Here is a 110,297-nt window from a genome sequence, read left to right on the forward strand (position 1 = left end):
CGCATCCCCCGCCCAGATCGACAAACACCTCGGCGCCCCGGGGTTGCCCGGGGCGCCGCGCCCGCCGTCCGTCAGCCGATCCGGGTCAGCTTGCTGCCGAAGCCCGGGGTGTCCAGCGCGCGCTGGAGCGCCACCGGCACCTTGACCTGGCTGGCGCCGTCGCCGACGGTCAGCACGCCGACCTGGGTCCCGGCCTTCGCCGACTCGGGGATCGCGGTGCCGCCGTCGCCGAGCTTGATGTCCACGGTCAGCGAGGACCAGCCGACGGCCTGGACGTCGGCGGTGGCGACGACCGGCGTGTGGCCGCCGAGCCCGTCGTCCACGTAGCCCACGACCTGGCCCTTCTTCACGACGGGCGCGCCCTGGACCTCCTTCTGCGTGGCGATCAGCAGCGAGCGGCTCTGCGCGATGACGGTGTCGATGATCGGCGGCTTGTGCTGGCCGAGGACCGCGCCGACGAGCAGCTGGTTGGTGTCGCCGACCTTCTTCTGCGCGGCGAAGAGGAGGTTTCCGCCGGCCTTGGTCGTCGTACCGGTCTTGATGCCGAGGGAGTCGTTGAACGGGACCAGGCGGTTCCAGTTCTGCCAGACCTTGCCGGTCTGGTCGGTCCAGGCGGGCATGCGGGTGATGTCCACCAGCGCCGGGATCTCGACGATCTTGAGGCCCAGCTTCACCTGGTCCTCGGCGGTGGAGACCGTGGTGGCGTCCAGGCCCGAGGGGTCGGTGTAGGTGGTGTTGGTCATGCCGAGTTCCTTGGCGGTGTCGTTCATCTTCTTGACGAACGCCTCCTGGGAACCGGAGTCCCAGCGCGCGAGGAGCCGGGCGATGTTGTTGGCCGACGGGATCATCAGGGCGGCGATCGCGTCGTACTCGGAGATCTTCTCGCCCTCCTTGACCGTGTTGAGGGTGGACTCGTTGTCCGACTTGTCCTTCTGGCCCTCGGTCTCGGCGGTCTTGTCGACGTCGATCATCGCGCCCTTCTCACCCTTCTTGAAGGGGTGGTCGCGCATGATGATGTACGCCGTCATCGACTTCGTGACGCTCGCGATCGGCACCGGCTTCTGCTCGCCGGAGCTGCCGATGGTGCCGAGGCCGGCGGCGGCCATGGAGGCCTGGCCCTCGGTCGGCCAGGGCAGGTTCGGCGCCCCGCCGGGGAAGGTGTACGTGGCCTTCGCGGTCAGCTTGAGCTTCGGCGCGGGCAGCGGGCGCACCAGCTGCACGACGGACATGACGATGATCAGGAGCAGTACGAGCGGGGCGTAGATCTTGACCCGCCGGACCGCGTTCCGCATCGGGGTGGGCGGCGGGGGCGGGTTGTTGGTGAGGTCCGCCAGCATGTCGAGCGGCGGCCGGGGCGGCAGCGGCTGCTGGGTGGTCCGCTCGCTGGGGTCCAGGCTCGGCCGGGGCGGCGGGGGCGGCGGCGTGGGCCGCACCGGGGGCTTGGCGCCGGGGCCGGACTCGCCCTCACCGCGCAGCGGCACGAAGGTGCTGACGCGGCGGTCGCTCTCCCCGGCGCCGGGGCCTGCGGCGCTGGGCTTGGCGGTCCCGGGGCCGGTGCCGGGCTTGGCAGGGCCGGGCCGGTCCGTGGCGGGGCCTGCGGTGGCGGGCTTGCCGGGGCCTGCGGCGCCGGGCTTCGCGGTGCCGGTGCCGGTGCCGGGCTTGGCGGTGCCGGGCCGGTCCGTGCCGGGGCCCGCGGTGCCGGGCCGGTCGGTGTCGGGCTTCGGGGCGTCGGCCTTGGCGGCGCCGGGCTTCGCGGCACGGGGGTCCTGGGAGGGCTTCCCGGGCTTCTCGGCGTCCTGCTTCACCACTCCGAACGCGGTGGTCCGGGCGTCGGCCGCGGGCTTGCCGGCCGGCTTCTCCTTCTCCGCGTCGGGCGAAGCGGAACCCGGCTTCACGGCGCGGAAGACGGCGGTTCGCTCGCTGTCGGACTCCGCGGGGGGCGTGGCCGGCTTCTTGGCGTCCGGCTTCTCGGCGGCCGCCGAACCGGAACCCGGCTTGATGGCCCGGAAGACCGTGGTGCGCTCGCTGTCGGACTCCGCCGCCTTCTCCGCCTTCTCGGCGTCAGCGGACGGCTTTTCGGGCCCAGAACCGGAACCGGAACCAGGCTTCACGGTACGGAAGACGGCGGTGCGCTCGCTGTCGGCGGCGGCCGTACGCGGGTCCGCGGCCGGCTTGTCCGCCTCCGGAGCGGAGTCCTTCTTCACCACACCGAACGCGGTGGTGCGCACGTCCCCGGAGGGCTTCGCGGGGGGCTTCTCCGCGTCCGCGGCCGGCTTGTCGGCGTCGGCCGAAGCGGAACCGGGCTTCACGGCGCGGAAGACGGCCGTGCGCTCGCTGTCGGCGGCAGCCGTACGCGGGTCCCGGGCGGGCTTCTCCGCCTCCCGGGCGGGGTCGGCCGTCACGACGCCGAACGCGGTCGTACGCACGTCACCCGACGGCTTCGCAGCCGGCTTCCCCGCGTCCCCACCCGGCTTCGCCGAAGCGGAACCCGACTTCTCCGACTCCGGAGCAGGCTCCGACTTCACCACGCCGAACGCGGTCGTACGCACGTCACCCGACGGCTTCGCAGCCGGCTTCGCCGAAGCGGAACCCGACTTCTCCGACTCCGGGGCGGGGTCCCTCGTCACCACGCCGAACGCGGTGGTCCGTGCGTCGGCGGACGGCTTCGCCGCGGGCGACTCCGCGGCCTCGGACGGCTTCTCGGCCTCCGGGGCCTCGTCCCGGGACGGGGACTGGCGGACCACGCCCGCGACCGGGGTCTTCGGGTCCACCCGACCGGGGGACGGGCGTGACGGGGCGGACGCGGGCTCGGACGCGGACGAGGGCTCCGCGTCCGCGTCCTGCGTCCGCCCACCCGCCTCGTCCGCCTCATCCGCCGCGACCCACGCGGCCACGGCCTCCTTCAGCGGGTCTCGCGGCTGGAAGACCGACAGCCTCGGGTCCTGCTCCCCGGACGCTCCTTCATCTACCGACTTGTCGGGGGACTCGCCCGCCACCGTTCCTCCTCGATCGCTGTCCGGTCACTGTCCGAACCGTCTAACAGTGTCCCGTCTAGGGGGCATCGCCCAACCGCTAGACGAGAACGACATAGCTACTGGTTCCCGCACAAAGCGAACAGGCGCTCTCGACAGATGAATGTGAGAGGCGTCACCCTGTCACTCATCCACGCGGGGAGGCATGGATGGGCAGGAGCCGCAGAACAATTCCGGAGGAGCTTCTGCTGCTCGCTTTGGACCCGGCCACGGGTACCACGGCGCAGCCGCAGTCGCTCGACCTCGGCCTGGCCGGGGCACAGCTAGTGGAGCTGGCTCTGGCAGGACGGATAGCCCCTGACGGGGATCGTATCGCCGTGGTGATGCCACGGCCGACAGGAGATCCGACTCTGGACTCCGCACTGGAACTGCTGCGCAGGCGCGGCAGCCCGGTACGGGCCGTCCACTGGATCGGCGGACCCCGGCTGGGGCTCCGCCAGATTTACCTCGCGCACCTGGAGCGCTGCGGCATGGTGCATGCCGTCGCGGGACAGATGTGCGGGGTGCTGCCGACGACTCGCTACCAGGCGACCGACACGGCGATCAGCCGGGAGATCCGTGCCCGGCTCGACAATGCGATCCGCACCGGCGTACCGCCGGACCCGCGGACCGCGGCGCTCGCCGCGCTGGCCCACGCGGTCGGTCTCGGCAAGCACCTGTACCCCGGCAACGAGGGGCGGTCGTCCAGGTCCCGGCTGCGGGACCTGATCCGGCACGACCCGATGGGCGGTCTCGTCGCGCACGCCGTGATGGACGTCCAGAACGGCGTGGCCGCACAGCCGCGCCGTGACCGCGCCGCACAGCCGCAGCCCCAGGCGGCCGTCCGGGCCACGGCGACCGGCGGTGTTCCGCTGCAGCCGCGCCGGACGGGTGCGATGGCCCGCGCGGCCGCGCACTGAACCGACCGAACCAGAGGCACGCGCACCACCCGCACGGCCCGCCACACCCCTTGACCCACCGGCGGGGCACGATCCACAGATCCACCGACACCGCGGCCGGAGGTCCCCCAAGACCCGGCCCCGGAGCCGCCCGCGCGCGGGGTGGCGAGGCCGGCGAGACGGCTTCGCCACCCCGCGTGCCGCTTTCCCGCGTTCCCCAGCGCCGTCGCACCCTTCGGTGGCAGTCTGCTGAACACCAGACACTCAGCGAGACAGCGACAGAAGAAGGCGGAGGTGCCGTCCACGTGGCGTCCAATGTCAATCCCACCGTCCGACGCCGCCGACTGGGCATGGAGCTGCGCAAGCTCCGCGAGGACAAGGGCATGACGGCCGAGCAGGTCGCCGAGCGCCTCCTCGTCTCCCAGTCCAAGATCAGCCGTCTGGAGAACGGCCGCCGGTCCATCAGCCAGCGCGACGTCCGCGACCTGTGCGAGGTCTACGAGGTCGAGGACCCCCGGCTCGTGGACTCCCTCATGCAGATGGCCAAGGACTCCCGCCAGCAGGGCTGGTGGCACGCCTTCGGCGAGATCCCCTACAGCGTCTACATCGGCCTGGAGACCGACGCGGCCAGCCTGCGCACCTACGAGCCCCAGATGGTGCCCGGCCTGCTCCAGACGCCCGAGTACGCCCAGGCGCTGATCTGCGGCGCGCTGCCCGAGACGGCGCCCGCCGATGTGGACAAGCGCGTCCAGGTGCGCATGCACCGCCAGAAACGGTTGTCCGAGACGGAGAACAACAACCCGGACGTCGGCCCGCTGCGCCTGTGGGCGGTCATCGACGAGGCGGCGCTGCGCCGGCACGTGGGCGACCCGCAGTTGATGGTCCGGCAGCTGCAGTACTTGATAGAGCAGTCGCAGCAGCCTTACATCACCGTGCAGGTGATGCCCTTCACGATGGGCGCCCATCCGGGAATGAACGGGCAGTACGCGATTCTGGAATTCCCGGACGCCTCGGACTCGACGGTCGTCTACATCGAGGGCGTCACGAGCGACCTGTACCTGGAGAAGGCCAACGACGTCCAGAAATACAGCGTGATGTACGAGCACCTGCGCGCCCAGGCCCTCAACGTGGACCAGACGCGGCAGTTCATCTCCGGGATCATCGAGGAGCACGCGGGCAAGGCGGGCAGGGCGGACTGAACGCCAGGTGGCGAGGGGGCCAGCACGGTACACCGTCGGTCCCCGGCCACAGAAGGCCTGAATGGAATATGCCACCCGGTCGAGTGAATGCCCCCTTCGGCCATCGGGAGCTGCCGGTAGCGTCGATCACGTCGGCCTGGGATATCCCCGGCCGGCACGCAACCGGAACTACTCGCTGAACCGGAGAAGAACATGGCTATTCGTCAGGGCGGTACGGAAAACTGGACCAAGTCCTCCTACTCCGGCGGGAACGGGGCCTGCGTCGAGGTCAAGTCCCCCGTCACGCAGGCCATCGCCGTCCGCGACTCGAAGGTGCAGGACGGTCCGTCCCTCACCTTCGCGCCGGGCTCCTGGACGTCCTTCGTCACCGGTGTGGTCGAGGGCGGACTGGGGCACCTCGCCTGAACCGTCCGAACCCCCCACACAGCAGCACCCCGTACGGAGCCCTCTCGACCGGCCCGCCGTCCTGGCCGAGGGGGCTCGGCCATGTCCTCCGCCGTTCGCCCGCCAGCCGCCGCCCGCCGCCGTCAGCGCAGCTGGTCCACGTACCGGTCGGTGCCCGGCACCGTCGGGACGAACGGCGCGACCAGCTCCACCCGCCCCAGCCCCGATTCCGCGACCTCCGCGTCCAGCCCCTGGAAGCGGTCCCAGCAGGTGCGCGGGTCGGCCTCCAGGAACCACAGCAGCGTGAGCCGGGTGTCGACCCCCTCGACCTGCTTGACGTAGGTCATCCGGTCGCCGGGCAGCGGGGTCGGCCGGAAGACGGTCACCATCGCCGCCGGTGAGCCGGCCAGCCGGCGCGGCAGCGCCCGGGAGCGCAGCCACTCCAGCAGTTCCGCCCGCTGTCCGGGCCCGTCGGCGTCGACGACCTGGAGGACCAGCCCGGCGTACGGGTGGTCGAGGGCGTGGTAGTCCCGGGGGCCGGCGGCCCCGTCGCGGTAGACGGTGGCCTCGTGGTCCTGGAAGGCCGTGAAGACGTGCGTGCGGTCCTGGTAGACCCGGCCGTCGCGGTTCAGCCGCTTGTTGATGCCGACGGTCCACTTCATGTGCTCGTCGTAGCGGCCCTCGGTGACCCAGTACGTCGATACGTAGCAGCCCGCCGTGACGGGCTGGGCGACCGCCGACTTCTCGGGGTAGCGCAGCTCCTGCAGCTCGCGGGTGGCCACCCAGCGCCGGCCTGCGTACATCCAGGGCATGGCCATGGCGCCGGCGTAGTAGTGGTCGTCCTCGTACCAGCGGTTGTACGCGTACTCATGGCCCGGGTGCGGTTCCACCATGGTGATCAGGGCGTGGCCGGGGCGGACCCCGTACGGGCCGACGGCCGCGAGCTCCGCGTAGTCGCCGGGCCGGGTGTCTTCTCGTTCCCGCTCGTCTCTCGTCATGGCACCGGTGTATCTGATGTCCCGTCAGTTGTGGAGGGGGCGTGCGGTGTTCACCCTTCGGAAAGGTAGGTGCCCTGTACAGCTTTCACCGTTAGGCTGCGGCCACCCGCCACCGAAGGAGCCGACCCATGCCCCCGAGCACCGCCTCCGCGCCCGCCTCCGCCCCCGTCGCTGCGGCAGCCGCCGCGACCGCCTCCCCGCCCGCCTTCGCCGCGCGGGCGCGCGGCGTGGGCGGCTCCCCCGTGCGGGAGATCCTCGCGCTCACCGAACGCCCCGGGGTGATCTCCTTCGCCGGCGGCCTGCCCGCGCCCGAGCTCTTCGACACCGAGGGCCTGCGCGCCGCGTACGACTCCGTCCTGACCGGCGCCGGAGCCGCCCGGGCCCTCCAGTACTCCACCACCGAGGGCTCCCCCGAACTCCGCTCGGCCGTCGCCGCCCGGGCCGCCGCGCGGGGCCTGGCCACCTCGGCGGGGGACATCCTGGTCACCACCGGCTCGCAGCAGGGGCTCACCCTCCTCGCCGCCACCCTGCTGGAGCCCGGCGACACGGTGCTCGTCGAGAACCCCACCTACCTGGCGGCCCTCCAGTGCTTCGCCCTGGCCGGGGCCCACGTCATACCCGTGCCCTGCGACGGGCAGGGCCTGCTGCCCGACGCCCTCGCCGAGATCACCGCCCGGGAACGGCCGAAACTCCTCTACACGATCCCCACCTTCCAGAACCCGACCGGCCGCACCCTGCCCGGGGACCGCCGGGCCGAGGTGGCCCGCACCGCCGCGCGGCTCGGGCTGTGGCTGGTGGAGGACGACCCGTACGGCGACCTCCGCTACGAGGGCGCGCACGAGCCCTGGATCGCCGCCCACCCCGGCGCCGAGGACCGCACTGCCCTGCTCGGCAGCTTCTCGAAGGTGATGGCCCCGGGGCTGCGCCTGGGCTGGCTGCGCGCCCCCGCCGCCCTGCGCCGCGCGGCGGTCGTCGCCAAGCAGGCGGCGGACCTGCACACCTCGACGGTGGACCAGCTGGCCGCCGCCCACTACCTCGGCACCCGGGACCTCGACGCCCACGTCGCGCGGGTCCGGGACGCCTACCGCACCCGGCGCGACGCCCTCCTCGCGGGACTCGGGGCGGCCCTCCCGGCGGGCTCGGAGTGGAACCGCCCCGAGGGCGGCATGTTCGTGTGGGCCCGCCTCCCCGAGGGGTACGACGCGGGGGCCCTGCTGAAGTCCGCCGTCGGGCACGACGTGGCGTACGTGCCCGGGGCGCCCTTCTTCACGGGCACCCCGGACCCGCGCACGCTGCGGCTGTCCTTCACCACGCACACCCCGGACGAGATCGCCGAGGGCCTGGAGCGGCTGCGGCTCGCCCTGGCCTAGCGGGAGGGGGCGTACAGCTCCTCTATCTCGGCGGCGTAGCGGCGGGCGACCTCCGCGCGGCGCAGTTTCAGCGTCGGGGTGAGGGTGCCGGCGCCGACCGACAGCTCCTCGTCCAGGACGCGGAAGGCGCGGATGCGGGCCGGGCGGGAGACGGTGGCGTTGGCGGCGGCGACGGCCCGCGCCACCAGCTCCCGTACCGCCGGGTGCGCGGCGGGGGCCGGGCCGAGGTCGAGGGACTCGCGGGCGGCCCAGGCGGCGGTCTCCTCGGCGTCCAGGGTGATCAGGGCCACCGGGTGGGGGCGCCGGTCGCCGATGAGGACCGCGCGCGAGACGAGCCGGGAGGCGGTCTGGACGGCGAACTCCACCTCGGTCGGGGTGATGTTCTTGCCGGCGGAGGTGATGATCAGCTCCTTCTTGCGGCCGGTGACGGTCAGGAAGCCGTCGGCGTCCAGTTCGCCCAGGTCGCCGGTGCGCAGCCAGCCGTCCGGGTCCAGGGCGCCGGCCGTCGCGTCCGGGTTCGCGTGGTAGCCCGGGAAGACCATCGGGCCCCGGGCGAGCACCTCGCCGTCCGGGGCGATCCGCACCTCGCAGCCCGCCACCGGCCGGCCCACCGTGCCGTACCGGACGGCGCCCGGGTGGTTGAGGCTGATCACTCCGGCCGACTCGGTCATCCCGTAGCCCTCGAACACCCGGATCCCGCAGGCGCGCAGGAAGTCGAGGGTGGCGGGGGCGATCGGGGCGCCGCCGGTCAGGGCCCACCGGAGCCGGCCTCCGAAGGCGGCCCGGACCAGGGCGTAGAGGGAGTCCTCGGCCGCCTCCCACGCCGGGCGCAGCTCCGCCGGGAGGGTCCCGTCGGCGGCGAGCACGCCGAGCCGGACGGCCTCCTCGAAGCGTTCCCGGCCGCCGTCCCGGCCCTCCGCCAGCCCCAGCACCACCGCGTGGACCTTCTCGAACAGCCGGGGCACCGAGGGCAGGTGGGTCGGCCGGGCCTCGGCGAGTTCGGCCACCACGTCCTCGATGCGGCCCCCGAAGTAGCACAGCTCCCCGCCCTCCAGCAGGGTGGTGAACTGGATCAGCTGCGCCAGCAGGTGCGCCAGCGGCAGGTACAGGTACGTCGAGTCGCCGGGCCCGCCCTGGACGAGCGGGAGGGTGGCGTCCTGGACGGCGCCGAGGTTGCCGTGGGTGAGGCGGCAGCCCTTGGGCAGGCCCGTGGTGCCGGAGGTGTAGACGATCGCGGCGTCCGCCGCGGGGGTCACGGCGGCGGCCCGCGCGGCGAGTTCGGCGTCCGAGGGCACGGGAGCGGCGGCGGGCGCCCCGGACGGCGGCTCGGCCGGGGCCGCCCCGTCCCGTACCGCCTCGTCCATGCGCACGACCGCCCGCAGTGCCGGCAGCTTCGGCCGCAGCACCTCCACCCGGGCCGCCTGGGCCGCGTCCTCGCAGACGGCCGCCACCGCCTCGGAGTCGGACAGCACCCAGGCCAGCTCCTCCTCCCCCGCCGTCGGGTACACGGGCACCAGGACCGCGCCCGCCGCCAGGATCCCGAAGTGGGTGTACGTCCACTCGGGCCGGGTCTCCGCGAGCACCGCCACCCGCTCCCCGGGCCCGACGCCCAGCCCGAGCAGGGTGCGCCCGGCCGCGCGTACGGCTGCGCCGAGTTCGGCGTACGTACGGGTCTCCCAGCCGTCTCGGCCCGGTGTGCGGAAGCGGAGCGCCGGGGCGTCCCCGTACCGCTCCTCGGTCCACTGTGTGAACACCGCCAGCGTGCTCGGACGACCGTCCATCGCTTGCCCTCCCGGGATAGGTGACCCCCGATGGTGGGCACGCCCGGACCCGGTCCGGCATGACCGGAAGCGTCACCCCCGCTGACCGCGGCGCTCATTGGGGCTACCTTCGATGCCATGGGGAGGCGGACGGTCACCGTGCACCACGTGCGGGCCGTGCTCGCGGGGGCGCGGCGCGGCGGCCTTGACCTGGTGCCGCTGCTCCAGGAGGCGCAGATCCCGCCGCTGCTGCTCGGCGACGACCGGGCGCGGGTCACGCCCGCGCAGTTCGCGCGGCTCTTCCGGGCCCTGTACCGGACCACCCAGGACGAGTTCCTCGGGCTGTCGGCCGTGCCGAGCCGGCCCGGGACCTTCGCGATGATGTGCCACGCCTGCCTGGGCTGCCGGGACCTGGGCGCGGCCGTGGAGCGGGCGGCGGCGTTCTACGGGCTGTTCCCGGGCGGGCCGGAGCTGGCCCTGGAAACCGGGGGCGGGCAGGCCCGGTTCACCGTGCGCAACGACTTCGACGGGGACGAGGAGCGGTTCCTGACCGAGTGCGTCCTCGCGATCTGGCACCGGCTGTGCAGCTGGCTCGTGGGGCGGCGGATCCCCCTGGTCCACGCCGCCTTCGCCTATCCCCCGCCGCCGCACCGGGACGAGTACGACGCCCTCTTCGGCTGTCCGGTGCGGTTCGGGGCGGGGCGGACGGAGGCCGTGTTCGACGCGCGCTGGCTGACCGCGCCGCTGGTGCGGGACGAGGCCGCGGTCGACGCGATGCTGCGCCGGGCCCCGTTCGACCTGCTGTCGCGCCCCGAGTACGGGACCACGGTCGCCGAGCAGGTCCGCCGGACCCTGACGCGGCGGCTGCGCGGCTCGCCGCGACTGCCCGAGCTGGGGGAGGTGGCGGGACGGCTGGCGGTGTCCCCGGCGACGCTGCGGCGCAGGCTGCGGCAGGAGGGGACCTCCTTCCAGCAGCTCAAGGACGACGTGCGGCGGGACGCGGCGATAGCGGGCCTGGCCGAGGGCGGCGAACCGATCGCGGAACTCGCCGCCCGCCTGGGGTTCTCGGAGGACACCGCCTTCCACCGTGCGTTCCGCCGCTGGACGGGCACGACCCCGGGCGCGTACCGGATCGCCTCCGGCGGGTAGTGCGGGGGCGCGGGCGCGCCGGCCGGGAATGCGCCCGCGCCCCGTTGACCACAGACAGCGACGGAGCGAATACTCGGCGTGGCGAAAGCCCGTCCGGGCTACGCCGACGGATTCGAAGGGGGACTCCATGGACTTCCCGGCACACCGGAACACGGATCCACAGCAGGGGCGGGAGCAGGGGCGGGAGCAGGGGCGGGAGCAGGGGCGGGAGCAGGGGCGAGGCCCGGGGCGGCGGGCCGTCCTCACCCGGGCGCTGGGCCTCACGGCGGCCGGCCTGACCGCCGCCGCCACCGCGGTCACGACGACTCCCGCCGCGCGGGCGTCGGCCCTCGCGAACCAGGCCGACTGGCGGTTCTGCACCAAGTGCTACGGCATGTTCTTCCGCGGCTACCCCACCGACGGCGCCTGCCCGGCCGGCGGCGGCCACGACTCGGCGGGCTACAACTTCAACCTCCCGTACAACATCCCCGAGACCCCGACCGCGCAGCACAACTGGCGCTTCTGCACCAAGTGCTACGGGATGTTCTTCTGGGGCTACCCGGACAACGGCCGCTGCCCCGCCGGAAACGCCCACGCGGCGGCCGGGTACGACTTCGTACTCCCGCACGACATCCCCGAGACGGCGGGCTCCCAGCGCAACTGGCGCTTCTGCCCCCGCTGTTACGGGCTCTACTACTACGGCTATCCGACCAACGGCCGCTGTCCGGCGGGCAACGCCCACGGCATGGCCGGCTACGACTTCGTCCTGCCCCACCTGTAAGGGCACCCGACGGCGCGGCGGGGTGGGACGGAGCGGGGCGGGACGCCGCGGGGCGGGGGGCGGAAATCCGGGTCAGGAAAGGTGAGCTTTCCGGTCAGCGACATGCCGACCGGTCGGTCACTACCTTCGGCTCACCTGCCCCCACCCCCACGCCCGTTGGGAGATCCCCCATGCGTTTGCGCAGCAGCACGGCCCTGACCGCCGCCGCCGTGGCCGCCCTCGGCCTCCTCGCCCAGATCCCCGCCGCCACCGCCGAGGAGGCCGCGGCCGACGGGGGCCGCCCCGGCGACGTCGTCGCCAGCGCCCCCTCCGCCTTCCACCCGCTGCCCGGCCAGCCGACCGGCACCAGGGCCTGGAAGGTGCACTACCGCTCGACCACCGCCGACGGCGCCCCGAACGTGGTCTCGGGCACCGTCATCGTCCCGCAGGACGGCCGCACCGGCCCGCGCCCGCTGATCACGTACGCCGTCGGGACGGTGGGCCTGGGCGACTCCTGCGCGCCCAGCGCGAACCTCCCGAACGGCACCGCCATGGAGGCCAACCTCATCCAGCAGTACACCCAGCGCGGCTGGGCCGTCGTCGTCACCGACTACGAGGGCCTCGGCACCCCCGGCGTCCACACCTACACGGTGGGCCCCTCGGCCGGCCACGCCATGCTCGACGCCGCCCGCGCCGCGATCCGGCTGCCCGGGACGGGCCTGTCCGCCGACACCCCGGTCGGCATCGTCGGCTACTCGCAGGGCGGGCAGGCCGGCAGCTGGGCCGCCGAGCTGCAGGGCTCGTACGCCCCCGAGCTGAAGGTGAAGGGGACGGCGACCGGCGGTGTCCCCGCCGACCTGCTGAAGGTGGCCGCCTTCAACAACGGCTCCTACGGCTCGGGCCTGGTCTTCATGGCGGCGGCCGGCCAGGACGCGGCCTTCCCCGAGCTGAAGCTCGACTCGTACCTCAACCCGGCGGGCCGGGCGCTGGTGGCCGGGATGAAGGAGAACTGCGTGGCCGTCGACGCCGTCGCCGGCTCCTTCAAGCGGATCTCCGACCTGACCACCCGCGACCCGCTCGCCCAGCCCGACTGGCAGGCCCGCCTGAACCAGAGCCGGCTGGGCCGGACCGCCCCGGCCGCGCCCGTGCTCCAGTACCACGCGCTCGGCGACGAGCTGATCCCGTACGCGGTGGGGCGGCAGCTGCGCTCGGAGTGGTGCGCGCGGGGTGCGGACGTCCAGTTCGACACGATCGTGCTCGGCGAGCACGTCAGCGGGGTCATCACGCACTCGCTGGCGGTCGGGAACTGGCTGGCGGACCGCTTCGCGGGCCGCGCCACCCACCCCGACTGCTGAAGGGCGGTACGCCGGACGCCCCCGCCCCGCCGGTTCATTCACCGGCGGGGCAGGAGCGCGTCCCGCCCGGCAGCCTGCCCGCGATGAGGAACCCGTCGACGTAGCCGCGTACGCAGGCGGAGGACGAGTAGCCGGTGTGTCCGTCGCCCTTGTGGTCGATGATCACCGCCGAGCCGAGCCGGCGGGCGGTCTCCTCGGTCCATTCGTACGGGGTCGCCGGGTCGCCGCGCGTGCCGACGAGGAGCATCCGGGGCGCTCCCGGGTGGTCGATGCGGCGGATGAAGTCGGTTCCGGCGGGACGGCCGTAGCAGGAGAGGACGGTCATCAGCTGGCCCGGCCCGAAGACGGGGGAGGTGCGGTGGAACTCGTCCCGCAGGTCGCGGATCTCCTGCTCGACGGCCTCCGGGCTGGCCTTGTCGTTGCTGCGGTCGGGGTCGTCGGCGCAGTTGACGGCGGTGAGGGCGGCCGCGGCGTTGTCGTCGGGGATCCTGGTCGGGCCGTCGGTGGGCGGTGACTCCTGCGGCCCGCCGAGTTCCATCAGCGGGACCGGGTCGCGGTCGCGCTCCACGCGGGCGAGGGCCTTCGCGAGGTCGGGCCACAGGCTGGTGGAGTACAGGGCGGCCCCGATGGCGCCCACCGCGTCCTGGCCGGTGAAGTGGGAGCCGTCCTCCCCGACCAGGGGGTGCTCGTCGAGCCGTTCGACGAGGGCCTCGACCTTCTCGCGGGCGGTACGGGTGTTGGTGCCGTAGACGCAGTCGTACTGGTGGGCGCACCAGCCGAGGAAGTTCTCCAGGGCCCGCTGCTGGCCGCGTGCGGAGACGAGGGCCTGTTCGGTGAGGGGTTCGGTGAGGGTGTCGACCCCGTCGAGGACCATCCGGCCGGTGCGCCGGGGGAACTGGGCGGCGTAGACGGCGCCGAGCCGGGTGCCGTAGGAGAAGCCGAGGTAGTTGAGCTTCTTGTCGCCGAGGGCCTCGCGGATGCGGTCCATGTCGCGGGAGACGTTGACGGTGCCGATGTACGGGAGCACGGGCCCGGAGTGCAGGGCGCACCGCTCGGCGACGGCGCGGAGGGCGGCCAGCTGGGAGGCGGCGTCGCCGGGCACCTCGTCGCCGGTCTCCTGGGAGCCGCCGCAGGAGACGGGGGTGCTGAGGCCGACTCCGCGGGGGTCGAAGGCGACGAGGTCGTAGCGTTCGCCGAGCTTCGCGAAGGGTCTGGGGTCGGCGGCGAGGGAGGCGATCCCGGGGCCGCCGGGGCCGCCGAAGTTCAGCAGCAGGGAGCCGAGGGGCCGCCGGCCGGGGGCGGTGGCGGGGATGCGGGCCACGGCTATTCGGGTGGTGCCCTTGGCGGGGTCGGCGTGGTCGAGGGGAACGGTCACCTCCGCGCACCGCATCCCCGCGGGCACGCGTTCGAGGGGGCAGTCCCCCCAGCGTACGGGCGCACCGGTCGCCGTCGGCGCGTCCGAGGGGGCCGCGGGGACGGCGGGGGCGGTCGGGGCGGCGGCGAGGGAGGCGGCCAGCACCACCGCGGAGGCCGCGCAGGCCGTTCCGGTGGCCGTACGCAGACGCGTACGCAGCCGGGGACGCGGACGGGGACGCGGACGGGGACGGGGCATGCGCCCTCCTCGGGTCGCCCCCCGGACCGGTCGGCCCAGCTCACCATAAGCGGGCCCCGCCGCCCCCGCCCCTCGGCCGGCCGGCCGGAGGGCCGCCGGGGTCAGGCGGTGCGGGTCAGGCGGTGCGGGGTGCCCGGTACAGCTCGTCGATCTCGCCCTCGTAGTCCCGGGCGATGGCGCCGCGCCGGAGCTTCAGCGAGGGGGTCAGGTGGCCGCGTTCCTCGGAGAACTCCCCCGGCAGGACGGTGAAGCGGCGGATCGACTCGGCCCGTGACACCAGCTTGTTCGCCTCGTCCACCGCCCGCTGGAGCTCGGCCAGCAGCTCCGGGTCGGTGACCAGCTCGCGGATCGGCACGCCCTGCTTCTTGTGCATCTGCCGCCAGTGCGCGAGCCCGTCCGGCTCCAGGGTGACGAGGGCCCCGATGTAGGGGCGGTTGTCGCCGATGACGAGGCACTGGCCGACCAGCGGGTGGGCGCGCAGCCAGTCCTCCAGGGGCGCGGGGGCGACGTTCTTGCCGCCGGAGGTGATGATCAGGTCCTTCTTGCGGCCGGTGATGGTCAGGTACCCGTCGGCGTCGAGCTCGCCGATGTCGCCGGTGGCCAGCCACTCGCCCGGCGGGTGGGCGGACACGTTCCAGTACCCGGCGAAGACGTGGCGGCCGCGCAGCAGCACCTCCCCGTCGTCGGCGATGCGCACCGCCGTCCCCGGCAGCGGCCAGCCGACGGTGCCGAGGCGGGGGCGCTGGGGCGGGGTGACGGTCGAGGCCGCCGTCGTCTCCGTCAGCCCGTAGCCCTCGAAGACGTCGATCCCCGCGCCGGTGTAGAAGGCCGCGAGGCGCCGCCCGAGGGGGGAGCCGCCGCTGAGGACGTAGCGGACCCTGCCGCCGAGGGCGGCCCGGATGCGGCGGTAGACGAGCGGGTCGTACAGGGCGCGGGCGGCCCGCAGCCCCATTCCGGGCGTCTTCCCCTCCACCACCTCCCCGTACCGCTGGGCGATGCGGGCGGCCCGGTCGAAGGAGGAGGCCCGGCCCATCTTCTCGGCGGTGGCGCGGGCGGTGTTGTAGACCTTCTCCAGCACGTAGGGGATGGCGAGCAGGAAGGTCGGCCGGAAGCCGGCGAGGTCGGCGAGGAGTTCCTCGGTGGCGATGCTCGGCGCGTGGCCCAGTTTGACGCGGGCGCGCAGGCAGCCGACGGCGACCATCCGCCCGAAGACGTGCGACAGCGGCAGGAACAGCAGGGTGGAGGCCGGGTCCTTGCTGGCGGACCGGAAGACGGGGTGCAGGAGCTCCACCGCGTTGTCGACCTCGGCGTAGAAGTTGGCGTGGGTGAGCGCGCAGCCCTTGGGGGTGCCGGTGGTGCCGGAGGTGTAGACGAGCGTGGCGACGGACTCGGGCGTACGGGCGGCCCTGCGCGCGTGCACGATCGCGTCGGGCAGGTGCTCGCCGGCCTTGACGAGCCGGGCCAGGGCGCCCGTGTCGAACTCCCACAGGTGCGCGAGGCCGGGGAGGTTGGCGCGCTCGGCGCTGATCAGGCGGGCCTGGACGGTGTCCTCGACGGCGCAGGCCACGGCTCCGGAGTCGTGGATGATCCAGCGGGCCTGGAGGGCGGAGGAGGTCGGGTAGATGGGCACGGTCACCAGGCCCGCGGCCCATCCGGCGAAGTCGAGCAGGGTCCACTCGTAGGTGGTGCGGGCCATGATGGCGAGCCGGTCGCCCTCGGCGAGCCCTTCGGCGATCAGCCCCTTGGCGACGGCGAGGACCTCGCGCGCGAACTCGGCGGCGGTGACGTCGCGCCAGGTGCCGTCGCGCTCCTTGCGGGCGAGGACGGCCTCGCGGGGGGCCTCGCGGGCGTTCTGGAACGGGATGTCCCCGAGGGATCCACTGGTGGCCGGCCCGACGAGCGGCGGCACGGACACCTCGCGCACCACCCCGCCGACGACCGTCTTGACGGGCTCGACGGGCTGGACGGGCTGGACGGCCTCGCCGGACCGGACGGGCTCGGCGGGCTTCGGCTGGGCTGCGTCCACGGCGTTCTCCTCGGTCGTCCCGCTGTTACCGCCGGTAATCTACGCACGCCCCCACCCCGGGGACCACCCCCCGTACACCATCTCCCCGCCGGCTCCACACCCCGTCGACGGCGCGCACACGCCGGCACCGCATGCCCGGAACCCCTGCGTCAGCCGACCCGCAGCGGGCAGAATCCGCACGGGTCCATCCCCCCACCTAGGAGCAGCCGGTGTCGCCGTCCCAGGAAATCGAGCTGGTACTCACCCCCGCACAGGCCGCCACGGGCCTCGTCGTCCCGGTCACCCTGCCTACCGGCCCCCAGCGCCTGCGCATACCCCCGGCCCGCAACGGCGACCTCGTCCGGGCCCGCGTCGGCGACACCGAGGTCCTCCTCCGCATCCGCGTCTCGGGCCCCCCGGCCCCACCGACACCCACGCCCACGCCCACGCCGACGCCGACGCCGGCGGGCAAGAGCGGGGCCCTGGGCTGCCTGGTGGCGTTAGCGGTGGTGGCGGTGGTCATCGGCCTCGTCATCGCCAACTCCGACGACGACTCGACCCCCACGGCCTCCGCGAGCCCGACCTACACCCCGTACACCCCGCCGACGTACAGCCCGCCGACCTACACCCCGCCCACGTACCGCCCGCCCACGTACGCCCCCGCGCCGGCTCCGCCCCCCACCACGGAGGCGGCCCCGAGCCCCTTCGACACGGGCACCTGCCTCAACGGCCAGCTCCCGGACTCCACCACCGCGCAGACGGTGCGCGGCGTCAAGGAGGTCTCCTGCTCGGCCTCCGACGCCCACTACCGCGTCATCCAGCGCTTCCCCGGCACCCACGACATGAGCCGCTGCGACGCCAACCCCCGCACCGAGTACGGCTTCTCGTACCAGTACACCCTAAACGGCAGCGTCATCAACGAGTACGTCTACTGCCTGGTCGGCATCGGCTCCTACTCCCGCGCCTGACCCTTCCCGCCCACCCGCCGCCACACCCACACACCCACCCCGACGACCACGGCGGCGACCACCCCGCCAACCGCCTCCGGCACGGCGGCGAGCAGCAGCTCCTGCACAACGGACATCCACGTCTCCTTCACCCGAGAACCCCGGGACCGGGGCACGAGGAGACCCTCACCCGTTTGCACCCGGTCCCCACCTGGGCAGGGACGCCCTGGGACGGGCGACCGCGCCGACCAGGGGGGTCCCCGGGGCCGGGGACCACCGGATCCGTCCTGGGACGACCAAGGGGGAGCATGCGTTCCGACTCGGAGGCATGGCAGCGGTACGGGGAGTTTCTGCGCGCGCAGGCCACGGAAGCCGGCATGGGCCCGCGCGACATCGAGGAGGCCTTCAAGGAGGCGGCCCTGCGGGAACCCGGCCGCGGCATCGGGGGGATGGCGTACTCCAAGTCCCACATCAACCGCCTCTACGGCGCGCAAGCCAAGCCGACGCCCCCCGTCCCCTTCACACTCGAATTCCTCCGCATCACCAACAAGGCCGCCCGCCTCACCCGGCAGGAGCACGACCGCCGCTGGGAGGAGGCCCGCTCCCTCCTCCAGAGGGCCATGGGTTCCGCACCGCTGCCGGTGCAGCGGACGGACGACGGGGAAGACCTCGCCTCCCTCCGCCACCAGCGGGACCTGGCCCTCGCCCAGCGGAACCTGGCCGAGGCCACCGCCACGGAGACCCGCCTCCGCTACGCCCTCCGCGACGCCGAATGCCTCCTCCTGACGCTGTTCCAGATCGCCGGCGCGCTGCGCGAGATCATCGCCGGGAACGACGTCCGCGCCCTCCGGACCGCCGACGCGCACGAACTCGCCCGGGTACGCGACGAAACCCGCCGGGCGGAGGCCTACAAGTCGACGGCGCAGCAGGAAGCGGACCGCGTTATCGCCCGCAAGGTCACCCTGGAACAGCTCTGGGACCGGGCCCGCGCCGACCTCCAGCGCCTCTCCCAGCACCCCGACGTCTCGGAACTCGCCTTCACGCACCAGTCTCCGGGCGGCCCGCTCACCCCGATGCCGCCGGCCGACCTGTTCACCCATCCCGCCCTGGACGACATCGCCGCCGCGCTCGCCAAGGCCCACCAGGTCAACACCCGCGAGGACCGGGGAGTTCACGAACTGCAGCGCATCTTCACCGGTGACGAGGGCTTCCTCGAACCGGACAGCGAACTCGCGGTGCTCCTGGCCCTGACGCGCCTGGCCGCCCCCGACGCCCGCGACTCAGCCCTCACCTCTCTCGTGGCCGACTGGTCCCACAGCGAAGCCGCGCGGAAGGCTGTGGTCCGCCTGGCGGGCGACCCGAGCCCGCTGGTGCGGAGACACGCGATCGAGGGATTGTCGAGGGGCTGGCCCGGTCACCCGGCAGCTCTGAACACGCTTGTACGCATGGCCGACGACCAGGATTCCTCCGTGCGGCAGAGAGTTCCCCGCGCCCTGGTCAGCAGCTGGGGCGGCAACCCGCACGCCCGTGATGCCGTCCTGCGGCTGGTCGGCGATCAGGATGCCGTGGTCCGCAAGGGTGTGATGCTGTCCCTCGCCCAGGGCTGGCCGGGCGACCCGGCAGTCCGGGATGTCCTGCTGCGCGGGACAGTCGACGGGGACGCGGATGTCCGTCAGGCGGCGGCAGCGGGGCTCCTGAAGGGCTGGCATGGCGATCCACTGACCGGGCGGGCCGTCCTGCGGCTGACCGGCGACAGCCATGCGGCCGTGCGCCGCAAGGCCGTCGAAATTTTGGTGGAAGGCTGGCCGGCCGTTCCCGCAACCCTGAACGCCGCACTGAAGCTGAGCTGCGACGGAAGCCCGGGGGTCCGTCGGGCAGCAGCCACGGCGCTCGCAGAGGTCTGGCCGGGAAACCTCTCCACCAAGGAGGTGCTGCACCGGATGGCCTTCGATATGGACAAGGACGTTCGCCAGTACGCCATCGCCGTTCTCGCAGATGCCTGGAGTGGTGACCAGCGGGCCTTGCAAACCGTCCTGTCGCGGGCCGACGACCGGGATCCACGCATCCGGGAGGAGGTCGCTGACGCACTCGCGGAAGGATGGCCTGGGGACCTGCAGAGCAGGGGCACCCTTCTGCACCTCGTCAAAGACGAGGACCCGGGTGTCCGCGTGAGCGCAGCCTTCGCTCTCGTCAACGAGTGGAACGACGACCCAGCGGCGCACAGGGCGGTGCGGCGGCTCCTGAATGACAAGCAGGCAGAGGTCCGGTCCTGGGCCGTACTGGCGCTCGGCGACGGCTGGGCGGGGGACCCGGCAACGCTGGAGAGCGCGCTCCGGATGAGTGCCGACGAAGACGCGCGCGTCCGCCGCAACGTGGTCAAGGTGCTCGCAGCGGGCCTGCCGGACGGCGCCCAGGTCCTGGAAGCGGTCCTACGGCTGCTCGGCGATCCCAGCCCGGACGTCCGCCTGAGCATCGTCGACTCCCTCAGTGACCGGCGGGGTGGCGATCCGAAGGCCCGGGACATCGTCCTGCGACTGGCGGACGACCCCAGCCCGGACGTCCGCGGCGGTGTCGCGAAGGCACTCGCACAGGGATGGCCCGAGAGCCTCGCGGGCCGCGACATCGCTCTACAGCTGACGGAGGACCCCAAGGCATCCGTCCGTGAACAGGCCGTGAAGGCACTCGCCGCCGGCTGGCCCCGTGATCCCGCAGCCCGCAACGGGGTCCTCCGGCTGACCAACGACACCTACGCGGCCGTGCGCTGGTCTGCCGTAGACGCGCTCGCAGCGGCCTGGCCCGGAGACCCCGCCGGCCGCGACACCCTGATCAGGCTCGCCAACGGCGCGGACGAGGACGCCCGACGGGACGTCGCCAACGCGCTCGCGGCCGGCTGGCCCGGGGACCTCACGGCCCGTGATGTCGTACTACGGATGACCGAGGAGGTGAGCTACGTGGCCAGCCCCTGGGCAGCGGAGCCCCTCGCAACGGGCTGGGCCGGAGACCCGACCGCCCGTGACGCGGTGATGCTGCTCAAGGCCGCTGGCGATCCGGACGTCCGCCGTTGTGCCGCACGCCTGCTCGGGCAGGGATGGCCCGGTGACCCGATCGCCTTGGACGCCACCTTGACTCTCGGAAGCGACCCGGACGCCGATGTCCGCGAGGCGGCCGCCGGGGCGCTCGTGGCCGGGTGGCCCGGTGCTCCGGCGGCCGAGGAGGCCGTGCGACGGCTGGCGGGCGACCCGGCGCCCGCCGTGCGGCGGGCCGTCGAGGCGGCGCTCAAGGCGCGGGATGACGACCCTACTGCCAGCGGTACGGCTTGACGCTCGGGTCGTAGGAGCAGGTGACCGTGGTGCCGTTCGTGGCGCGGGCCGTGCGGCCGCGGTCGGCGTTCGGGCAGAACTGGCCGTCCACCACCGGGTGGCCGTTGGAGGTGCAGGCGTAGCCGCTCTTGCCGTCCGGGCAGGTGGTCATGCCGCCGCCCGTCGGGGGCTTGGTCTTCGTGGGGGCCGGTGCCGGGGGCTGGGGGCGTTCGGGGGCCTTGGTGGGGGCGGGCGCGGGGGCGGTGGTGGCCGCCGGGGGCGGGGTGGGTGCCTGCGGGGTGTGGGCGGGGTCGTTCTTCTCGTGCAGGAAGCCGTGGAAGCTGACGGAGCAGTCGGCGGACTTCTCCGCGAGCTTGAGGACGACGCCGGTCGCCGCCGGGAGCGTCGCGCCGCGCGCGGGGCTGGTCTCGCAGACGTACCAGCCGGCGTGGGCCTGCGGGAGGACGACGTCCTTGTGCAGGGAGCCGGTCGTGATGCGCTCCGCGGATACGGACAGGGCCGCGAGCTCCTCCCGAGCCCCCTGCACGGTGCGGCCGGCCAGGCCGGGCATGACCGGGTCGACCGCGACAGGGGAGGCGGAGGCGCTGGGCGTCGCGGTGGGCGAGGGGCTGACGGACGCGGCGGCACCGGAGCCCTTGAGGTCGGCAAGCGGTTCACCGCCCCCGCAGGCGGTCAGGGTCAGGGCGCCGAGGACGGCGACGGGGGCGAGCAGACGGGATATCCGCAATATCCGCACGGGCGTTACTCCTCTTTCCGGAGACGGGTGTGACCGAATCCCCGGGCCGCGCTGCGGCATGATGAGGGCGGGGCGGCCGACATCATGGCATGACCACATCCAATTTGCACGCTCAAGTTACAGAGCAGCGATCAGATTCGGCCGCGGGGGCGGCGACGGGAGGCAGCGCGAGCGTGAAGGTCACCGCCACCGCGAACGGGGTCACCCTCACCGAACTGCCGGGTTACGAGGGCTACGAGTTCGTCTTCGGCTTCTCGACCGGCGCCGCCAGGCCCAGCGGGTTCTTCGTCCACGCCCCCGACGGCACCCCCCTCACCGCGACGGCCATCCGCCGCCTCCCCCTCGACCGGCTGCTGAAGGCCGCCGCCGAGGCCCGCGCCGAGGAGACGCGGGCCCGGGTCGAGCCGTCGGCGGCCGGGCGCCCGTACGGGGGCGGCGAGGAGCACGCCGCGCAGGTCGCCGAGGTCTACCGCTGGGCGGTCGAGCACGGCATGCCGCCCCGCCGCGCCATCGCCACCCGCTGGGCCCGCTCCGAGGCCACCGCCGGCCGGTGGATCGCCGAGGCGCGGAGGAAGGGCCTCATCCCCGCCCGGGAGAGGTAGCCGCCGCTCCTCACTCCTCCCGGCTCGCGAACGCGCCCAGGCGGCTGCACTCCGCGACCGTCGCCGTCACCGGGCGTTCGCGCAGGATCTGCCGGGCGCGGTGTTCGCCGAGGCTCGTCGCGTACCAGGGGGCGTCGGACGCGCGGCGCAGGTCGGCCTCGATGGCCATCAGGGCGCAGGAGCGGCGGGGTTCGGGGAGGCGGTCCAGGTAGGGGGCGGCGTCCGAGGAGAGGTCGCGGAGGTAGGCGAGGTCGAGCTTGTTGTCCTGCTGGTAGCGGGTCACGTTGTACTCGGCGATGATCCCGTCCGGCGAGGCCAGCCCGAAGGCCAGCACCGTCGCCGCCGCACTGGCGACCACCGCGCGGGCCAGCCAGCGTCCGCCCGCGATCCCGGCCGCCATCAGCAGCACGATGACCAGGCCCAGCCACAGTTCCATGGTGACCACCGACAGCCGCAGCCGGGTCAGGCCGTACGCGTCCACGTACAGGTCCATGCGGCGCACCGCCGAGGCGACCACGACGAGGGTCAGCAGGCACAGCGTCCCCAGGACCGAGCGGACCAGGCGCCGGTCGCCGGTCCCGCCGCGCGGGGCCCAGCGCAGGGCGAGCGCGATGACGGCGAGGACGAAGAGGGTGGCCCAGAGCAGCTGCCAGAAGCCCTGGCGGGCGTACTCGGCGTACGTGAGGCCCGTGCTCTCCAGCACCTTGTCGTAGCCGCCGAACAGCACCGCCAGCTGCACCGCGTTGAACCCGGCGAAGAGCAGGTTCAGCACGATCAGCGGCAGGCTCCACTCCACCCGCGAACGCGCCTTCCACTCGCGGGACTTGACCCGGTCCCAGCGGTGCGGGGCCGCGGCCGTGCGGGCGGCGGCGAGGGCCAGGACCGCACCGAGCAGGAACAGCAGGAACCGGAACGGTCCCTCGCCCACCGACACGTCGGGCAGCAGGCCGCCGAGCAGGTCCGCGAAGGCCGCGTCGGCGGAGGCGAACAGCCCGCCGAAGACGAGCAGCAGGACCGCCGCCACCAGCGCCGCCTTGACCACGGACACCCAGCGGTCGCGGCCCGCCCCGCCGCCGCGCGACCGTACGCCTGCCCAGGCCCAGCCGACGCCGGTGACCGCGCTGTCGAGGAAGCCGAGCGGGGCGAGCAGTACGCCGGGCCAGCTGCGGGTTCCGTGCAGGGCGAGGGCGGCGAGCAGTACGGCGGCGAGGATCGCCAGCGTGGAGGGCCAGGCGGAGTCCCGCAGCGCCGGAACGGCGAGCAGCGCCACGCAGCCGGCCGCCCACAGCAGGCTCCAGGGGCGGGCCTTGCGTCCGGCGGCGCGGGCGGAGGCGTACGCGGCGACCACGGCGGGCAGCACCGCGAGGAGCAGCCCGGGGCCCATGCCGTCGCCGAGGACGACGGCGGTGGTGAGGCCGGCGGCGAGTACGGCGACGAGGGTGGCGGTGTGGATCGGCGCGGCCTCGGCGGGCCGGATCCGGCGCCACATGGAGTTCGCGGCCCGCGCGGCGGCCTCCTCCCGGGCCCGCTGCTGGCGCAGCCGGATCTGTTCCATCTGCCAGAGGTGCCAGGCCGCCGGGTCGTGCCCGACCAGCCCGGGCGCGACGGGCGGCGGGGGCGGGGGCGGCGGAGCCGGGGCGGACGCCGCCCCCGGAGCCGGACCGCCCGCCGCCAGGGCAGGAGCCGGGACAGGAGCCGCACCCGCAGCCGCAGCCGGTGCCGGAGCCTGAGCCTGAGCCTGATCGGCGGGTGTCGCCGGAGCCGGAGCCGGGGCGGGACCGCCCCCCGCCGGGGCCTGGACGGCCGGCAGAACCGGAGGCCGGCCGGGCTGCGGGGCCTGGGCGGGGTCGCCCGGTCTCGCCTGCTCGGCGCCGTCTGCGTTCTCGGACATCGGGTCCCTCCCCCTGTTGCGGAGCCGCCAGCGTAGGCCCGCGCCCCCAGGTTTTGAACACATTCAACTCGCCCTTGTGGCAGGACCGTGACAATCCGAGCGCCGCAGGCACCCCGCTCAGCCGACGGTGAGGACGATCTTTCCGGTGGTCCGTCCCGTTTCGCCCAAGGCATGGGCCTCCGCCACCCGTTCCAGGGGGAAGACCTCCTCGACGAGCACCCGCAGACGGCCCTCCTCCACCAGGGCGGCGATCTCCCTCAGCCCCTGCCGGTCCGGCTCCACCAGCATGAACACCCTGTCTTCCTGCGGAGTTTCCGGCGGGAGCAGCGAGATCAGCAGCCCGCCCTCGCGCAGGGGGCGAGAGGAGGCGCTGCCCGTGGCGTCCACGATGACGTCGACATCGCGCACGGCGTCGGCGACGTCGACTGCGCGGTAGTCGATCACCTCGTCGGCGCCCAGCGAGCGCAGCAGCTCGTGCTTGGCCGCGCTCGCCGTGCCGATGACGTACGCTCCCCGGGCCTTGGCGATCTGGACGGCCAGGTGCCCGACCCCGCCGGCCGCCGCGTGGATCAGCACCCGCTGCCCCGGCCGGACGTCGGCGGTGTCCACGAGGGCCTGCCAGGCGGTGAGCGCGGCCAGCGGCAGCGCGGCGGCCTCGACGTGACCGAGGCCCTGCGGCTGCGGGGCGAAGTGGCGTGCGGGAGCGGTGACGTACTCGGCGTACGCGGCCGCAGGCTCCGGGAAGCGCGGCATGCCGAACACCGCGTCGCCGGGCCGGAACACCGTCACGCCCGGCCCGACGGACTCGATCACTCCGGCCACGTCCCAGCCGAGGACGCGCACGCCGCCCCTGGCCCGCGTCTTCCAGTCGGCGGGGTTCACGCCGGCCGCCCGGACCCGGACGAGGACCTCGCCCCGGCCGGGCTCCGGCCGCGCGACCGTGACGAGTTCGAGGACCTCGGGGCCGCCGGGCCGCGTCTGGGCGACGGCCCGCATGACCGGGGACTCGGCGGAACCGGCGTATGACGTCGATGACATGGGGGGCTTCCTTCCGTGGGACGCCCCAAGACTGCCGGTCCGCCCCGGTCCGCGGTGGTGGCGTGACGGCCACGTCCTGAACGGATCCGGCCAAGCACCACGTCGGAGTTCAGCGAGTGGAAGAGCGCCAAGCTCGGCAGGTAAACCGCCGAGTGGAGGAAGTTCGCCGACGCCGGCACCGCGGCCGCCATCACGGCCATGACGGCGCCGGCGGCCCGCCCGGTCCGGCCAGGTGGCGGCGTCCGCACCGCGCCAGGACGCCCGGGACGGGTCCGACAGGTCCGTGCCGGGCGGCAGCCCCGCACGGCGCAGCTGCCTGCGCAGGTCGCGCGGGGACCAGGCGCTCCCGGCCGGCTCGCCGTCGACGGTGACCGCGCGCAGGCCGCGCGCGTCCGGCGCCCGCACCACCACCCTGCGCGCACCCGTACCCGTGCCCCCAGGCTCGGCCCCGCACCGGCCCCCCGCACCCGGGGCTACTCCACCCCGAACCGGGCCGCTCCCCGGCCCGCGACCGGCCCCCCGTAGGGTGCCCGGGTGACGACGCACCTCCCCACCTGCTCCTGCTGCGGCGACGCGCTCCACGACGAGCGCCGCATCGACTTCGGCTTCAACCTGCCCGACGCCGCCGTCGGCCTGCCCGGGGAGGCCCTCCACCGGCTCGGGGTGCGCGCCCTGCTCCGCGCGGACGGGGTCGGCTCCTTCATCCGCTGCCTGCTGCCCGTCCGGCTGAGCCAGGACACCGAGCTCGTCCTCGGCGCCTGGGTGCAGGTGGACGACGCCACCCTGCGGCGGGCCCACGAGCTGTGGGAGGAACCCGGCTACGCCGGCTTCTCCTTCACGGGCACGTTCGCCAACCACATCCGGCCCTGGGGCGACGACCTGCTCGGCGCCGAGGTCGCCACCCGCGTCGCCGACCCGGACGAACTGCCCGTCGTCACCGCCGTACGCCACCCCGTGGCCGCCCGCGTGGTGACGGAGGTCTGGGACCGCGACGAGGTCCTCAGCCGCTTCCCCCACCCGCTCCCCGTGGACGTGCGCACCGACCTCGGCGACGGCTGGCGGGTGGTGCGCGACGCCGGCCTCACGGCAGGCTTCGCCGACGGCTACGACCGCTTCACCGCCCCGGACCGCACGGCGGCCGTCAGCCTGAAGCGCGACGACGTCCCCGGCCGCGCCCCGGCGGACTTCCTCACCGCCCTGCTGTCGGGCGCCCCCGACGCCCGCCCCGCCCAGCGGCTGCGCGAGGAACTCGCCGACGGCGGCCTGCGGTACGCGTTCTGGCTGACCCCCCAGGACAGCGGCCGCCCGCGCCACGAGTTCTACGGGTTCACCCTGCACCCCTCCGGCAGCGGCGCCGGGATCTTCTGCACCCACGAGGAGCCCGACGCCCTGGCCTGGGCGCAGCGGATGTGGCGCTCCCTGGCGTGCGACGGGGTCAGCTGACGGGGCCGCCGAACCACCTGGCGAGGTGGGCGGGGAGTTCGGCCGGGTCCCCGCCCGCCCAGGCCACGTAGCCGTCGGGGCGCAGCAGTACCGAGGGCGCGCCCGGCTCCGCACCCGGGTCGGTGACGTGATCGACGCGGTCCTCCCAGCCCGCCACCGACAGCCCGCCGGTCCCGGTCCGGTCGAGGAGCAGGCCCCGGCCGGCGTGCATCAGCTCGTACAGCCGCCGCCCCGTCCCCAGGGTGACGTCCCGCATCCGGCTGCCGAGCAGCGCGTGGCCGTCGCCGAGGTCGTAGCGGACGCCGACCGCCGAGGTCAGCTCGGTCACGTACCGGTTGACCTCCTCGAAGTCGAGCAGCCTCGCGAACAGTTCGCGCAGGGCCACCGCCCCGGCCGTGTTCTCCAGCAGCGCCGTCTGCGCCCGGGTGTTGGCGATGACGGCCGCGCCGACCGGGTGCCGTTCGGCCTCGTACGTGTCGAGCAGCCCGGCCGGGGCCCGGCCGCCCACCTCGGCGGCGAGCTTCCAGCCCAGGTTGAACGCGTCCTGGACGCCGAGGCTGAGGCCCTGCCCGCCCGTCGGCGGGTGGACGTGCGCCGCGTCGCCCGCCAGCAGCACCCGCCCGACCCGGTACCGCTCGGCCTGCCGGGTGGCGTCGCCGACCCGCGACAGCCAGCGCGGCGAGTGCGCCCCGAAGTCGGTGCCCGCGTGGGCCCGCAGCCGCTCCTTGACCTCTTCGAGGGTCGTCCCGGCCGTACGGTCCTCCGCCACCCCGTCGGCGGGCACGATCACCCGGTACACGCCCTCCCCCATGGGGACGACCCCGAACCGGACGTGGACCTTGCGCACCTCCGCCGTGACGGCGGCCACCGTCTCCGCGTCCTCGGCCAGCTCCATGTCGCCGAGCAGCGTCTCGACCTTGGCGGGCTCCCCGGGGAAGCCGACGCCGAGCAGCTTGCGCACGGTGCTGCGGCCCCCGTCGCAGCCGACGAGGTAACGCGCCCGCAGCCGCGTCCCGTCGGACAGTTCGACGTCCACCCCGTCGGCGTCCTGCCCCAGCCCGACGACCTCGCAGCCGCGCCGGACCTCGGCGCCCAGCTCCACCGCCCGCTCGGCCAGCAGCCGTTCGGTGACCGTCTGCGGGGTGGCGAGGCCGTACGGGTGCGCGGTGTCCATCAGCTCCGGGCGCAGTTTGACCAGCCCGCCGAAGTCGGCCGTCCGGTACGGCTCGCTGACCGCCAGGAACCGGTCCAGCAGCCCCCGCTGGTCCAGCATCTCGACGCTGCGCACCTGCATCCCGCGTCCGCGGGACTGCCCGGCGGGCTCGGTGAGCCTTTCGAGCACGACCGTCCGCACCCCGGCGAGCCGCAGCTCGGCGGCCAGCATCAGGCCGGTGGGCCCGCCGCCGGCGATGACCACGTCGATGGCGTCGATCGCGTCGTCGTTCTTCAAGTGCTCCCCGTTTCCCCAGGTCATGGCTACGAGTGGGGATTCTGGAGCATGACGGGGGTCTTGCGGCAAGACCCCCCGCGGGCTATAACTTGATCATGGCGAGGAGCGCGTGAGCTCCTCGCCTTTGCCGTTTCCCTCACGGGGAGCGCAGGGCGGCATGGGCGACGATTGCGAGTTGGATGCGGTTGCTCGTACCGGTCTTGTGTCGCAGGCGGCGCAGGTAGGTGTCGACGGTGTGGGGACTCAGCGCCATGCGGCGGGCGATGGCCCGGTCGGTCGCCCCCTCCGTGAGGTGTCCGAGGAGCTCTTGCTCGCGGGCCGTGAACGTGGGCCGGGGTGTGGGGTGCGCGGTCATGGACGGGCCTCCGTGTCGTGGGTGGGCGGCTCGTCAGACCATCTTGTCGCGCGGGGGCACCGGCCCCCAGCCGTTGCCGCTCCCCTCACCGGTGCAGATCCGTACCGGCCCGGTCCCGGTCGTCACCCAGTGACACTCCCACCTGTTGACGTGGTTCGGGTCGAACACCGGGACGGTGCCGTCGGCGTGGGCCGCGGCCGGGACGCCCACGGCGAGCAGGGCGGCGGTGACGGCGGTGAGGGCGATGCGCTTGAGGTTCATGCGGGACTCCGTTGGTCAGTCGGGTCGGAAGGAAGTCCCGGCGAGGCGGTCCGCCGGCGCCCGGGACACGTTCAGCATGGCCGCCGCCGGGCTGCCGCACCACGGATCCCGCCTGTCACTAAAGTTGCGTGGCAGCAAGAGGAGCGGGGGACGAAATGGGAGAAGACCATCTTCCTGGGCTGATATCCGGCATGACCGTCGGTGAAGAAACGGATCGGGCGGTCTACCAGTGGCTGGCCGAGCACCGCCGCCTCGACGCCGACGCCGCGGCCGAGCACCTCGGCCTGGCCCCGGCGGACACGGCGGCCTCGCTGGAACGGCTGATGGCGGCCCGGCTCGTCCACGCCGACCCGGAGGAGCCCGGCACCGGATACGCGGTCGCCCCCGAGGTGGCGGCCGCCCAACTGGCCGCCCCGGTCGAGGAGGAGATCCGCTCCCGCCAGTACGAGCTCTTCCGGATGCGCCGCCAGCTCCAGCAGTTCACCTCCGCCTACCAGCAGGGGGTACAGGCGGCGGGTGGTGCGCTGGAGGTGGTCTCCGGGATGCAGACCGTGCGCACCCTCATGACCCGGGCCGCCGCGGCCTGCCGCAGCGAGGTCTTCACCTGCCAGCCCGCCGGCGGTTTCCGCACCCCGGAAACCCTGCGCGACACGCTGGAGCGGGACCGGCCCCTGCTGGAGCGGGGCGTCCGGCTGCGGGTCCTGCACCCGCACACGTCCCGCTTCCACGCCCCCACGCAGGCCTACGTGGCCGCCGCGTCGGCCCTGGGGGCCGAGCACCGCACGGCGCACGACCTGTTCGGCAGGCTCGTCGTGTACGACCGGATGACGGCTTTCCTACCGCTGAGCGACGGCAGTTGGGGTGCGGTAGTGGTCCGCGAGCCGCACACCGTCGCCTACCTGTGCGAGCTGTTCGAGCACGCCTGGGAGCAGGCCACCGTGTTCGCGGACGCCGCCAGCCAGGGCCTGGAACAGGTCGCCCGCGAGATCGACCAGACCATCCTGCGGCTGCTCGGCGCGGGCCTGAAGGACGAGGCCATCGCACGCCGCCTGGGCATGTCCTTGCGCACGGCCCGCCGCCACATCGCCGACATCATGGACCGCCTCGGCGCCGAAAGCCGCTTCCAGGCCGGCGCGGCGGCCGCACGGGCGGGCCTGCTCGCCGGCGACCACTGATCACCGACGCCGCGGGCACAGCAGTGGCCCGGGAGGCGTGAATCCGGGACCTGGGGGACGGGGCCGACGGCACGGGGCCGGTTTGTCGCGGATGTTCCGGCGGCCGCACGCGGCGCAGGATTCTGTCTGTCACCCCGACCACCAAACGGGCCGCTGAGACGGGCAGTTCCCGCCGGGCCGGAAGCAGGAAGGCCGCCCCGGATGCAGAACACCGCGCAGGTCCCCGAAGAGACGAAAACCCTCCTCGTCGAGGAGATCGCGCTGTTCCTCTCCGTCCACCTCGGCCGGCATCCCGGCCTGATGTGGACGGAGCACGAGCCGACGGATCCGGAGTCCCTGGCGGACTTCCTGCCGGCGGCCCTAGCCGACCGGCTGGGCCTCCCGATCAGCGTCCTGCCCCGCCTCGCTCGTGACACCGCACGCGACCTGTTGGTCTGTCAGCTCGGCGGATCCGACACCTGGCACGTCGCCCCTCCGACCGGGCCCGCGCTGACCCTGCGCCTCCAGGTCGGGGACGTGCTCTACGCCCCGGCCGAATCGATCTGCACGCCCCGCCGCGGCGCCCGTTCCCGGGCCCTGCTGCTGGCTCTCGGGACCCCCAAGAACGCAAGAGAAGAGGAAAAACCATGAGGAAGACCCGTACCGGATTCAAGGCCGCCGTCATCTCCATGGCCATCGCGGGCGCATTGGCGGTCTCCGCCCCCGCCGCCATGGCGGACATGACCCCTGGAACGCCCGGAGCCGGAAACGGCACGATCGGCCAGGTCCAGACCGGCCCCGTCCGCAACCCGCACGCAGGCGGAGGCGACGTCCTCGGCGCGGTGACGTGGGGCATCGACAAGATCTTCGAGGCCTTCAAGAACAACGACCGGTACAAGTCGTTCGTCAACGACATGCTGAACCAGGTCGATCAGGACACCAATTACAAGTACAACATCGTCGTGGTCTACCTGGAGCACGACTTCGGCGCGAAGAACATCATGACCGGCGGTCTCCAGGGCGGCCCGGGTGTGAACAACACCCCCTTCTACCGCTCGGGCACCGTCGACGGCTACTCGTACGGTGTCTACATCTTCGACCGCGGCACGGCCGACTTCCAGGGGACCCTGGCCTGGAATGTGGGCAACGGCTCGTTCACGGCCTCCACCTCGTCGAACGGCGGCTTCCACGGCAACGCCACCCCCACCGGGCCCAGCATCTTCGGCCCCATGAGGGGCCAGCTCCAGTTCACCAGCCGGAGCTCGCCGCACACGGGCGGCAATTCCATGCTGGCCGCCGGCCAGACCCTGTCGAAGGGGCAGCAGATCACCTCCTCGAACGGACACAGCCTCGTCATGCAGGAGGACGGCAACCTGGTGGAGTACGCCGACAGCAACCGCGGCCGGGTCCTCCGGGCCACCAACACGGTCAACCGGGGCGACCACCTGAGCATGCAGTGGGACGGCAACCTGGTGCTCTACACCGCCAACAACACCCCGCTGTGGGCCACCGGCACCCAGAACAACCAGAACGCCTGGGCGCAGATCCAGGACGACGGCAACCTGGTGCTCCACAGGGCCGACAGCTCGGTCCTGTGGGCCGTCACCTCGAACGGCTGGCCGGCCACCAGCTGAGGACGGCGTGCGGGGACACCCCCTAAGCCGCGAGGGAGGCCTCGGGCGGGCAGTCGCGGCAGCGGCCCGGTTCGGGGGCGCGGAAGGCCCGGTCGCAGCCGCCGCAGTTCTGCATCGGGTCCGGCCGCGGGGCGGACCGCCCCGCGGGTGGTGGTGCGACCGGCATCTGCGGCGGGATGCCGTTCTTGAGCCGGTACCCGATCAGCGCGGCCGGGCTGAGCAGGTTGGGCGGCAGGCCCCCGGCCAGCACGCGGCGTACGGCCTCCGGCTCGGCACCCCGGTCCAGCCAGGCGGCCACCCCGGGCGCGAGCCGCCGTACGTCCCGCTCGGCGAGCAGCAGCCGGGGGTCGTCGCCGCGCAGCCGGGCGAGCAGGTCGACGGCGTCCTGCCGGGTCGCTGGCGCTGCCTCCGAGGATGCGGGCGGGGCGGGCTCCGGTTCCCGGGCGGGCTCGGGCGGGGCCACCGGCGGCTGCGGCTCCGGTCCGGAGGCCCGCTCGTCCGGGGGCGGCGGCGGTGGGTCGTCCGGCGGTGGGACGGTGCCGCGCGGCCGGTTGTAGGACACCGTCCGGGTGACGATCCTGCCCTCGGGGGTCCGTACACGGGTCCGCTCCAGGTACCCGGCCGCCTCCAGCTCCCGCAGCGCGGCGGCGATCCGGATCTCCCCCTCGGGGAAGCGGGCGGCGAGGTCCTTGATGCCGATCCCGGTCCCGGCGGCCAGCGACTGGATGTGCACCGCGAGCCCGATGGCAACCAGCGACAGGGCCTGGTGCTGGGCGAGGTGGTTGCCGATCACCACGTAGTGGTCGGGGTGCCGCGCGTTGACGTGGATGACACCTGAAGGGATGGTCCCGCGTCGAACACGGGACGATGCGCGCGTGACCGCGCTAGGGTTCTTGAACACCATTGGGAAGTGGCTTCTTCCTCGTTGGTCAGGCCCTCGCCCGGGATGCCAGTCCCGGCGGGGGCCGTCTCATGTCTGCGGTTGTTGGGGGGAGCATATGCCCGGCAACCACCCCGAAATCCAGCCGAGTTGGCACAGTTCACCCGAGCGAGTGAGCCGGGGGCCGGGGGGTGGGTTGGGTGGATTTACCTCGGTACTTAGGGGTTATGTCGAGGGTCGCCGGGACTCGGCGGCCCACGTCCCGGATGAGTACGCGGACCGGCGGAGGCTGAGTACAGCGGCGCAGGTGGGACGGCCCTGCGGCCGCTTGGCTGAGCCCATGCGCGAAACCGAGAACACCGCACTGGCGTGGACCACGGCCCTGGCGTTGGCCCTGGTCCCGGTGGCCTTCGTCTTCGGGGCCCTGGGCGAAATGGCCGAACAGGTCCACCCCGAGGCCGTGGCCGTGCTGAAGGTGTTCTGGCTCGCTTCCTGGGCGGCGACCCCGCCGCTCGCCCTCGTCGGCTGGCTGCTCCGCCGCCGCCCGGCCCTGGCCTCCGCCGGGCGCTGGACGGGCTGGATCGCGGTGGCCCCGGTCCCGGTCACGATCCTGCTGGCGTGCCAGTTGTAGGCAGTCCACCTCCGCCCACACCCCACCTCACCTTCGGTCCCTCCGCCTGGACCGGCTTCCTTCCGGCACAATGACCCCTTGCACACGCAGTAGTTGACGGTTTCGGCCAGGGGGCGGAATGCAGCCGGGGGCACAGCTGGCCGGGCGGTACCGGCTCGTCGAGCGGCTCGGGCAGGGCGGGATCGGCGAGGTCTGGCGGGCCCAGGACGGCGAGCTGGACCGGGCCGTCGCCGTGAAGGTGCTGCTGGAGTTCGACGCGTCCGAGGAGCTGCTCGGACGGTTCCGCCGCGAGGCGTCCATCGGGGCGCGGCTCCAGCATCCCGGGATCACCGTCGTCCACGACATCGGCCGCCACGGCGACCGGCTGTTCATGGTGATGGAGCTGCTGGAGGGGCAGGACCTCTCCCGGCTCCTGGCCCGCACGCCCGGCGTCGGCCTCCCCCTCCCCCAGGTGCTCGACCTCGCCCTCCAGACGGCCGAGGCCCTCTCCGCCGCGCACGCGCAGAAGGTCGTGCACCGGGACCTGAAGCCCGGGAACCTCTTCCTCCTCGCCGACGGCCGCCTCAAGATCTGCGACTTCGGCATCGCCCGCACCGCCGACGCCACCGGCGGACTGACGGTCACGGGCCGGGTGTTCGGGACGCCGTCGTACATGGCCCCCGAACAGTGGCGGGGCGAGCACGTCGACGGGAGCTGCGACCTCTACGCCCTCGGGTGCGTGCTGTACGCGCTGCTGACCGGCGCGCCGCCGTTCGCGGGGACCGAGCAGGCCTGGGTGCTGATGCGGATGCACCTGGAGGAGGCGCCCCCGGCCCTGGGCGTCGTACGGGCCGACCTGCCGCCCGCGCTGGTGGAGCTGGTGTACGCGCTGCTGGCCAAGGAGCCGGGCGCCCGGCCCGACGCCCCGGCCGTCGCGGACCGGCTGCGCGCGCTGCTGTACGAGCCGGCCGTGCGGGACGTACCCACCATGGACCTGGGATCGACCCCCACGGTCAGCGTCGCCCCCGGGCCGAACCGCCGCAACGTCCTGCTCGGCGGGCTCGGGCTGCTGGCGGGCGCCGGCGGCGGGACGTACGCCGTGTGGCGGCTGACCGGCGACAAGAACGACGGCGGCAAGAAACCCAACGACAAGAAGGACAGCAGCACGGGCTCCGGCGACGGGGGAGACACGGTCGGCACCGACGGGCTGCGCACGGTGCAGGAGGTCAGGAAGCACGCCGGCACGGTGGAGTCGGTGTCGGTCAGTCCGGACAGCAGGTACCTCGTCAGCGGCGGCAACGACCGCACCGTCCAGGTGTTCAACTTCGCCGGCGGGGGCAGCATCACCCTCACCCCGATCGAGGACGCGGCCGTGACCTGCGTGTCCTACAGCCCCGACGGCAAGGTCATCGTCAGCGGGAGCGACAAGGCCCTGCGCCTGCACGACGTCTACAACCTGGAGTCCCTCGCCGTCCTGACGGGGCACACCGGGCTGGTGCGCGCGGTGGCGTTCAGCCCGGACAGCAAGATCCTGGCCAGCGGGGCCGACGACGGCACCATCCTCCTCTGGGACGTGGTGACCCGCTCCACCACCGCCGTCGCGACCCTCGCCAAACACACCAAGCCGGTGCTGTCCCTGGCGTTCAGCCCCGACGGGACCCTCGCCAGCGGGAGCGCCGACAACACCGTCCGACTCTGGGACGTGGGCCCCCGCGCCTCCATCGCCACGCTCACCGGGCACACCAAGGCCGTCGCCTCGGTGGCGTTCGGCCCCGACGGAAAGACCCTGGCCAGCGGGAGCGCCGACGGCACGATCCGCCTCTGGGACGTGGCCACCCGCACCACCGCGGGCAGCCTCTCCGGCCACAACGCCTTCGTCCGGTCGGTGGCGTTCAGCCCGGACGGCCAGGCCCTCGCCAGCGGCGGCGGCCGCACCGTCCGGCTGTGGGACGTCGCCTCCCGCCGCCCGCGCGCGACGCTCAACGGGCACTCCGCGGCCGTGACCTCGGTCGCGTTCAGCCCGAAGGGCGACACCATCGTCAGCGCGAGCGAGGACGACAGCATCCGGGTGTGGAAGCGGTCCTGACGGCGGCGAAGATGGCCGGATGACGACGTCCATAGACCGGCCCGAGGACCAGGGGTGCCTGCGCTGGGTGCTCGCCGTGCCCCTGGCCCTCCTCTACCTTCCGGCCACGTTCTTCCTCTACGGCGCGCTGGTGCTCCAGCCGGACTCCCCGTACGACCCGATGCGCGACGACGCCCGCGTCTACGCCGTGCTCTCGGTCGGGATGTGGTTCCTCGGGCTGCTCCTGACCGCCGTCCCGGTCTTCCACCGCAACCTCGGGCGGTGGTGGTACGCCGTACCGTTCCTGCTCGCCACGGTCGGGTACTGGCGGTGGCTGACGGTCTGAGGGCTGCTACTCGAAGCGGCGCAGGTACGGCATCTGGTACCAGCCGGCCACGCCGGTGATCGCCTTGTCGCTCGTGGTGAAGGCGTAGGCCTTGCCGTCGGCGGAGATCGCGCGGTGGGCGTATCCGTGCTCCTTGGCCGTGCCGATCCGCACCCGGGTGCCGGCGGTACGGTCCTGGCGGTACAGCAGGCCGTCCTCCTGGATCACGGCGTACCGGCCGTCGTCGGTGATGCTCTCGATGGCGGGGCCCACGTGCGTCAGGCGGTTCGTCGTCAGGTCGTACCGGTAGGCCTGGGTGCCTGCCGGGACGGCCGTCGGGAGGAGGTTCGTGGCGGCCGAGTTGAAGTAGACGGTGTTGCCGTCCTCGGTGAGCCGGACCAGCTGGGAACTGCCGTTCGCGGCAGCGCCGTTGTGGGTGACGTCCAGTTGGCGGGCGGTGCCCGTCGCCCGGTCCAGGACGTGGACGTCGCCCTTGTCCGCCACCTGGCCCATGTAGTCGTAGCCGTAGGCGGCCTTGCCGCCGTCGCGGGAGAGGCCGACGGACCGCACGGTGCCGCCGGTGCGGCCGGCGGCGGCCTTCGGCGTGAACGCCTGGTCCGCGCCCGTCGTCCGGTCGCGGACCCGGAACTCGCTCGGGCCGGAGGAACCCACGGAGTAGGCGACGAACCGCCCGTCCGGGGTGAGGGCCTCGAAGCGGCCCCACGCGCGGGTGGTGGAGCCGGGCGGGGTGAGGACGGTGGTCTCCTTGGTCACCTGGTCGTAGATCCGGGCGGTCTCGTCGCGGGCGGAGCTGTAGCCGACGTAGCGGCCGTCGGCGCTGAAGGCGGTGTTCCCGCTGCTGGAACCGCTCCCGGGGAGGACGCCCATGTCCTTGCCGGTCGCCGCATCGGTGAGGCGGATCCACCACCAGTCCTCCCACCAGGCGCTGCCCTCCGTGTAGGCCACGTAGCGGCCGTCGGGGCTGATCGCGGCGTCGACGGCCGAATCGCCGTCGGCGAGCGGCGGGCCGATCGGGGTGACGGTCCCCTCGGCCGGGCCGTTCGCGGTCGCGGCGGTGGCGGTGCCCGCGAGCAGCGCGGCGGCCACGGCCAGAGCCGTGGCCGCGCGCAGGGCGGTCGACTTCACGGTGGTGGTCGGTGTCATGCGGATTCCCCCGTCTAACGGATCAAGGAAGCCCCGTGACGTTAGGAGATCCGCCTATATCCGCCCCATCCGCTCATCAGGCCATCAGGTCATCGGGCCGTCAGGCCGTCGGGCCGTCAGGCCGTCGGGCCGTCAGGCCGTCGGGCCGTCAGGCCGTCGGGCCGTCAGCCCGTCCGCCTACGCCAGCTCGGCCAGCAGCTTCGCCGCCACCGCCGCTCCGTCCGTGTCGGACGCGGCGGCCACCGCGGCCGCCCGGGCCGCGGTCTGCGGGGTGAGGGCGGTCTCCAGCGCGGCCGACAGGGACGCCACGGTCGGGGTGGGGCCGTCATGGGCCGCGCCGATGCCGAGGCCGGCCACGCGGGAGGCGAAGTACGGCTGGTCGGCCGCCTGCGGGACGATCACCTGGGGCGCGCCGGAGCGGGTCGCGGTGGTCGTGGTGCCCGCGCCGCCGTGGTGGACGACGGCCGCGACGCGGGGGAACAGCACCTGGTGGTTGGCCTCGCCGACGACGAAGCAGTCGTCGGCGGTGTCGGTCAGGGCGAGGTCGGCCCAGCCGCGGGAGAGCAGCACGCGGCGGCCCTGCGCGCGGACGGCCCCGACGACGGTGCGGGCGAGCCCGGCCGGGTCGGCCATGGGGATGCTGCCGAAGCCGACGTACACGGGCGGCTCGCCGGCGTCGAGGAACTCCACGAGGTCGGCGGGGAGCGGCCGCGCGTCCGGCAGCACCCACGCACCGGTCTGCACGACCTCCAGCGCGGCCGGCCGCACCCAGGGGGCGAGGACGGGGTCGGTGGCCAGCCAGGGGCGGTCGGTGAAGACGTGGTCGCGGACGTCGTCCACGGCCGGGAGGCCGACCGACTCGCGGAAGGCGTTGACGGCCTCCCCGAAGACGTCCTGCGCGTCGCGGGCGTCCCGCTCCCACAGCGCCTCGTTGTCGGTGATCTCCGGCGGCAGCGGCCTGCCGGGGCGCGGGATCGGCGGGTGGTGCGGGGAGGGCAGGCTGACGGGCTGGTAGGAGGCGTACACGTACGGGACGCCCAGCTTCTCGGCGGCCGCCTTCACCCCGGCGACGGCCGGCACCAGGCCGGTCGCGAGCAGGACGTCGCAGCCGTCGGCCGCCACCGCCATGACGTTCTCGTAGAACGCGGCGACCAGCTCGGCCGCCCGCTTCGGGATGCCTCCCGGCGACGGCGGCACCTTCCCGGTCACCAGGTCGCGCACGGACGCGCCCGTCGGGACCATCTCCACGCCGACCCCGGCGAGGCGGCCGGCGAACTCCTCGTCCGGCGGCGCGCACACCAGCACCTCGGCCCCCAGCTCCCGCAGCCGCACCGCGAGCCCGACGAGCGGCTCGACGCCCCCGCGCGAATCGTAGGCAGACAGCACCACACGCATTCCGTACTCCCAATCCCCCGTGTTCCGGCTCAGGTTGGAGAGTCTGCACCACCGTGGTGATCTTGTGGCAAGCCCGGGGCTGCGCTATACGTTGGGCATGGCCAAGGAAATCCAGGTGACGTACGACTGCGCCGATCCGGCGGCGCTGGCGGCCTTCTGGGCGGAGGTGCTGGGCTACCGCGTCCAGCCGCCGCCGGAGGGCTTCGCCGACTGGCCGTCCGCGCTGACGGCGTGGGGCGTGCCGCCCGAGCAGCACAACAGCCGGTCGGCGATCAGCGACCCGGAGGGCAAGGGCCCGCGGATCTTCTTCCAGCGGGTCCCGGAGGGCAAGGTGGTGAAGAACCGCCTGCACCTGGACGTCCGTTCGGCGCCGGGCCTGAAGGGCACGGAGCGGATGGACGCCCTGGAGGTGGAGGCCGCGCGGCTGGAGGCCCTGGGCGCCAAGCGCCTGTACCGCCTCGACCCGGACGGCATCGACGAGGGCATCATCGTGCTGGCCGACCCCGAGGGCAACGAGTTCTGCCTGGACTGACGCGCGGACGCGCGAACGAACGACGCGGCCCCCCGCCCGGAATCCCTGGCGGGGGGCCGCGTCGTGTGCCGTACGGCCGCGAGGCTGCGGTCAGGCGGCGACGGCGACCGGCGCCGCGGCCGGCTCGGCGGCGGCCTTCTCGTCCAGCGGGGAGGACGAGGCGGCGGCGTAGGCCTCCTTGTCGAGGATCCCCTCACGGGCGGAGACGATCACCGGGACGACCGCCTGGCCGGCGACGTTCGTGGCCGTGCGCATCATGTCCAGGATCGGGTCGATGGCCATCAGCAGGCCGACGCCGGCGAGCGGCAGGCCCAGGGTGGAGAGGGTCAGGGTGAGCATCACGGTCGCGCCGGTCAGGCCGGCCGTGGCGGCGGAGCCGACCACCGAGACGAACGCGATGAGCAGGTACTCCTTGATGCCGAGCTGCACGTCGAAGATGTTCGCGATGAAGATCGCGGCGAGCGCCGGGTAGATCGCGGCGCAGCCGTCCATCTTGGTGGTGGCGCCGAACGGGACGGCGAAGGAGGCGTACTCCTTCGGGACGCCGAGGCGCTCGGTGACCTTCTGGGTGACCGGCATGGTGCCGACCGAGGAGCGGGAGACGAAGGCCAGCTGGATGGCGGGCCAGGCGCCCTTGAAGAACTGGACCGGGTTGACCTTGGCGACGGTCCACAGCAGCAGCGGGTAGACGCCGAACATGACGAGCGCCGAGCCGATGTAGATGTCGGCGGTGAAGGTGGCGTACTTGCCGATGAGGTCCCAGCCGTAGCTGGCGATGGCGGTGCCGATGAGGCCGACGGTGCCGATCGGGGCGAGGCGGATGACCCACCACAGGGCCTTCTGGAGGAGCTCCAGGACGGACTCGGCGAGGTTCAGGACGGGCTGGGCCTTGGCGCCGAGCTGGAGGGCGGCGATGCCGGCGACGGCGGCGAGGAAGACGATCTGGAGGACGTTCAGCTCGGTGAACGGGGTGACGATGTCCTTCGGCACGATGCCGGTCAGGAAGTCGATCCAGGAGCCGTGCCGCTTGGGCTCCTTGCCGTCGGCCGGGGTGAGGCCGGTGCCGGCGCCCGGGTCGGTCAGCAGGCCGATCGCGAGGCCGATGCCCACCGCGATCAGCGAGGTGATCATGAACCAGAGCAGGGTGCGGGAGGCGAGCCGGGCGGCGTTGTTCACCTTCCGCAGGTTGGTGATGGACACCAGGATCGCGAAGAACACGAGCGGGGCGACGGCCAGCTTCAGCAGCTGGATGAAGATGTCGCCGACCTGTTCGAGCGTGGTCTTCAGCCAGCTCACGTCCTGGCTGCGGGCTATCCAGCCGAAGAGGACGCCGAGCACGAGACCGGTGACGATCTGGGCCCAGAACGGGAACTTGAACGAGGCCTTGGCGGGAGCCTGGGCCTGGGGGGACGCGGACACGGCAATCTCCGGGGGACGCGCGGACGTACGGCGGAAGGTTTCTGCAAGGGGTGCGGTACGGCGGCAGCCGGAAAGGGGCCGGGCCGGCCGGGGACCGCTGCTGGGGCGGCTGGGGCTGGGCTTCAGCTTCAGCGGCGACAGCAACAGGCCGCGGACACGCGGCGGCAGAGGTCGACGTGCAGGCGCGCCACGAGCGGGACGAGCGGGACGCTCGGGCTCATCGGGTGCGCGGCTGTGGTCAACATGTTGAACACGCTAACACTTGGACTTTGAGAATCTCAAAGAGATGCTTTGAGCACGCACCGCACGGAGGTGGATCCGCCGGCCGCGCACGGCCCCGGAAACGCCGAAGCCCCAGCGTGGCGGGGGGTGTTCCCGGCGCTGGGGCGTTTCGGTGTGCGCGGCGGCCGCGGGGCCGCTGTGAGGAAGGACTCAGGCGCGCGCGGCGTCGTCGGCCGCGTCCTCCTGGCTGCGGTTCGCGGCGAGCCGCTCCTTCGCACCCGCGACGCGTCCGGAGATCTGCTCGGACATCTCGTCGCGCTGCTTGCGCAGCAGGACGAAGGACAGCGGGGCGGAGAGCACCAGCGCGAGGAGCACGATCCAGGCGAAGTTGGCGTCGCCCAGCCCGGCGGGCACCCAGCCCAGGTTGACCAGGACGGCGACGAGCACCAGGCACCCGACGAAGACGCCCAGGCGCATCGCGGTGTAGCGGATCGTCGCGCTCGGCTTGAGGGCCACGGTGACCCCTCCCTCTCTTCTTGCGTCGGCACGTGCCCGTCCAGTGAAGCACGCCGGTGCCCCGCCGGGGCCCGGCGGGGGTCAGTGCAGGGGCAGCAGCATGGTGATGTCGTCGCGGTCGTCGCCGGGGGCCACGCGGATGGCGTCGGGCACCCGGCCGACCTCCTTGTAGCCGCAGGCCGCGTAGAAGTGCTCCAGCCCGGCCCCGCCGCGGCATTCCAGGCGGATGGCCTCGATGCCCTCCAGCGAGCGCGCCGCGTCGGCGAGGGCGGCCATCAGTTCGCGCCCGGCGCCGCGGCCCTGGAGGGCCGGGCCGACCATGACCGTGTACGCCCAGACCCAGTGCTTCCGCAACGGGTGCGCCTCGAAGGCGAGGAAGGCGACGGCCTGCACCGCGCCCTGCGCGTCGTGCCCGACCAGCAGCCGGTGGCGGCCCTCGGCCAGCGCGACGAGGTGCTTGACCAGCGCCGGGCGGATGTCCTCGACGGTGACGGGCGGGACGAAGCCGACCGCGCCGCCGGCGTTGGTGACCTCGGTCCACAGCTGTGCGATGCCGTCGCGCAGGGCGGGGTCGACGACCGGATCGAAGGTGAAGGTAAGGGTCATAGGGCGAGAGTATCTATTACCGATGCGGCGGGCAACGGGTTTCCGGGCCGGGCCGGAAACGCAGGAGCCCCGGACCGTCTGGGACGACGGTCCGGGGCTCCTGCGGCAAGGTGCGCGGCGTCAGACGCGCATCGCCTGCGGGGTCTCGCGGAGCGAGGCGTCCGGGCCCGGGTACTCGCGGATGACCTCGTAGCGCGTGTTGCGCTCGACCGGGCGGAAGCCGGCCTCGCGGATGAGCTCCAGGAGGTCGTCACGGCCCAGCTTGTTCGGGGTGCCGTAGTTGTCCGCGTCGTGCGTGATCTTGTACTCGACCACCGAGCCGTCCATGTCGTCCGCGCCGTGCTGGAGCGCGAGCTGGGCGGTCTGCACGCCGTGCATCACCCAGAAGACCTTGACGTGCGGCACGTTGTCGAAGAGCAGCCGGGAGACCGCGAAGGTCTTCAGCGCCTCGGCGCCCGTGGCCATCGTCGTGCGCGCCTGGAGGCGGTTGCGGACCTTGCCGTCCTGCATGTCCACGAAGTCGTGCTGGTAGCGCAGCGGGATGAAGACCTGGAAGCCGCCGGTCTCGTCCTGGAGCTCGCGCAGCCGCAGCACGTGGTCCACGCGGTGGCGCGGCTCCTCGATGTGCCCGTAGAGCATCGTCGCCGGGGTCTTGAGGCCCTTCTCGTGCGCCAGGCGGTGGATGCGCGACCAGTCCTCCCAGTGGGTGTTGTGGTCGACGATGTGCTGGCGGACCTCCCAGTCGAAGATCTCCGCGCCGCCGCCGGTGAGCGATTCGAGGCCGGCCTCGATCAGCTCGTCGAGGATCTCGGAGGCCGTGAGGCCGGAGATCGTCTCGAAGTGGTGGATCTCGGTGGCCGTGAACGCCTTCAGCGAGACGTTCGGCAGCGCCTCCTTGAGGGCGGACAGCGAGCGCGGGTAGTACCGCCACGGGAGGGTGGGGTGCAGGCCGTTGACGATGTGCAGCTCGGTGAGGTTCTCGTTCTCCATGGCCTTGGCCAGGCGGACGGCTTCCTCGATGCGCATCGTGTACGCGTCCTTCTCGCCCGGCTTGCGCTGGAACGAGCAGTAGGCGCACGAGGCGGTGCACACGTTCGTCATGTTGAGGTGGCGGTTGACGTTGAAGTGCACGACGTCGCCGTTCTTGCGCGTGCGCACCTCGTGGGCGAGGCCGCCCAGCCAGGCCAGGTCGTCCGACTCGTAGAGGGCGATGCCGTCCTCACGCGTCAGCCGCTCGCCGGAGCGGACCTTCTCCTCCAGCTCACGCTTGAGCCCCGCGTCCATGCCGGTGTCTCCTCTACCTGTCCCTGTCCAGACCTGTGTACAACCGCCACCAACCGTACTCTCAGGCGTCCTCGGGCAGCTCGCCGACCCGGTTCTCCCACTTGGTGGAGAGCACGATCGTGGTGCGGGTGCGCGAGACGCCCTTGGTCCCGGAGAGCTTGCGGATGATCCGCTCCAGGCCGTCGACGTCGCCCGCGCGCACCTTGAGCATGTAGGAGTCGTCGCCGGCGATGAACCAGCAGTCCTCGATCTCCTGGAAGTCGCGCAGCCGGCGCGCCACGTCCTCGTGGTCGGCGGCGTCGGAGAGGGAGATGCCGATCAGCGCGGTGACGCCGAGGCCGAGCTCGGCGGCGGCCACCGTCGCGCGGTAGCCGGTGATCACGCCGGCGGTCTCCAGCCGGTTGATGCGGTCGGTGACGCTGGGGCCGGAGAGGCCCACGAGACGGCCCAGCTCCGCGTACGAGGCGCGGCCGTTCTCCCGAAGCGCCTGGATGAGCTGCCTGTCCACCGTGTCCATTACGTGGAGCCTTCCATTATTCGGCGATCCTGCAAGTTTAGGTATAGAATCAAAGGCACGCAGGGTCAACACCCTGTGAATCTTTCAACAGATCAAAGACGATCTTCAGGAGTGGTTAAACCGTGTACACGATCGAGGCGGCCTACGCGCACATGCGACAGCTCCAGGAGCTGGCCAACCGATCCCGCACCGACCAGCCCGCCGCCGCCCACCGCGTCGACAAGACCCGTCGCCCGGGCAGCGCCAAGAAGCACTAGCGCCATCACTCACGGGGGCGGGCGCTGCCAAGCTCCCCCTCCCAACGGCGGTACAGCCCGTGCGGCACACCTGCCGCGTCGAGCACCCGCCCCGCGACGAAGTCCACCAGATCCTGGATGTGCGTCGCGCCCGCGTAGAACGCCGGAGAGGCGGGCAGCACCACAGCGCCCGCCTCGTCCAGCGCCACCAGATGCTTCAGCGTCTGCCCGTTCAGCGGGGTCTCCCGCACCGCGACCACCAGCCGCCGCCGCTCCTTGAGCGTCACGCTCGCGACGCGCTGGAGCAGGTCCTTCGACAGCCCGAGCGCCACACCCGCCACACAGGCGGTGGAGGCCGGGACGATCAGCATCCCCTTCACCGCGTACGAGCCCGAGCTCGGGCCGGCCGCCAGGTCCCCGGCACCCCAGTACCGCACCCCGTCGAGGTCGAACCCCGCGAAGGTCCCCGGCTTGCCGTCCGCGCCGCGGCCCAGCCACTCCTCCAGGTCCGCGCGCCAGTGCGCGTCCCGGAAGGCGATGCCCGTCTCGTCCAGCAGGGTGAGCCGCGAGGCGCGGCTGACCACCAGGTCCACACTCTCGCCCGCCGCCAGCAGCCCCCGTACCACCGCCGCCGCGTACGGCGTCCCGGACGCCCCGGAAACCCCGACCACCCACGGGGTGCGCTTGCCGTCAGTCATACCTCCGAGACTATCCGGCCACGGCGCGGAGGCACTCTGTAAGGTGTCCGCACGTCCCAGGGGGTGGGACGGCACGAGGGGGAACACCACCATGAGCACCACGACGACGACCGAGCCGGCCTGGAGCCGGACCGACCGCGCCAAGGCCGCCGCGCAGCTGATGCTGGGCTGGGTGGCCCTCCTGTGGGCGATCGAGGCGGTCGACTACGCCACCGGGCACGCGCTGGACGCATACGGGATCGTGGGCCGCGACCCGGACACCCTGACGGGCGTCCTGACCGGGTCCTTCCTGCACTTCGGCTTCGAGCACGTGGCCTCCAACAGCGTGCCCCTGCTGATCCTCGGCTTCATCACGGCCCTGTCCGGGATCCGGCGGTTCCTCGCCGTCTCCGTGCTGATCCTCCTGGCGGACGGCATCGGCACCTGGCTGATCGCCCCGTCGGACGGCATGACGCTGGGCGCCTCGGGCGTCGTCTACGGACTGTTCGGCTACGTGGTGGTGCGCGGGTTCGTCGAGCGGAAGGTGCTGGGCGTCCTGGTGGGCGTGGCCGTCGCCGCGTACTGGGGCGGAACGTTCTTCCTCGGCCTGCTGCCGCTGGACCCGACGATCAGCTGGCAGGGCCACCTGTGCGGGCTGGCGGGCGGGGTGCTGACGGCCCTGTACTTCCGCCGCCCGGCGCAGCCGCGGCCGACACTGCTCAGCTGACGGCCGCGGCCGGGTCCACCGGCAGGCCCGACGTGTCGACGGTCAGCTTCCCGATGCCGGTCTCCACCACGACCGCATCGCCGTAGGGGATCACGTCCCGGCCGCGGTAGCCGTCGGGGCCGGGGTTCCAGAGGGTCGTGCACTGCGCCTTGCAGGGGTCGAAGATCAGGTAGTGCGGGATCCCGCGCCGGGCGTACGCGCGGTCCTTGACCTCGTAGTCGTCCGCCTCCGCACCCGGATCGACGACTTCCGCCACGAGCGCCATCATCTCGGGCGGGTAGGCGTCCCGGCTCTCGCCGATTGCGGCAGCTGGAATGACGGCGAGGTCCGGGGCGCTGCCGATTCCCGTTCCGCAGGGGACCTGGCTGATGCAGCCCCATTCCTCCGGCAGACAGGCGTCCAGCGCGTCCCACACCCCCATGAGGGTGCGCATGTGGAAGGGGCGGGAGCCTCTCGGTCGCGGGGCGCCGGCCACCGTCGACGGGTTCACCGGCATCGTCTTGAGAACACCCCCGTGGTCGTGGGAAGCAGTACCCCAAGACAAGCAGAAGGGTGGCGCGCCCGGCTCCGGCCGCACCGCCCTCCGCCCGTTCGGGCTAAAGCGCGAGGCCCCGGGTGATGAGGTCGGCCAGCGCGCACACGAACAGGGCGATGCCGATGAACCCGTTGACCGTGAAGAACGCGCGGTTCAGGCGGGACAGGTCGTGCGGCTTGACGATGGTGTGCTCGTACAGGAACGCCGCCGCGACGATCGCGAGGCCGAGCCAGAGGAAGGCGCCGCCGTCGGTCAGGACGGCGTACCAGGCCAGCAGGGCCGTGGTGACCACGTGGCAGCCGCGGGCGCCCCACAGGGCGGCCGGGACCCCGAAGCGGGCCGGGACCGACTTGACGCCGTCCGCGCGGTCGGAGTCCACGTCCTGGCAGGCGTAGATCAGGTCGAAGCCGCCGATCCAGACGCCGATGGCGAGACCGAGGACCACCGCCTCCCAGGACCACTCGCCGGTGATCGCCAGCCAGGCGCCGACCGGCCCCATGGCCTGGGCGAGGCCCAGGATGGCCTGCGGGAAGTTCGTGAAGCGCTTGCCGTACGGGTAGACCACCATCGGGATGACGGCGACCGGCGCCAGCGCCAGGCACAGCGGGTTCAGCAGGGCGGCCGCGCCGAGGAAGACCACGAGGGCGATGCCCGCGCCGGTCCAGGCGGACCGCACCGAGACCGCGCCCGTGACGAGCTCGCGCCCGGCGGTGCGCGGGTTGCGGGCGTCGATCTCGCGGTCGATGATCCGGTTGGCGGCCATCGCGAAGGTGCGCAGGCCCACCATGCAGACGGTGACGAGCAGCAGCTCAGTCCAGTGCATCCGCCCGTCGAGCCGGAACATGGCCGTCAGCGCGGCGATGTACGCGAAGGGCAGCGCGAAGACCGAGTGCTCGATCATCACGAGCCGCAGGAAGGCCTTCACCCTGCCGGGCGCCTGCGGCGCGGGGCCCGGTCCGATGACGCCGTCGGCGGTGGTCATCACGCGAGGCTCCCGCGGAAGGCTTCGAGGTCGGCCGCGAGCTCCGCCGCCGGGAGGGCGCCCAGCTCAAGGGTCCGGACCGTGTCGTCGTCGTGCCCCTCGGGCGGGGTGACCCGGGCGGTGACCTCCCAGGAACCGCCGGACGGGCGGGCGTCGAGGCGCAGGAAGTTGCCCGCCTCGGCGGTGAACGCCTCCCCGGCCGCCAGGGCCTGCTGGAGCTGCTCGGCGAAGGCGTCGGCCTCGGTGTCGCGCGCGCCCGGCAGCTCGAAGCCGCCGCCGTCGCCGTCCGCCTCGAACATCAGGGCCCAGATGTCACCGGACCCCGCGAACTCCTCGGGGCTCACCCCGGCCTCCTCGGCGGCGGCGAGCACGCCGGGCTGCGTCGGGTCGATCTCCGGGCGCATCAGGGCGACGTACTTCTCCGGGGTGCCGATGAAGATCTCGGGACCGCCCACGGCAATCGGGCTCACAGGCCGTACTCCTTCCAGCGGCGGTCCACCAGGGCCGCCGTCGCCGGGTCGGACTCGACCATGTCGGGCCAGCCGCCGTCGCGGGTGTAGCCCTCCTCCGGCAGCTTCTTGGTCGCGTCGATGCCCGCCTTGCCGCCCCAGAACTGCTGGTAGGAGGCGTGGTCAAGGTGGTCCACCGGTCCCTCGACCACGGTCAGGTCGCGCGAGTAGTCGGTGTTGCCCAGCGCCCGCCAGGAGACCTCGTGGAGGTCGTGGACGTCGCAGTCCTTGTCGACCACGATGATCAGCTTGGTCAGCGACATCATGTGGGCGCCCCAGATGGCGTGCATGACCTTCTGGGCGTGCTTGGGGTACTTCTTGTCGATCGAGACGATCGCGCAGTTGTGGAAGCCGCCCGACTCGGGCAGGTGGTAGTCCACGATGTCCGGCACGATGATCTTGAGGAGCGGGAGGAAGAACCGCTCCGTGGCGCGGCCCAGCGGGCCGTCCTCCGTCGGGGGCCGGCCGACGACGATCGACTGGAGCAGCGGGCGCTTCCGCATCGTCACGCAGTCGATCTTCAGCGCGGGGAAGGGCTCCTGCGGGGTGTAGAAGCCGGTGTGGTCGCCGAAGGGGCCCTCAGGGAGCATCTCCCCGGGCTCCAGCCAGCCCTCGACCACGACCTCGGCGTTGGCCGGGACCTGGAGCGGGACGGTCTTGCAGTCGACCATCTCGATGCGCTTGCCCGCGACGAACCCGGCGAACAGGTACTCGTCGATGTCGCCCGGCAGCGGCGCGGTGGAGGCGTAGGTGACCGCGGGCGGGCAGCCGAAGGCGATCGCGACCGGCAGCCGCTCGCCGCGCGCGGCGGCGACGGCGTAGTGGTTGCGGCTGTCCTTGTGGATCTGCCAGTGCATGCCGATGGTGCGCTTGTCGTGGCGCTGGAGCCGGTAGAGGCCGAGGTTGCGGACGCCGGTCTCGGGGTGCTTGGTGTGGGTGAGGCCCAGGTTGAAGAAGGACCCGCCGTCCTTGGGCCAGGTGAAGAGCGCCGGGAGCTGGTCGAGGTCGACGTCGTCGCCGGTGAGGACGACCTCCTGGACGGGCGCGGACTCCCCCTTCACCTTCTTCGGCGGTACGTGGACCATCGAGCCGAGCTTGCCGAAGGCCTCGCGGACGCCGATGAAGCCCTGGGGCAGCTCGGGCTTGAGGAGGCCGCCGATCTTCTCGCTGATCTCGCCGTACGACTTGAGGCCGAGGGCCTTCAGGAGGCGGCGGTCGGTACCGAAGACGTTCATGGCGAGCGGCATCGCCGAGCCCTTGACGTTCTCGAAGAGCAGGGCCGGGCCGCCGGCCTTGTTCACTCTGTCGACGATCTCCCCGACCTCCAGGTACGGGTCGACTTCGGCCTTGATGCGCTTGAGGTCGCCCTCCCGCTCCAGAGCCCGGAGCAGCGAGCGGAGATCGTCGTAAGCCATGGAGCCCAGTATCCGTCACCCCATACCCTGGAACCGTCACCGGGGCCCCGCGCGGGCCCGTCGTCACTTCCCGGGAGTCGGTCCCACACCGTGCTGCGCTACCTGCCGTTCCTGCTGATCCTGGCGCTGACCATCTACGCCTTCATCGACTGCCTGAACACCCCGGAAGAGGAGGTCAAGCACCTGCCGAAGACGGTGTGGGTGCTGATCATCCTGCTGTTCTCGATCGTCGGCCCGGTGGTCTGGCTGTTCGCGGGCCGCAAGCGCTCCGCGGTCGGCGGCGGGGGCGGGGGCCGGGCGCGCCGGCAGCAGTGGGTGGCGCCCGACGACAACCCGGAGTTCCTGAAGTCCCTGCGCGAGGAGCAGGAGAAGAACAGGGACAAGGACGGCGACAAGGGCGGCGACCAGGACAAGGACAGGGACAAGGAGTAGGGCGTCACTGCGCCCAGGGCAGGACGCGGGTCCCCTCGGCGCCGGGGACCGAGGCGACGCCGTCGGCGCGCATGACCACGTACGCCTCGAAGCGCTCGGGGGCGTGGATCCGGCGCAGGACGCCGGGCGGCAGGACGAGGGTCCGGCCGGCGGAGACCTTCTCGGTGCGGCCGTCGCAGGTGACCTCCAGGGAGCCGGCGGTGAGCTGCCAGACCTGTTCGCGGCTGACGGCGTGCTCGGGGCCGGTGGCTCCGGCGGGCATGTCGACGTGCCAGGTGGAGAGCTCGGAGCTGCCGCGGCTGGGGGCGGCGAGGCCGGTCATGGTGGCGTTGGGGGAGGCGGTGACGTTCTCGGGGGAAGCGCTGATCACGTGCAAGGCGGGTCCTCTTCCGTTTCCGTGGAATGCCGTGGAATGCCGTGGAATGCCGTGGCGTGCCGCCGCGGGGTACGCGGCGGCAGACCTAAGTAAAGGTTCTTTACTCACGCGAGTCAAGGGACTTTACTCAACATGCCCGCATGCCACCATGGACCGCGTGACTTCCAACGAAGAGACCCCCGGCACCGAGCTGGCGTTCCTGCTCGGCATCGGCTTCCAGCTGGTGCTCGGCGAGTTCACCCGGCGCCTCGCCGACGAGGGCTACGCCGACCTGCGCCCCGTGCACGGCATGGCCTTCCAGGCCCTCAAGGGCCCCGGCGCCACCGCCAGCGAGCTCGCCGAGCGGCTCGGGGTGACCAAACAGGCCGCCGGGCAGATCGTCGACGACCTGGAGAAGCGCGGCTACGTCCGGCGCGAGCCGCACCCCGGCGGCGGGCGGCGCAAGCTCGTCGTCCTGACCCCGGCCGCCGAACAGCACCTGGCCACCGCCGGACGCGTCCTGCACGGACTGGAGGCGGAGCTGGCCGGACGGGCCGACCTCGGCGCCCTGCGCACGGAGCTCGCGCACGTCATCCGCGCCCTGCACGGGGGCGAGGGGCTCCCGCCGCTGCGCCCGGTGTGGTGACCCGGGGGGCGTGACGAAAAGCGGCCGGAAAGATCATTGAACGCGTTCAACCCCGCTGGCAGAATCAGGCCATGCCACCGCCGCGTACCCGGCCCGGGATCCGCATCCTCGACACGGTCCTGCGCAACCTGCTCGCGTACGGGGTGCTCACCTGCGCCCTGCTCGCCATGACGGGCGGCTGGGACCCGCAGCGCCACGACGCGCGCCCCGTCCCCGCCGTGTACGACGCCGACATCTCCGAGATCGTCGGCACCTGGCGCTGCGTCGACGGCACCGAGGTGGTCTTCCGGGCCGACGGCAGCGCCGACGTCACCCTCCTCGACGGCCAGGACCGCGACTACGCCGCCGGCTGGCGGCTCTCGGGCCCCGGCTCCTGGCGGCTCACCGCCGAACAGCCCGCCGGCCGCACCCTCGGCCAGCACCTGCGGCTGCGGCTGCCCGCCCCGACCGCCACCGCCGCCCGGGCCGGCACGGGCCCCCCGGCGGGGGCGCCCCAGCGCTACGCCTGGACCTTCGAGCTGCGCCGCGACGAGCGCGGGGCGCTGGAGCTGTACTTCGGGTTCCTCCTCGGGAACGGCCCGGCCGGCGGCTCCTACGTCCTGGAGAAGGACGCGTAGGAGGCGCGCAGCTCCGCCCAGCGGACGTCGGTCCAGGCCGCCCAGTCCGTCGGGTGCCCGGCCATGAGGGCCTCCAGCCGCTCGAAGTGGTCGTGCCAGCCGGCCAGGCAGTCCAGGCGCTCCTCCTCGGAGCCGCCGCGCTCGTTCAGGAAGCGGACCACCGTCGAGTCGGTGCCGACCGCCTCCAGGTGGAAGCGGATCCGGCCGTGCTCGGAGACCGTGTACTCGGCGACCCGCTCGGTGTCCCAGGCGGTGACCTGCCCGGACACGGTGGTGCCGGTGTTGGGCCAGCGCAGGGTGACGGCCCCGCCGAGCCGGCGTTCCAGCACGTCCGCCGCCGCCAGCCAGCCGATCAGCCCCTCCGCGGTGGTCAGGGCGGGCCACAGGGCCTCGTACCCGTACGGCAGGTGCATCTCGAAGCGGATGGTCCAGCGGCCGGGGCCGCGCGGCTCGCTGGTGGCATGGCTCACAGGAGACATACCACCAGCGTCCCACTCCCCCGGGTCAGACGCCCGCGTACGAGTGCTTGCCGCTGAGCAGGATGTTCACGCCGTAGTAGTTCCAGATCCAGCAGGCGAAGGCGAAGAGCGCCAGGTAGGCGGCCTTGCGGCCCTTCCAGCCGGCCGTGGCCCGCGCGTGCAGGTAGCAGGCGTACGCCACCCAGGTGACGAAGGACCAGACCTCCTTGGGGTCCCAGCCCCAGTAGCGGCCCCACGCGTCGCCCGCCCAGATGGCGCCCGCGACGATGGTGAACGTCCACAGCGGGAAGACCGCCGCGTTGATCCGGTACGAGAACTTGTCGAGCGAGGCCGCCGAGGGCAGCCGCTCCAGCACCGAGCTGCGGAACTTCCCGACGGTGCGGCCCGCCTCCAGGTGGCTCTCGTAGCTGTCGCGGAACAGGTAGAGCACCGCGCCGGCCGCGCCGATGTAGAAGACCGCGCCGCAGAAGATGGCGGTGGAGACGTGGATCCACAGCCAGTACGAGTGCAGGGCCGGGACCAGCTGGTCACTGTCGGTGTAGAGCCAGGTGGTGGCGATGCCGAGGTCCAGCAGGACCGTCGTGACCAGGATCAGGCCGAGCCAGCGGACGTTCTTCTTCAGTACCAGGAGCAGCAGGTACGCGCCGACCGCGACCGTGGAGAAGGTCACCGAGAACTCGTACATGTTGCCCCAGGGGGCCCGCTCCACCGACATCGCGCGGGAGACCACGCCGGCCGCCTCGATGAGGAAGCCGAGCACGGTCAGCGAGACCGCGATCCGCCCGTACAGGTCGCCCTGCTCGGTGCCGCCGGCCGCGCCCGGGCCGTCCGGGACGTCCCGGCTGCCCGAAGCGGAGCGGGTGATCACCTCCGGCTTGTCGAGGACGGCCGTACCGCCGCCCTTGCCGCGGACCTGCACGGCGGGGGCCGCGCCGGCCGCCGCCGCCTTCGACGCCGTCAGCGCGGCGGCCGTACGGCCCACCTTGCTGCGGCTGCCGAAGACCCACTCCGTGATGTGCGCGAGGAAGGCGAGCGTGTAGACCGCCATCGACGCGTACACCAGCTTGTTGCTGAGATCGGCGAGGCTCTCGTTCGTCGCCGCCGCGAGCAGCGTCGTCATGCGCGCTCCCCTTCTTCTTCCTCGGTGTTTCCGGCTTCCGCCGGTTGCGCCGGGCTCGGCGCCCGTTCGTACAGGGCGGCGCAGAGCACCGACAGCTCCTCCGGCAGCTTCGCCGACTCGCTGCGGCCCAGGCCCGCCAGTTCCACGACCGTCAGGCCGTCCTCGTCCCGGACCGCGCGGACCCAGATCCGGCGGCGCTGGATGAACAGGGACGCGGCGAGACCGCCGATGGCGACGAGGGCGCCGGCCAGGGCCAGCCCGTTGGCGGGCTGCTGGGTCACCGAGAAGGTGGCCCAGCGCTCGATGCCCTCGAACTTCACGGTGCCCGCGCCGTCCGGCAGGGTCATCGTCTCGCCCGGCAGCAGCCGCTGCTTGAACAGCTGCCCCTCCGGGTTCTTGAACTCCTGCATCTTGGAGGTGTTCAGCTGGTACACGTTCTGCGGCAGGCCCGCGTCGACGCCCAGGCTGCCGTGGTAGGCGCTGAGGGCGAGGACGGGGAAGTCCAGGGCCGGGAACTGCGAGAGCATCGTGCCCTTGCCCTCACCCGCGAAGGTCGGCACGAACATGGCGTTGAAGCCGAGCTGCTCCTTGTCGCCGTTCTTGTTGCGGTAGCCGTCCGGGACCTTGACCGCGCCCGAGGAGCTCAGGTTCGCGTCGAAGGGCAGCATCGGCACGGCGTCCTTGTAGATCACCTTGCCGGTGGGATCCGTCACCGAGATGACCGGCGCGTAGCCGTGGCCCAGCAGGAAGATCTTGGAGCCGTCGATCTCCAGCGGCTTGTTGACCTCGATCTCGGCCTTCCTCGGCTCCCCGTGCGCGCCCTCGCTGTAGGTGACGTACGCCTTGAAGTCGCGCGGGGTGCCCTTCTGCGGGCCGGTCTTCTCGTAGCTCGCGTCGAACTTGTCCAGGGTGAACGAGAACGGCGGCAGGTCGTCGGAGGAGAAGAGGCTGCCGGACTTGAAGTCGTCGTACTGGGTGAGCGTGTTCGCGAAGCCCTTGCCGCGCAGGACGAGCTTGCCGCCCTCGGACTTGAAGAGCTGGCCGCACGCGAAGGCCACCAGCATCACGATCAGGGCGATGTGGAAGGCCAGGTTCCCGGCCTCGCGGAGGTAGCCCTTCTCCGCGGCGACGGCGTCACCGCCGGACTCCGTACGGAAGCCCCGCTTGCGCAGCAGCGCCTTGCCCCCGGCGAGGACCTCCTCCGGAGGGGCCTCCGTACGCCACGTCGCGTACGCCGGCAGCCGCTTCAGGTGGCGCGGCGCGCCCGGCGGACGGCCGGTGAGCTGGCCGACGAACTGCCAGGTGCGCGGGACGATGCAGCCGATCAGCGACACGAACAGCAAGATGTAGATCGCGGAGAACCACACCGAGCTGTAGACGTCGAAGAGCTGGAGCTTCTCGGCGACCGGCACCCAGAACTCGTGCGTCTTCTTCCACTCGGCGACCTTCATCGGGTCCACCTGCGTCTGGGGGACGAGGGAGCCCGGGATGGAGCCGAGGGAGAGCAGGAACAGCAGGATCAGCGCCACGCGCATGGAGGTGAGCTGGCGCCAGAACCAGCGGGCCCAGCCGACCACCCCGATGCCGACGGGGGCGGCCGCGCTCTCCTCGGCGGGGGCCGTGGAAAGCTGCGCTCCGGCGGCGGCGTCGACGTCGACGTCCGCTTCGTTGTCCGTGGGCACCTCGACGGGTGCCTTGTCGGTCGTACTCATGTCCGTGTAGTCCTCAGATCCCCACCGTGAAGGTCTGTGTCCAGCTCTGCATCTCGTTCACGATGCCGGTCCACAGGCCGGTGACGAGCAGCAGGCCGGTCAGGATCAGCATGCCGCCGCCGATCCGCATCACCCATGCATAGTGCTTCTTCACCCAGCCGAAAGCACCGAGCGCCTTGCGGAACGCGATCGCGGCGAGGATGAACGGCAGGCCGAGGCCCAGGCAGTAGACGGCGGTCAGCAGCGCGCCGCGCCCGGCGGTGGCCTGGTCGATGGAGAGCGTCTGGACGGCCGCGAGGGTGGGGCCCATGCACGGCGTCCAGCCGACGCCGAAGAGCACGCCCAGCAGGGGCGCGCCGACCAGGCCCGCCGTCGGCTTCTTGTGGAAGCGGAACTCCCGCATGGTCAGGCCCGGGATCGCGCCCATGAAGAAGAGGCCGAGGACGATCACCAGGCCGCCCATCACCCGGGTGATGACCTCCTTGTGTTCGCCCTGGAAGACATCGCCGAACTGCCCGAACAGCGCGCCCGTCGAGACGAACACGGCGGTGAAGCCGAGGACGAACAGGCTCGCGCCGGCCAGCATCCGGCCGCGCCGGGCCTCGGCGAGGTCGGCACCGCTGACGCCGGTGACGTAGGAGAGGTAGCCGGGGACGAGCGGGAGCACGCACGGGGAGAAGAACGAGACCAGCCCGGCGAACAGGGCGATCGGCAGGGCCAGCAGCAGCGCGCCGTTCAGGACCGTGGTGTTGGCGCCGAGCTCGGCGGCCAGCGGGAGGTACGGGTCCACCAGGTCACTGCTCCGCGAGGAGCGGGTCGATCATCGAGCGCAGCTGCTCCTCGTTGACCGCGACGAGGGTGCGGGCGGCGATCTTGCCCTGCTTGTCGAGGACGATCGTCGAGGGGATGGACTGCGCGTTGAGCGTTCCCTTGGGGAAGCGGAGCATCAGCTTGCCGTCCGGGTCGTAGAGGCTCGGGTAGGCGATCCCGAAGTTCTCCTCGAAGGCGGCGGCGTTCTGCTTGCTGTTGTCGCGGGTGTTGATGCCGACGAACGCGACGTCCTTGCCGCCGTCGGTCATCTCCTTGGAGACCTTCGCGAAGTACGGGGCCTCGGCGCGGCAGGGCGGGCACCAGGAGCCCCAGACGTTGAGGACGACGACCTTGCCCTTGAGGGTGGTGGTGTCGAGCGTCTTGCCCTCGACGGTGTCCCCGTCGAGCTTGGGGGCGTCGACGCGGTCGGCCTTGGCGACGGTGGAGATGCCGCTGGGGCCGGTCACGTAGTTGCCGCCGGCGGCACCGGCCGGCTTGCCGCCACTGCCCGAATCGCCGCACGCGGACAGGGTCAGGGCGCTCGCGAGGGTGATCGCGGTCAGCAGGACGGCGCGGCCGCTGGTCGAGCGGCGGCTGGTTCGAGGTGAACGCGCGCGGCTAAGGCTCATGTGAAAAGTTTCGCATGACCGATTTGCGGATCTTCCGCACCCCCCGACGGCCTGCCGGTCGACTCTCAAAGCCCTGGTCAGGGGCCGTCAGGGGGTGGCGGAAAGGTTCCGCCAGCCGCCCGACGGGGCCTGCCCGGGGGCCAGCGTGCGCAGGCCGGCCAGCACTTTCGGGTCCTGGACGTCCAACCAGTCGGTGAACTGCCGGAAGGATACGAGGCGTACGTCCTTTTTGTCCGCCATGGTTTTCAGCGCCTCCTCGACGGCGTCCATGTAGATGCCGCCGTTCCACTCCTCGAAGTGGTTGCCGATGAAGAGGGGCGCGCGGTTGGTCTCGTACGCCCGCCGGAAACCGCCGAGGTAGGTGGCGGTGGCCTGGGCCCGCCAGCCCGGGTAGTTGGCCGCCACGCCCCTCGTGGTGTTCCGCGACTGGTTGGCGAGGATGTTGTAGTCCATCGACAGCACCTCGAAGGAGTGCCCGGGGAAGGGCAGCGACTGCAACGGCAGGTCCCACACCCCCTCCCTCTTCACCGGCCAGCGCTGGAGCCCGCCGGGCGAGCTGGAGTCGTAGCGCCAGCCGAGCGCGCGGGCGGTCGGGAGCAGCGCGTCCTGCCCGAGGAGGCAGGGGGTGCGGGCGCCGGTCAGCTCCTCGCGGTAGTCGAAGGGGAGCGGTTCGAGGTCGGTGAAGCCGGTGTTGGTGCGCCAGCCGGTGACGAACGCCGTCGCCTGCTCGATCTCGCTGCGCCAGTCGTCGGGGGTCCAGTGGGCGACGGAGCCGGCGCCGGAGCAGAAGTGGCCGTTGAAGTGGGTGCCGATCTCGTGGCCGTCGAGCCAGGCCTGGCGGACGTGGCGCAGGGTGCTGCGGACGTTCTCGTCCTTGAGGTAGCCGATGTCGGAGGCGCCGGCGGGGTTGTTCGGGGGGTGGTAGAGGTCCTTCTTCGACTCGGGGAGGAGGTAGAGGCCGGAGAGGAAGAAGGTCATGGCGGCGCCGTGGTCCTTGGCGAGCCCGAGGAAGCGGGGGAAGAGGCCGTTGCCGATCTCGCCGGCGCCGTCCCAGCTGAAGACGACGAACTGCGGCGGGGTCTCCCCGGGCTGGAGGGGGGTGGGGCGGGGTGGCTGGTGCGGCTGCGGTCCGGTGTCGGCGGTGGACCCGTCGCCGATGGCCTTCGGCGAGGCTATCGCCCCGCCACCGGATCCGGCCCCGGTCCCGGGCCCGTCCCCGTACCGGGGCCCGTCGGCCCCGCACCCCGCGATCCCGCCTGCGGCGGCCGCGGCGGCCCCGATTCCGAGGCCGAGCAGTGCCCTTCGGGTGATGGCGCGCGCATCGCTCATGAAACGTCATATAAACGGACATTCGATGGTTGCCGAGATGCCGACACGACGCACGGTGCGGAACTTTTACGAAAATAGGTCAAACCATGACGCTTGGCCCGGCCCGGGGGCGGCGGCCGGCACCCTGCGGGGCTGGTCCCCTACCCACCCTTCCACCGTTCCCAGGGGCGCTGCCCCTGACCCCGGTCCTCAAACGCCGGACGGGCTGAAGGGCCGGGCGCTGCGCGCCCGGTGCGCTCAAACGCCGCGCGGGCTGGATGTGCGCAGCACATCTCAGCCCCGCCGGCGTTTGAGGCGCGGGGGTCTGGGGGCGGAGCCCCCGGAAGGGGTCCGGGCGCAGCCCGGGGAACGGGCGAAGGGCGGGGAGGGGCCGGCCCCGCGCAGCGGCCCGAAGCAGCGGCGCACCGGCCCCCGAGGCCCCCGGCAGGGCTAGGCGCCGAAGGCCTTGGACTTGCCCTTCACCGGCTTCGCCCCCGCGAGGAGATGCGCGGGGACGAGATCCCGCGCCGGCTCGCTGTACCCCACCGACACCAGCTTGTCGTCCTGGTACGTGAACGACGTGAGCGAAGCGAGCGTGCACTGCCGCCGCCGCGGGTCGTGCCACAGCCGCCGCCGCTCCGCGAAGCTCCGCACGATCCAGATCGGCAGCTGGTGGCTGACCGCCACCGCCTCGTGCCCGCGCGCCGCGTCCCGCGCCGCCTCGATCGCGCTCATCATCCGCACGACCTGCTCGACGTACGGCTCGCCCCACGACGGCTTGAACGGGTTCGTCAGGTGCTTCCAGTTGCCCGGCTTGCGCAGCGCCCCGTCGCCGACGCCGAAGGTCTTGCCCTCGAAGACGTTGCCCGCCTCGATGAGGCGGCCGTCGGTGGCCAGCTCCAGGCCGTGCACCTTCGCGATCGGCGCGGCCGTCTCCTGCGCCCGTTCCAGCGGCGAGGCCACCACGTAGGTGACGTCCCGGTCCTGGAGGTGCTCGGCGACCCGGTCGGCCATCTGCCGGCCCAGCTCGGAGAGGTGGTAGCCGGCCCGGCGCCCGTACAGGACGCCCTCCGGGTTGTGCACCTCGCCGTGCCGCATCACGTGGACGACGGTGATGTCGCTCATGCCGTCGCCTCCGCGGCGGCCCGCGCGGCGGCCGGCAGCGCGGCCGCGATCCGCTCGACCGCCCGCTCGTCGTGGGCCGTGGACACGAACCAGGACTCGAACGCCGACGGCGGCAGGTACACGCCCTGCGCCAGCATCGAGTGGAAGAACGCGTTGAAGCGGAACCCTTCCTGCTTCTTCGCGTCGTCGTAGTTGCGCACCTGCTCCCCGGTGAAGAACACCGAGAACATGTTGGACGCGGTCTGCAGCCGGTGCACCACGCCCTCCTTGCTCAGCGCCGCGGTCACCAGGCCCTGGATCTCCTTCGAGACCGCGTCGACCTTCGCGTACGCCGCGTCGTCCAGCAGCCGCAGCTGCGCCAGGCCCGCCGCGGTGGCGATCGGGTTACCGGAGAGCGTGCCCGCCTGGTAGACCGGGCCGGCCGGGGCCAGGTGCCCCATGACGTCCGCGCGGCCGCCGAACGCCGCCGCCGGGAAGCCGCCGCCCATGACCTTGCCGAAGGTCATCAGGTCGGGCTTGACCCCGTCCACCCCGTACCAGCCGGCGCGGGAGGTGCGGAAACCGGTCATCACCTCGTCGGAGATGTACAGCGCGCCGTTCTCGCGGCACAGGTCGGCGAGGCCCTGGTTGAAGCCCTCGGCCGGGGTGACGACGCCCATGTTGCCGGGCGCCGCCTCGGTGATCACGCAGGCGATCTCGCCGGGGTGCGCGGCGAACGCCGCCCGCACCGCTTCGAGGTCGTTGTAGGGGAGCACGATGGTGTCGCCGGCCTGGGCGCCCGTGACACCGGGGGTGTCGGGCAGGGCGAAGGTGGCCAGCCCGGAACCGGCGGCCGCCAGCAGCGCGTCCACGTGTCCGTGGTAGCAGCCGGCGAACTTGACGACCTTGGCGCGGCCGGTGAAGCCGCGGGCCAGCCGGATCGCCGACATGGTCGCCTCGGTGCCGGAGGACACCAGGCGCACCTGCTCGACGGGCTCGATACGGGCCACGATCTCCTCGGCGAGGGAGACCTCGCCCTCACCGGGCGTGCCGAAGGAGGTGCCGCGGGCGACCGCCGCCTGCACCGCCTCGATCACCTCGGGGTGGGAGTGGCCGAGGATCATCGGCCCCCACGAGCAGACCAGGTCGACGTACTCGCGCCCGTCGGCATCGGTCAGGTAGGGACCGGTACCGGACACCATGAACCGGGGCGTACCGCCCACGGCGCGGAAGGCGCGCACGGGAGAGTTCACGCCGCCGGGGGTCACGAGGGACGCGCGCTCGAAGAGCGTCTGCGAAACTGGGGCTTCATACGGGTACGGGTAGCTCACACCAGCCATGGTCTCAGAGGCCGCGACAGACTTGCGGAGGGGCGTTTCACCGCGCCGCCGCGGGGGAGGTCACTGCCATGATGATCAGGCTGCGTGGCGGGGGCCGCGGGGCCGGGGCAGGCAATACGTGTCGGGTGGAGATATGCAACGCGGTGGTGGACCGGGCGAGGGTACGGACGGCCTGGACCCGCAGCGCGCCCGTGAAGCCCGCGAAGCCCGTCGACGCGGCAAGCACCGGCGGCGCGCGACGGAGGCCGCCGAGGCCGCCGATCCCGCACCGGGCCAGGGCCCGGGCCGGCCGTCCGGCGCCGAGGACGAGGCGGACGACGCGGAGGACACCGGCGGCCTGCCCAAGGGCCGCGGCATGGGAGTGACGTACAAGTACTTCGGCGCCCCCGACGGGGCCACGGCCGCGCGGGTGCCGCAGACGATGCGGCCGGAGGAGCTGGGCGGCGACGAGCTCGGCATGGGCGGCATGTTCACCAAGATCAAGCCGGAGACCATGGCCGCGATGGTCCTGACCGGCATCGAGGGCATACCCCTGCACAAGGTGCCCCCGCTGGAGCTCGTCGTCCTGCACCCCGACTACGCGGTGGTCAAGCTGCCCATGACGGTGGTGGACCCGCTGCGCGGGGTGGGCGAGGAGTCGGTGGGCGCGGCCGCGTTCATCTGGTCGACGGTCCCCGACCGCGGCGGCCCGCGCGACGCCTTCAACGTCTACCAGCTGCTGCACGAGTGGCAGGACTTCTCCCACCGCCTCCACGAGAACGGCCACCAGGCCTACTGCCTCGTCTGGCCGTGACCCCTTCTTGACGCGCCGGACCCGGGGCGGGGCCCGCGCCCGGGGGCCGGCCCGCGCCCGGTCACGCCGTCACGCGGCCGCGCGCCCGGCGGCGCCCGCCCGCCACTCGCGGCCGATCGCCCTGATCAGCGCCGGGTACACGCCCACGTACCGGAAGGGCTTGATCGCCGCCATGTACGCGGCGCCGAGCAGGCCGTTGGGCTTGACCAGGACGGCCATCTGGCCGCGGTAGCCGCCGAGGCCGTCCGGGACCCAGCCGATGTGCATCACCCCGTGCACCGTCTTGTTGCCCATCTCCGCGACCCACTCGTCGTGCGTCAGGTAGACGGAGGTGAAGGGGAGCCCCTCCAGGTCGGGACCCCGCAGGCCCTCGGCGAGGTCGGCGGGCAGCCGCTCGCGCAGCGAGTCCACCCGGCCCCCGACGCCGTCACCCGGCTTGTCCCAGCCCAGCAGCGCGCCGAGCTTCCAGCGGATGGCGAAGAGGATCCGGTAGAGCGGGGAGGAGATGCCGGACGCCTCGTCCCGGTCCTCGGCGAACTGGGCCACCAGCCACGCGAGGTCGTCCGGGCCGCCCGGCGTCGGCAGCGCCCAGACGTCCTCCAGCTGGAAGTCGCCGGCGATCTCGTGGATGCGCCAGGGCCGGGAGGTGTGGGCGGTACTGGGGAGTTTCATGTGTGTGCCCCTCATCTATACGATGCCGTATAGATGAGGCTAGCCCCGTCTATACGGAGGCGTACAGATCATCACCGGCACGTGACGGGAGACACACCATGGCCACCGCCCGCACGCCCCGCGGCAAGTGGATCGAAGAGGGCCTGCGCGCCCTCGCCGCCGGCGGCCCGGACGCCGTGCGCGTCGAGGTGCTCGCACAGGCCCTCGGCGTCAGCAAGGGCGGCTTCTACGGGTACTTCCGCAACCGGGACGCCCTGCTGGAGGAGATGCTCGACACCTGGGAGCACGAGGTCGCGGACGCCGTGATCGAACGGATCGAGAGCGGCGGCGGCGACGCCCGCACCAGGCTGGACCGGCTGTTCACCTTCGTCACCGAGTCGGCCGACGGCCCGGTGCGGGGCACCGCCGTCGACCTGGCGGTCCGCGACTGGGCCCGCCGCGACCCGGCCGTCGCGGCACGGCTGCGCCGCGTCGACAACCGCCGGATGGACTACCTGCGCGGGCTGTTCGGGGCGTTCTGCCCCGACCCGGACGACGTCGAGGTCCGCTGCCTGATGATGTTCTCGCTGCGGATCGGCGGCCAGTTCATCGCCGTCGACCACGGCGGCCGCACCCCGGCCGAAATGGCGTCCCTCACCCGCCACTGGCTCCTGCGCCCGCCCGCCACCTCTTCTTGACGCCGGTGGGCGCGTACGGGTCCGCTGCCGCTGCCGCTGCGCGGGGTCAGGGGGTCACGACCACGCGTCCCCGGGTCCCGGGGACGGCAAGGGCCTCGTGGGCCTTCGCCGCCTCCGCGAGGGGGAAGGAGGCCGCCACGCGGAGCGTCAGCGCGCCCGCGTCGACCAGGGCGGACAGCCGGGCCAGCAGCGCGCCGTCCGGGGCGACCTCCTGTTCCGCCACCCGGATCCCCCGCTCCGCGGCCGGCGCCGCGCCGGGGATGAGGCCGACGTACGCGCCGCCGTCGCGGACGAAGCCCAGCGCCTCCGCGCCGATCACGGCCGTGTCCAGCACCCCGTCCACCGGCCCGGCGGGCGCCCCGCCCCGGGCCACGAACTCCGCCGCGCCGAGCGCGCGCACGAACTCCTCGTCCCCCGCGCCCGCCAGCGCCGTCACCACCAGCCCCGCCCGCGCGGCCAGCTGCACCGCCAGGCCGCCGACCACCCCGGCCGCGCCGGTGATCAGTACCGAGTCGCCCGGGGCGAGCCCCAGGAGGTCCACCGCCCGGGCCGCCGTCAGCCCGCTCAGCGGAAGCGCCGCCGCGGCCGCGTCGTCCACCGACTCCGGGGCCGCCGCCACCGCCGAGGCGTCGAGCACCGCGTACTCGGCGTGCGTGCCGAGCGGCTTCACCGGCCCGTAGTGCAGCCCGACCACCCGGCGGCCCTCCGTCCAGCCGTCCACGCCGGCGCCGACCGCGTCGATCTCCCCCGCCACGTCCCAGCCGAGCCCGAGCCGCTGCCCGGCCCCGCCGAAGACGCCCTCGCGGACGGCGCCGTCGACCGGGTTCACCCCGGCGGCCCGGACCCGGATCCGCACCTGCCCGGCCCCCGGCTCCGGGAGCGCGACCTCGGCCAGCTCCACCCGCTCCGGCCCGCCGAAGGTGCTGACGACTGCCACCCGCATGGTCCGGGTCTGCTGCTGCTCGCTCATCTTTCTCTCCCCGTTCGTGTCGTTCCCGATGAGCACTAACTTATGGAGAGGTACTCTCTTTTCGTAAGTACGCACTCCGGAGTGCGTACCCGACCCGGAAGTGGGCACCCATGGCCACCCGCACCGCCGCCTCCCTCCGCGAAGAGGCCCGCGCCGCCTACGACGCCTTCGTCAAGGAGTGCCCCACCAGCCAGCTCCTGGCCCGCATCAGCGACAAGTGGGTCGGCCTCGTCCTCAGCGCCCTCGGCGAAGCCGAACAGGGCTCCATGCGCTACAGCGAGCTCGGCCGCAAGATCCCCGGCGTCAGCCAGAAGATGCTGACCCAGACCCTCCGCTCCCTCGAACGCGACGGCATCGTCACCCGCAGCGTCACCGCGACCGTCCCCGTCCGCGTCGACTACCGCCTCACCGAACTCGGCGGCAGCCTCGGCTGCCTCCTCTCCTCCGTCAAGCAGTGGGCCGAGAACCACTTCGACGAGGTCAGCGCCCACCGCGAGGCCTACGACGAGGCCGCCGCCACCGCCTGACCGCACTCCATAATTCGGCCGCGCCACCACACGCCCCGATGGCATGCTGGGACCGTGAACGGTCCCGGCATCCACCTCACCCTCGCCCCCGAACTGCGCCTCTTCGCCCCGCCCAGCCGGCGCGTCGACCGCGTACCGACCGCCACCGACGGCGCCTCCAGCCTCGGACACGTCGTCGAATCCGCCGGCGTACCCCTCACCGAGGTGGGCCGGCTGCTCGTGGACGGGCAGGAGGTCACCGTCTCCCACGTGCCCCAAGCCGGCGAATCCGTCGAGGTGTTCGGCGTGGACCGGCCCCAACAGGTCGACGGCGCCCCGCTGCGCTTCCTCCTCGACGTCCACCTCGGCACCCTCGCCCGCCGGCTGCGCCTCCTCGGCGTCGACGCGGCCTACGAGAACGAGGACATCGGCGACCCCGCCCTCGCCACCCGCTCCGCCGCCGAGCAGCGCGTACTGCTCTCCCGCGACCGCGGCCTGCTGCGCCGCCGCGAGATCTTCGCCGGCGCGTACATCTACAGCGACAACCCGGACGACCAACTGCGCGACGTCCTCGGCCGGTTCGCCCCCGAACTCGCGCCCTGGACCCGCTGCACCGCCTGCAACGGGCCGCTCCGCGAAGCCGACAAGGACAGCGTGGGCGACCGCCTGGAGCACGGCACGCAGCGCTCGTACGACGTGTTCGCGCAGTGCACCGACTGCGAGCGCGTCTACTGGCGCGGCGCCCACCACTCCCGCCTGGAGCGGATCGTCCTCGACGCCCTGGCCGAATTCGGCGACGGCGCCACCGTCTGACCAGGGCGTACGGGGTCAGAAGGCGTACGGATCGCCCGTGTCCAGCGCCAGCACCAGGTGCTCGTTGTTGGCGTGGTTGCGGTCGGTCGCGCCGCCGTCCCACAGGGTGTCGATCCGCACCGCGACCTCGGCCGGCCGCTCCCGCAGCCCGAGCACCAGCGCGATGTGACGCCCCCGCCCGTGCCGCGGCAGCGCACCCGTCTCGCACACCACCTCGCGCCGGCCGACCCGCGCACACCCCTCGGACAGCTCGTGCCGGTCGGCGAGGTCCGCCGACAGCCGCACCCGCACGGTCGCGTTCGGCACCTCCGCCGGACCCTCGTTCTGCGGCACCATCCACACCTTCAGCTGCCCGCGGGCCATCTGGACCCGGCCGTGGTAGGCCACGTCGGCCTCCTCGTCCGCCCCCGTCCAGGCACCCGCCGGACCCACCGGACCCGCCCCGCACAGCACCAGCAAGCCCGCCACCACCACACTGCGTACGGCACCACGGCGCACCGCCACCACCTCCTCGCGCGGAACGTAGCCACCCCGCCCACCCGACGATCGGACCATCACACGAACGAGGGCGAGCCGTCCGCCATTCGCCCGGCGGCCCCGCCCCGCCCCGTGCGTAGGCTTCGAGCCATGCTGATCGCCCGCTCCGCCGCCCTGTTCGCCCTCGCCGCCCTCCTGGAGATCGGGGGCGCCTGGCTCGTCTGGCAGGGCGTACGGGAACACAAGGGCTGGGCCTGGATCGGTGCCGGGGTGATCGCCCTCGGCCTGTACGGATTCGTCGCCACCCTCCAGCCGCAGGGCGACTTCGCCCGTGTCCTCGCGGCCTACGGCGGGGTCTTCGTCGCCGGGTCCCTGCTGTGGGGCGTGGTCGCCGACGGCTACCGGCCCGACCGCTGGGACGTGACCGGCGCCCTCGTCTGCCTCGCCGGGATGGCCTTGATCATGTACGCGCCGCGCCGCTGACCCGGCCTATGCTGGCGGAGATTCGCCCGTACGAACGACCGAACCGGCGGGCGAGCCCCGCGACCCCACGAGGAGCCCCGCCCATGAGCACGCGCCCGGCCACCCGAACCGCCGTAGTCACCGGCGCGAGCAGCGGAATCGGCGCGGCCACCGCCCGGCAGCTCGCCGCCGCCGGCTACCACGTCGTCCTCACCGCCCGCCGCAAGGACCGCATCGAGGCCCTCGCCGCCGAGATCACCGAGGCCGGCCACGAGGCCACCGCCCACGCCCTCGACGTCACCGACCGCCCCGCCGTCGACGCCTTCGCCGCCTCCCTCTCCCGCTGCGACGTGCTCGTCAACAACGCCGGCGGAGCCATCGGCGCCGAGCCCGTCGCCACCGGCGACCCGGCCGACTGGCGCACGATGTACGAGGTCAACGTCATCGGCACCCTCAACCTCACCCAGGCCCTGCTGCCCGCCCTCACCGCCTCCGGCGACGGCACGGTCGTCGTGCTCTCCTCCACCGCCGGCCACTCCACCTACGAGGGCGGCGCGGGCTACGTCGCCGCCAAGAACGGCGCCCGCGTCCTCGCCGAGACCCTCCGCCTGGAGATCGTCGGCCAGCCCGTCCGCGTCATCGAGATCGCGCCCGGCATGGTCAAGACCGAGGAGTTCGCCAAGACCCGCTTCCGCGGCGACGCCGCCAAGGCGGAGAAGGTCTACGAGGGCGTCGCGGAGCCCCTCTCCGCCGACGACGTGGCCGACACGATCACCTGGGCGGTGACGCGCCCCAGCCACGTCAACATCGACCTGCTGGTGGTCCGCCCCCGCGCCCAGGCCTCGAACACGAAGGTCCACCGCGAGCTCTAGCCCTTACGGGACGAGCCCGGCGCTCCTCAGGTGCGGCATCAGGGCCGCCGGCTTCAGCCCGGCGGCCTTCGCCGCGTCCAGGGCCCGCCGGAGGTCCGCCGCCAGCGTCGGCGTGAAGTGCAGCAGCACGATGTCCCCGGCCTTCAGCTGCGGGGTGGGCGGGGTCTGGCCCCAGGTGGTGAAGTCGTGCGTCCAGGTGACCAGCGCCTTCACCCCGCACGCCTTCGCCGCGAGCCGCACGTCGTCGTTGACCGCCCCGTACGGCGGACGCAGCAGCTTCGGCGCCCTCCCGAACGTCGCCTCCAGCTGCTCCCCGGCCCCGCACACCTCGGCGTCCTTCCCGGCGGCGTCGAGGGTGGTCAGGTCGGGGTGGTTGACGGTGTGGTTCTCGACGGTGGCCCGGCCCTGGTCGACCAGGCCGGTGAAGTAGGCGGTGTCGTACGAGGTCGCCCCGGGCAGCAGGAACATGGACACCGGCACCCGCTTCTCGGACAGGATCCGGGCGGCCTCGGGGTCGTGGTTCCAGCCGTCGTCGATGGTGATGAAGACGACCTTCTCCTGGGTCGGCACGTGCGACACGACGGGCGGCAGCCCCACCCCCGCCTGAGCGGACCCGGCGGCCCCGAGGGCGAGCGACAACGACGCGAGGGCGGCGACAAGCACGCGAGTTCTCCACATGCCGCCCACCTTGGTCTAGACCATCTCCCGCCGTCAATCCCCCTCCCATAAGCGGAAGTTGCCGCCCCGCAAGCCCCCTCAGAGCCCGCATGGGTGAATGCGCACGCATTGTCGGCGGGCCCCGATACGCTCCCGCCCATGAGGCACGACACCGCAGTCACCGCCGCCGCCGACCGACTCTGGGACGAGCTCCGGGGGTACCGGGTGGAGATCCTCCAGGGAAGGATCACCGCAACCCCCCACCCCGACGGGGCCCACGCCGAAACACTGACCTGGCTCACCGTCGAGTGCTCGAAGGCCGGGGCGCGGCAAGCGGGGCTCGAACCCCTCCAGGCCATCGGTCTCTGGCTGCCGTCCGGGCCGGACGACTACGCCGTTCCCGACTTCTCGCTCGTCGAATACGGCTTCCTCGACACCCACGTCGCGAGGAACTGCTACGCCCCGCACGCCTTCCGGCTGGTGGCGGAGGTGACCGACACCGACTGGTCCGACGTCCTCGGCACCAAGGCCGACTGCTACGGGCAGGCCGGCATCCCGGTCTACCTGGTCGCCGACCGCCGCCACGGCGAGGTCGTCCTCCACACCGACCCGCGCGGCGGCGAGTACCGGTCCCGCAAGCACTTCAAGCGCGGCACGTCGGTCCCCCTCCCCGAGTCCATCGGCATCAGCCTCGAACTGTCCGTTGACCGCCTCCTGGACGGGGACGAAGACTGACGCGCAGCTCGGCCGATCGGCGCCATTTGTGACACCTATCTGATGATCGGACCTCGCGCCTCACGCCGCACGGGCCGCGGCGGGCGAACCATGCGGGACAGAGGCCGCCAACGCCTCGACGTCAGACCCCCGGTTCCCACGAGGAGCACCACACATGAGTCCTGAGACAAGGACACCGTCCCGCATGGGCCCGCTGCCCGGGCAGAGCAAGTGGCTCGCCGGCGGTGCGGTGGCCGCGATGGCCATCGCGACGCTGGGCCTCGCCACCCCCGCCCAGGCGGACACCGCGCCGACGTCGGCCACGGTGGCCGCCGCGCAGCCGAGCGGCGACTGCAAGGGCAAGGGCAAGGAGAAGGACAACGACGACTACGAGCCCGAGGCCAGAAGCGGCCACAAGGACAAGTGCGAAGGGAAGCCCGGCCCGCCCGGACCTCCGGGAGCCCCCGGCGCCCCCGGTGCCCCCGGCCTGAACGGCCGCGACGGCCGAGACGGCCAGCCCGGCACCCCGGGCGCTCCCGGCGCGAACGGAGCCCCAGGCGCGAACGGCGCCCCGGGCCAGCCCGGTGCCGCAGGCCCGCCCGGACCCGCAGGAGCCAGCGCGTGCGGCAACGACATCGACGCCTTCCTCACGAACGCAACCGAGGAGTTCGCCGTCTTCCTGGTCGACGGGATCACCTACGGCGGCCACCGGCACGACGCCCGCACCGGGATCTACAACCGCCAGAACCTCAGCACCCCCACGCAGAACCCCAACTATCCCCCCGCAAACACGGTCTGCTCTGCAACCCTTTCGGTGCAGGGACAGATCGCGAACTTCAAGGTCCAGACCACGCTGGGGACCGTGTACGAGCTCAACTGCAACTCCAACGCCCCCGGGGGCGACCTCAACTGCGGCACCCTCGCTGCCCCGCGGCCGTGGGTCCCAGTGAACTTCACTACAGTGAACAACGGCCCGTTCGTGGCCAAGTAGGTCAGACCCCCTGAGCAACACACGTGTGCCGTGCCCGGATCCCTCCGGGCACGGCACGGTGCTGGAACAAAGTATTCCGCCACACGTTCGAGTGACAGCCAAGCGAAAGGGCCGGAGGCCGACGGAGTCGCGCCTACGTTCGGTGACAACACAAGCGGCCCTCGACCGGGATGGCAGTCCCAGCCGAGGGCCTCACCGACGAGGAAGAGGCACTTCCCCATGGCTGAACAGGACCCTAGCGCCCCCGTGCGCTTCATGGACCTCCAAGACCCCCGCTACGCCTACATGTTCGGCTTCCTCCAGGCCGACGGACACCTGGCGCAGGGCACGGGACAAAAGGGCAAGCTCACCGCCGAGATCAACGTGCGGGACATCCACATCCTCCGCGAATTCCAGCAGCTCACCCCGTACTACAGCTCCATCACCGAACGGGTCCGCGCACGAACTTCGCCGAGACGCACCACTCGGCGACCTGGTCCGTCTGCTCACTCGAAGCGAGGACGATCGTCAACGAGCTCGGAATCCCCTACGGCAAGAAGTCCTTCAGCATCAAGCCGCCCCGGACCGACTTCTCGCGCCGCGACTACCTCCGCGGAATGATTGACGCAGACGGCTCCCTCGGCTGGACCGCCCAGGGATTCCCCTTCCTCTCACTGACATCGGCCAGCACGGCGATCGCCGCGTACCTGTGTCACTACGGAAAGAAGATCACGGGAACGGGGCGGACGACCTCCCGCAACACCCGCGACGGCGTCTACAACGTCTGCTACTACAAAGAGGCGGCACAACAACTCGCCGCGCACTTCTACTACGACGACTGCCTCGCTCTCGCCCACAAGCAGGCGAACGCCGACGCGATCCAATCCTGGGTGCGCCCCGCGCACATGAAGGTCGCCCCGCCACGACGCCGGTGGACCGCACAGGACGACCGGGAACTGCTCGGCCTCGACGACCCGGCCGCAGCAGCGACAGCCCTGAACCGGACCGAGCAGAGCTGCGCGATGCGCCTCTGGCGGATCCGCAGCGGGCGAGTCATCGTCCCGCCGCAGTAGAAGACCCGGCAGCACAAGAGGGGCACCGTACGCACGGTGCCCCTCTCGCGTTCAGCCCTTCACGCAGACGACGGCCTTGAGCTTGGCCACGACCTGCACGAGGTCGGTCTGCTGGTCGATGACCTGCTCGATCGACTTGTACGCGCCCGGGATCTCGTCCACCACGCCCGAGTCCTTCCGGCACTCCACGCCCTGCGTCTGCTCCGCCAGGTCGCGCGCGGTGAACCGCTTCTTCGCCGCCGTACGGCTCATCTTCCGGCCCGCTCCGTGCGAGGCGGAGTTGAAGGACTTCTCGTTCCCGAGCCCCTTCACGATGTACGAGCCCGTGCCCATCGAGCCCGGGATGATGCCGTACTCACCGCTGCCGGCGCGGATCGCGCCCTTCCGGGTGACCAGCAGGTCCATGCCGTCGTACCGCTCCTCCGCCACGTAGTTGTGGTGGCAGCTGATCTCTCGGTCGAAGGAGACCTTCGCCTTCCGGAACTCCTTCCGGAAGACCTCCTTGAGCAGGCTCATCATCACGGCCCGGTTGTACTTCGCGTATTCCTGCGCCCAGAAGAGGTCGCTGCGGTACGCCTCCATCTCGGGCGTGGCCGCGAGGAACACCGCGAGGTCCCGGTCCACGAGGCCCTGGTTGTGCGAGAGCCCACGGGCCACGTTGATGTGGAAGTCCGCCAGTTCGTTGCCGATGTTCCGGGATCCCGAGTGCAGCATGAGCCAAACGCCCCCGGAGCCATCGGTTGAAACCTCAACGAAGTGATTCCCTTGGCCAAGGCTTCCCATTTGCCGCAACGCTCTGTCACGACGAAACTTCACCGCGTCCGCGATGTAGTCGAAGCGCTCCCACAAGTCCCCGAACCCCGCCTCCGAGAATCCGTACAGCCGCCCCGGGTCCACCGCCTCGCGGTGCATGCCCGCGCCCACCGGGATGGCCTGCTCGATGCGCGAGCGCAGCTTCGACAGGTCGCCCGGGAGGTCGTTCGCCGTCAGGGACGTCTTGACCGCCGACATGCCGCAGCCGATGTCGACGCCGACCGCCGCCGGGCAGACCGCGTCCTTCATCGCGATGACCGAGCCGACCGTGGCGCCCTTGCCGTAGTGCACGTCCGGCATCACGGCCAGGCCCTTGATCCACGGCAGTCCGGCCGTGTTCTGGAGCTGCCGCATCGCGCTGTCCTCGACCGACGCCGGATCCGTCCACATCCGGATCGGGACTTTCGCCCCGGGTACCTCTACATACGACATAAGACAACAATCCCCCGACATCAGCAGAAAAGTATGAATACGCGAAAAGCCGCGCTCATCACCCCAAAGCAGACAGGGAACCGGCGCCGGCACGTGCGTGTGCGATAGACATTGTGTCCATCCGTGCCCAAGTCGCGGCAACGGATTTTCCCGAGGGAGCCAAGGGGAGCCAGTGGACGTGGACCCAATGCCGGCACACCGGACGCCGGTGCGGCGCCGCCGAGTCCTGCCGGGCATCGCGATGCTCACCGCGCTCGTCGCGGGCGCGACCGGGTGCACCGATGGCAACGGCATCGGGACCAGCGACCCCAAGGGCGGCGGGAGCAGTGCCGCGCCCGCGCAGCCCGGCAAGTACCGCAGCCTGCCGCAGCCCTGCAAGGCCGCCGACGCCAAGCGGCTCAAGGCCATGCTCCCGGCCGCCGACTCCCTCACCACCGAGCAGCGCGAACGGCTCTACGCCGGGACCGCGGACCCCTCCTACGACGGGGACCGGCACGTCGGCTGCCGCTGGAACGCGCAGACCCCCGAGGGGAACCTGCTGCTGTCGGTCACCTTCGAGCGCGTGGTCTCGTACGACCGCGCCACGACGAGCGACGACGACAAGGCCCGCCAGGTGTACGTGCGCCTGCTGACCGCCGCGAAGCTGCCCTTCCCCGGGCCCTCGGGGAGCCCGACCCCCGGCGCCGCGCCCGGCGCCGGCAACGGTAACGGTACGAATACGAGTGCCGGCCCCAGCGCGCCCCCCGCCCCCGCTCCCAGCGGCAGCACCGCACCCCCGCCGGCCGCCTCCGCTCCTGGTTCCGCTTCGCCGTCCGCGCCCGCCTCGCCGGCCTCCCCGAGCGCTTCGCCCGAGCTCGGCTCGCGGGTCCTGGAGGGGCTCGGCAGCGAGGCGTTCCTCGACGACAAGCTCAGCGCGGCCGGTGCCACCGCCGCCCAGGCGCGGACGGTGCGGATCGTGTTCCGCACCTCGAACGTCCTCGTCACCGTCGAGTACAGCGTCCAGCCGTCCGGACCGGGCTCGGTCCCCCCGAGCGCGGAAACGCAGGACAAGGCGCGCCAGTTGGCGCAGGCCCTGGCCGAGCGTTTCAGCGAGTGACGGCGCCGCCCCGAGGGGGCGCGCACGCCCCGCGTGACGGCGCGCACAGCAGCCGGGCGCCCGATCGGGCTACCGTTGCTCGGGTCCAGCGCCCGCAACGCGCCCCGAAGAAGACCCCAACGTCTGAAGGAACCATGCACCGATCAGCCTCGCGCCTCACCCGCGTTCTCGCCTGCGCAGCCGTCCCGGTGATCCTCACCGTCGCCGGTTGCTCCTCCGACTCGGACAAGTCCTCGGGTGCCAAGGACTCCGGCAAGAAGACCGAAGCCTCCTCGCCCGCCAAGCCCGGGTCGAAGTCCGCGGCCCCGCTGGAGAAGGTGGCCTTCGCGAAGCTGCCCGACCCGTGCAAGGCCGTGACCGGCAAGAGCGTCGACTCGCTCGTGCCGGAGGCGAAGGAGAAGAGCGGGACGGCGGCCAAGTCGAACGACCTGGGCAACCGCGCCAGCTGCTCCTGGAACGGCCTCAAGACGGACGGCGTGAAGGGCTCGCAGTACCGCTGGCTCTCCGTCTCCCTGGTCCGCTACGACTCGCACGCCTCGCTCGGCAGCGGCAACAAGCGCGCCGAGGAGCAGTACAACAAGCAGATCGAGCTGGCGAAGACCACCGAGGGCGCGCACGACGTCAAGGCCGAGCCCGCCTCCGGAGTCGGCGACGCGGCCACCTCCGTGGTCTTCGGCGTGAAGAAGGACGTCGAGTTCCTCAACAACTCGGTCGTCGTCCGCGCCCAGAACGTGGTCGTCACCGTCGACTACAACGGTGCCGCCTACGAGGGCGCCGGCGCCCCCGACCAGGGCAAGCTGCTCCAGGACGCGATCACCGCGGCCAAGGAGACGGTGGCCGCGATCGGCGCCGCCAACACCGGTGAGGGGGCTGCTCCGTCGGGTTCCGCTTCGGCTTCCGCTTCCCCGTCGGCGCAGTCGTAGGGACAATCCCTCCGACAAGAGGGGGCCTAGGGAACGGGTGACGCGCAGTCACCCGTACGCTGTGCCTGCTGTGGCTCGACAACGGAGGGGGACCGCGGGTGGCCGCGATGCAGCTGACTCGTACACACCGGATACTCATCGGTGTCGTGGTCGCCGGAGCCGTGGTCATCGCGGCCATCGGTTTCGCGGGCTCTTACGCCGCGGTCCGCGCACTGGCCCTGAAGAAAGGCTTCGGCAGCTTCTCGCTGGTGTTCCCGATCGGCATCGACGCGGGCATCTGCGTCCTGCTGGCGCTGGACCTGCTGCTGACGTGGATCCGCATCCCGTTCCCCCTGCTGCGCCAGACGGCGTGGCTGCTGACGGCGGCGACGATCGCGTTCAACGGCGCGGCGGCCTGGCCCGACCCGCTGGGCGTGGGCATGCACGCGGTGATCCCGGTGCTGTTCGTGGTGACGGTCGAGGCGGCGCGGCACGCCGTGGGCCGGATCGCGGACATCACCGCGGACCGGCACATGGAGGGCGTGCGGATCACCCGCTGGCTGCTGTCCCCGGTGCCCACCTTCAAGCTGTGGCGCCGGATGAAGCTGTGGGAGCTGCGCTCCTACGAGCAGGCCGTGGGCATGGAGCAGGACCGGCTGATCTACCAGGCGCGGCTGCAGGCCCGGTACGGGCGGGCGTGGCGGCGCAAGGCGCCGGTGGAGGCGCTGATGCCGCTGCGGCTGGCGCGGATCGGCGTGCCGCTGTCGCAGACGGCCCCCGAGGGGCTGGCGGCGGCGGGCATCGACCCGGTGCTGCTGCCCCCGGCGGTCGCGAAGGGTCCGGTCGTCGCCGCAGGGCCGGCGGTGACGGGCCCGGACGCCCCCGCCGCCGCCCTGCCGGCGGCGCCGGTGGCCGCGGGAGGCGCCTCGGCCGCGGTACCGGCCCAGGCGGCGCCCGCTCCCGCCCTGGCGGCCGCTGCCAGGGCCGACGGTTCCGACGGGTCCGGCGGCGACGCGGCGCCGGAGGTGCCCGAGCAGCGGGAGGGCCAGGACGGGGCCCCGCGGTCCCGCCAGCCCCTCGCCCCCGCGCCCTTCGCGGTGGACCCGAAGGCCATGCCGGCCGCGCACGACAGTGCCTGGTTCGCGGGGCCGCGGGCGCCGCAGGCCACGTACGAGGGCGACTACAACCCCCAGTACGTCGAAGGCCTGGAGCCGACTCCGGTCATGGCCCCGGCCGGCCCCGGGGAGGAGCCGCTGCCGGAGCAGCTGGAGCTGGAGCAGCCGGAGCAGCCCGAGGCGGAGGACGCCGAGGAGGAGAAGTTCGCGGAGGCCGCGTACGAGGTCTTCCGGGCGTACATCGACCGGTACTCCCACTTCCCGGAGACGGACGAGCTGGACAAGCGCCTCTCCGCACACCTCGGGCAGACGCACCCGCGCAGCGAGGCCGAGCTCAAGCGGCTGATGCCCGCGCTCAAGCAGCGTTACCAGCGCGACCTGGAGAGCGAGCACATCGCGTAGCCGTCAGGACACCGTGCATGCGGAAGGGCCCGCACCCCGAGGGGTGCGGGCCCTTCCGCATGCTGGGGCCGCGTACGCGCGATCAGGCGGCGAGCAGCTTGCGCACCCGCTCGGCGCCGACGGCGAGGAGCAGCGTGGGCAGGCGCGGGCCGGTCTCCCGGGTCACGAGCAGGCGGTAGAGCAGGGCGAAGAACTCGCGCTGGGCGACCTTCAGCTCGGGGGTCGGCTTGGCGTCGGGCTCCAGGCCGGCCATGACCTTCGGCACGCCGTAGACGAGGGTGGTGAGCCCGTCCAGGGACCAGTGCGAGTCGAGGCCCTCCAGCAGCAGCCGCAGGGACTCGCGTCCGGCGTCGTCCAGGGAGGACAGCAGCTCGGTGTCGGCGTCCTCGCGGACCAGGGTGCGCTGGTCGGCCGGGACCTGGGTGGTGATCCAGTTCTCGGCGCGGTCCAGGCGCGGCCGTACGTCGTCGAGGGTGGTGAGCGGCTGCGACGGGTCCAGGTCGGAGAGGATGCGCAGGGTCTGCTCGTCGTGCCCGGCGGTGATGTCGACGACCGACGCGAGGGTGCGGTACGGCATCGGGCGCGGGGTGCGGGGCAGCTCGTGGGAGGCGACGCGTACGGCGCGGGCGTGCGCGGCGGCGTCGGCCGGCAGCACGGAGCCGTCGGCGACCTTGGCCTCCAGCTTGTCCCACTCGTCGTACAGGCGCTGGATCTCCTGGTCGAACGCGATCTTGAAGGACTGGTTCGGGCGGCGGCGGGCGTACAGCCAGCGCAGCAGCTGCGGCTCCATGATCTTCAGCGCGTCGGCCGGGGTGGGGACGCCGCCCTTGCTGGAGGACATCTTGGCCATGCCGGAGATGCCGACGAAGGCGTACATCGGGCCGATGGGCTGCTCGCCGCCGAAGAGGCCGACGACCTGCCCGCCGACCTGGAACGACGAACCCGGGGAGGAGTGGTCCACGCCCGACGGCTCGAAGACGACGCCCTCGTAGGCCCAGCGCATCGGCCAGTCGACCTTCCAGACCAGCTTGCCGCGGTTGAACTCCGACAGCTTGACGGTCTCGGTGAACTCGTCCTCCGTGCAGACGTAGGTCAGCTCGGTGGTCGCGTCGTCGTACGCGGTGACCTTGGTGAAGTCCTTGTTGCACTCGCCGCAGTACGGCTTGTACGGGAAGTACTCCGCGCCCTCGGCGCTGCCGTCGTCCTCGCCGGCGGCGCCGGAGCCCTCGGCGGCCTCCAGCTCGGCCTCGTCGACCTGCTTCTGCTGGGGCTTCTTGCCGCCCGGCTTCTGCTTGGTGCGGTACTGGGCGAGGATCGCGTCGATGTCGCCGCGGTGCTTCATCGCGAACAGCACCTGCTCGCGGTAGGCGCCGGAGGTGTACTGCTCGGTCTGGCTGATGGGGTCGTACTCGACGCCCAGCTCGGCCAGGGAGGCGACCATGGCGGCCTTGAAGTGCTCGGCCCAGTTCGCGTACGAGGAGCCCTCGGGCGCGGGCACGGCGGTCAGCGGGCGGCCGATGTGCTGGGCGTGGGACTCCTCGGAGACACCCGGGATGCCCTTGGGGACCTTGCGGTAGCGGTCGTAGTCGTCCCAGGAGATGAGGTGGCGGACCTCGTGGCCCCGGCGGCGGATCTCGTCCGCGACCAGGTGCGGGGTCATGACCTCGCGCAGGTTGCCCAGGTGGATCGGGCCGGAGGGAGAGAGTCCGGACGCGACGACGATCGTTTTGCCGGGTGCTCGGCGCTCCGCCTCGGCGATGACCTCGTCCGCGAAACGGGAGACCCAGTCGGTCTCTGTGCTGCTGCTCTGCGCGCTCTGAGCCACGACACGTCCTTCTATCTCGAATGCTGGCTATGGCCATTCTCCCAGACGGAAGGGGCCGCTCCGGGGTTGCTTCCGCCCACTGATACGCGCCGCCATATACCGGGAAAGGGGCACCCTCCGCGTGGGATACTCGGCACTTGTCGGAACAACCAAGTGCACGCGCACGTGCAACCTCACAGGAACGGCAGCTCATGGCCTCGGTCCCTTCCCTCGCTTCTTCCGTCGAACAGCGCGTCTCGGACGCCCTCGCCTCCGCCCTGCCGGAGGCCGGTGCCGCCGACCCGCTGCTGCGACGTAGCGACCGGGCCGACTTCCAGGCCAACGGCATCCTGGCGCTCGCGAAGAAGGCCAAGGCCAACCCGCGCGAGCTGGCCGCGACCGTCCTGGAGGGCCTGGACAAGGGCGGCGTGATCAAGGACGTCGAGGTCTCCGGCCCCGGCTTCCTCAACATCACCGTCTCCGACGAGGCGATCATCCGGACGCTGGCCGCCCGCGCCGCCGACGACCGGCTCGGCGTGCCGCTGAACGAGTCCGCGGGCACCACGGTGATCGACTACGCGCAGCCCAACGTGGCCAAGGAGATGCACGTCGGCCACCTGCGGTCCGCCGTGATCGGCGCGGCGATGGTGGAGATCCTGGAGTTCACGGGCGAGAAGGTCGTCCGCCGCCACCACATCGGCGACTGGGGCACCCAGTTCGGCATGCTCATCCAGTACCTGCTGGAGCACCCGCACGAGCTGGACCACAAGGGCGGGGACGAGGAGGCCTCCGGCGAGGAGGCCATGTCCAACCTCAACCGCCTCTACAAGGCCTCGCGCGCCCTGTTCGACTCCGACGAGGAGTTCAAGACGCGTGCCCGGGCCCGGGTGGTGGACCTCCAGGCGGGCGACCCGCAGACGCTGGAGCTGTGGCAGCGGTTCGTCGACGAGTCGAAGATCTACTTCTACTCGGTCTTCAACAAGCTGGACATGGACATCCAGGACCCGGACGTCGTCGGCGAGTCCGGCTACAACGACATGCTGGTCGAGACCTGCAAGCTGCTGGAGGAGTCGGGCGTCGCCGTCCGCTCCAACGGCGCGCTGTGCGTGTTCTTCGACGAGTACAAGGGCCCGGACGGCAACCCGACCCCGCTGATCGTGCAGAAGTCCGACGGCGGCTTCGGCTACGCCGCCACCGACCTCTCGGCGATCCGCAACCGCGTCACCGACCTGGCGGCCACCAGCCTGATCTACGTGGTGGACGCGCGGCAGTCCCTGCACTTCAAGATGGTGTTCGAGACGGCCCGCCGGGCCGGCTGGCTGAACGACGGGGTCAAGGCCGTGCAGCTGGCCTTCGGCACGGTCCTCGGCAAGGACGGCAAGCCGTTCAAGACCCGTGAGGGCGAGACCGTCCGGCTGGTCGACCTGCTGGACGAGGCGGTGGACCGCGCCACTGCCGTGGTCCGCGAGAAGGCCGAGAAGGTGGGCCTGACCGAGGCCGAGATCGTCGAGAACGGCCAGTACGTGGGCATCGGCGCGGTGAAGTACGCCGACCTGTCGACGTCCGCGGCCCGCGACTACAAGTTCGACCTGGACCAGATGGTCTCGCTCAACGGCGACACCTCCGTCTACCTCCAGTACGCGTACGCCCGTATCCGGTCCATCCTGCGCAAGGCGGGCGACCGGAAGCCGGTCGCGCACCCGGAGCTGGAGCTGGCCCCGGCCGAACGCGCGCTGGGCCTGCACCTGGACGGCTTCGGAACGCTGATCGAGGAGGCCGCCGCCGAGTACGCCCCGCACAAGCTGGCGGCGTACCTGTACCAGCTGTCGACGCTGTTCTCGGCGTTCTACGAGCACTGCCCGGTCATCAAGCCGGAGCCGGAGCTCGTCATCGCCGAGAACCGCCTGTTCCTGTGCGAGCTGACCGCCCGCACACTGACCAAGGGCATGGGCCTCCTCGGGATCCGGACCCCCGAGAAGCTCTGACGCACCGTCCGGCGACGGCCCCCGGCGCAACCACCCCGCGCCGGGGGCCGTCGCGTTCTATCGTGTAAGGCGTCCGATCCGAGGAGGAGCCGGAAATGACGACCGCGACGCCTGCGCCGGGTGGATCCGTCCCGCCCATGCCCGAGTACACGCCGAAGGCCCTGCGCGCCGCCATAGCCGCTCACGCACCGGCCCTGCTGCCGGATTTCGACTCCGCCTGGCAGCGGCAGATCTGCGACGCCTACGACATCGGTCCGGTCCCGGCCTTCATGGCCCGCTGGTGGGGCGAGTACGCCCTCGCACGCGACCCCGGGCTCGACCGGCACGTGGCCGACCTGGAAGAGCGTGCCGCCGAAGCCACTGAAGCCGACACGGCTCGCGCCCTCCTGGACGCGGCTTCCCGCATCCGCCACCGGCTGCGTGCCCTGGAGCCGGGCGAGTGAGCGAGGAGTTCACCGGGCCGCCGTGGGCGGTGGACTACACGCAGGATGCCGAGAAGTACCGGATCGGCCTGCCCGACGAGCCCCGGGAGGCGTGTCGTGAGGCCCTCTTCGAGTTGCTGACCGCGCGCCACCCGTACCGCGGGGAGAACGCGGAACCGGCGCGGTCCACCATCCCCCGAGGCCCGCACATCGCGTACTTCGACGGCGGCCGCGGATGGATCCGGTTCACCTTCCTGCCCCGCGTGGCCGAGCCTCAGATCGTGGTGGAGGAGGTCTTCTGGCAGTAGCCGACCCGACGCCGCCCCGGCCGGACCCATTGTCCGGGATGACGGTGTCCCGTCATGCCCTCCCCGTTCGACCGCGCAATACCGATCGGTAGCTTTCCGTTCACCCGGCCCCCCTACGTTCGGTCCGACCGTGCCGAACACCCGAGGGGACATCTCCCGCACATGCGCCGCAGACCGTTGAAGACGCTCACCGTCCTCTCCATAGCCGCCTCCGTGGCCGCCGGTACCGCCGCCACGGCGAACTCCGCGCCGCAGCAGAGCGACTCGCGCCAGGACGTCCGGAACGTCATCTACCTGCTCGGTGACGGCATGGGCCGCACCCACGTGACGGCCGCCCGCGACCGGTTCATGGGCCCCGGCGGCAAGCTCACCATGGAGACCCTCCCCCACACGGGCGCGGTCGCCACGTACGCCGTCGAGAAGAACAGCGCGAAGCCCGCCCTGGTCACCGACTCGGCCAGCTCCGCCACCGCCTGGGCCTCCGGCGTGAAGACCTACAACGCGGCCATCGGCGTGGACTCGTACGAGAAGAAGGTCGCCACGCTGATGGAGCAGGCCCACGCGGCCGGCTTCGCCACGGGCAACGTCTCCACCGCCGAGATCACCGACGCCACCCCGGCCGCCCAGTTCAGCCACGCCCTGCTGCGCGGCTGCCAGGGCCCGACCTACTCGGACGCCGCCTGCCTCCCGAAGAAGGAGGACGGCAGCTACGAGCAGGCCCCGGCCGACAAGACGCTGGTCACGCCGATCGCCGAACAGATCGCCCGCAACGGCACCGCCGACGTCATCCTCGGCGGCGGCCTGGCCCGCTTCGAGCCCGAGGACCAGAAGGCCCTCCAGGCCCAGGGCTACCAGGTCCTCGGCAACTTCGGCGACCCGAAGCTGCCCGCGCAGACCGCCGCCAGCCAGAAGGTCGCCACCAAGGCCGACCTCGACAAGGCGAACGGCAAGAAGGTCATCGGCCTGTTCAACCGCGGCAACCTGACCGTCGAGCACAACAAGGCGGCCCTGCCGGCCGACGCCCCGCAGAAGCAGGAGCCGACGCTCGCGGACATGACCCGCAAGTCGATCCAGCTGCTGACCGACCGCAAGCAGGGCGGCTCGTACGACCGCAACAAGTCGAAGAAGGGCTTCTTCCTGCAGGTCGAGGGCGCCCAGATCGACAAGCGCTCGCACGCGAACGACGCCTCGCAGGCCCTCGACGAGATCAAGGCGTTCGACGACGCGGTCAAGGCCGCGTACGAGTTCGCGAAGAAGGACGGCCACACCCTGGTGATCGTCACGGCGGACCACGAGTGCGCCGGCTTCAACATCATCGAGAAGGGCACCTACACCAACGCCGAGGCCGTCGCGCCCCCGTCCAACACGGACGGCGGCAACCCCGCCAACAACAGCGTCCCGTCGCGTTCCTCCTCGGGCGCCAAGGACCCGGTCCGCTCCAGCGGCATCGTGAACGGCGCGGGCTCCGGTGACACGAAGAACTTCGGCCCGGCCACCTTCCGTACGCCCGACGACCCGGCGGGCGTCAAGGACGGCAGCCCCGACGCCAGCCTGTGGCTGACCTACCTGTCGGGCAACCACACCGGCGCCGACGTCCCGATCTACGCCTACGGCCCGAACGGCAGCGCGTTCGCCGCGAGCCAGAACAACACCGAGCTGTACGGCAAGATGTACCGCTCGCTGTTCGGCCGCTCCCCGCAGCAGCACTGATACCCGGCGGCCGGGGCCCGGGGGCGCACTCCCCCGGGCCCCGGCCGCCGTCTTTCCCCGGCCTTCCAGGAGCACCCCCGATGACGCTGACCCACCTCCCCCGTGTCGCGGCCGCCGCCACGGCCGTCGCCGCCCTGCTCGCGCTCGCCACGGGCTGCTCGGACGCCGGAGCCCGGCCCGCGGCGGCCCAGGACGCCGTCCCGGCCGCCTCGCCGGTGGCCCTGCCGGCGCCGCGCACCGCACCCTCCCCCGACGCCGTGCTCACCCCGGCCCCCGCGGCGGGCGAGGTCCGCGTCCAGCAGGGCCCGTTCACGGACCGCGTCCAGCTCACCGCCCTGCGCCTGACCGCCGCCTCCCCGTCCTCGTCCTCGGTCACCGGTCACGTCGCGATCAGCTCCGACATCAGCGACACCCTGGCCCTGGAGATCACCGCCGCCTACTACGACGCGGACGGCCGCCTGCTGGGCACGGGATCCTTCCACCACGAAGAGGAGGGCGAGGAAGCCCACGCCCAGCACGCCGGGGGCCCGCGCGCGGCCGGGGAGGGCATCGACTTCACCGTCCCCGCCGACCGCCTCACGGGCACCCCCGCGAGCGCGGTCCTGACGATCCCGGTCCTCGTCAACGAGTAGCCCCGCCAAGGGACATGTGAGGCGGAACACAGGAAACGTTCCGCCGGGGCGGCTCCTCTTCGGTGTGTCAGGGCGCGACACGCGAAGGGAGCACACACATGAACCTCACGGCACGGCGGCGGACCGCACTCGCGGTGGCGGGACTGTTGGGGGCCGACGGCCTCGTCCACCTCTACTGGGCCACCGGCGCCACCTGGCCCGCCCCGGACGAACGGGCCCTGTCCCTGGCCGTACTCGGCCTGGAGACCTCCTTCGGCCCGCCCGTCGTCCTCCCGCTGGCCGCGCTGACGCTGACCGCCGGGGCGGCCGTCCTCGCGCACGGGCACGGCCGCGGCGGCCGCCTGACCCGGGCCGTGACGGGCGCGGTGGCCGCGGGCCTGGCCGTACGCGGCCTCGCGGGCCTGGGCTGGGCCGCCGGCCTCCTCCCCAGCCCGCCGGACAGCCCCTTCCACGCCCTCAACCTCGCGGTGTACACCCCGGCCTGCCTGGCCTTCGGCTGGGCGGCGGCCCGGCTGGCGCGGGAGCGGTGACGGTCAGCGCCGCCGGAACGGTCCCCGCAACCGCCGCCACCAGCCGCGCAGGCCCCGGCGGCGCCTGGATTCCCGCAGGGCCTCGTAGAACGCCTGGTCGGCGAGTGCTTCGCGGTCCGGCAGAGATAGCCGCTGGAACACGAGCGACGCGTCCAAGTGAGCGCCCATGGCCCGAAAGAAGTCCCCCATCCGGTGGTACGCGGTGCCGAGCCCGTACAGCGCCTCCGCCGGCCACACGAGTCGGCGTCCGTACCGGCGCCACTGGAGGGCTTCCTCGAACGCCTCCACCGCACCGGGCAGGTCTGACGACTCCAGCAAGAGCTGCCCCGCCGACGTCAGCCGTATTCCCTGCCAGTCGTGGTCCCCCGCCGCACCGGCGGCCCGGCCGGCCTCCCGCAGCACCGTTGCCGCTTCAACGTCGCGTCCCTGCTCACGGAGCAGCAGGCCGAGCCGATGGGCGGCATCGCCCTCCTCGCGCCACTCGCCAATGCACCGGAACATCGCAACGGCTTCCCGGTAGCGGGAGGCCGCGTCGGTTGTCCGCCCTGCTGTCCTGAGGGCCGCGCCCAGATGGGCCAACGCACGTGCCCTCCGCAGGCTCTGACCGTCCACCGACAGAGCGGCCACGCTCTCCTCCAGCGCCGCGACCGCCTCCTCCGCCCGGCCCAGCCCGGCAAAGAGGCGGCCAAGGTTGCCCAGCGCTTCCGCCGCGTCCTCCCGTCTGCCCAGCGTGCGCAGGAGCTCGATGGCCCGGAGGCTCGTGTCATGGGCTTCTTCCAGCTGCCCGGCGTTCAGCCTGAGGTGCGCCAGGTTCACCAGGGCCGCTGCCTTGTCCGGGCCGTCGCCCTGGCCGTCGTAAAAGGCGGCGACGCGGTCGGCCAGCTCGATCGCCTCCGATGACCCCGAGCTCTGCCACAGCACGACGCTGAGCCCGCTCATCAGACGGTGTTCGACGTCCCGGCGTCCGATCCGGCGGGCCTCGTCGACCGCGATACGCATGACGTGGACCGCCTCGTCGAGCAACCGCCGCCTGGTCAGGTACGCGCACAGGTGAGCGGCGAAGCCGATGGTCCCCTCGGCCCAGCCGAGCGCGGCGCAGGCGGGCACGAGGGCCAGGAGGCTGGCGCGCTCCCCGTCCAGCCAGTGCAGAGCTTCCTCCTCGTCCTCGAAGTACTCCGCCTCGGGTATGTCCGGCTGGGGGTGGATGTGGGCGTAGGCGCCCCGCGTCATCCGTGAGTAGAACCCAAGGACCCGGTCCACGGCCGACTGACGCGCGTCGGATTCCGCGCACGCGGCGGCGAGTTCATCGGCGTACAGCCGGACCAAGTCGTGCATGCGCCAGCGTTCCGAGCCCGTGGGCTGCTCCGTGAGGAACCCCGCACCGGCCAGGCCCGCCAGGGAGACCCGGGTGCGGGCGATCACCTCGGACAGGTCTTCGTCCTCGCCGCCGTGCTCCCGGGCGACGGCAGCGACGGCCGTATGGCAGTCCGGCCCCGGTACCACCGTAAGCAGCCTCAGCATCCGCTGCTGTTCCTCCGGCAGCCGGGCGTACGACAGTCCGAACGCGGCCCGCACCCCCGTCGGGAGGCCGGCGCGGTCGCGGGGGCTCAGGGCCTCCAGCCGGGTGCGGGCGTCCGCGAGCCGGCGGGCCAGCTCCGCCGCCCTCAGCCCCGGGTCGCCCGCCAGGACCGCCGCCGCCACGCCGAGTGCCAGCGGCAGCCACCCGCAGTGTCCGGCGACCTCCGCGAGGGCCGACGGCTCCGCACCCGGTCTCGGGTCGTCCGGCCGGACCCGGCGCAGCACGTCGGCGATCAGCTCCCCGGCGGCGTCCGCCCCGAGCACCTCCAGGTCCAGCACCCGCGCCCCGAAGTCCGGGGCGACGAGCCGGTCCCGGGAGGTGACGAGCAGCCGGTGGACGTCCCCGCCGGGCGGTACGAGGTCCCGTACCTGGGCGGCGTCACCCGCGTCGTCGGCGACCACCAGCACCCGGCACCCCTCCCCCGCCCGGGCCGCCAGCTCCGACCGGTACCGGGCGAGCTGCCCGTCGGGGGTGGCCGGCAGCTCGGCGGCCGGCACGCCCAGCCCCTCCAGCAGGGTCCCGACGGCCTGCCCGGAGCCGACCGCGCCGGACGGGTCGTAGCCGCGCAGCGACAGGAACAGCACCCCGCCCGTGAACCAGCCGAGCCCCAGGGCCCGTTCCGCGGCGGTGACGGCGAGCGCGCTCTTGCCGACCCCGGCGAGGCCTGCCACCACCACGGCCCGCTGCCCGCTGCCGGGCTCCAGCGCGGCCAGCACCTCCCCGAGCTCGTCCTCCCGCCCGACCAGCGCCTCGGGCGCCTGCGGCAGGGCGCGCGGCGAAACCTGCCCGCGGCCCGCACCGGCGTAGTAGTCCCCGCTCACGACGAACTGCTGGATCCGGGCGTCCCCTTCGGCCCGGGCCCACTGCTCCGAACTCGCCATGCCCTCCACGATGGCACCGCCGTCGGGCCGCGCCCAGGCCCGGGAGTCACCCGTACGGACCGATTCCGGCCGCCGGGACCGGGTAGGGGATGGCCCGTCCAGCCCCAGTACCCCAGCAGCACCGACGGAGGCATCCGTGCCCGACATGAACGGCCCCTACAAGCCCGGCACCCCGTGCTGGATCGACCTGATGGTCCCCGACCAGCAGGCGGCGCTCGACTTCTACTGCGACCTCTTCGGCTGGCAGGGCGAGGTCGGCCCGGCGGAGACGGGCGGGTATTCCGTCTGCACCCTGAAGGGGAAGCCGGTCGCCGGGATCATGAAGGCGATGAACCCGGACGGGACGGTGCCGGACCCGCTGCCGCCGACGGTGTGGACGACGTACCTGTCGACGGACAGCATCGACTCGACGGTCAAGTCCGTCACCGACGCGGGCGGCACGGTCATGATGGGCCCGATGGACGTCATGGACCTCGGCCGGATGGCCGTGGTCTCCGACCCGGCCGGCGCGGTCGTCGGGCTGTGGCAGCCCGGCACGTTCGACGGCGCGGGCATCGTCAACGAGCACGGCGCGCTGATCTGGAACGAGCTGACCACGCCCGACCTGGCGGGGGCGTCGGCGTTCTACTCCTCCATCCTGCCGGTGACGACGACGGAGTCGGAGATGGAAGGCGCCGAGGGGTACGTCGAGTTCCAGGTCGCCGGGCGTGCGGTCGGCGGGATGATGGACATGAGCAAGATGCCGCCGGGCGTGCCGCCGCACTGGCAGCCGTACTTCCACGTGGACAGCGTGGACGACGTCCAGGCCGCCGCCGTCCGCGCGGGCGCCACCGTCCTGGCCCCGGCCTTCGACATGGTCGCGGGCCGCATGGCGGTCCTGGCCGACCCGCAGGGCGGGGCGTTCTCGATCATCACGGCATCGATGCAGGAGAACCCGGCCTAGGGTTCATCCCCAGCCTGTGGGTAACCACCCCCGCCGCGCCGCCACCGGCGGCGGGGCGGGTCCGGCTGTCCCCGCAGCTCGGCGGCAGCCCCCCGCGCCGTCGTCTCCTGAGCGGTGTCTCCGATCGCCGCGTACAGATCCGCACCCCGCTCAAGGGCATCGGCGGCCTCCGCGGGGCGGTCCAGGGCGTACAGCGCGAAGCCCAGGCCCACCAGCGCGGCCGCCTCCTCCTCGGCCCGGTCCCCGCAGGCGGCGAAGAGGAGGCCCGCGCGCTCGTGCCCCTCCCGCGCCTCTTCCCACCGTCCCCCTCGACCCCGGACCAGCGCCAGGTCGTTCAGGATCTGCGCTTGCGGATAGAGCTCCGTCGTCTCCTCGAAGACGACGAGGGCCTCTTCGTAGCGCGCCTCGGCCTCTTGGTCCCGGTCCAGCGCCCGCAGCGCGTCGGCGAGCCGTTTCAGGGTGCCCGCCGCCTGTCTGCGGTTCCCGAACTCCCGCTGCGTGGCGAGGGCCTGTTCCCTGGCGGCCAGGGACTCCTCGTGCCGTCCGGTCAGCCAGAGCGCGTCGGCCAGGGAGTTCAGCGCAGCCGCCTCACGGTGGAAGTCGCCGAGCCCGCCCATGATCGACACCGCCTGCCGGTGCAGGGAGACGGCCTCCTCCAGCCGCCCCGTCCGCTCGAAGACCTCGGCCAGACTGGCCAGGACGGTGCCCTTCCCGTGGCGGATGCCGAGCTCGCGGAAGATCTTCAGCGCCTCCCTGAGACACCGCTCCGCCTCGGCCCACTGCTCCCGCCGCATGTGCACGGTGCCCAGCGTGTTGAGGGCCTTCCCCTCCCCCATCCTCAGGGAGTTCACCCGGAACACCTCCAGCGCCCGGACCAGCGATGCCGTCGCCCCGTCCAGCTGCTCGGCACCGGCGTACGCGAGCGCGAGGTCGTACAGCCGTGCACCGATGTCCTCCGGGTGCCCCGTCCGCTCCGCGGCCGCGAGCATCCTCTGCGCCACCAGCACCGCGTCCTGCCGGTACCGGTAGATCTGGAGGTACGGGATCAGCGTGGTGCCGAGCTCCATGGCCACCGCCGGCCGCCCCGCGTCCCCGGCGAAGCCCACGGCCGCGACCAGCATGGCCCGTTCCCCGTCCAGCCAGTCCAGCGCCTGCGCCACCGACGGCAGGCCCGGCCCCGGGGCCACGGGGGCCCCGTTCACGCCCACGGCCCCTGTCGCCTTGCCCACGTCCAGGACCAGGCTGCCCAGCAGTGCGTCCACCGCCTCCTCCCGGCCGTCCTCCGCCGCGCACTCCTCGCCGCGCTCCCGCGCGTACAGCCGGACCAGGTCGTGCATCCGCCAGCGTCCCGAGCCGACCGGCTCCTCCGCGAGCAGGGAGGCCCGTACGAGGGCTGCCAGCTTCGGGCGCAGGTCGGCGGCCTCCTCGCCCGTGAGCAGCGCCGCGTAGGCCATGGCGCAGTCCGGGCCCGGGTTCACCGTCAGCAGCCGGAAGACGCGGGCCTGGTCCGCCGGGAGCCGCCCGTACGAGAGGTCGAACGCCGCCCGGACCCCGTCGTCCAGCTCCGAGTCCAGTTTGGCCAGCCGGGTCCGGGCGTCGGCCAGTTGGGCCGCGAGCCGCGTTACGGGGAGTCCCGGATCGCCCGCCAGGAGCGCGCCCGCCACCGTGAGGGCCAGCGGCAGCCGGCCGCACTGCTCGGCGACCTCCGTGAAGGCTTCCGGTTCCGCCGCCGGGCGGGGGTCCTGCGGCCAGGTCCGCAGCACCGCCCTGGCGAGGAGTTCGGCGGCCGGGTCGGGCGCCAGCTCGTCCAGGGCCACCACCCGCACGGAGAAGTCCCGGTGCACGAGCCGGTGCCGGGAGGTGATCAGCAGCCGGTGTCCGGGGTTCGCCGGTACGAGGTCCCGCACCTGGGCCACCTCGCCCGCGTCGTCGGCGACGATCAGCACCCGCTGTCCGGCCCGCGCGCACTCCGCCAGCAGCCCCCGGTACAGCGCCGCCCGGCCGTCCTCGGACTGCGGCATGTCCGCCTCGCGGATCCCGAGCTGCCCCAGCATCTCCCGCACCGCGTCGGGCCCGCTCACCCCGCCGCCGGCCGCGTAGCCGCGCAGGCGCAGGAAGAACACCCGGTCCCCGAACCAGTCCAGCTCCGCCGCCCGGTGGGCCGCCGCCACCGCGAGCGCGCTCTTCCCGACCCCGGCCAGGCCCGCCACCACGGCCACGGTGGGCCCGCCGTCGGCGAGGAGGGACAGCAGCTCCTCGGCCGGCCCGTCCCTTCCGACGAGGACGGGGGGCGCCTCGGGCAGGCCGAGCCCGGCCCGGGGCACGGGTCCGGCCCCGGGGGCGTAGTTGACCTGGTCGCCGGCGATCTGGGTGATGCGGGCGTTGCCGCTCGCCCTGGCGTGCTGCTCCGACGTCACGAGGACGGCTCCTCGGCCTCGCCGCCGCCGCGCTGGTCGATGCGGGAGTCGCCGTCCGCGCGGGCGTTCTGGTTGACCCCGCCGGGGGCGGCGCCGCCGCCGTGCTGGGTGATCTGCGAGGTGCCGGAGGCGCGGGCGCGCTGGTTGAGGGAGCCGCCGCCGGAGCCACCGGCCCACACGCCGCCCACGAGGGCGAGTACGGCCGCCACGGCCCCGCCGAATCCGGCGGCGGCGGAGACCCGGTCGGAGTCCTTCTCGGGGAACAGCCCGAAGGGGTCCCACTGCCCGACCTTGAAGGCGATCAGGAACCCGATCCCGGTGGCCGCCACGACCACAACCCAGCGCCACGGACGCGGCATTGCTCCCCCTACGGCCATATCTTCCGATCAGCCGAAACTAGCATTCCCCGGACCGGAATTCGGCCCATACGACCTTCCCGGGCGAGCGCGGCAGCACCCCCCACAGGTCGGAGACGGCCTCGACGATCCGCAGCCCGTTCCCGTGCGGCCGCCCGAGGATCCGCGACCGCCCGGGCCCGCTGTCGTGCACCTCGACGCGCAGGCAGCAGCCGAAGTTCAGGAGGCGCAGGCGGTAGGTGCGGCCGCGCGGGACGCCGTGGCGGAGGGCGTTGGTGGCCAGCTCGCTGACGCAGAGCACGATGTCCGCCGGGCGGTCGGTGACGTCCCAGGCGGTGAGCGTCTCGCGGGCGAACGCCCTTGCCGCTGCCACTGTGTGGAAGGCCCGGGGGAACGACCGCTCGCGCATCAGGCCGGGTTGAGTATTTAGGTTCACGGGACGATGGTGGCTTGCCGTGACTAGCCTGTGACCCTGCGCCAACCCGTACTCCTTGATGAGTACGGGTCGGCACCGGGTAATCCACATACAGAGGTGGGGAGTCCATCGCCATGCCACCGAAGAAGCGCCCGCGCGCCAACGCGACGTCCCTGAAGATGATCGGCCGGCAGGTAGCGGCCGCTCGCGTTGCCAAGGGCCTGACCCAGAAGCAACTCGCCGCCTTGGTCCGGCTGGACGAGGAGACCATCGGGTCGATCGAACAGGGCCGCCGTCGGCTGATGCCGAACGTTGCCGAGCTGCTGGATTTCCACCTGGGCCTGCCGGGCCTGCTCTCCGTCGCGGCCCATGAGATGCCGGACGCGGACGTGATCCCGCCATGGGCGGAGGAATTCCTCGAGCACGAGCGCGAGGCCGTTGCCGTCTCCTCGTACGAGAACCAGGTCGTTCCCGGCCTGCTCCAGACCGACGCCTACGCCGAAGCGGTCTTCCGTAGCTGCGTTCCGGTCCTGGGCGATGAGGAGATCGCCGGTCGCACCGCGGTGCGCGTCGGGCGGCGGGAGATCCTCAGGCGCAAGGAGCCCGTCATGCTCAGCTTCGTGATCTGGGAGCCCGTACTCCTGCTGCGACTGGGCGACCGGGAGGTCCACCGGGACCAGCTGGCCCACCTCCGCGCCTGCTCGGAACTACCGGGGGTCTCCCTCCAGATCTACCCCCTGAAGCACTCTCGGCACCCGGCGCTCGACGGTCCCTTCGTCCTGCTCGAAACCCCCAATCACCAGCGGCTCGCCTACATGGAAACCCAGCGCGGCAGCCACCTCACCTCCGAGCCAAATGAGGTGAGCAGCGTGGAACGCATCTATGCCATGCTGCGGACACAGGCCCTCAACCCCGATGAGACGAGGGCCGAGTTTGACCGCCTGCTAGGAGAGTCATGAGCACCGCACTGAAGTGGATCAAGTCCAGCTACAGCGGAAGCAACGGCGGCAACTGCGTAGAGGTCGCCACCACCCCCGCCACCGTCCACGTCCGGGACTCCAAGGTCGAGGACGGTCCCGTCCTCGACCTCGGGCCCGCCAGCTGGGCGGCGCTCACCGGCTGGGTCAGCGCGTGATCGGGTACGACGTGCGTCCCGACGCTCCGTCGATCTCGTCGTGCGCCTTGGTCAGCAACTGCTCCTTCAGATCGTTGAGCGCGCGCGCCGCCGCGAGCTCCTCGCCCACCCTGGGCTGATTGCCGTCACTGGGGTGGCGGCTGGCGTAGCCGTGTGAGCGCAGCTCGCTCCCGTCCGGCAGCCGGACGAGGGCGGCGGCGCGGGTGCGTTCGCTGTCTTCGTCGAACTTCACGTCGACATGCCATCCGACGGCATCCTTCATGGCGATCACCTCCGTGGCCGCTGGATTCCAGCGTGCACCCGTACGCGGCTAAGCGCTCGGCGGGGCCTCGCGTTCCGCGATCAGGCGGGCGAGGCCGTCGAGGATGCGGTCCAGGCCGAAGCGGAACTGGAAGTCGGGTTCGCCGGCGCCCGTGAAGGCGTCCGAGGACAGCAGGCGGGTGAGGGCCGGGTGCGTGTCGGGGGCCGTCAGCAGGCGCAGGGAGTTCACGTAGCGGCCCATGACCTGGTCCGGGGGGAGGCCGCCCTTGATGATGGCGTCCATCATGTCGGCGGCCATCGTCGCCTCGTTCCGCACGAGGCCCCCGATCAGGATGATCGCCGAGAGCTTCTCGCCCTCCTTCAGGACCGTGCCGGCCATGGAGGCGAGGCCGCGTTCCATCCAGGCCAGCTGGTTCGGTGAGGCCGGCGGGGCCGTGAGCGGGATGCGCAGGATCCACGGCTTCGTCATCAGCAGGGTGCGCTGGGCGTAGGCCCAGTCCGTGAGCAGGGCCCGCCAGTCCCAGCCCTCCGCCTCGGGCGGCAGTGGCGGCGGGGTGCCGACGCCCGCCTCGGACATCAGGATGTACAGCTCTTCCTTCGCCGTGACGTAGCGGTAGAGGGACATCGTGGAGACGCCCAGCTCCTTGGCCACGCGGCCCATGGAGACGGCGTCCATGCCCTCGCTCGCGGCCAGGGCGACGGCCGCGTCGACGATCTTGGGGAGCGTAAGGGTCGGACGGGGGCCCTTGCCGGGACGTTCCCGCAGGCCCCAGGCCATTTGCAGGCTCACCGGGAGCCCGGTTTCATCCGGTTCGTCCTTCGCCACGGCCACCCCTCCCTTCTCGTCTCGTTGACCCACATCCTAGTTCTGTGTATTACTTACACAGAAGCGCGTAACCCATACGCAGAAAGGATGACCCGTGAACGACCACGCCCTGTACGCCAGCGCCCTGACCAAGTCCTACGACGGCACCCGTGTCCTCGACGGCCTCGACCTGGCCGTCCCCCGGGGCTCCGTCCTTGCCCTCCTCGGGCCCAACGGGGCGGGCAAGACCACCACCGTCCGCATCCTCGCCACCCTCACCGCACCCGACTCCGGGACCGCGCGCGTCGCCGGGCACGACATCGCCGGCGCGCGGGCCCTCGTACGCGAACGCATCGCCCTCACCGGGCAGTTCGCCGCCCTGGACGACCTCCAGACCGGGACCGAGACCCTGCGCATGACCGGCCGGCTCACCGGGCTCTCCGCCCGCGACGCCCGCAACCGCGCCGACGAGCTGCTGGAGCGCTTCGGGCTGACCGAGGCCGCCGGACGGCTCACCAAGACCTACTCCGGCGGGATGCGGCGCCGCCTGGACCTCGCCGCCAGCCTCGTCGGCCGGCCCGAGGTGCTCTTCCTGGACGAGCCCACCACCGGGCTCGACCCGCGCAGCCGCCTCGAACTCTGGGACGTCGTACGGGAGATGCGCGCCGACGGCACCACCGTCCTGCTCACCACCCAGTACCTGGAGGAGGCCGACCGGCTCGCCGACCGGGTCGCCGTCCTCGACGCGGGGCGGATCGCCGCCGAGGGCACCCCCGCCGAGCTGAAGACGAAGGTCGCCGGGCACCGCCTCGACCTCACCCTCACCAGCCGCCGCGCCTACGAGGCCCTCGCCGCCCGCGCCGTGCACCACGAACCCGACGAACTGACGCTGGGCCTGGCCACCGACGGCTCCGCCACCCACGTGCGGGCCCTGCTCGACGAACTCGACCCCGACCGGACCGCCGTCGGCCGCTTCACCGTGCGCAGCACGAGCCTCGACGACGTCTTCCTCGCCCTGACGGGAGCAGCCCGATGACCGCCACCGCCCTCACCATGGCCGGGCGCAGCCTGCGCATCAGCCGACGCAGCCCGGACGCGCTGATCGCCGCCCTGATGCTGCCGGTCATGCTGATGCTGATCTTCGTCTACTTCTTCGGCGGGGCCATCGACACCGGCACCGAGTACGTGACCTACGTGGTCCCGGGGGCGATGCTGCTGTGCGCCGGCTTCGGCGCGGCGAGCACCGCCGTGAGCGTCGCCGACGACATGAGCAAGGGCATCGTGGACCGCCTGCGCTCCCTCGACGTCGGGGGCGTGCCCATCCTGGCCGGACACGTCGCCGCCTCCGTCGTACGCAACCTGCTCTCCACCACCCTGGTGCTGCTGGTCGCCCTCGCCATCGGCTTCCGGCCCTCGGGCGGGCCGCTCGCCCTGCTCGCCGCCGCCGGGCTGCTCGTCGCGTACATCACCGCGATCTCCTGGCTCGCGGCGGCTCTGGGGCTGCTCGCCAAGACCCCCGAGGCGGCGGGCGGGTTCACGTTCCTGATGATGTTCCTGCCCTACCCGTCCAGCGCCTTCGTCCCGATCGACACCATGCCGTCCTGGCTGCACGGCTTCGCCGGGCACCAGCCGCTGACCCCGGTCATCGAATCGCTGCGGGCCCTGCTCCTGGACCAGCCCGCCGGCGACACCCCGTGGACGGCGCTGGCCTGGTGCGCGGGCATCACCGCCCTGGCCCTCACCCTGGCGGTGACCCTGTTCCGGACGCGGACCCGCTAGGACCGCCGGGGGCGCGCGCCGTCCGGTCAGTGGGTCAGCGGGTAGGAGTGCCTGCCCGAGACCTCGTCGATCTCCGCGTGCGCCTTCTGCAAGAGCTGGGACGCGAGGTCCATGAGGGCCCGCGAGCCCGCGATCTCCTCACCGACCCGCAGCTGATCCGGGTCGGAGGGGTGGCGCATGGCATAGCCGCGCGCCCTCAGTTCGGAGCCGTCACCGAGCCTGAGAAGGGCCGCCGCATTGGTGCGGTGGCCGTCCTCGGTGAACTCCAGCTCCACGTGCCATCCGGCGAGCGTGGCCATGCGGGATCACCTCCACGGTCGGACTACCCCTCCAGGGTGCGCCCGCCCCGCCCGGCCCGCTCGCCGAACCCGAACCGTCTAGCGCTCCGCGCGCAGCCAGCCCGCGACCTCGGTCGCCCAGTACGTCAGGATCGTGTCCGCGCCCGCCCGCTTGATGCCGAGCAGCGTCTCCATGATCGCCCGGTCGCGCTCGATCCAGCCCTTCTCCGCGGCCGCCTCGACCATCGCGTACTCGCCGCTGATCTGGTACGCCGCCACCGGCACGTCCACGGCCTCGGCGACCCGGTGCAGGATGTCCAGGTAGGGGCCGGCCGGCTTCACCATCACCATGTCGGCGCCCTCCTCCAGGTCCAGGGCCAGTTCCCGCAGCGACTCGCGCGCGTTCGCCGGGTCCTGCTGGTAGGTCTTGCGGTCGCCCTGGAGGGAGGAGGCGACGGCCTCGCGGAAGGGCCCGTAGAAGGCAGAGGAGTACTTCGCCGTGTAGGCGAGGACCGCCACGTCCTCGTGGCCCGTCTCGTCCAGCGCGTCGCGGATCACGCCGACCTGGCCGTCCATCATCCCGCTCGGGCCCACCACGTGGACGCCCGCGTCGGCCTGGACCTGCGCCATCTCCGCGTACCGCTCCAGCGTCGCGTCGTTGTCGACGCGGCCGTGCTCGTCGAGGACCCCGCAGTGGCCGTGGTCGGTGTACTCGTCCAGGCACAGGTCGGACATGATCACCAGGTCGTCGCCGACCTCGGCCTTCACGTCGCGGATCGCGACCTGGAGGATGCCGTCCGGCTCCGTGCCCGCCGTGCCCAGCGCGTCCTTGTTCTCGTCCGCCGGGACACCGAAGAGCATGATCCCCGCGACGCCCGCCTCGACCGCCTCCACGGCGGCCTTCCGCAGCGTGTCCCGGGTGTGCTGCACCACGCCCGGCATCGCCGAGATCGGCAGCGGCTCGCTGATGCCCTCCCGGACGAACGCCGGCAGGATCAGGTCCGAGGGGTGCAGCCGGTACTCCGCGACCATCCGCCGCATCGCCGGGGTGGTGCGCAGCCGGCGGGGCCGCGAGCCGGGGAAGGATCCGTACGCGCTCATGTTCCAGTCGCCTCTTCGAGCATCGACAGCAGTCGCACCAAGCCTAGAGCCCGTGCCCGGGCCCGCCGGCCGCGCCCGTCACTGCCCCGTCACCGCCCCGTTGCGGCCGCGCCAGTCCGCGAGCGCGTGCGCCCGGTGGTCGGGCAGGCGGATCGGGCCGAGCTCCTCCACCCGCGCGTACGCGCCCGGCGTGTACGGGTGGTCCCGCCGGGCCAGGCCGTAGGCGCCGACCAGGCGCAGGATGCGGTCGTCGGCCTCCAGGAGGGCCAGCAGGACCTCCGTGGCGTCCGGCGTGCGGTCGTCGGAGTCGGCCAGGAACTCCGCGGCCCCGCCGCGCACCGGGCTGTGCGGGTCGCGGACCAGGTCGCGTACGACGGCCCGGGGCCCGTCCCGGTCTTCGCGTGCGTCCCCGAGCAGGGTCAGGGCGGCTCCGAGGCGCACCTCGTCGTCCGCGTCCCGTGCCAGGGTCCGGAGTGCGCGGGCGGCCCCGGCGGTCAGCGGCCGGTCGGACCACCCGAGGCAGTCCGGCACCCTGCGGCGCACCCGCGGGTCGGGATGGCCGGCGCAGCGGAGGCCGACGGCCTCCAGCCGGGGGTGTTCCTCCTCGTATGCGCAGAGGGCCCGGAGCACTTCGGCGAGCACCACGGCGTCCGTCTCGGTCTCCGCCCAGGCGGCGAGCAGGTCGAGGTCCTCCTCGTGGTGCGGGTACGCGTCGGCGTCCGCGAGCAGCAGCCGACAGCCCAGCCAGTCGGCGGCGAACCGGCGGTGGTGGGGTGACGGGTGGTGGCGCAGGGCCGTGACCGTGTCACGGGCCTCGTCGCCGGGACGGTCGCGCAGGTCGGAGCGTGCGGCGGCCCAGTCCACGTGGAGGGGGTCGGGATGCCGGACGGCACGGGCGACCAGTTCCGCCGGCGGGGCGGGGACGCCGAACACCGACTCCAGGGTGGTCAGCACGGCGCCGTGCCCGGCGCGGACGGTCAGACCGCCGAGCGTGACCTGTTCGACCTCGCCCCACTCGTCCTCGGCCGTGGCCGTCCGCGCCGGGGCCGTCGCTCCGGTGCGGGCGCGCAGCCCGGCCTCCGGGCCGGTCCCGTACCAGCGGCGGGCCGTGGCGAGCAGCCGCTCGCGCACCGGCCGCGCCAGGCGCAGTTCCGGCGCCCGGAGGTGCTGGGACCACAGCAGCGCGGTGACCGTCGCCGGGGAGCCGCCCTCGACGGCCCGCAGCAGGGGGGTCGTGCCGTCCGGCAGCGTTTGGTCGGGATCGGCCCCCGCCCTCACGAGGGCCGCGACGGTCCTGTGGGCGAACGCGGCCACCGCCGTGCACAGGACGGGCGCGCCGTCCGCGGCCACCGCGCCGGGATCGGCGCCGGCCCCCAGCAGGGCCTCGGCGATCTCCTCCTCGCGTGCGGCCACCGCCGTGCACAGCACCGGCAGCCCGTCCTCGTCGGCCGCGTCGGGGTTGCTCCCCGGCCCCAGCAGGGCGTGGACCTCCCGGAGGCTGCCCGCCCGTACCGCCGCCACCAGGCGTGCGTCCCCGTCCGCCATCCGCTCCCCCGCGTCCCCGTTCCGTCCGGCGGTGATCCTTTCCGGGCGGGGGCCCGCCGCACAACGGGATTACTCAAGCGCGAGGGGCCCGGGTGCGTGTGCACCCGGGCCCCTCGACCACTGCTCCGGACCGCGTCCGGCCGCCTAAGCCGCTCACGTCGCGCGACGCCGGCGCGCGCCCGGCCGCCGCTCGCTCGGGCGGGCCACCGGCTCACCGGCCGCCTTGGCCGCCTCCCGGCGCGCCTCCCCGTACGCGGCCAGCGCCTCCGCCAGCTTGCCCACGCTCGGCTCCGGCGACAGCACGTCCACGCGCAGGCCGTGCTCCTCCGCCGTCTTGGCCGTCGCCGGCCCGATACAGGCGATGACGGTCACGTTGTGCGGCTTGCCGGCGATGCCGACCAGGTTCCGCACGGTGGACGACGACGTGAACAGAACGGCGTCGAAACCGCCGCCCTTGATGGCCTCACGGGTGTCCGCCGGCGGCGGCGACGCCCGCACGGTCCGGTAGGCCGTGACGTCGTCGACCTCCCAGCCCAGCTCTATCAGCCCGGCCACCAGCGTCTCCGTCGCGATGTCGGCGCGCGGCAGGAAGACGCGGTCGATCGGATCGAAGACCGGGTCGTACGGCGGCCAGTCCTCCAGCAGACCGGCGGCCGACTGCTCACCGCTCGGCACCAGGTCCGGCTTCACACCGAACTCCACCAACGCGGCCGCGGTCTGCTCGCCCACCGCAGCGACCTTGATGCCCGCGAAGGCACGCGCGTCGAGCCCGTACTCCTCGAACTTCTCCCGCACCGCCTTGACGGCGTTCACCGAGGTGAAGGCGATCCACTCGTAGCGACCCGTCACCAGGCCCTTGACCGCCCGCTCCATCTGCTGCGGGGTGCGCGGCGGCTCCACGGCGATGGTCGGCACCTCGTGCGGCACCGCGCCGTACGAACGCAGCTGGTCGGAGAGCGAAGCGGCCTGCTCCTTCGTACGCGGTACGAGGACCCGCCAGCCGAACAGCGGCTTCGACTCGAACCAGGCCAGCTCCTCGCGCCGCGCCGCGGCACCCTGCTCACCGACCACGGCTATCACCGGCCGCGAGCCCTCGGGCGAGGGGAGCACCTTCCCCTGCTTGAACACCTGGGCGATCGTGCCCAGCGTCGCGCTCCAGGTCCGCTGCCGGGTCGTCGTACCGCCCACGGTCACCGTCAGCGGGGTCTCCGGCTTGCGGCCGGCCGCGACCAGCTCGGCGGCCGCGCTCGCGACCGTCTCCAGCGTCGCCGAGACCACCACGCCGCAGTCGCTCGTGCCGACCTCGCTCCAGCAGCGCGCCGAGGCGTGCCGGGCGTCCACGAAGCGCACGTCGGCGCCCTGCTCCCCGCGCAGCGGAACACCCGCGTACGCGGGCACGCCGACGGCGGTCGCCACACCGGGCACCACCTCGAAGGGGATCCCCTGGTGGGCGCAGGCGAGCATCTCCTCGGCCGCGTTCCCCTCCAGTCCGGGGTCACCCGTCACCGCACGGACGACCCGCCTGCCGGAGCGCGCGGCCTCCATGACAAGATTGGCAACGTCCGCGGCGGTCGACGGAGTACGGATCGCCGGGACACCGGCGGCGGCTGACATCTCGTCAGCGACCGTCAGCTGCGGCGTGTCGACGCCCGCCCGCGCATGGGTCCGTACGACCTCTAGCACCTCGGGCTCCGCGATCAGTACGTCCGCGGCGGCTAGCGCCTCCACGGCGCGCAGCGTGAGCAGACCCGGGTCGCCCGGACCCGCACCGAGGAAGGTGACGAGCCCGGGGGCGGCTACGCCCGCGAAGGGGGAGGTGGTGGGGCTTGAGGGGTTCAAAGGGATCGCTCCCCCATCAGACCGGCCGCGCCCTTGGCCAGCATCTCGTCCGCGAGTTCGCGGCCGAGCGCCATGGCCTCGTCGTACGACTGGGGCACGGGACCGGTGGTGGACAGCTGCACCAGCGTCGAACCGTCGAGGGTCCCGACGACACCACGCAGGCGCATTTCATTGACAATCTGCCCGTCGGCCAAAAGGTCGGCGAGCGCGCCCACGGGTGCGCTGCACCCGGCCTCCAGGGCGGCGAGGAGCGCACGCTCCGCGGTCACGGCGGCCCGCGTGTGCGGGTCGTCGAGCCGTCCGAGCGCGGAGATGAGGTCCGCGTCGGAGGCGAGGCACTCCACGGCCAGGGCACCCTGGCCGGGGGCGGGCAGGACGTTGTCGACCGACAGCAGGTCGGTCGCCTCGTCGGCACGCCCGATCCGGTTCAGGCCGGCCGCGGCCAGCACGACCGCGTCGAGCTCGCCGGCGCGCACGAAGCCGATCCGGGTGTCGACGTTGCCGCGGATCGCGACGGTCTCGATGGACTTGCCCAGGCTGCGGGCGTACGCGTTCAGCTGCGCCATGCGGCGCGGCGAACCGGTACCCACGCGGGCCCCGTCGGGCAGCTGCTCGAAGGTCAGGCCGTCGCGGGCCACCAGCGCGTCGCGCGGGTCCTCGCGCTTCGGCATGGCCGCGATGACCAGCTCGTCGGGCTGCGACGTCGGCAGGTCCTTCAGCGAGTGCACGGCGAAGTCGACCTCGCCGCGCACCAGCGCGTCGCGCAGCGCCGTGACGAACACGCCGGTGCCGCCGATCTGCGCGAGGTTCTCGCGGGACACGTCACCGTAGGTCGTGATCTCCACGAGCTCGACGGGCCGGCCGGTGATCGCCCGTACCGCCTCGGCGACGTGCCCGGACTGGGACATGGCCAGCTTGCTGCGCCGCGTGCCGAGCCTGAGGGGCTGGTCGGGACGTGTGTTCATGATGCCCGTCCTGGGTCGTCGTTCTTCGGATCGGCCGCGTCCGCCCGGCTGACGGAAGCCACCGTCTGAGGGTCGAGGTCGAAGAGTTCACGCAGCGCTTCGGCGTACCCGGCGCCGCCGGGCTCGCTCGCGAGCTGCTTGACGCGCACGGTCGGCGCGTGGAGGAGCTTGTCGACCACGCGGCGCACGGTCTGGGTGACCTCCGCGCGCTGCCGGTCGTCGAGATCGGGTACCCGTCCGTCGAGCCGTGCCACCTCCATGGCGACGACCTCGGCGGCCATCGCCCGCAGGGCGACGACGGTGGGCGTGATGTGCGCGGCCCGCTGCGCGGCGCCGAACGCGGCCACTTCCCCGGCCACTATCCCGCGCACGGCGTCGACGTCGGCCGCCATCGGCGCGTCCGCGGACGCCTCCGCGAGGCTCTCGATGTCGACGAGCCGCACGCCGGGGAGCCGGTGCGCGGCCGCGTCGATGTCGCGGGGCATGGCCAGGTCCAGCAGCGCCAGCCGTACGGGAACGGCCCCGTCGGCCAGCGCCCGCGCCGCCCGCCGAGGCTGCCGCTGCGCGGCGGCCTCGCCCTGGTCGGCCCAGGCCCCGTGCAGTTCGAGCGACCCGGCGTCGACCCCGGCGAGCGCCGAGCGGCCGCCGCCGGCCGGCGCGTCGAGCCCGACGGGACACCCGTCGCCGTCGACGGCGGCGGGCGCCGCGATGGTCCGCACGGCCCCGGCATCGGCGATCCGCCGCCCGCCCTGCGAAGCGGCGGCGAGCCGCGCCACGACCTCGGCGTCGACGGTTCCCAGCCCTGTCCGGGCCTGGGGGGCCACATCCAGCCCCGCCGGAGTTTGAGGCGCGGGGGTCCGGGGCGCAGCCCCGGTTTCGGGAAGGGGCGGGGTGGGGGAGAGCCCCGCAGGGCCCACCGCGCCGGCGCCGGCGGCCAGGGCGGCGGCGACGTCGTCCCCGGTCAGCACCAGCCCGGTGGCCCCGGTACAGGACACGACCACGTCCACCCGCGCGAGCTCACCGGCGACAGCCGACATCGGCACGGCCCGCGCCGCGACACCAGTGCCCGAGGCAACCAAAATCTCCGCAAGACGCTCCGCCCGCTCCGCGGTCCGGTTCGCCACGACCACCTCGGCGACACCCACCCGCGCGAGCGTCGCCGCAGCCAGCGAGGACATCGACCCGGCGCCGATCACCAGCGCCCGCTTCCCGGCGGCCCACTCCCCCACCGGCTGGTGCACCGCGAGCTGCTCCAGGCCGAAGGTGACCAGCGACTGCCCGGCCCGGTCGATCCCGGTCTCGGAGTGCGCCCGCTTGCCGACCCGCAGCGCCTGCTGGAACAGGTCGTTGATCAGCCGGCCCGCCGTGTGGAGCTCCTGCCCCAGCGCCAGCGCGTCCTTGATCTGGCCGAGGATCTGGCCCTCGCCCACGACCATCGAGTCCAGCCCGCACGCCACCGAGAACAGGTGGTGCACCGCCCGGTCCTCGTAGTGCACGTACAGGTAGGGGGTGAGCTCCTCCAGCGCGACCCCGCTGTGCTGGGCCAGCAGCGTGGACAGCTCGGCGACGCCGGCGTGGAACTTCTCCACGTCGGCGTAGAGCTCGATGCGGTTGCACGTGGCCAGCACGGTCGCCTCGGCCGCCGGCTCGGCGGCCAGGGTGTCGTGCAGCAGCTTGACCTTGGCGTCGGCGGACAGCGAGGCCCGCTCCAGCACGCTCACCGGCGCGCTGCGGTGGCTCAGGCCTACGACGAGCAGACTCATGCCGGCATCACCGCCGGCACGTCGCCCTCGGGACCGCCCTTGCGCGTGGCGGCGGCCGCGGCGGCCCGGCCGGCCGGCGGCTCGACGGCGGCGACGGGCGCGGCGCCCGCGGCGGCGTCACCGCCGGGCTCGGTGTCCGCGTCCGCACCGGCGCCGCCGCCGGAGCCCTCGCCGGCCTTGCGCTGCTCGTGGAACGCCAGGATCTGGAGCTCGATGGACAGGTCGACCTTGCGCACGTCGACGCCCTCGGGCACGGACAGCACGGTCGGCGCGAAGTTCAGGATGGAGGTCACGCCGGCGGCGATCAGCCGCTCGCTGACCTGCTGGGCCGCGCCCGCGGGCGTGGCGATGACGCCGATGGAGACGCCGTTCTCCTCGATGATCTTCTCCAGATCATCGGTGTGCTGCACGGGCATGCCGGCCACCGGCTTGCCGGCCATGGCCGGGTCGGCGTCGATCAGCGCGGCCACGCGGAAGCCGCGCGACGCGAAACCGCCGTAGTTGGCCAGGGCGGCGCCGAGGTTGCCGATGCCGACGATGACGACCGGCCAGTCCTGGGTGAGGCCGAGTTCGCGGGAGATCTGGTAGACGAGGTACTCGACGTCGTAGCCGACGCCGCGCGTGCCGTAGGAGCCGAGGTAGGAGAAGTCCTTGCGCAGCTTCGCGGAGTTGACTCCGGCGGCGGCCGCGAGCTCCTCGGAGGACACCGTGGGCACCGATCGCTCGGAGAGCGCGGTGAGTGCGCGCAAGTACAGCGGAAGCCGGGCGACAGTGGCCTCGGGAATACCTCGGCTGCGGGTCGCCGGTCGGTGAGTTCGGCCAGTTGCCACGATGCTCCTGCGGGATGAGCGGGGCTGCAGGCGGCCTCTTGTCCCAGGACCGCCCCGTCGAATGCAGGCTATGTCTTTGTGAACGCGTGCACAAAGATTGTGTCCGCTTTGTCCGACCAAAGTGACCGGGGTCACGCGGGCCGGCCAGATGGGGCCCGGGCCGGGAACGGGCCGAACCCGTTCAAATCCCGAGGGGGGCAAAACGGTACACACTCCTCATCGATACGCCCCCGAGTCCCCATAAATCGCCCATGATGGTAACGGGCGAAACGGTCAGGCTCCCAATGCCCGGCGCAGCCGGTCAGGGTTCACCCTCCAGAAGGTGTGCTGTTCACCGTCGACCAGCACCACCGGGATCTGCTCCCAGTGCCGCCGGTAGAGCTCCTCGTCCTGCGAGATGTCCTTCTTCTCCCACTGTGCGCCCGTCTCCGCGCACACCTTCTCGATCACTTCCTGGGCGTCGTCGCAGAGATGGCACCCCGGCTTCCCGATGAGCGTCACCATCCGCTCTGCGGGACGCTTCTTTTCCTTACGGCGCAGCAAAGGGCTCATGCCGCCATTGTCCCGCGCCTGTCCGGCATGCCCGAAGAGTTAACCGCTCCGTTTCCCGGCGGTTCGGGAACTCCCGAACACAATGGCTATGCTCGCGTCATGGCCGCTCTGGGATGGCTCACCCCCCGTAGGCGCTCCGCGACGGCGCGGAGCGTGCTGGCAGGCGAGGCCTCGGCCGAGGCCGCCCGCAAGACCGCGCAGGCCGGTGCGCCACACGCCCCCGAGGCGGCCGGCGCACCGGAGACCGGGCCTGCGCCCGCCCCCGGGGAAGCACCAGCCGCCAAGGCCGCAGCCCCCGACACCGCTGCCGCCGCCGAAGCCGAAGCCGAAGCCGAAGCCGCGGAGACCGAAGCAGCGGAGACCGAGGCCGCCGAGCCGGAGTTCCCGGTCCACGGCGACGACCTCGCCGCCGCCTTCTTCGACCTCGACAACACCGTCATGCAGGGCGCCGCGATCTTCCACTTCGGCCGCGGCCTCTACAAGCGCGAGTTCTTCCGCCGCCGCGAACTGGCCCGCTTCGCCTGGCAGCAGGCCTGGTTCCGGCTCGCCGGGGTCGAGGACCCCGAGCACATGCAGGACGCCCGCGACAGCGCCCTGTCCATCGTCAAGGGCCACAAGGTCTCCGAACTCATGGCCATCGGCGAGGAGATCTACGACGAGTACATGGCGGAGCGGATCTGGCCGGGCACCCGCGCCCTGGCCCAGGCCCACCTCGACGCCGGCCAGAAGGTGTGGCTGGTCACCGCCGCCCCCGTCGAGACCGCCACGATCATCGCCCGCCGCCTCGGCCTGACCGGCGCCCTGGGCACCGTCGCCGAGTCCGTGGACGGGGTCTACACCGGGCGCCTCGTCGGCGAACCGCTGCACGGCCCCGCGAAGGCGGAGGCGGTGCGCGCGCTGGCCGCCGCCGAGGACCTCGACCTCGAACGCTGCGCCGCCTACAGCGATTCGCACAACGACATCCCGATGCTGTCCCTGGTCGGACATCCGTACGCGATCAATCCCGACACAAAACTGCGCAAGCATGCCCGGGCCAACGACTGGCGGCTGCGCGACTATCGGACCGGCCGCAAGGCCGTGAAGGTCGGCGTCCCGGCCGCCGCCGGAGTCGGCGCGATCGCGGGCGGCGCGGCCGCCGCCATCGCCCTGCACCGGCGCCGCAAGTAGCAACGCCGGGCCCCCGCCCTCCCGCGGGCCGCCCGGCGGTCATTCGCTCCCCTCTACCCGCGCCGTCGGCGCGGCACTCCGGCCTGCCCGACTCGGTCGCGAGCCACCGTGGAAGCGTCCATTCCGCGCATCCAAGCGATCAGGAATCGATCACCAACCAGGCCTGAATATGCCCTGGACACGCAACAGAAGTGTCGGAACCGGTGATTTAGGCAACTGGGTGTAGCGCTGCCTGTACGAAGCGTTATTCTCCTCAAACGCATGCCACCGCCCATCCGTCCCCACGACGGGTGAACGGTCCCGCACTGCACGTGATGGAAGCTCTGCCTCTGGGAGTCCCGTGTACCCACCTGTCGGGGTTGACGCCTCGGGCCTGGCTACGCTGCGCGCGACGGTCCTCGACCACCTGCGCGGCTTCGTCCCCACCGCGTACGCCGTCCCCGCCTTCGCCGCCGCGGTCCCTGCCGGCCTCGGCCCGGCCGGCCCCTGCTACGCCCTGACGGACGGCGGGGCGACCGTGGGCAGACGCGGTCGCGCGGGCTCCGCCGCCGGCGGCACCAGCACGACCGCCGCCCGCCGCCCCACGGCGGACAGCGACCAGGCCCGCATGATGGACCTGGTCGAACGCGCCCAGGCCGGCGAGGCGGAGGCCTTCGGCCGCCTCTACGACCAGTACAGCGACACGGTGTACCGCTACATCTACTACCGCGTCGGCGGCAAGGCGACCGCGGAGGATCTCACCAGCGAGACCTTCCTGCGCGCGCTGCGCCGCATCTCCACCTTCACCTGGCAGGGCCGCGACTTCGGCGCCTGGCTCGTGACCATCGCGCGGAACCTGGTGGCGGACCACTTCAAGTCCAGCCGCTTCCGGCTGGAGGTCACCACCGGCGAGATGCTCGACGCCAACGAGGTGGAGCGCAGCCCCGAGGACTCCGTCCTGGAGTCCCTCTCCAACGCGGCCCTGCTCGAAGCCGTGCGGAAACTGAACCCCCAGCAGCAGGAGTGCGTCACCTTGCGCTTCCTCCAGGGCCTCTCGGTCGCCGAGACCGCCCGGGTGATGGGCAAGAACGAAGGGGCCATCAAGACGCTCCAGTACCGGGCGGTCCGCACCCTGGCCCGCCTGCTGCCGGACGACGCCCGCTGACCCGGCCCGCTCCCGCATACGACTACACAACCTCACGACCGGTGACCCCTCGATGACGCTGTGGTCCGATCATCCTTCGTCCGTAACCCAAGTGCCGCGCCGCTCGTTGTGCGGAATGCAGGCTCCCTGTGGACACGCCCTGCCCGAAGCCGCTCACCCGAAAGTGTGGATGTGCTCAAGGAAGGCAACCTTCCGGACACCTTGGGGAGTCGATCGTCATGACGAGAGGAGGTGCCGCCAGTGATCGCGAACGTGACTCCGCACCGGCGGGCGAACGCCTTCGCCCAGGCCCTGGAGGATCGGACCCCGTCCGCTCTTTCGGAACCGGACCCGGCGGCCGAGCAGTCCGAGGCACCTGCCGAATCCGCCGACCACGACCGGTTGTTGGCCCTGGCGAGCGTGCTCGGCGAAATGCCGCGCCCGGTGCTGGACCCCGAGGTCAAAGTGGTGCAACGAGCACAGCTCGTCGCAGCCATGGAGGCCATGGTGATGGAGGAGAGGGCCGGGGGCGGTAGCGCCGAGGACCCTCTGGTGCCCGAGCAGCGGACCGGCCGCGGCGCCCACCGGGCGACCTCGCTCCGGAAATTGCGGCCCCGCTCCCGCTGGTCCAAGGGCATCGCAGCGGGGGGCCTCACCGTGGGTGTGGCCGCAGGGGCCTTCAGCGGAGTGGCCGCTGCCAGCACCGACGCCCTGCCCGGTGATCCGCTCTACCCGGTCAAGCTGGGTATGGAGGACCTCAAGCTGGGCATGGCCGACGACGGCGCGGACCGGGGCGAGGTCTACCTCGACCGGGCCTCGAACCGCCTGTCGGAAGCGCGCCGGCTGATGGAACGCGGCCGTTCCGGCCCCCTGGACCACGAGGTCCTCGGCGAGATCCGGCGGGCCCTGGCAGGCATGCAGCACGACGCGGCCGAGGGGCACCGGCTGCTCCAGGCGGCCTACAAGCGGGACGGCTCGCTCGGCCCGATCCAGACCCTGTCCTCCTTCTCCAACTCCCACCGCGACGCGTGGGGCCGGCTCCGGTCCAACCTGCCGCCGCAGCTGACGGACGTGGGCGACCAGGTGACCTCGGTCTTCCAGGCCATAGACGATGAGGTGGCGCCGCTCCAGGGCCTGCTGCCCAAGCCGCCGGAGCAGCAGCGCAGCGGCCCCGGCGGAAGCCCCGCCAGGCCCAGCACCCCGGCGACGGGCAAGCAGCAGCCCGCACCGGCACCGGACTCCCCCGCCGCGGCGCAGACCCCGGCCGCCCCCAGCCCCTCCGGCAGCCACGCACCGGCTCCCGGCAGCGGCCTCCTCGGCGGCACCGGCAACCTGCTCAACCCGCCGGCGCACGGCCAGTCCGCCCCACCGCCCTCGGCACCCCCGGCCCAACCCCAGCCGGACATCACCCTCCCCCCGCTCCTCCCGGGCCTACTCCCGGGCCTGGGCATCCAGGCGGAGGACGCCGAGTAAAACGAACGCCGGCGGGGCTACACACAGCCCCGCCGGCGTTTGAGGCGCGGGGTCCGGGGCGGAGCCCCGGGGAACGGGCGAAGGGCGGGTCGGGGAGCAGCCCGCGCAGCGGCACCCCCACCCCCGCCGCACCGTCAGAAGAACACGGACCGCCGCTGCACCAGCATCTTGTACAAGGCGTGCTGGATCTGCTCCCTCACCTGATCCGTCAGGTTGAACATCAGCATCGGATCCTCCGCCGCCTCCGGCGCGTACCCGCCCGTCGAGATCGGCTCCCCGAACTGGATCGTCCACTTCGTCGGCAGCGGCACCGCCCCCAACGGCCCCAGCCACGGGAACGTCGGCGTCACCGGGAAGTACGGCAGCCCCAGCAGCCGCGCCAGCGTCTTCGCGTTGCCGATCATCGGGTAGATCTCCTCCGCCCCCACGATCGAGCACGGCACGATCGGCGTGCCCGCCCGCAGCGCCGTCGAGACGAAGCCGCCCCGGCCGAACCGCTGGAGCTTGTACCGGTCCCCGAACGGCTTCCCTATCCCCTTGAAGCCCTCCGGCATCACCCCGACCAGCTCCCCGGCCTCCAGCAGCCGCTGCGCGTCCTCCGCGCACGCCAGCGTGTGCCCGGCCTTCCGCGCCAGCTCGTTCACCACCGGCAGCATGAACACCAGGTCCGCCGCCAGCAGCCGCAGGTGCCGCTGCGCCGGGTGGTGGTCGTGGACGGCCACCTGGAGCATCAGGCCGTCCAGCGGGAGCGTCCCCGAGTGGTTCGCCACGATCAGCGCGCCGCCCTCCTTCGGGATGTTCTCGACGCCCCGGACCTCCACCCGGAAGTACTTCTCGAACAGCGGCCGCATCAAGGACATCAGGACCTGGTCCGTGAGCTCCTTGTCGTAGCCGAACTCGTCGACCTCGTACTCACCCGTGATCCGCCGCCGCAGGAAGGCCAGCCCGCCCGCGATCCGCCGGTCCCAGCCGCCCCCGCCGCCGGCCCGCACCGGGGCCTCCGCGGCCGGCTCGACCGGCTCCACCACCTCCGGCCGGTCCGGGACCGCCCGCACCTTCCGGGCCGCGCCCGCCCGGCGGCGCGGCCGGTCCTCGTCGAACGGGATGACCTTGGCGTCGGCCACTATCGCTCCACTCCCTCGGCAACCTCGTCAACCTCGGCAACATCCAACAGCTCCGCGACCCGCCCCACGGCCCGCGCCACCCGCTCCGGCGGCAGCAGCCCGCTCCCCCGGCTCCGCGCGAAGTCCGCGAAGGTCTCCGCGGTCGTGTACATCGGCCGGAACCCCAGCGTCTCCCGCATCTGCGTGGTCTCCACGACCCGGCCGTGCGTCAGCAGCCGGATCTGCTCCGGCGAGAAGTCCGTCGCCCCCACCGCCCGCAGCGCCTGCCCCACCCACGTCACCGCCGGCAGCAGGAACGGCACCGTCGGCCGGCCCAGCCGCCGCGCGCACTGGGACAGCAGCAGCACCCCGTCGCCCGCGATGTTGAAGGTCCCGCTGTTCAGCGTCCCCCGCTCCGGCTCCCCCGCCGCCAGCCTCAGCACGTCCACCACGTCGTCCTCGTGGACGAACTGCAGCCGCGGGTCGTACCCCAGCACCGTCGGCATCACCGGCATCGAGAAGTACTCCGCCAGCGCCGAGTCCGCGAACGGCCCCAGGATGTTCGCGAAGCGCAGCACGCACACCGCCACGTCCGGCCGCCGCCGCGCGAAACCGCGTACGTACCCCTCGACCTCGGCGGCGTCCTTCGCGAAGCCACCCGCCGGCAGCGACTTCGGCTGCGTGGTCTCCGTGAACACGGCCGGGTCCCGCGACGTGCCCCCGTACACGCTGGTGCTCGACTTCACCACGAGCCGCCGCACCGTCGGGGACTTCTGGCAGGCCCCCAGGAGCTGCATCGTCCCGATGACGTTCGTCTCCTTGACGGTGCTGCGCCCGCCCGGCGCCCCCGCCGCGGCGCCCCCGGTGACCGCGAGATGGACCACCGTGTCCACGGCGTGCTCCGCGAGCACCCGGGCGATGGCCGACTGTCTGATGTCCGTACGCACGAACTCGGCCGAGCCGAGCCGGTGCGGCGGGCTCACCGCGTCGACCGCGATGACCCTCTCCACCTCCGGGTCGCGCTGGATGCGGCGCACGAAGCGGCCCCCCAGCTGCCGGGCTGCCCCGGTGACGAGCACGACCTTCCCCACGAGCTCAGCGCCTCCCTCGAAGAAGTACCCCCGGCTGCACCGCAGCCCCTCCACCAGGATGGTGGAGGGGCTGCGGAGAACACGTACAGCTGCCGTTTACTTCTTGTTACGGCGCTGGACGCGGGTGCGCTTGAGCAGCTTGCGGTGCTTCTTCTTAGCCATCCGCTTGCGCCGCTTCTTGATAACAGAGCCCACGACTACCCTCGCTCACTTCTCTTCACTGGTGCGGGGCGTCTGGGCCCACACGACCTACGTCGGCCTAGCCTACCCGCCCAAACTCAGAGCTTGTAATCCGAGCCCTCCGCAGGAGTTACCAAGCCTCGGCAGGAGGCCCGGATCTCAGGCCGACTCCACCCCCACGAAGGACTCCTGGAGGTACTCGTGGACCGCGTTCTCGGGGACCCGGAAGGACCGGCCCACCCGGATCGCGGGCAGATGACGGTTGTGCACCAGCCGGTACACGGTCATCTTCGACACTCGCATCACCGAGGCGACCTCCGCCACGGTCAGGAACTGAACCTCACTGAGAGGCCTCTCGCCAGCAGCCATGACACCCACCTGACCTTCCGCGCATGACGGGCACCGGCTTCCCCTCCGGTTACTCCTCGTCGTCGCACGCTCACTCCCCAGAGTAGGGGCGGGTGATACGAGTGGGGAAGAGGAGCTACGGCCACTCCTGACGCCCCGACAGGCCGGCCCGGTGCAGCACGTGCCGGATGAGCGGACCGTAGTAGTCCGAGCGCACCCCGTCATCAAGCGGAACGGTCACCACCACCCGCCCCTCGGCCTCCCCGACGAACAGCGCCGGATCATCCGTATCGCCCAGCCCGATCGCCTCCACACCCAGCTGACCTGCACCGCAGACCCACCCGTGGTCACCCACCACCAGTTCCGGCAACGGCCCCCCGGCCGCCGCCAGCGCCCCCAGCGCGACCCGAACCGGCAGCGGCGAATGGGAGTGTGCGCCGGTGACACTCGCGGCGCCCCGCGCGCCGGACTCCCGCACCAGCGCGACCCCCCGTACGTAATCGATCCGGTGCGGCCGTACGCCGAACCGGGTCGCCATGTCGACATGCACCCCCTGCGCCGGAGTGAGGACAACACATCCCGCCGCCGACAGCGCCCGGGCCAAAGCGGCGTAGAAGGGCAGGAGCCGATGCGGGTGCCCCGTCCCGAACAACACCGGCGACCGCGCCCCCGCCGCCGCCCCCAGCCGCACCGCGAACGCCTCCAGCGCCGCCACCGTCCGCTCCGGATCGATCACGTCCGGCCCCCTGACGTCCGCCGGGTCGGCCGACACCCCGCACTTGGCCGACATCAGCCCCAGCAGCTCACCCACACCCCACCGGCGCTCCGGCTCCAACCCCAGCAACACCCGCGGGTCCCCCGCCGCGAACAACCGGTAGCTGCGAAGGCTCTCCTCCCGCGTCGTGGCGACGGACCCGGCCAACCGGGCGGCCAGCAGATGCGCACGCAACGCGCCGGTGCTCAACACCCTCCGATGCTGCCGCACCGGACCTGCCGGTTCATCAATTCCGCCGAACCGCCCCACAGTTGGCGTAACCACGCCAAGGGCTGACCCTGCGTCACACCAGCATCCCGCGCAGCGGGAACACCGCCCTCCGCGTCGCCAGAACGGCCTGATCCGTACGGTCCGCCGGGTCGTAGCCGGCGTCCCAGTCCCGCCACCCCGGGGTCCGCCCGTCCGTCATCCGGGCCGGCCCGCCCTGCCGCGTCCGCGCGTACGCCTCGTCCCGCCACGACTGCGGCACCATCGCCGCCGGATCCACCGGCCGGTGCGCCGCGATCCCCACCAGGTGCGTCCACGACCGCGGTACGACGTCCACCACCGCGTACCCGCCGCCGCCCAGCGCCAGCCACCGCCCGCCCGCGTACTCGTGCGCCAGCGCGTGGCACGCCTCCTGCACCGCCCGCTGCGCGTCCAGCGACACCGCCAGGTGGGCGAGCGGGTCCTCGAAGTGCGTGTCCGCACCGTGCTGCGTCACCAGCACCTGCGGCCGGAAGTCCGCCAGCAGCTCCGGCACCGTCGCGTGGAAGGCCCGCAGCCACCCCTCGTCCCCAGTCCCGGCCGGCAGCGCCACGTTCACCGCGCTGCCCTCGGCCGCCGGACCGCCCGTCTCCTCCGGCCAGCCCGTCTGCGGGAACAGCGTCCGCGGGTGCTCGTGCAGCGACACCGTCAGCACCCGGGGGTCGTCCCAGAACGCCGCCTGCACCCCGTCCCCGTGGTGCACGTCCACGTCCACGTACGCGACCCGCTCCGCGCCCAGCTCCAGCAGCCGCGCGATCGCCACCGCCGCGTCGTTGTACACGCAGAACCCGGCCGCCCCGCCCGGCATCGCGTGGTGCAGCCCGCCCGCGAAGTTCACCGCGTGCCGGGCCTCCCCCCGCCACAGGGCCTCCGCCGCCGCCACCGACTGCCCCGCGATCAGCGCGGACGCCTCGTGGATCCCGTGGAACGCCGGATCGTCGAGGGTCCCCAGACCGTACGAACCGTCCGCCAGCCCCGGATCCGCCGACACCTCCCGCACCGCGGCCACGTAGTCCTCCCGGTGCACCAGCCGCAGCGTCGAGTCCCCGGCCGCCGGAGCCGCCCGCACCTCCATCGCCCGGTCCAGCCCGAAGGCACGCACCAGGCCCATGGTCAGCGCCAGGCGCACCGGGTCCATCGGATGGCTCGGTCCGAAGTCATACCCCGTTACCGCCTCGTCCCACATCAACAGCCCGGTCACCGGCTCGCCAGTCATGCCCGACACCGTATCGGGCCCGGCCGACGCCGAATGAACGGGCGTAGAACAAGGTCACCAACACCAGCACCATCGGCACCACCATCGCGCCCCGGTAGTTCCAGGCGTCCCCGATCCCGCCCACCAGCGGCGAACCGATCAGGAAGCCCACGTAGTTGAAGATGTTCAGCCGCGCCACCGCCGTGTCGGACGCACCCGGGAACAACCGCCCCGCCGCCGCGAAGGTCTGCGGCACGATCACGCACAGCCCGATCCCCAGCAGCGTGAAGCCCAGCATCCCCACCCAGGCCCCCGGCGCCACCGCGACCACCCCGAACCCGGCGGCCGCCACCACCGTGCCGGCCCGCACCACCGCCACCGCCCCGAACCGGCGCACCCCCAGGTCCCCGACCGCCCGCCCGGCGAGCGTCGTCACCATGTACACGTTGTACGGGACCGTCGCCAGCTGCTCCGAGCTCCCCAGCACGTCCTGGAGGTACTTGGCACTCCAGTTCGCCACCGTCGAATCCCCGATGTACGCGCAGGCCATCACCAGGCACAGCGGCAGCAGCAGCTTCCCCCCGCCCGCCGGCCACCCCTGCTCCGCCTTCCCGTCCCCGGTCGGCGCGTCCGCGTAGAACCGGCTCCCGGCGAACGCCAGCGGCAGCAGCACCGCCACGGCCGGCAGGTAGCCCGAGAACAGCGACAGGTGCCAGTGCGCCCCCGCCCAGGCCGCCGACGCCCCCAGGATCCCGCCGAGGCTGTACGAGGCGTGGAACCCCAGCATGATGGAGCGCCCGTACGCCCGCTGCAGGCTCACCCCGAGCATGTTCATCGAGGCGTCCAGCGCGCCCACCGCCAGCCCGAACACCCCCAGGGCCACCGCCACCTGCCACATCCCGCTGCCGGCCCCCACACCGAGCAGGGCCAGCAGCACGACGGGCTGCGCCCACCGCAGCACCACGCCGGGCGGTACGCGCTTCACCAGGTGCTCGGTCGCGACGCTGGAGACCCCGGCGAGGACCGGCACGGCGGCGAGGAACGCGGGCAGCAGCCCGTCGGATATCCCGTACTGGTCCTGGATGGCCGGGATCCGCGTCACCAGCAGGGCGAAGGCGACGCCCTGCACGAAGAAGCTGAACCCGAGCGCCCCGCGCCCACGGCGAAGCCGTACGTCAACCGTCATGGCGGCACAGCGTAGGCCCCGCGACTACTCGTGGGTAGAGAGATCACACACCCAATCAGCCGCCCAGTCCGAGCAGGGCGGACAGCTCCTTCATCTCCCCGAAGCAGGCGGTGGCCCCGGCGAGCCGGTCGGCGGGCATCATCGAGGTGAAGCCGAGGACGTCCATCCCGGCGGCCCGTGCGGCCTCCACCCCGAGGGGGCTGTCCTCGACCACGACGCACCGCGAGGGGTGGACGCCCATCATGTCGGCGGCGTGCAGGAACAGGTCCGGTGCCGGCTTGCCCTTCCCGACCTCCTCCGCGCTGAAGATCCACTCCTCCTCGAACCACTCGTCCATCCCGGACACCCGGTGCCCGACCCGGATCCGCTCGTGGCTGGAGGACGAGGCCACGCAGTAGGGCATGCCGGTCGCGGACAGCTCCCCGAGGAGTTCGGCCACGCCGGGGACGGGGCGCAGTTCCCGCTCGAAGGCGGCGAAGACGCGCTCGTTGAGGACCCGCTCGAAGTCCGCCGGCAGCCGCTGCCCGGTCCGCTCCTGGACGAGGTCGTGCACCCGGTGCACGGCGGACCCCATGTAGTCCCGCAGGGACTCCTCGTACGTGGTGGGGTGCCCGAGCTCCGTCAGGTACTCGGAGAGGATCGTGTTGGCGAGCGGCTCACTGTCCACGAGGACGCCGTC

General features: G+C 72.7%; 111 protein-coding genes (1 of these 111 running past the window's edge). 49 read left to right on the plus strand and 62 right to left on the minus strand.

Annotated elements, in window-relative coordinates:
• Positions 1-71 precede the first annotated feature (71 nt).
• Positions 72-2,996, minus strand: coding sequence for a hypothetical protein (locus ACQKM2_RS24670; protein ID WP_427713282.1), 2,925 nt, complete (start codon positions 2,994-2,996; stop codon positions 72-74).
• Between the two features lie 185 nt (positions 2,997-3,181).
• On the opposite strand from ACQKM2_RS24670, the gene ACQKM2_RS24675 reads away from it, so the two are divergent.
• The 3 genes from ACQKM2_RS24675 (at position 3,182) to ACQKM2_RS24685 (ending at position 5,514) form a co-directional block, all read left to right on the plus strand.
• Positions 3,182-3,931 (plus strand): GOLPH3/VPS74 family protein, encoded by a 750-nt coding sequence (locus ACQKM2_RS24675; protein ID WP_427713284.1) that lies wholly within the window; start codon positions 3,182-3,184, stop codon positions 3,929-3,931.
• A gap of 284 nt (positions 3,932-4,215) precedes the next feature.
• Positions 4,216-5,109: a helix-turn-helix domain-containing protein gene (locus ACQKM2_RS24680; protein ID WP_427713287.1), complete on the plus strand. Its 894-nt coding sequence runs from the start codon at positions 4,216-4,218 to the stop codon at positions 5,107-5,109.
• A gap of 192 nt (positions 5,110-5,301) precedes the next feature.
• Positions 5,302-5,514, plus strand: a complete 213-nt coding sequence (locus ACQKM2_RS24685) for a DUF397 domain-containing protein (protein ID WP_125817612.1) — start codon at positions 5,302-5,304, stop codon at positions 5,512-5,514.
• A 122-nt stretch (positions 5,515-5,636) separates the two neighbouring features.
• Here ACQKM2_RS24685 and ACQKM2_RS24690 read toward each other — a convergent pair whose 3' ends face one another.
• Positions 5,637-6,491 (minus strand): hypothetical protein, encoded by an 855-nt coding sequence (locus ACQKM2_RS24690; RefSeq protein WP_427713288.1) that lies wholly within the window; start codon positions 6,489-6,491, stop codon positions 5,637-5,639.
• A gap of 128 nt (positions 6,492-6,619) precedes the next feature.
• On the opposite strand from ACQKM2_RS24690, the gene ACQKM2_RS24695 reads away from it, so the two are divergent.
• The gene (locus ACQKM2_RS24695; RefSeq protein ID WP_427713290.1) at positions 6,620-7,861 is read left to right on the plus strand and encodes a PLP-dependent aminotransferase family protein; all 1,242 of its coding nucleotides are present in this window, start codon (positions 6,620-6,622) and stop codon (positions 7,859-7,861) included.
• On the opposite strand, the gene ACQKM2_RS24700 is transcribed toward ACQKM2_RS24695, so the two are convergent.
• Entirely contained in the window at positions 7,858-9,642 is a 1,785-nt protein-coding gene (locus ACQKM2_RS24700; RefSeq protein WP_427713292.1) for an AMP-dependent synthetase/ligase, read from the minus strand. The genes ACQKM2_RS24695 and ACQKM2_RS24700 overlap by 4 nt on opposite strands.
• A 117-nt stretch (positions 9,643-9,759) precedes the next feature.
• Between ACQKM2_RS24700 and ACQKM2_RS24705 the strand changes: the two genes are divergently transcribed.
• From ACQKM2_RS24705 to ACQKM2_RS24715, 3 genes are all read left to right on the plus strand, one after another.
• On the plus strand, positions 9,760-10,770 hold the full coding sequence (locus ACQKM2_RS24705; RefSeq protein WP_427713295.1) for an AraC family transcriptional regulator: 1,011 nt from the start codon (positions 9,760-9,762) through the stop codon (positions 10,768-10,770).
• Positions 10,771-10,897: 127 nt separating this feature from the next.
• Entirely contained in the window at positions 10,898-11,530 is a 633-nt protein-coding gene (locus ACQKM2_RS24710) for a hypothetical protein (protein WP_427713297.1), read from the plus strand.
• Positions 11,531-11,700: 170 nt separating this feature from the next.
• A complete protein-coding gene (locus tag ACQKM2_RS24715) occupies positions 11,701-12,864 on the plus strand; it encodes a lipase family protein (RefSeq protein ID WP_427713300.1) in 1,164 nt (387 codons plus the stop codon).
• Positions 12,865-12,898: 34 nt separating this feature from the next.
• On the opposite strand, the gene ACQKM2_RS24720 is transcribed toward ACQKM2_RS24715, so the two are convergent.
• Positions 12,899-14,476 (minus strand): alpha/beta hydrolase, encoded by a 1,578-nt coding sequence (locus ACQKM2_RS24720; protein WP_427713302.1) that lies wholly within the window; start codon positions 14,474-14,476, stop codon positions 12,899-12,901.
• Between the two features lie 115 nt (positions 14,477-14,591).
• Positions 14,592-16,502 (minus strand): AMP-dependent synthetase/ligase, encoded by a 1,911-nt coding sequence (locus ACQKM2_RS24725; RefSeq protein ID WP_427713305.1) that lies wholly within the window; start codon positions 16,500-16,502, stop codon positions 14,592-14,594.
• A gap of 209 nt (positions 16,503-16,711) precedes the next feature.
• Between ACQKM2_RS24725 and ACQKM2_RS24730 the strand changes: the two genes are divergently transcribed.
• Positions 16,712-17,449, plus strand: a complete 738-nt coding sequence (locus tag ACQKM2_RS24730; protein ID WP_427713308.1) for an LppU/SCO3897 family protein — start codon at positions 16,712-16,714, stop codon at positions 17,447-17,449.
• On the opposite strand, the gene ACQKM2_RS24735 is transcribed toward ACQKM2_RS24730, so the two are convergent.
• Entirely contained in the window at positions 17,434-17,565 is a 132-nt protein-coding gene (locus ACQKM2_RS24735; protein WP_260618480.1) for a hypothetical protein, read from the minus strand. The genes ACQKM2_RS24730 and ACQKM2_RS24735 overlap by 16 nt on opposite strands.
• A gap of 171 nt (positions 17,566-17,736) precedes the next feature.
• On the opposite strand from ACQKM2_RS24735, the gene ACQKM2_RS24740 reads away from it, so the two are divergent.
• Positions 17,737-20,748 carry a HEAT repeat domain-containing protein gene (locus tag ACQKM2_RS24740; RefSeq protein WP_427713311.1) on the plus strand — a complete coding sequence of 1,004 codons (3,012 nt, stop codon included), beginning with the start codon at positions 17,737-17,739 and terminating at the stop codon, positions 20,746-20,748.
• On the opposite strand, the gene ACQKM2_RS24745 is transcribed toward ACQKM2_RS24740, so the two are convergent.
• Positions 20,726-21,484 (minus strand): hypothetical protein, encoded by a 759-nt coding sequence (locus ACQKM2_RS24745; RefSeq protein WP_427713313.1) that lies wholly within the window; start codon positions 21,482-21,484, stop codon positions 20,726-20,728. The genes ACQKM2_RS24740 and ACQKM2_RS24745 overlap by 23 nt on opposite strands.
• 173 nt (positions 21,485-21,657) lie before the next feature.
• Here ACQKM2_RS24745 and ACQKM2_RS24750 point away from each other — a divergent pair, with 173 nt between their 5' ends.
• Positions 21,658-22,086 (plus strand): hypothetical protein, encoded by a 429-nt coding sequence (locus ACQKM2_RS24750; RefSeq protein ID WP_427713315.1) that lies wholly within the window; start codon positions 21,658-21,660, stop codon positions 22,084-22,086.
• Positions 22,087-22,096: 10 nt separating this feature from the next.
• On the opposite strand, the gene ACQKM2_RS24755 is transcribed toward ACQKM2_RS24750, so the two are convergent.
• Both ACQKM2_RS24755 and ACQKM2_RS24760 read right to left on the minus strand, forming a co-directional pair.
• Positions 22,097-23,977, minus strand: coding sequence for a DUF4173 domain-containing protein (locus ACQKM2_RS24755; protein WP_427713317.1), 1,881 nt, complete (start codon positions 23,975-23,977; stop codon positions 22,097-22,099).
• A gap of 117 nt (positions 23,978-24,094) precedes the next feature.
• On the minus strand, positions 24,095-25,015 hold the full coding sequence (locus tag ACQKM2_RS24760; protein WP_427713319.1) for an NADP-dependent oxidoreductase: 921 nt from the start codon (positions 25,013-25,015) through the stop codon (positions 24,095-24,097).
• Positions 25,016-25,549: 534 nt separating this feature from the next.
• Between ACQKM2_RS24760 and ACQKM2_RS24765 the strand changes: the two genes are divergently transcribed.
• Positions 25,550-26,458 (plus strand): DUF2199 domain-containing protein, encoded by a 909-nt coding sequence (locus ACQKM2_RS24765; protein WP_427713321.1) that lies wholly within the window; start codon positions 25,550-25,552, stop codon positions 26,456-26,458.
• On the opposite strand, the gene ACQKM2_RS24770 is transcribed toward ACQKM2_RS24765, so the two are convergent.
• From ACQKM2_RS24770 to ACQKM2_RS24780, 3 genes are all read right to left on the minus strand, one after another.
• Positions 26,451-27,932 carry an FAD-dependent monooxygenase gene (locus ACQKM2_RS24770; RefSeq protein ID WP_427713323.1) on the minus strand — a complete coding sequence of 494 codons (1,482 nt, stop codon included), beginning with the start codon at positions 27,930-27,932 and terminating at the stop codon, positions 26,451-26,453. The genes ACQKM2_RS24765 and ACQKM2_RS24770 overlap by 8 nt on opposite strands.
• Positions 27,933-28,044: 112 nt before the next feature.
• The gene (locus ACQKM2_RS24775) at positions 28,045-28,263 is read right to left on the minus strand and encodes a response regulator transcription factor (protein WP_427713326.1); all 219 of its coding nucleotides are present in this window, start codon (positions 28,261-28,263) and stop codon (positions 28,045-28,047) included.
• 33 nt (positions 28,264-28,296) lie between these two features.
• Positions 28,297-28,524 carry a hypothetical protein gene (locus ACQKM2_RS24780; protein WP_427713329.1) on the minus strand — a complete coding sequence of 76 codons (228 nt, stop codon included), beginning with the start codon at positions 28,522-28,524 and terminating at the stop codon, positions 28,297-28,299.
• A 191-nt stretch (positions 28,525-28,715) separates the two neighbouring features.
• On the opposite strand from ACQKM2_RS24780, the gene ACQKM2_RS24785 reads away from it, so the two are divergent.
• The 3 genes from ACQKM2_RS24785 to ACQKM2_RS24795 all read left to right on the plus strand — a co-directional run bounded on the left by ACQKM2_RS24785 (position 28,716) and on the right by ACQKM2_RS24795 (position 31,312).
• Positions 28,716-29,699 (plus strand): LuxR C-terminal-related transcriptional regulator, encoded by a 984-nt coding sequence (locus ACQKM2_RS24785; protein ID WP_427713332.1) that lies wholly within the window; start codon positions 28,716-28,718, stop codon positions 29,697-29,699.
• A 201-nt stretch (positions 29,700-29,900) separates the two neighbouring features.
• Positions 29,901-30,329 carry a hypothetical protein gene (locus ACQKM2_RS24790; protein WP_427713334.1) on the plus strand — a complete coding sequence of 143 codons (429 nt, stop codon included), beginning with the start codon at positions 29,901-29,903 and terminating at the stop codon, positions 30,327-30,329.
• Positions 30,326-31,312 carry a bulb-type lectin domain-containing protein gene (locus tag ACQKM2_RS24795; RefSeq protein WP_427713337.1) on the plus strand — a complete coding sequence of 329 codons (987 nt, stop codon included), beginning with the start codon at positions 30,326-30,328 and terminating at the stop codon, positions 31,310-31,312. The genes ACQKM2_RS24790 and ACQKM2_RS24795 overlap by 4 nt, the downstream gene beginning before the upstream one ends.
• 22 nt (positions 31,313-31,334) lie before the next feature.
• Here ACQKM2_RS24795 and ACQKM2_RS24800 read toward each other — a convergent pair whose 3' ends face one another.
• Positions 31,335-32,216, minus strand: a complete 882-nt coding sequence (locus tag ACQKM2_RS24800) for a helix-turn-helix domain-containing protein (protein ID WP_427713339.1) — start codon at positions 32,214-32,216, stop codon at positions 31,335-31,337.
• A gap of 316 nt (positions 32,217-32,532) precedes the next feature.
• Between ACQKM2_RS24800 and ACQKM2_RS24805 the strand changes: the two genes are divergently transcribed.
• The 3 genes from ACQKM2_RS24805 to ACQKM2_RS24815 all read left to right on the plus strand — a co-directional run bounded on the left by ACQKM2_RS24805 (position 32,533) and on the right by ACQKM2_RS24815 (position 35,213).
• Positions 32,533-32,823, plus strand: a complete 291-nt coding sequence (locus ACQKM2_RS24805) for a hypothetical protein (RefSeq protein ID WP_427713341.1) — start codon at positions 32,533-32,535, stop codon at positions 32,821-32,823.
• Positions 32,824-32,941: 118 nt separating this feature from the next.
• Positions 32,942-34,888, plus strand: coding sequence for a WD40 repeat domain-containing serine/threonine protein kinase (locus ACQKM2_RS24810; protein ID WP_427713344.1), 1,947 nt, complete (start codon positions 32,942-32,944; stop codon positions 34,886-34,888).
• Between the two features lie 19 nt (positions 34,889-34,907).
• Positions 34,908-35,213, plus strand: coding sequence for a hypothetical protein (locus ACQKM2_RS24815; protein WP_427713345.1), 306 nt, complete (start codon positions 34,908-34,910; stop codon positions 35,211-35,213).
• 6 nt (positions 35,214-35,219) lie between these two features.
• On the opposite strand, the gene ACQKM2_RS24820 is transcribed toward ACQKM2_RS24815, so the two are convergent.
• Together ACQKM2_RS24820 and ACQKM2_RS24825 are read right to left on the minus strand one after the other, a co-directional pair.
• A complete protein-coding gene (locus tag ACQKM2_RS24820; protein ID WP_427713348.1) occupies positions 35,220-36,356 on the minus strand; it encodes a WD40 repeat domain-containing protein in 1,137 nt (378 codons plus the stop codon).
• Positions 36,357-36,533: 177 nt separating this feature from the next.
• A complete protein-coding gene (locus tag ACQKM2_RS24825) occupies positions 36,534-37,751 on the minus strand; it encodes a glycosyltransferase (RefSeq protein WP_427713349.1) in 1,218 nt (405 codons plus the stop codon).
• Positions 37,752-37,848: 97 nt separating this feature from the next.
• Here ACQKM2_RS24825 and ACQKM2_RS24830 point away from each other — a divergent pair, with 97 nt between their 5' ends.
• Positions 37,849-38,283 carry a VOC family protein gene (locus ACQKM2_RS24830; protein ID WP_427713350.1) on the plus strand — a complete coding sequence of 145 codons (435 nt, stop codon included), beginning with the start codon at positions 37,849-37,851 and terminating at the stop codon, positions 38,281-38,283.
• A 90-nt stretch (positions 38,284-38,373) separates the two neighbouring features.
• Here ACQKM2_RS24830 and ACQKM2_RS24835 read toward each other — a convergent pair whose 3' ends face one another.
• The 5 genes from ACQKM2_RS24835 to ACQKM2_RS24855 form a co-directional block, all read right to left on the minus strand.
• Entirely contained in the window at positions 38,374-39,708 is a 1,335-nt protein-coding gene (locus ACQKM2_RS24835) for a dicarboxylate/amino acid:cation symporter (RefSeq protein ID WP_427713517.1), read from the minus strand.
• Positions 39,709-40,134: 426 nt separating this feature from the next.
• Positions 40,135-40,401 carry a DUF4229 domain-containing protein gene (locus tag ACQKM2_RS24840; RefSeq protein ID WP_427713519.1) on the minus strand — a complete coding sequence of 89 codons (267 nt, stop codon included), beginning with the start codon at positions 40,399-40,401 and terminating at the stop codon, positions 40,135-40,137.
• 120 nt (positions 40,402-40,521) lie between these two features.
• Positions 40,522-41,046 (minus strand): N-acetyltransferase family protein, encoded by a 525-nt coding sequence (locus ACQKM2_RS24845; RefSeq protein WP_427713353.1) that lies wholly within the window; start codon positions 41,044-41,046, stop codon positions 40,522-40,524.
• A 120-nt stretch (positions 41,047-41,166) separates the two neighbouring features.
• Entirely contained in the window at positions 41,167-42,330 is a 1,164-nt protein-coding gene (gene mqnE, locus ACQKM2_RS24850; RefSeq protein ID WP_427713355.1) for an aminofutalosine synthase MqnE, read from the minus strand.
• Positions 42,331-42,391: 61 nt separating this feature from the next.
• Entirely contained in the window at positions 42,392-42,847 is a 456-nt protein-coding gene (locus tag ACQKM2_RS24855; protein ID WP_007264709.1) for an Lrp/AsnC family transcriptional regulator, read from the minus strand.
• Positions 42,848-42,969: 122 nt separating this feature from the next.
• Here ACQKM2_RS24855 and ACQKM2_RS24860 point away from each other — a divergent pair, with 122 nt between their 5' ends.
• Positions 42,970-43,104 carry a hypothetical protein gene (locus ACQKM2_RS24860; RefSeq protein WP_427713357.1) on the plus strand — a complete coding sequence of 45 codons (135 nt, stop codon included), beginning with the start codon at positions 42,970-42,972 and terminating at the stop codon, positions 43,102-43,104.
• 5 nt (positions 43,105-43,109) lie between these two features.
• Here ACQKM2_RS24860 and ACQKM2_RS24865 read toward each other — a convergent pair whose 3' ends face one another.
• Positions 43,110-43,781, minus strand: coding sequence for a UbiX family flavin prenyltransferase (locus ACQKM2_RS24865; protein WP_427713360.1), 672 nt, complete (start codon positions 43,779-43,781; stop codon positions 43,110-43,112).
• A gap of 91 nt (positions 43,782-43,872) precedes the next feature.
• Here ACQKM2_RS24865 and ACQKM2_RS24870 point away from each other — a divergent pair, with 91 nt between their 5' ends.
• Positions 43,873-44,487: a rhomboid family intramembrane serine protease gene (locus ACQKM2_RS24870; protein ID WP_427713363.1), complete on the plus strand. Its 615-nt coding sequence runs from the start codon at positions 43,873-43,875 to the stop codon at positions 44,485-44,487.
• Here the strand turns inward: ACQKM2_RS24870 and ACQKM2_RS24875 are convergent.
• The 4 genes from ACQKM2_RS24875 to ACQKM2_RS24890 all read right to left on the minus strand — a co-directional run bounded on the left by ACQKM2_RS24875 (position 44,480) and on the right by ACQKM2_RS24890 (position 47,928).
• Complete coding sequence (locus tag ACQKM2_RS24875) at positions 44,480-44,920, minus strand: Uma2 family endonuclease (RefSeq protein ID WP_427713366.1); 441 nt, start codon at positions 44,918-44,920, stop codon at positions 44,480-44,482. The genes ACQKM2_RS24870 and ACQKM2_RS24875 overlap by 8 nt on opposite strands.
• Positions 44,921-45,083: 163 nt before the next feature.
• Complete coding sequence (gene mqnP, locus ACQKM2_RS24880) at positions 45,084-46,004, minus strand: menaquinone biosynthesis prenyltransferase MqnP (protein ID WP_427713369.1); 921 nt, start codon at positions 46,002-46,004, stop codon at positions 45,084-45,086.
• A complete protein-coding gene (locus ACQKM2_RS24885) occupies positions 46,004-46,474 on the minus strand; it encodes a hypothetical protein (RefSeq protein WP_427713372.1) in 471 nt (156 codons plus the stop codon). Before ACQKM2_RS24885 ends, mqnP begins: the two co-directional genes overlap by 1 nt.
• A complete protein-coding gene (locus tag ACQKM2_RS24890) occupies positions 46,471-47,928 on the minus strand; it encodes a menaquinone biosynthesis decarboxylase (RefSeq protein WP_351882576.1) in 1,458 nt (485 codons plus the stop codon). Before ACQKM2_RS24890 ends, ACQKM2_RS24885 begins: the two co-directional genes overlap by 4 nt.
• A 90-nt stretch (positions 47,929-48,018) precedes the next feature.
• On the opposite strand from ACQKM2_RS24890, the gene ACQKM2_RS24895 reads away from it, so the two are divergent.
• Positions 48,019-48,360 carry a PLD nuclease N-terminal domain-containing protein gene (locus ACQKM2_RS24895; protein ID WP_427713375.1) on the plus strand — a complete coding sequence of 114 codons (342 nt, stop codon included), beginning with the start codon at positions 48,019-48,021 and terminating at the stop codon, positions 48,358-48,360.
• Positions 48,361-48,364: 4 nt separating this feature from the next.
• Here the strand turns inward: ACQKM2_RS24895 and ACQKM2_RS24900 are convergent, their stop codons facing one another.
• Positions 48,365-48,730, minus strand: coding sequence for a cupin domain-containing protein (locus ACQKM2_RS24900; RefSeq protein WP_427713378.1), 366 nt, complete (start codon positions 48,728-48,730; stop codon positions 48,365-48,367).
• A 154-nt stretch (positions 48,731-48,884) separates the two neighbouring features.
• On the opposite strand from ACQKM2_RS24900, the gene ACQKM2_RS24905 reads away from it, so the two are divergent.
• Both ACQKM2_RS24905 and ACQKM2_RS24910 read left to right on the plus strand, forming a co-directional pair.
• Positions 48,885-49,361: a MarR family winged helix-turn-helix transcriptional regulator gene (locus ACQKM2_RS24905; RefSeq protein WP_427713380.1), complete on the plus strand. Its 477-nt coding sequence runs from the start codon at positions 48,885-48,887 to the stop codon at positions 49,359-49,361.
• A 71-nt stretch (positions 49,362-49,432) separates the two neighbouring features.
• A complete protein-coding gene (locus tag ACQKM2_RS24910; RefSeq protein ID WP_427713382.1) occupies positions 49,433-49,978 on the plus strand; it encodes a hypothetical protein in 546 nt (181 codons plus the stop codon).
• Here the strand turns inward: ACQKM2_RS24910 and ACQKM2_RS24915 are convergent.
• The 8 genes from ACQKM2_RS24915 to hemL form a co-directional block, all read right to left on the minus strand.
• Entirely contained in the window at positions 49,954-50,457 is a 504-nt protein-coding gene (locus ACQKM2_RS24915) for an SRPBCC domain-containing protein (RefSeq protein ID WP_427713385.1), read from the minus strand. The genes ACQKM2_RS24910 and ACQKM2_RS24915 overlap by 25 nt on opposite strands.
• Before the next feature lie 25 nt (positions 50,458-50,482).
• Positions 50,483-51,577: a c-type cytochrome biogenesis protein CcsB gene (gene ccsB / locus ACQKM2_RS24920; RefSeq protein WP_427713388.1), complete on the minus strand. Its 1,095-nt coding sequence runs from the start codon at positions 51,575-51,577 to the stop codon at positions 50,483-50,485.
• Positions 51,574-53,289, minus strand: a complete 1,716-nt coding sequence (resB, locus tag ACQKM2_RS24925) for a cytochrome c biogenesis protein ResB (RefSeq protein ID WP_427713391.1) — start codon at positions 53,287-53,289, stop codon at positions 51,574-51,576. The genes ccsB and resB overlap by 4 nt, the downstream gene beginning before the upstream one ends.
• 13 nt (positions 53,290-53,302) lie before the next feature.
• Positions 53,303-54,079: a cytochrome c biogenesis CcdA family protein gene (locus tag ACQKM2_RS24930; protein WP_427713393.1), complete on the minus strand. Its 777-nt coding sequence runs from the start codon at positions 54,077-54,079 to the stop codon at positions 53,303-53,305.
• 4 nt (positions 54,080-54,083) lie between these two features.
• Complete coding sequence (locus ACQKM2_RS24935) at positions 54,084-54,728, minus strand: TlpA family protein disulfide reductase (RefSeq protein WP_427713396.1); 645 nt, start codon at positions 54,726-54,728, stop codon at positions 54,084-54,086.
• An 87-nt stretch (positions 54,729-54,815) separates the two neighbouring features.
• The gene (locus tag ACQKM2_RS24940) at positions 54,816-56,057 is read right to left on the minus strand and encodes a hypothetical protein (protein WP_427713398.1); all 1,242 of its coding nucleotides are present in this window, start codon (positions 56,055-56,057) and stop codon (positions 54,816-54,818) included.
• Positions 56,058-56,486: 429 nt separating this feature from the next.
• Positions 56,487-57,161 carry a histidine phosphatase family protein gene (locus ACQKM2_RS24945; RefSeq protein WP_427713400.1) on the minus strand — a complete coding sequence of 225 codons (675 nt, stop codon included), beginning with the start codon at positions 57,159-57,161 and terminating at the stop codon, positions 56,487-56,489.
• Positions 57,158-58,480, minus strand: coding sequence for a glutamate-1-semialdehyde 2,1-aminomutase (gene hemL / locus ACQKM2_RS24950; protein ID WP_427713402.1), 1,323 nt, complete (start codon positions 58,478-58,480; stop codon positions 57,158-57,160). The genes ACQKM2_RS24945 and hemL overlap by 4 nt, the downstream gene beginning before the upstream one ends.
• Before the next feature lie 355 nt (positions 58,481-58,835).
• Here hemL and ACQKM2_RS24955 point away from each other — a divergent pair, with 355 nt between their 5' ends.
• Positions 58,836-59,273, plus strand: a complete 438-nt coding sequence (locus ACQKM2_RS24955) for a hypothetical protein (RefSeq protein ID WP_007264729.1) — start codon at positions 58,836-58,838, stop codon at positions 59,271-59,273.
• 69 nt (positions 59,274-59,342) lie between these two features.
• Here the strand turns inward: ACQKM2_RS24955 and ACQKM2_RS24960 are convergent, their stop codons facing one another.
• Entirely contained in the window at positions 59,343-59,945 is a 603-nt protein-coding gene (locus ACQKM2_RS24960) for a DUF2867 domain-containing protein (RefSeq protein WP_427713405.1), read from the minus strand.
• Positions 59,946-60,043: 98 nt separating this feature from the next.
• Here ACQKM2_RS24960 and ACQKM2_RS24965 point away from each other — a divergent pair, with 98 nt between their 5' ends.
• On the plus strand, positions 60,044-60,622 hold the full coding sequence (locus ACQKM2_RS24965; protein WP_427713406.1) for a TetR/AcrR family transcriptional regulator: 579 nt from the start codon (positions 60,044-60,046) through the stop codon (positions 60,620-60,622).
• A gap of 46 nt (positions 60,623-60,668) precedes the next feature.
• Here the strand turns inward: ACQKM2_RS24965 and ACQKM2_RS24970 are convergent, their stop codons facing one another.
• On the minus strand, positions 60,669-61,565 hold the full coding sequence (locus ACQKM2_RS24970) for an NADP-dependent oxidoreductase (RefSeq protein WP_427713521.1): 897 nt from the start codon (positions 61,563-61,565) through the stop codon (positions 60,669-60,671).
• A gap of 137 nt (positions 61,566-61,702) precedes the next feature.
• Here ACQKM2_RS24970 and ACQKM2_RS24975 point away from each other — a divergent pair, with 137 nt between their 5' ends.
• On the plus strand, positions 61,703-62,119 hold the full coding sequence (locus ACQKM2_RS24975) for a winged helix-turn-helix transcriptional regulator (protein ID WP_427713409.1): 417 nt from the start codon (positions 61,703-61,705) through the stop codon (positions 62,117-62,119).
• A 54-nt stretch (positions 62,120-62,173) separates the two neighbouring features.
• Positions 62,174-62,911, plus strand: a complete 738-nt coding sequence (locus ACQKM2_RS24980; protein ID WP_427713411.1) for a Mut7-C RNAse domain-containing protein — start codon at positions 62,174-62,176, stop codon at positions 62,909-62,911.
• A 15-nt stretch (positions 62,912-62,926) separates the two neighbouring features.
• Here ACQKM2_RS24980 and ACQKM2_RS24985 read toward each other — a convergent pair whose 3' ends face one another.
• Positions 62,927-63,409 (minus strand): hypothetical protein, encoded by a 483-nt coding sequence (locus tag ACQKM2_RS24985; RefSeq protein ID WP_427713412.1) that lies wholly within the window; start codon positions 63,407-63,409, stop codon positions 62,927-62,929.
• A gap of 129 nt (positions 63,410-63,538) precedes the next feature.
• Between ACQKM2_RS24985 and ACQKM2_RS24990 the strand changes: the two genes are divergently transcribed.
• Positions 63,539-63,871: a YnfA family protein gene (locus ACQKM2_RS24990; RefSeq protein ID WP_427713415.1), complete on the plus strand. Its 333-nt coding sequence runs from the start codon at positions 63,539-63,541 to the stop codon at positions 63,869-63,871.
• Between the two features lie 83 nt (positions 63,872-63,954).
• Positions 63,955-64,722 carry an SDR family NAD(P)-dependent oxidoreductase gene (locus ACQKM2_RS24995; protein WP_427713418.1) on the plus strand — a complete coding sequence of 256 codons (768 nt, stop codon included), beginning with the start codon at positions 63,955-63,957 and terminating at the stop codon, positions 64,720-64,722.
• 3 nt (positions 64,723-64,725) lie between these two features.
• Here the strand turns inward: ACQKM2_RS24995 and ACQKM2_RS25000 are convergent, their stop codons facing one another.
• Positions 64,726-65,400 (minus strand): polysaccharide deacetylase family protein, encoded by a 675-nt coding sequence (locus ACQKM2_RS25000; protein ID WP_427713419.1) that lies wholly within the window; start codon positions 65,398-65,400, stop codon positions 64,726-64,728.
• Positions 65,401-65,538: 138 nt separating this feature from the next.
• Here ACQKM2_RS25000 and ACQKM2_RS25005 point away from each other — a divergent pair, with 138 nt between their 5' ends.
• From ACQKM2_RS25005 to ACQKM2_RS25015, 3 genes are all read left to right on the plus strand, one after another.
• Complete coding sequence (locus tag ACQKM2_RS25005) at positions 65,539-66,114, plus strand: Uma2 family endonuclease (protein WP_427713422.1); 576 nt, start codon at positions 65,539-65,541, stop codon at positions 66,112-66,114.
• Positions 66,115-66,268: 154 nt separating this feature from the next.
• The gene (locus ACQKM2_RS25010) at positions 66,269-67,084 is read left to right on the plus strand and encodes a hypothetical protein (protein WP_427713425.1); all 816 of its coding nucleotides are present in this window, start codon (positions 66,269-66,271) and stop codon (positions 67,082-67,084) included.
• Positions 67,085-67,680: 596 nt separating this feature from the next.
• Positions 67,681-68,136, plus strand: coding sequence for a hypothetical protein (locus tag ACQKM2_RS25015; protein ID WP_427713427.1), 456 nt, complete (start codon positions 67,681-67,683; stop codon positions 68,134-68,136).
• 51 nt (positions 68,137-68,187) lie between these two features.
• Here ACQKM2_RS25015 and ACQKM2_RS25020 read toward each other — a convergent pair whose 3' ends face one another.
• Complete coding sequence (locus ACQKM2_RS25020; protein ID WP_427713429.1) at positions 68,188-69,381, minus strand: RtcB family protein; 1,194 nt, start codon at positions 69,379-69,381, stop codon at positions 68,188-68,190.
• Positions 69,382-69,568: 187 nt separating this feature from the next.
• On the opposite strand from ACQKM2_RS25020, the gene ACQKM2_RS25025 reads away from it, so the two are divergent.
• The 3 genes from ACQKM2_RS25025 to ACQKM2_RS25035 all read left to right on the plus strand — a co-directional run bounded on the left by ACQKM2_RS25025 (position 69,569) and on the right by ACQKM2_RS25035 (position 72,896).
• Entirely contained in the window at positions 69,569-70,477 is a 909-nt protein-coding gene (locus ACQKM2_RS25025) for a DUF3558 domain-containing protein (protein ID WP_427713524.1), read from the plus strand.
• 134 nt (positions 70,478-70,611) lie between these two features.
• Positions 70,612-71,400 (plus strand): DUF3558 family protein, encoded by a 789-nt coding sequence (locus ACQKM2_RS25030; protein ID WP_427713432.1) that lies wholly within the window; start codon positions 70,612-70,614, stop codon positions 71,398-71,400.
• Positions 71,401-71,507: 107 nt separating this feature from the next.
• Positions 71,508-72,896 (plus strand): DUF2637 domain-containing protein, encoded by a 1,389-nt coding sequence (locus ACQKM2_RS25035; protein ID WP_427713434.1) that lies wholly within the window; start codon positions 71,508-71,510, stop codon positions 72,894-72,896.
• Positions 72,897-72,978: 82 nt separating this feature from the next.
• On the opposite strand, the gene lysS is transcribed toward ACQKM2_RS25035, so the two are convergent.
• On the minus strand, positions 72,979-74,721 hold the full coding sequence (gene lysS / locus ACQKM2_RS25040) for a lysine--tRNA ligase (RefSeq protein WP_427713436.1): 1,743 nt from the start codon (positions 74,719-74,721) through the stop codon (positions 72,979-72,981).
• A gap of 191 nt (positions 74,722-74,912) precedes the next feature.
• Between lysS and argS the strand changes: the two genes are divergently transcribed.
• The 6 genes from argS to ACQKM2_RS25070 all read left to right on the plus strand — a co-directional run bounded on the left by argS (position 74,913) and on the right by ACQKM2_RS25070 (position 80,287).
• The gene (argS, locus tag ACQKM2_RS25045) at positions 74,913-76,685 is read left to right on the plus strand and encodes an arginine--tRNA ligase (RefSeq protein WP_427713439.1); all 1,773 of its coding nucleotides are present in this window, start codon (positions 74,913-74,915) and stop codon (positions 76,683-76,685) included.
• A gap of 95 nt (positions 76,686-76,780) precedes the next feature.
• Positions 76,781-77,128, plus strand: a complete 348-nt coding sequence (locus tag ACQKM2_RS25050; RefSeq protein WP_427713441.1) for a DUF6247 family protein — start codon at positions 76,781-76,783, stop codon at positions 77,126-77,128.
• Positions 77,125-77,415 carry a hypothetical protein gene (locus ACQKM2_RS25055; RefSeq protein WP_427713443.1) on the plus strand — a complete coding sequence of 97 codons (291 nt, stop codon included), beginning with the start codon at positions 77,125-77,127 and terminating at the stop codon, positions 77,413-77,415. Before ACQKM2_RS25050 ends, ACQKM2_RS25055 begins: the two co-directional genes overlap by 4 nt.
• Before the next feature lie 162 nt (positions 77,416-77,577).
• On the plus strand, positions 77,578-79,125 hold the full coding sequence (locus ACQKM2_RS25060; RefSeq protein ID WP_427713445.1) for an alkaline phosphatase: 1,548 nt from the start codon (positions 77,578-77,580) through the stop codon (positions 79,123-79,125).
• 80 nt (positions 79,126-79,205) lie between these two features.
• On the plus strand, positions 79,206-79,757 hold the full coding sequence (locus ACQKM2_RS25065) for a hypothetical protein (protein WP_427713447.1): 552 nt from the start codon (positions 79,206-79,208) through the stop codon (positions 79,755-79,757).
• 98 nt (positions 79,758-79,855) lie between these two features.
• Positions 79,856-80,287, plus strand: coding sequence for a DUF3995 domain-containing protein (locus ACQKM2_RS25070; RefSeq protein WP_427713450.1), 432 nt, complete (start codon positions 79,856-79,858; stop codon positions 80,285-80,287).
• Positions 80,288-80,290: 3 nt separating this feature from the next.
• On the opposite strand, the gene ACQKM2_RS25075 is transcribed toward ACQKM2_RS25070, so the two are convergent.
• Entirely contained in the window at positions 80,291-82,747 is a 2,457-nt protein-coding gene (locus ACQKM2_RS25075; protein ID WP_427713452.1) for a tetratricopeptide repeat protein, read from the minus strand.
• Between the two features lie 145 nt (positions 82,748-82,892).
• Between ACQKM2_RS25075 and ACQKM2_RS25080 the strand changes: the two genes are divergently transcribed.
• Positions 82,893-83,690 (plus strand): VOC family protein, encoded by a 798-nt coding sequence (locus ACQKM2_RS25080; RefSeq protein ID WP_427713526.1) that lies wholly within the window; start codon positions 82,893-82,895, stop codon positions 83,688-83,690.
• Here the strand turns inward: ACQKM2_RS25080 and ACQKM2_RS25085 are convergent.
• From ACQKM2_RS25085 to ACQKM2_RS25095, 3 genes are read right to left on the minus strand one after another with little or no spacing between them, the layout of a single operon-like run.
• Positions 83,687-86,107, minus strand: coding sequence for an ATP-binding protein (locus tag ACQKM2_RS25085; RefSeq protein WP_427713455.1), 2,421 nt, complete (start codon positions 86,105-86,107; stop codon positions 83,687-83,689). The two genes, ACQKM2_RS25080 and ACQKM2_RS25085, sit on opposite strands and share 4 nt — an antisense overlap.
• Positions 86,104-86,466, minus strand: coding sequence for a hypothetical protein (locus tag ACQKM2_RS25090; protein ID WP_427713458.1), 363 nt, complete (start codon positions 86,464-86,466; stop codon positions 86,104-86,106). Before ACQKM2_RS25090 ends, ACQKM2_RS25085 begins: the two co-directional genes overlap by 4 nt.
• 37 nt (positions 86,467-86,503) lie before the next feature.
• Complete coding sequence (locus tag ACQKM2_RS25095) at positions 86,504-86,899, minus strand: ATP-binding protein (RefSeq protein WP_427713461.1); 396 nt, start codon at positions 86,897-86,899, stop codon at positions 86,504-86,506.
• Between the two features lie 113 nt (positions 86,900-87,012).
• Between ACQKM2_RS25095 and ACQKM2_RS25100 the strand changes: the two genes are divergently transcribed.
• Complete coding sequence (locus ACQKM2_RS25100) at positions 87,013-87,837, plus strand: helix-turn-helix domain-containing protein (protein ID WP_427713464.1); 825 nt, start codon at positions 87,013-87,015, stop codon at positions 87,835-87,837.
• Positions 87,834-88,013, plus strand: coding sequence for a DUF397 domain-containing protein (locus ACQKM2_RS25105; protein WP_427713467.1), 180 nt, complete (start codon positions 87,834-87,836; stop codon positions 88,011-88,013). Before ACQKM2_RS25100 ends, ACQKM2_RS25105 begins: the two co-directional genes overlap by 4 nt.
• On the opposite strand, the gene ACQKM2_RS25110 is transcribed toward ACQKM2_RS25105, so the two are convergent.
• Positions 88,003-88,275 carry a DUF1876 domain-containing protein gene (locus ACQKM2_RS25110; RefSeq protein WP_125817550.1) on the minus strand — a complete coding sequence of 91 codons (273 nt, stop codon included), beginning with the start codon at positions 88,273-88,275 and terminating at the stop codon, positions 88,003-88,005. The two genes, ACQKM2_RS25105 and ACQKM2_RS25110, sit on opposite strands and share 11 nt — an antisense overlap.
• Positions 88,276-88,323: 48 nt before the next feature.
• The gene (locus ACQKM2_RS25115) at positions 88,324-89,100 is read right to left on the minus strand and encodes a TetR/AcrR family transcriptional regulator (protein WP_427713470.1); all 777 of its coding nucleotides are present in this window, start codon (positions 89,098-89,100) and stop codon (positions 88,324-88,326) included.
• Positions 89,101-89,194: 94 nt separating this feature from the next.
• On the opposite strand from ACQKM2_RS25115, the gene ACQKM2_RS25120 reads away from it, so the two are divergent.
• Together ACQKM2_RS25120 and ACQKM2_RS25125 are read left to right on the plus strand one after the other, a co-directional pair.
• Positions 89,195-90,115 carry an ATP-binding cassette domain-containing protein gene (locus ACQKM2_RS25120; protein WP_427713473.1) on the plus strand — a complete coding sequence of 307 codons (921 nt, stop codon included), beginning with the start codon at positions 89,195-89,197 and terminating at the stop codon, positions 90,113-90,115.
• Positions 90,112-90,858, plus strand: a complete 747-nt coding sequence (locus tag ACQKM2_RS25125) for an ABC transporter permease (protein ID WP_427713476.1) — start codon at positions 90,112-90,114, stop codon at positions 90,856-90,858. The genes ACQKM2_RS25120 and ACQKM2_RS25125 overlap by 4 nt, the downstream gene beginning before the upstream one ends.
• 26 nt (positions 90,859-90,884) lie before the next feature.
• On the opposite strand, the gene ACQKM2_RS25130 is transcribed toward ACQKM2_RS25125, so the two are convergent.
• The 8 genes from ACQKM2_RS25130 to ACQKM2_RS25165 all read right to left on the minus strand — a co-directional run bounded on the left by ACQKM2_RS25130 (position 90,885) and on the right by ACQKM2_RS25165 (position 99,731).
• Entirely contained in the window at positions 90,885-91,157 is a 273-nt protein-coding gene (locus ACQKM2_RS25130; RefSeq protein ID WP_427713479.1) for a DUF1876 domain-containing protein, read from the minus strand.
• Between the two features lie 78 nt (positions 91,158-91,235).
• The gene (gene hemB, locus ACQKM2_RS25135) at positions 91,236-92,237 is read right to left on the minus strand and encodes a porphobilinogen synthase (RefSeq protein WP_427713481.1); all 1,002 of its coding nucleotides are present in this window, start codon (positions 92,235-92,237) and stop codon (positions 91,236-91,238) included.
• A gap of 78 nt (positions 92,238-92,315) precedes the next feature.
• A complete protein-coding gene (locus ACQKM2_RS25140) occupies positions 92,316-93,782 on the minus strand; it encodes a HEAT repeat domain-containing protein (protein WP_427713483.1) in 1,467 nt (488 codons plus the stop codon).
• 153 nt (positions 93,783-93,935) lie between these two features.
• Positions 93,936-95,621: a uroporphyrinogen-III synthase gene (locus tag ACQKM2_RS25145; RefSeq protein ID WP_427713486.1), complete on the minus strand. Its 1,686-nt coding sequence runs from the start codon at positions 95,619-95,621 to the stop codon at positions 93,936-93,938.
• Positions 95,618-96,586, minus strand: coding sequence for a hydroxymethylbilane synthase (hemC, locus tag ACQKM2_RS25150; RefSeq protein WP_427713488.1), 969 nt, complete (start codon positions 96,584-96,586; stop codon positions 95,618-95,620). The genes ACQKM2_RS25145 and hemC overlap by 4 nt, the downstream gene beginning before the upstream one ends.
• Positions 96,583-98,349: a glutamyl-tRNA reductase gene (locus ACQKM2_RS25155; RefSeq protein ID WP_427713491.1), complete on the minus strand. Its 1,767-nt coding sequence runs from the start codon at positions 98,347-98,349 to the stop codon at positions 96,583-96,585. Before ACQKM2_RS25155 ends, hemC begins: the two co-directional genes overlap by 4 nt.
• Positions 98,346-99,179, minus strand: a complete 834-nt coding sequence (locus tag ACQKM2_RS25160; RefSeq protein WP_427713493.1) for a redox-sensing transcriptional repressor Rex — start codon at positions 99,177-99,179, stop codon at positions 98,346-98,348. Before ACQKM2_RS25160 ends, ACQKM2_RS25155 begins: the two co-directional genes overlap by 4 nt.
• A gap of 273 nt (positions 99,180-99,452) precedes the next feature.
• The gene (locus ACQKM2_RS25165; protein WP_427713496.1) at positions 99,453-99,731 is read right to left on the minus strand and encodes a glutaredoxin family protein; all 279 of its coding nucleotides are present in this window, start codon (positions 99,729-99,731) and stop codon (positions 99,453-99,455) included.
• Between the two features lie 99 nt (positions 99,732-99,830).
• Here ACQKM2_RS25165 and ACQKM2_RS25170 point away from each other — a divergent pair, with 99 nt between their 5' ends.
• The 3 genes from ACQKM2_RS25170 to ACQKM2_RS25180 all read left to right on the plus strand — a co-directional run bounded on the left by ACQKM2_RS25170 (position 99,831) and on the right by ACQKM2_RS25180 (position 103,494).
• Positions 99,831-100,898: an HAD family hydrolase gene (locus ACQKM2_RS25170; RefSeq protein ID WP_427713498.1), complete on the plus strand. Its 1,068-nt coding sequence runs from the start codon at positions 99,831-99,833 to the stop codon at positions 100,896-100,898.
• Positions 100,899-101,238: 340 nt separating this feature from the next.
• Positions 101,239-102,042 (plus strand): ECF subfamily RNA polymerase sigma factor, BldN family, encoded by an 804-nt coding sequence (locus ACQKM2_RS25175; protein ID WP_401244352.1) that lies wholly within the window; start codon positions 101,239-101,241, stop codon positions 102,040-102,042.
• 240 nt (positions 102,043-102,282) lie between these two features.
• Positions 102,283-103,494 carry a DUF5667 domain-containing protein gene (locus ACQKM2_RS25180; protein ID WP_427713501.1) on the plus strand — a complete coding sequence of 404 codons (1,212 nt, stop codon included), beginning with the start codon at positions 102,283-102,285 and terminating at the stop codon, positions 103,492-103,494.
• A 134-nt stretch (positions 103,495-103,628) separates the two neighbouring features.
• Here ACQKM2_RS25180 and ACQKM2_RS25185 read toward each other — a convergent pair whose 3' ends face one another.
• The 8 genes from ACQKM2_RS25185 to ACQKM2_RS25220 form a co-directional block, all read right to left on the minus strand.
• On the minus strand, positions 103,629-104,618 hold the full coding sequence (locus ACQKM2_RS25185; protein ID WP_427713503.1) for a lysophospholipid acyltransferase family protein: 990 nt from the start codon (positions 104,616-104,618) through the stop codon (positions 103,629-103,631).
• Positions 104,618-105,688, minus strand: a complete 1,071-nt coding sequence (locus tag ACQKM2_RS25190) for an NAD-dependent epimerase/dehydratase family protein (RefSeq protein WP_427713506.1) — start codon at positions 105,686-105,688, stop codon at positions 104,618-104,620. The genes ACQKM2_RS25185 and ACQKM2_RS25190 overlap by 1 nt, the downstream gene beginning before the upstream one ends.
• A gap of 96 nt (positions 105,689-105,784) precedes the next feature.
• Complete coding sequence (locus ACQKM2_RS25195; RefSeq protein ID WP_003948845.1) at positions 105,785-105,883, minus strand: 30S ribosomal protein bS22; 99 nt, start codon at positions 105,881-105,883, stop codon at positions 105,785-105,787.
• Between the two features lie 144 nt (positions 105,884-106,027).
• On the minus strand, positions 106,028-106,237 hold the full coding sequence (locus ACQKM2_RS25200) for a helix-turn-helix domain-containing protein (protein WP_042803574.1): 210 nt from the start codon (positions 106,235-106,237) through the stop codon (positions 106,028-106,030).
• A 115-nt stretch (positions 106,238-106,352) separates the two neighbouring features.
• Complete coding sequence (locus ACQKM2_RS25205; RefSeq protein ID WP_427713510.1) at positions 106,353-107,183, minus strand: phosphatase; 831 nt, start codon at positions 107,181-107,183, stop codon at positions 106,353-106,355.
• Positions 107,184-107,274: 91 nt separating this feature from the next.
• A complete protein-coding gene (locus ACQKM2_RS25210) occupies positions 107,275-108,423 on the minus strand; it encodes an acetoin utilization protein AcuC (RefSeq protein ID WP_427713529.1) in 1,149 nt (382 codons plus the stop codon).
• Entirely contained in the window at positions 108,395-109,618 is a 1,224-nt protein-coding gene (locus tag ACQKM2_RS25215; RefSeq protein ID WP_427713512.1) for an MFS transporter, read from the minus strand. The genes ACQKM2_RS25210 and ACQKM2_RS25215 overlap by 29 nt, the downstream gene beginning before the upstream one ends.
• 55 nt (positions 109,619-109,673) lie before the next feature.
• A protein-coding gene (locus ACQKM2_RS25220) for an HAD family hydrolase (protein ID WP_427713515.1) crosses the window boundary here: on the minus strand, positions 109,674-110,297 show its 3' portion. It continues 30 nt past the right edge of the window; only the last 624 of its 654 coding nucleotides appear in the window; its start codon lies off the right edge, out of view; the stop codon is at positions 109,674-109,676.

It is taken from the genome of Streptomyces sp. NPDC004126 (assembly GCF_050275515.1).
Classification (GTDB): domain Bacteria; phylum Actinomycetota; class Actinomycetes; order Streptomycetales; family Streptomycetaceae; genus Streptomyces.

Bases quoted from the DNA above. Each gene is read 5' to 3' on its own strand.
- ACQKM2_RS24675 (WP_427713284.1), top strand. From the start codon at position 3,182: ATGGGCAGGAGCCGCAGAACAATTCCGGAGGAGCTTCTGCTGCTCGCT.
- ACQKM2_RS24685 (WP_125817612.1), top strand. From the start codon at position 5,302: ATGGCTATTCGTCAGGGCGGTACGGAAAACTGGACCAAGTCCTCCTAC.
- ACQKM2_RS24690 (WP_427713288.1), bottom strand. From the start codon at position 6,491: ATGACGAGAGACGAGCGGGAACGAGAAGACACCCGGCCCGGCGACTAC.
- ACQKM2_RS24695 (WP_427713290.1), top strand. From the start codon at position 6,620: ATGCCCCCGAGCACCGCCTCCGCGCCCGCCTCCGCCCCCGTCGCTGCG.
- ACQKM2_RS24700 (WP_427713292.1), bottom strand. From the start codon at position 9,642: ATGGACGGTCGTCCGAGCACGCTGGCGGTGTTCACACAGTGGACCGAG.
- ACQKM2_RS24705 (WP_427713295.1), top strand. From the start codon at position 9,760: ATGGGGAGGCGGACGGTCACCGTGCACCACGTGCGGGCCGTGCTCGCG.
- ACQKM2_RS24710 (WP_427713297.1), top strand. From the start codon at position 10,898: ATGGACTTCCCGGCACACCGGAACACGGATCCACAGCAGGGGCGGGAG.
- ACQKM2_RS24715 (WP_427713300.1), top strand. From the start codon at position 11,701: ATGCGTTTGCGCAGCAGCACGGCCCTGACCGCCGCCGCCGTGGCCGCC.
- ACQKM2_RS24720 (WP_427713302.1), bottom strand. From the start codon at position 14,476: ATGCCCCGTCCCCGTCCGCGTCCCCGTCCGCGTCCCCGGCTGCGTACG.
- ACQKM2_RS24735 (WP_260618480.1), bottom strand. From the start codon at position 17,565: ATGTCCGTTGTGCAGGAGCTGCTGCTCGCCGCCGTGCCGGAGGCGGTT.
- ACQKM2_RS24740 (WP_427713311.1), top strand. From the start codon at position 17,737: ATGCGTTCCGACTCGGAGGCATGGCAGCGGTACGGGGAGTTTCTGCGC.
- ACQKM2_RS24755 (WP_427713317.1), bottom strand. From the start codon at position 23,977: ATGTCCGAGAACGCAGACGGCGCCGAGCAGGCGAGACCGGGCGACCCC.
- ACQKM2_RS24760 (WP_427713319.1), bottom strand. From the start codon at position 25,015: ATGTCATCGACGTCATACGCCGGTTCCGCCGAGTCCCCGGTCATGCGG.
- ACQKM2_RS24770 (WP_427713323.1), bottom strand. From the start codon at position 27,932: ATGACCTGGGGAAACGGGGAGCACTTGAAGAACGACGACGCGATCGAC.
- ACQKM2_RS24775 (WP_427713326.1), bottom strand. From the start codon at position 28,263: ATGACCGCGCACCCCACACCCCGGCCCACGTTCACGGCCCGCGAGCAA.
- ACQKM2_RS24780 (WP_427713329.1), bottom strand. From the start codon at position 28,524: ATGAACCTCAAGCGCATCGCCCTCACCGCCGTCACCGCCGCCCTGCTC.
- ACQKM2_RS24785 (WP_427713332.1), top strand. From the start codon at position 28,716: ATGACCGTCGGTGAAGAAACGGATCGGGCGGTCTACCAGTGGCTGGCC.
- ACQKM2_RS24790 (WP_427713334.1), top strand. From the start codon at position 29,901: ATGCAGAACACCGCGCAGGTCCCCGAAGAGACGAAAACCCTCCTCGTC.
- ACQKM2_RS24795 (WP_427713337.1), top strand. From the start codon at position 30,326: ATGAGGAAGACCCGTACCGGATTCAAGGCCGCCGTCATCTCCATGGCC.
- ACQKM2_RS24800 (WP_427713339.1), bottom strand. From the start codon at position 32,216: ATGGTGTTCAAGAACCCTAGCGCGGTCACGCGCGCATCGTCCCGTGTT.
- ACQKM2_RS24805 (WP_427713341.1), top strand. From the start codon at position 32,533: ATGCGCGAAACCGAGAACACCGCACTGGCGTGGACCACGGCCCTGGCG.
- ACQKM2_RS24810 (WP_427713344.1), top strand. From the start codon at position 32,942: ATGCAGCCGGGGGCACAGCTGGCCGGGCGGTACCGGCTCGTCGAGCGG.
- ACQKM2_RS24815 (WP_427713345.1), top strand. From the start codon at position 34,908: ATGACGACGTCCATAGACCGGCCCGAGGACCAGGGGTGCCTGCGCTGG.
- ACQKM2_RS24820 (WP_427713348.1), bottom strand. From the start codon at position 36,356: ATGACACCGACCACCACCGTGAAGTCGACCGCCCTGCGCGCGGCCACG.
- ACQKM2_RS24825 (WP_427713349.1), bottom strand. From the start codon at position 37,751: ATGCGTGTGGTGCTGTCTGCCTACGATTCGCGCGGGGGCGTCGAGCCG.
- ACQKM2_RS24830 (WP_427713350.1), top strand. From the start codon at position 37,849: ATGGCCAAGGAAATCCAGGTGACGTACGACTGCGCCGATCCGGCGGCG.
- ACQKM2_RS24840 (WP_427713519.1), bottom strand. From the start codon at position 40,401: ATGCGCCTGGGCGTCTTCGTCGGGTGCCTGGTGCTCGTCGCCGTCCTG.
- ACQKM2_RS24845 (WP_427713353.1), bottom strand. From the start codon at position 41,046: ATGACCCTTACCTTCACCTTCGATCCGGTCGTCGACCCCGCCCTGCGC.
- mqnE (WP_427713355.1), bottom strand. From the start codon at position 42,330: ATGGACGCGGGGCTCAAGCGTGAGCTGGAGGAGAAGGTCCGCTCCGGC.
- ACQKM2_RS24855 (WP_007264709.1), bottom strand. From the start codon at position 42,847: ATGGACACGGTGGACAGGCAGCTCATCCAGGCGCTTCGGGAGAACGGC.
- ACQKM2_RS24865 (WP_427713360.1), bottom strand. From the start codon at position 43,781: ATGACTGACGGCAAGCGCACCCCGTGGGTGGTCGGGGTTTCCGGGGCG.
- ACQKM2_RS24870 (WP_427713363.1), top strand. From the start codon at position 43,873: ATGAGCACCACGACGACGACCGAGCCGGCCTGGAGCCGGACCGACCGC.
- ACQKM2_RS24875 (WP_427713366.1), bottom strand. From the start codon at position 44,920: ATGCGCACCCTCATGGGGGTGTGGGACGCGCTGGACGCCTGTCTGCCG.
- mqnP (WP_427713369.1), bottom strand. From the start codon at position 46,004: ATGACCACCGCCGACGGCGTCATCGGACCGGGCCCCGCGCCGCAGGCG.
- ACQKM2_RS24890 (WP_351882576.1), bottom strand. From the start codon at position 47,928: ATGGCTTACGACGATCTCCGCTCGCTGCTCCGGGCTCTGGAGCGGGAG.
- ACQKM2_RS24905 (WP_427713380.1), top strand. From the start codon at position 48,885: ATGGACCGCGTGACTTCCAACGAAGAGACCCCCGGCACCGAGCTGGCG.
- ACQKM2_RS24910 (WP_427713382.1), top strand. From the start codon at position 49,433: ATGCCACCGCCGCGTACCCGGCCCGGGATCCGCATCCTCGACACGGTC.
- ACQKM2_RS24915 (WP_427713385.1), bottom strand. From the start codon at position 50,457: ATGTCTCCTGTGAGCCATGCCACCAGCGAGCCGCGCGGCCCCGGCCGC.
- ccsB (WP_427713388.1), bottom strand. From the start codon at position 51,577: ATGACGACGCTGCTCGCGGCGGCGACGAACGAGAGCCTCGCCGATCTC.
- resB (WP_427713391.1), bottom strand. From the start codon at position 53,289: ATGAGTACGACCGACAAGGCACCCGTCGAGGTGCCCACGGACAACGAA.
- ACQKM2_RS24935 (WP_427713396.1), bottom strand. From the start codon at position 54,728: ATGAGCCTTAGCCGCGCGCGTTCACCTCGAACCAGCCGCCGCTCGACC.
- ACQKM2_RS24940 (WP_427713398.1), bottom strand. From the start codon at position 56,057: ATGAGCGATGCGCGCGCCATCACCCGAAGGGCACTGCTCGGCCTCGGA.
- ACQKM2_RS24945 (WP_427713400.1), bottom strand. From the start codon at position 57,161: ATGAGCGACATCACCGTCGTCCACGTGATGCGGCACGGCGAGGTGCAC.
- hemL (WP_427713402.1), bottom strand. From the start codon at position 58,480: ATGGCTGGTGTGAGCTACCCGTACCCGTATGAAGCCCCAGTTTCGCAG.
- ACQKM2_RS24955 (WP_007264729.1), top strand. From the start codon at position 58,836: ATGGGAGTGACGTACAAGTACTTCGGCGCCCCCGACGGGGCCACGGCC.
- ACQKM2_RS24960 (WP_427713405.1), bottom strand. From the start codon at position 59,945: ATGAAACTCCCCAGTACCGCCCACACCTCCCGGCCCTGGCGCATCCAC.
- ACQKM2_RS24965 (WP_427713406.1), top strand. From the start codon at position 60,044: ATGGCCACCGCCCGCACGCCCCGCGGCAAGTGGATCGAAGAGGGCCTG.
- ACQKM2_RS24970 (WP_427713521.1), bottom strand. From the start codon at position 61,565: ATGCGGGTGGCAGTCGTCAGCACCTTCGGCGGGCCGGAGCGGGTGGAG.
- ACQKM2_RS24975 (WP_427713409.1), top strand. From the start codon at position 61,703: ATGGCCACCCGCACCGCCGCCTCCCTCCGCGAAGAGGCCCGCGCCGCC.
- ACQKM2_RS24990 (WP_427713415.1), top strand. From the start codon at position 63,539: ATGCTGATCGCCCGCTCCGCCGCCCTGTTCGCCCTCGCCGCCCTCCTG.
- ACQKM2_RS24995 (WP_427713418.1), top strand. From the start codon at position 63,955: ATGAGCACGCGCCCGGCCACCCGAACCGCCGTAGTCACCGGCGCGAGC.
- ACQKM2_RS25000 (WP_427713419.1), bottom strand. From the start codon at position 65,400: ATGTGGAGAACTCGCGTGCTTGTCGCCGCCCTCGCGTCGTTGTCGCTC.
- ACQKM2_RS25005 (WP_427713422.1), top strand. From the start codon at position 65,539: ATGAGGCACGACACCGCAGTCACCGCCGCCGCCGACCGACTCTGGGAC.
- ACQKM2_RS25010 (WP_427713425.1), top strand. From the start codon at position 66,269: ATGAGTCCTGAGACAAGGACACCGTCCCGCATGGGCCCGCTGCCCGGG.
- ACQKM2_RS25015 (WP_427713427.1), top strand. From the start codon at position 67,681: ATGATTGACGCAGACGGCTCCCTCGGCTGGACCGCCCAGGGATTCCCC.
- ACQKM2_RS25020 (WP_427713429.1), bottom strand. From the start codon at position 69,381: ATGTCGTATGTAGAGGTACCCGGGGCGAAAGTCCCGATCCGGATGTGG.
- ACQKM2_RS25025 (WP_427713524.1), top strand. From the start codon at position 69,569: ATGCCGGCACACCGGACGCCGGTGCGGCGCCGCCGAGTCCTGCCGGGC.
- ACQKM2_RS25030 (WP_427713432.1), top strand. From the start codon at position 70,612: ATGCACCGATCAGCCTCGCGCCTCACCCGCGTTCTCGCCTGCGCAGCC.
- ACQKM2_RS25035 (WP_427713434.1), top strand. From the start codon at position 71,508: ATGCAGCTGACTCGTACACACCGGATACTCATCGGTGTCGTGGTCGCC.
- argS (WP_427713439.1), top strand. From the start codon at position 74,913: ATGGCCTCGGTCCCTTCCCTCGCTTCTTCCGTCGAACAGCGCGTCTCG.
- ACQKM2_RS25050 (WP_427713441.1), top strand. From the start codon at position 76,781: ATGACGACCGCGACGCCTGCGCCGGGTGGATCCGTCCCGCCCATGCCC.
- ACQKM2_RS25060 (WP_427713445.1), top strand. From the start codon at position 77,578: ATGCGCCGCAGACCGTTGAAGACGCTCACCGTCCTCTCCATAGCCGCC.
- ACQKM2_RS25065 (WP_427713447.1), top strand. From the start codon at position 79,206: ATGACGCTGACCCACCTCCCCCGTGTCGCGGCCGCCGCCACGGCCGTC.
- ACQKM2_RS25070 (WP_427713450.1), top strand. From the start codon at position 79,856: ATGAACCTCACGGCACGGCGGCGGACCGCACTCGCGGTGGCGGGACTG.
- ACQKM2_RS25075 (WP_427713452.1), bottom strand. From the start codon at position 82,747: ATGGCGAGTTCGGAGCAGTGGGCCCGGGCCGAAGGGGACGCCCGGATC.
- ACQKM2_RS25080 (WP_427713526.1), top strand. From the start codon at position 82,893: ATGAACGGCCCCTACAAGCCCGGCACCCCGTGCTGGATCGACCTGATG.
- ACQKM2_RS25090 (WP_427713458.1), bottom strand. From the start codon at position 86,466: ATGCCGCGTCCGTGGCGCTGGGTTGTGGTCGTGGCGGCCACCGGGATC.
- ACQKM2_RS25100 (WP_427713464.1), top strand. From the start codon at position 87,013: ATGCCACCGAAGAAGCGCCCGCGCGCCAACGCGACGTCCCTGAAGATG.
- ACQKM2_RS25105 (WP_427713467.1), top strand. From the start codon at position 87,834: ATGAGCACCGCACTGAAGTGGATCAAGTCCAGCTACAGCGGAAGCAAC.
- ACQKM2_RS25110 (WP_125817550.1), bottom strand. From the start codon at position 88,275: ATGAAGGATGCCGTCGGATGGCATGTCGACGTGAAGTTCGACGAAGAC.
- ACQKM2_RS25125 (WP_427713476.1), top strand. From the start codon at position 90,112: ATGACCGCCACCGCCCTCACCATGGCCGGGCGCAGCCTGCGCATCAGC.
- ACQKM2_RS25130 (WP_427713479.1), bottom strand. From the start codon at position 91,157: ATGGCCACGCTCGCCGGATGGCACGTGGAGCTGGAGTTCACCGAGGAC.
- hemB (WP_427713481.1), bottom strand. From the start codon at position 92,237: ATGAGCGCGTACGGATCCTTCCCCGGCTCGCGGCCCCGCCGGCTGCGC.
- ACQKM2_RS25140 (WP_427713483.1), bottom strand. From the start codon at position 93,782: ATGGCGGACGGGGACGCACGCCTGGTGGCGGCGGTACGGGCGGGCAGC.
- hemC (WP_427713488.1), bottom strand. From the start codon at position 96,586: ATGAACACACGTCCCGACCAGCCCCTCAGGCTCGGCACGCGGCGCAGC.
- ACQKM2_RS25155 (WP_427713491.1), bottom strand. From the start codon at position 98,349: ATGAGTCTGCTCGTCGTAGGCCTGAGCCACCGCAGCGCGCCGGTGAGC.
- ACQKM2_RS25165 (WP_427713496.1), bottom strand. From the start codon at position 99,731: ATGAGCCCTTTGCTGCGCCGTAAGGAAAAGAAGCGTCCCGCAGAGCGG.
- ACQKM2_RS25170 (WP_427713498.1), top strand. From the start codon at position 99,831: ATGGCCGCTCTGGGATGGCTCACCCCCCGTAGGCGCTCCGCGACGGCG.
- ACQKM2_RS25200 (WP_042803574.1), bottom strand. From the start codon at position 106,237: ATGGCTGCTGGCGAGAGGCCTCTCAGTGAGGTTCAGTTCCTGACCGTG.
- ACQKM2_RS25210 (WP_427713529.1), bottom strand. From the start codon at position 108,423: ATGTGGGACGAGGCGGTAACGGGGTATGACTTCGGACCGAGCCATCCG.
- ACQKM2_RS25215 (WP_427713512.1), bottom strand. From the start codon at position 109,618: ATGACGGTTGACGTACGGCTTCGCCGTGGGCGCGGGGCGCTCGGGTTC.